This window comes from Pseudomonas sp. E141 (assembly GCF_052659885.1).
The window spans coordinates 1,830,740-1,944,878 of record NZ_CP084024.1 but is presented as its reverse complement, the minus strand read 5'-3'; the positions used below and the strand labels follow the sequence as shown (position 1 = coordinate 1,944,878).

Here is a 114,139-nt window from a genome sequence, read left to right as displayed (position 1 = left end):
CTGATGATGGAAACCGTAGATTTTACCCAGATGAAAGACGGCACCAAAGCCGAATATGAAATGCTGACCCAGCTGGAAACTGATTTCGCAAAAGAGCTTCCTGACCGGCTCCTCAAATGCCTGCGGGATCTGGAACACTCTCTAAGCGGTTACAAGGTGAGCAGGCTCGCTCATTCGCTTCAGACCGCATGTAGAGCTGAGGACGCTGGTGCAGATGAAGAGATGGTGGTTGCAGCGCTGATCCATGACCTAGGCGACGAGCTCGCCCCCTACAACCACTCCCAGTATGCAGCATCCATCCTTCGCCCTTATGTTCGTCCAGAGGTGACCTGGGTCATCAATTATCACGGCCTCTTCCAGAACTACTACTACGTGCACTTCTTCGGCGGTGATCGTAATGAGCGGGATCTGTACAAGGATCACCCTTACTACGAGAGTTGTGTGCGCTTCTGTGAGGAGTGGGACCAATCATCCTTTGACCCTGATTACCCGACTCGCCCTTTGGAGCACTTCGAGCCTATGGTTCGGAGGATTTTCACTCGGCCAGCATTCGATCAAAAGTACGTTGGTGACCAGACTATGGGCCGCAGCGCGCTCGACCAACCTGTGGCCTAGGCACTTTACTTACGGTTCAAATTTGCATAATAGCGGCAGCGTGCTGCCGCTATTACGTGCATATCCAGGTGGATCCCTCCCTACTGATCCATAAGAAAACCGCATGCTCCTCATAATAGAAACGCGGTTATGCCGTACTGGCGATTGGCCGATAATCGAAGCGGGAAAGGCGCAATTCATAAGCGTCAGCCACGTGCAAATTTGAGTCTGCCATCCAGATACGTCAAACAGAGTTAGTGCAACTCTAGAGGGGAGTCGGATGAACAAGTTTTACAAAACCGTGATCGCGGTAACCTTGGCATCTCAAAGCGTGTTGGTTATGGCTCAAGAACCCAGCAGTTGCCAAGTCATCAAGACGGCGAACGTGGGATGGCTCGATGGTATATCGACAAACGCATTGACTCAGGTGGTTGCCGAAGGCCTGGGCTATAAATTTGACGACAGCATGCTTTCACTGCCAATCGTTCTGAAGTCTCTTAGCGATGGCAAGCTGGATACGTTCATTAACTACTGGTCGCCATCTCAGGATCCTCTGATTACCCCCCTAAAGGACTCTTTGTCCGTTCTCCCAACCCCTAACCTCACAGGTGCAAAATACACACTCGCAGTTCCAAAATTTCTGGCCGATGAGGGGTTGAAGGATTTCAAGGACATAGAGAAATTTAAAGACCAGCTCGGAGGCCGCATTTACGGCATCCAGCCTGGTAGCGGCGGAAACACGTTGGTGCAGAAGATCATCAAGGACAACTCGTATGGTTTGAAGGATTTCAAACTGGTCGAGTCTGGTGAAGCAGGCATGATCCAAGAGGTAGGTCGCTCGATTCAACGCAAGAAGCCCATTGTGTTCCTGGCGTGGGCGCCTCACCCAATGAACGTGAACATGGACATCGTGTATCTAACGGGTGGTGATGATTCCTTCGGTCCCGATTTCGGCGCAGCAACGGTCAAAACCATCACATCCAAAGGCTATGCCGAGCGCTGCGGTAACGTTGGCAAGTTGTACAGCAATCTGAAATTCACGGTCGACATGGAGAGCAGCATCATGAACTCCCTCGACAAAAAGGAGCCCGCTTTGAGTGCAGCGAAAAAATGGCTGGCCGCTCATCCTGAGACTCTGGATAGCTGGCTGGCTGGTGTGACTACCGTCGACGGTAGAGACGCGAAAGCAGCAGTATTAGCAAACATCTCCAAGTAAAGAAAAGCCGCTTCAGTGAAGCGGCTTTTTTTATCGAAAATCCGCAGTTGGAGGCTCGCTGATGGAGCCATATGTAGCCAGTTGCTAGGCGTTTACTCATCGCAACGTGCCTTAACCGGACGCTTACCCCGCATTTGACATATCTTGAGTTCGTGGGTTTCTGCGGGGCCATGTAGTTCCGAATCCGAGCCCGTCGAGCCAGCACTCACGCGTGATGCGTTTATGAACCTCGGCAGTTGTTTGGATATTCAAGGTCCGCTTCTGGCCGAAAACAGACGAAGCCCCCCCACCGATCTACTCCACAACCCCATTAAAAACAACAGTTCCATCCCCCTCCTTCTTAACCATCAACCTATTCCCCTCCACCACAACCTCAACCAACTCAGAACACCCAGCCACCTCCCGCTTCCCATCAACACGCTCGGCCTTGGCATCAAAACTAAAAACATAAGTAGACGCCGGGCAAGCACTCCCACCCTCCCCCGTGGAAACAACCACCACATACCGGCTCGGCCCAAACGTATAAGCCTTTTCAATCGCCACATAACCGGTGTACTCAGCCTCCTCGACAATTGCCTCCATGACATTCACCACCCCAGCGCGCGTTTGATAATTCAGCGCGGTCCCCGTCCCTTGGGTCTGGGTCGTGAAAGGCCCGGCACGCTCGGCACTGACGGGCAAGGTTTCATAGGCAACACCGGGGGGCGCTGGGGGGGCGATTTGGGTCGTGACGGTGGGTTTTGCAACGAGGCTCTGTTGGGGTTCAGGAAGATCGCATAGACCGTTTTTGCAAATGAAATCCCCTTGGCAGTCGATATCTTCCGAGCACTGGTTGGTTTCTTCGAAGGTGCTCTGGTTGGCTTTGGCATAGCCGACGACGGCCAGTGTAAGAAGGGTGCAGACGAACAGACGCTTCATCGGTGAAGTCCTTTTCTTGGATGGTGGTCAGATGATAACTGCAAACCTTCCGGGTTTGTCTCTGGTCACTTTCGATTTTGCAGTGTCGGGTGGTCCAACTTTGCTTTGAATACTAGCCTTGTAAACGTGCGCACAAGGAAGTCGAGAAAACCATGACTGACCGCGATCAACTCCATCGAAATGGGTACGCTCTGCTCCGTCAAGCGATCCCAACCGAATGGCTGGAAGACCTGCGTGCCGCGTTCGATGCTGGTGTGAGGCCGTCGGACCAATGGCCCGTGCCGCGTGGCATGGACTGGCGTCATTCGCTGTTGGACGATGATGCGAAGATTCAGGCTGTGTGTCGTCTGCCCCAGGTGCTGGCGGTCGCGGGTGAATTGATCGGGGAGCGGTTCTTTCTGTCGCAGGTGGAGGGGCGCGAGCCTCTTGCCGGTGGCGGCCATCAACCGCTGCACCGCGACTTGTCGGCCCAACGGCCAGGCGACATTGCCATGGCCCTGGCTTTTTTTGACGACTATGGCCCTGAGAACGGTGCGACACGCATCGTCCCCGGCAGCCATCGCCCCGAGCCAAGCGAGCAGCCATTCGACTTCACCAACGAATCACGCTCCGTACAGCTTTCAGGTTGCGCCGGTGACATCCTGGTGTTCGATGTGGACTTGGTGCATGCGGGCAGCCTGAACTCGGTGGGCTCGCACCGTCGTTCGATTTTGATCAGTTATTTTTCGGAGCAGTTGTACGTTTCACACTTGGAAACCGTGGGCCTGCGTAATGTTCGTATGGCCACGAGTGAACGGTTCGAGCCTTTGGATTTTGGCTTCGGTCTACGCTCGCCTAGGTAAAGATGCAATCATTTGCGCATGACACACCGCCAGAATTTCATCGGCCAGCGCCGAGTCGTCAGGACAGGCGCGCGATAGCATGATCGCGCCGACCGCGTGCGCCAGCAGGTCGATCATTTTCCCCCTCGCCTCACCCGGCGCCGCATCCGGCCCGGTCGGGTATTTTTCGCCGAGAGTTTGCAACATGCGCTCGATGCCTTCAGCGAATGCCGCCTTCAAATCGTCCGACTGACGTGCCGCGTCACCGCACAACGCTGCCATGGTGCAACCCGTGGCGCGCCCGTCGCGATGGTCCCGTGACACATACACATCAATGAAGTCCTTCACGCTCAATGCGTCGACGCCGATCAGTGACTGCTCAAGACTCTTCGCCGAGGCTTCGGCCATCAAGTCAGCCTTCGAACCGAAATGTTTGTAAAAACCGCCATGGGTGAAGCCGGCGGCGGCCATCAGGTCGGCCACGCCGACCCCGTCAAAACCGCGCTCGCGAAATACGACTGAGGCTGTTTCGACGATGTGCTCCCGATTTGCCTGGGCCTGGGCTTTGGTCACGCGCATGTTTCGATACCTCGTTACCGCTGGAAATTCATCGACTGATCATACATTGATGTTGATCATAATCAAAACCGTTGACAGTTTAGATTTCGATCATCATCATAATTTCCAGCGATCAGACCAGTTACCAACGGACACGGAACAACCCCATGAGCGACCTGAATCTGTTTACCGCCTATACCTTGGCCCAGGCACTGGCTGATCGAGCCTGACTTTTTCTCATGCATCAATCCCAATCCATGTTTCTCACAAAGAGCTGACATCATGACTACTCGCCCTACCGTTCTCATCACTGGCGCGTCCACCGGCATTGGCGCGGTTTACGCTGAGCGTTTCGCCCAACGCGGACATGATCTGGTGTTGGTCGCCCGCGATCACTCGCGCCTGGAAACGCTCGCCGCGAAGTTGCGTGGCGAGCACAACGTCGCCGTTGAAGTGCTTCAGGCCGACCTGACTCAACTCACTGACCTGCACAGCGTCGAAGCGCGCCTGCGGGATGATGCGCGCATCGGCATCCTCGTCAATAATGCCGGCGCCGCACAGTCCGGCACCTTCATCGAGCAAAGCACCGACAGCGTGGCACAACTGGTGGCCCTCAACACCACCGCGCTGGTGCGTCTCGCCAGCGCCATCGCGCCACGCTTGGCCAAAGCAGGTGAAGGCGCGATCATCAACATCGGCTCGGTGGTGGGTCTGGCGCCTGAGTTCGGCATGACGGTCTATGGAGCGACCAAGGCGTTCGTGCTGTTCCTGTCCCAAGGCTTGAGCCTGGAACTGTCGCCTCAGGGTGTCTATGTGCAAGCCGTACTGCCCGCGGCCACCCGCACGGAGATTTGGGATCGCGCCGGGGTCGACATCAACACCTTGAGCGAAATAATGGAAGTGGATGATCTGGTCGATGCCGCCCTGGTGGGCTTCGACCGTCGCGAACCGGTGACCATTCCTCCGCTGCATGAAGGCGAGCGCTGGGATGCCCTGCAAACCGCGCGTCAGGGTCTTTTGTCGCAGATCAGGCAGTCCGCTGTGGCGCAGCGCTATTTGACTCAAGACTGACCCATGCCGACAGGTCGGCCTCGCCCCACTCTCATTCCCCCGACAAGAGCAGCTGCAACATGAAGGCATTTTTTATCGACCGCTACGGCAAGCAGAACGGAATGATTGGCGAAGTGCCCGACCCTGTGGTCGGTGTGCATGACGTTCTGGTTCAGGTGCATGCAACCAGCGTGAACCCGTTGGACTCGAAGATCAGAACGGGGGAATTCAAACTGATCCTGCCCTATACGTTTCCATTGGTATTGGGCAATGACCTGGCCGGAGTGGTTGTTAGCACGGGTTCGGCGGTGAAGCGATTCAAGCCAGGCGACGAAGTCTATGCACGTCCTCCAGAGGCACGGATCGGGACGTTTGCTGAACTGCTCGCCGTGAACGAAAACGCGCTCGCGCTGAAACCCTCCAATCTCGACATGGCCGAAGCGGCTGCCATCCCCTTGGCGGCTTTGACGGCCTGGCAGGTGCTGGTTGAGACCGCCCAGCTGAAAAAAGGCCAGAAGGTGTTGATTCATGCTGGATCCGGTGGCGTCGGCACGCTTGCTATCCAGCTCGCCAAACACCTCGGCGCCTTCGTTGCGACCACCACCAGTACGGCGAATGTTCAATGGGTGAAAGCACTCGGGGCGGATGTGGTCATCGATTACAAACAGCAGGATTTTGCAAAGGAGTTGCGCGATTTCGACGTGGTGTTGAACAGCCTCGGCGCCGATGTACTGGAGAAATCGATCAAGGTGCTCAAACCTGGCGGACAGCTCATTTCCCTTTCAGGGCCGCCGACCGCGCAATTTGCTCAAGAGCAAGGCCTGTCCTGGGTGCTGGGGCAGGTCATGCGCCTGCTGAGCAGCGGTATTCGCAGAAAAGCCCGCAGACATGGGGTGAGCTATGCATTTTTGTTCATGCGTGCCAACGGGATACAACTGCAGAAAATCACCTCGCTTATCGAGGCTGGGGTCATCAAACCGGTCATCGATCGCTCCTTCCCTTTTGCATCGACCGCAGAGGCGTTGCGCTACGTCGAGCAGGGCAGATCAAAAGGCAAAGTCACCATAACAATCAAATAAGCGCACGACAAAAGATGTCAGTAGATGATGTGTATGCCGCCAAGTACCCGACTGCGGCGCCTGAACCAGAGGAGCCGCCAGCGCACGACAAGCCCATAGAAGAGCAGTTGTCACCGGAACCCGCACAGAACATTTAACCGTCTTCAGCCCCCCTGCCGCAGGACTTGCAGCATCTGTCCAACCACAAAGGTTTCGACCGCACCTTCACCAGCCCCCCTCTCAAAAGCGGCGCAACAAACCGATGCATCGCCATCGCAGATACGGTAAACGGCAATGACACTGCCAGGCCCGCAGCCTGTGTGTCCGCAGAGGGAAAATCCGCCGTCAATCGCACCCTGCATCACACCCAGGCCATAGCCAGGCGTGATCCATGGGCGGCCGGGAATCGGGCCGCCCAATGCTCGTGCTGCCTGCATTTCCTGGAGCAGGCCCTTGGAGAAAAGATCGGCAGAAAGGAGTCGGTCCAGCAATAGCGCTGCTTGCGAAATCGGGCCGATCAGCAAGCCATGATAGACCCAGGCGGGGTCATATTTTGAGGAGCTTCCAAGAGGGGTCGCTTGTAGGTCTGCTCGCGTTTTAGCGAAGCGAACGTTCGACAGGCCCAGAGGCGTTAGCGCGCGTTGACTCACTGCTTCATCGAGCGTCAGATCAGTCAGCTGTTCAATAAGCCGGCCGATGAGCAAGTAGCCCACATTCGAGTAGCGCCAAGCGGTGCCGGGGGTGTATCGAAGTCGAGTGCCGTCAAGTCGTTGCATCATTTCATCGGCCGACCAGGCTGACTCACTGTTCGTAATGGCGGCGTGATACTCCGCAAGTTCGCCATAATCGGCGAGTCCTGCCTCATGCCGTAGCAGCTGGCGTAGCGTGAAAGGCTGATCAGCAAGGGGGTCGTCCAATCCAATCAGCCCATCACGCACCAACGATAGAGCCGTCGCAGCCAGGACAGTTTTCGTAAAACTCCACCAGGGGACCATCAGCTCTGATGGGGCAGGCGTTCGTGGTTGACCATTTGATATGAGCGAACTGAGCATTGGCTTCCCTGGGATGTTGGGCGGATCGACAAGATATTTCAGTGGCCAGCCCGGAAAGTGATCGCTCCGGACTGTTCCCCTAATGCCTACTCCACCGCCTCAGCCACGCCCTGATCCTCCCCCAGAAATCCGCCACTCTGGTGATGCCACAACCGCGCATAGGTGCCGTTTTTCCCGAGCAATTCGGTGTGGGTGCCTTGTTCGATGATGCGTCCATCATCCATGACGATCAGCCTGTCCATCGCCGCAATCGTGGACAATCGATGGGCGATGGCGATCACGGTCTTGCCCTGCATCATTTCATCGAGGCTTTCCTGGATGGCGACTTCGACCTCTGAATCCAGGGCGCTGGTGGCCTCGTCAAGCAGCAGGATCGGGGCATTTTTGAGCATTACCCGGGCAATGGCGACGCGTTGACGCTGGCCGCCCGAAAGCTTGATACCCCGCTCGCCCACCAGGGTGTCGTAGCCGCTGTGGCCCTGCTTGTCGCTCAGTTGGCTGATGAACCCATCGGCTTGGGCACTGGCCGCGGCGCTGCGGATTTGCTCGTCGGTGGCATCGGGGCGTCCATAGGCGATGTTGTCGCGAATGGAGCGGTGCAGCAGCGAAGTGTCCTGAGTCACCATACCGATGGCACTGCGCAGACTGTCCTGGGTGACGTGCGCGATGTTCTGCCCGTCGATGCGAATCTCACCCTTGTCCACGTCGTAAAAGCGCAGCAGCAGGTTGATCAGCGTGGATTTACCGGCGCCGGAGCGGCCCACCAGCCCGATCTTTTCGCCTGGGCGAATGCTCAGTCTCAGGCCATCGAGCACCTGGCGTTCGCCGTTGTAATTGAAGCTCACATTGTCGAAAGTCACCGCGCCGCCCGTGGTGACCAGCTCCCTGGCGTCCGGGGCATCCTGCACCTTGGGGCCGCGGGCCAGGGTCGCCATGCCATCCTGCACGGTGCCGATGCTCTCGAACAGCGAGGTCATTTGCCACATGATCCAATGCGACATGCCATTGATGCGCAACGCCATGGCAATGATCGCCGCCACCGCACCCGCGCCCACTTGACCTTGGTGCCATAGCCATAGGGCATAACCGCCTGCCCCCATGATCAACCCGACCACCAATGCCTGATTGACGATCTCGAACTGGCTGACCAGGCGCATCTGGCGAAAACCGGTCTGCTTGAAATCTTCCATGGCAGCGCGCGCGAAGTGGGCTTCACGTTTGGAGTGGGAGAACAGCTTCACTGTGGTGATGTTGGTGTAGGCGTCAGAGATACGCCCGGTCATTGATGACCGCGCATGGGCCTGCTCCTGCCCTACTTTCTCAAGGCGGGGCACGAAGTAGCGCATGGCAAGACCGAACAACGCCACCCAGACAATGAACGGCAGCATCAGCTTCAAGTCAAAGCCGCCGGCCAGCGCGATGATCGCGATGAAGTACACCCCGATCCCCGGAGCGATCTCGATAATGGTGAATAGCACCTCGCGCACCGACAGCGCCGTCTGCATCACCTTGGTGGTGACCCGGCCGGAGAACTCATCGGAGAAGAACGAAAGGCTTTGCCGCAACATCAGCCGATGAAAATCCCAGCGCAGCCGCAACGGCAGGTTGATCGCCAATATTTGGTGCTGCACCATCGTGCGCATCGCTACCAGCCCAATGCTGGTCACCAGCACCACGCCGATGCCCCACAGCACGCGACTTTCCTGTCGGGCCGCATCGCCGCCTGCCTGCCAGATCGACAGCATGTCCACGACCTGCCCGAGAAAAGAAAACAGCCAGGCTTCGTAAATCGACACAGCGGCACTGAGCAACGCGAGCGCGAGAATATAACCGCGAGCGCCCCGGGTGCAGGCCCACAGGAACCGCGCCAGGCCGTCAGGTGGAGGGGGAGCTTCGTCGGGCGGAAAAGGGTCGAGCCGTTGTTCAAATGCGTGAAGCATGGTGATCTCCAAAACCATCTGGTAAAGAGATTCTGGCATTTAACGGTTGCTTTGAGGGGTTTGGGTGGAGGAAAGGTTGTTCGCCCGGCACAACGAGGGTGCACGGGAGCAGACGTTTCATGCCTCACAAGGAAACCGAGAACGCCATGATCGACCGCAAACAACTGCATCAGGACGGCTATGCCCTGTCCGCCAAGCGATCCCGGTCGAGTGGCTGGATGGCCTGCGTGCCGTGTTCGATGCCGGGGTGAAACCGTCGGACCAGTGGCCAGTGCCGCGTGGCTTGGACTGGCGTTACTCGATGCTGGACGACGATGCGAAGGTTCAGGCGGTATGTCGCCTACCACTGGTGCTGGCAGTGGTGGGAGAGCTGATCGGGGAGCGGTTCTTTCTCTCGCAGGTGGAGGGCCGCGAGCCTCTGATCGGTGGTCACCAACAACTGCACCACGACTTGTCGGCCCAACGGCCAGGCGACATCGCCATCGCCCTTATTGCCCGACGGGCCGCTCATACCGCCGCTGAATCCGCTCCACCTCGCCAGAGCGCCGCAACTGCTCCAAAGCCTTGCTCCACGCGGCCACCACCTCATCGTCAGAGTCAAGGCTGAAGGCGATGTACAGCGATGACCGATAGAGTTCGATGGGGATTTTGCGCAGTGTGCCCGGTGCGATATTCAACTGGCGGCTGTAGTAAGCCACCCCGGCATCGGTGTCACCTACGATGATCTTGGTCCGCCCGGCGAGCAGCATGCGGTAGAGCAGCTTGCTCTCGGTAGCACTTTTGTCCAGGTTGTTGAAGCCCAGCGACTGCAGCATCTGCGGCACCAGGCCGGCATGTCGCGTGGTGATCTGCGGGGCGTGCAGCAGTTGTTCCAGGGAATTCACCGGCGGCGTACTGGCCAACTGATAGGCATGAATGGACTCTTCCACGATCGGCCCGACCCACTTGTACAACGGCTCGCGCTCCGCCGTGCGAAACAGCGAGAACATGATGGTCTTGCTTCGGGTCCTCAGTACCTGGGTGGCGCGCATGCTGGGCTGCAGCAGCACCTCGAAGTCATCCCCGGTCAGTGCCATGATGGCTCGCACGATTTCAGTGGTCATGCCGGTGAGCTGGTTGTTCTCCTGATAGTTGTACGGGGCCCATTCTTCGGTGACCACCTGATACGGCTCGGCCCTGGCAACGCCAGTACCGAGCAGCAGACAGAGCAGCGCTGCGACAGGTGTCGATTGTTTCACGGGTTCTCCTGATGGGCTGCTTGGTGTTTATGGGGGACCTGATAAGCATAGCCTTAAACACGCACCAAACAGTTGGTGCGCCCCTTCAGCGGGGATAAACCCACTCGCCACGAGCTCACCCAAGCGCGTCACTGCGCCCGGCCATCAGCCACAACGATGCGTCGTATAACCGAGGCAGGCGTTCCCCCCGTCCCGCCGTCGCCTTATCTTTGCTCCAGCGATCAATGAGGTTCGCGCTGCCCAGGATTCCTGCCATGCACACCCAATCCATTCTCCATCGCACAACATTGCTAGCTGCCCTTTTTCTCACGGCTGCGATCTACCCCCTGACTTCCACCGCAACGCCAATAGAAGCCTCGCGATCACACAAATCCCAGCTGCCGGGCGTCTATCGATTCCAAGTGGGTGAGGTACAGGTCACCGCACTGAGCGACGGTACGCTACCGCTTAATCTTCACCCGCTGCTGCGGGGCATCAGCACCGGGCAAATAGACGCGCTGTTGCAGAAAGGCTTCGTCCGTAACCCGGTGGAAACCTCGATCAACGCCTACGTAATCGACACCGGTTCTCATCTGGTACTGGTGGATACAGGCGCTGGCGAGCTGTTCGGCAATGTAGCCGGCAAACTGCCCCAGAGCCTGGCCGCCGCTGGCTATCGGCCGGAGCAGATCAGCGACATTCTGATCACCCACATTCACACCGATCATTCCGGCGGGCTGACGCGGAATGGGCAGATGCTATTCCCCAACGCGACCATTCACGTGAGTCAGGCCGATGTGGATTTCTTCCTGGATCCGGCCAACCTGAGCAGCGGACTCGAACCCAAGCACCTGGAAGAAGCGCGCAAGACGATTGGCCCCTACCTTGAGGCGGGCAAGGTCAAGACGTTCACCGCAAAGACCACCCTCCTCCCCGGCATCACCGCCATCCCGACACCGGGCCACACGCCGGGCCATAGCTTCTACAGGGTCGAGAGTCAGGGCCAAAGCCTCGATTTCTGGGGGGATATCCTGCACGTCGGCCTGATCCAGTTCGCCCGGCCCGAGGTGACCATCAGTTTTGACGTCAATCAGGACAACGCACGAGCCCAGCGGCTGCGTCAGTTCGAAACCTCAGCCGATGAAATGCGCCTGTCTGCGGTCGCGCATTTGCCCTTCCCCGGTATCGGCCATATTCGACGCGAAGCCGGAAAGTATGAGTGGGTGCCGGCCCAGTATCGCAATCGCGACTGAAACGCTTGATCTTGTGGGAGCGAGCTTGCTCGCGAAGGCGTAGGCACATTCCCCATCGGCGCTGACTGACACTCCGCTTTCGCGAGCAAGCTCGCTCCCACAGGGGATCTGCGGTGAATGAAGATTTTGCGGCTGGCGCCGATCAAGGGTGGGAGCGAGCTTGCTCGCGATGGCGGCGGCACATTCAACATCTTTGCTGACTGACACACCGCTTTCGCGAGCAGGCCCGCTCCCACAGGGGACCTGCGGTGAATGAAGATTCTGCGGCTGGCGGCGATCAAGGGTGGGAGCGAGCCTGCTCGCGATGGCGTAGGCACATTCAACATCTCGGGTGACTGATACACCGCTATCGCGAGCAGGCTCGCTCCCACAGGGGATCTGCGGTGAATGAAGAACCTGCGGCTGGTGGTGATCAAGTGTGGGAGCGAGCTTGCTCGCGATGGCGTAGGCACATTCAACATCTCGGGTGACTGATACACCGCTATCGCGAGCAGGCTCGCTCCCACAGGGGATCTGCGGTGAATGAAGAATCTGCGGCTGGTGGTGATCAAGGGTGGGAGCGAGCTTGCTCGCGAAGGCGTCGGCACATTCAACATCTCGGGTGACTGATACACCGCTATCGCGAGCAAGCTCGCTCCCACAGGGGATCTGTGGTGAATGAAGAATCTGCGGCTGGTGGTGATCAAGGGTGGGAGCGAGCTTGCTCGCGATGGCGGCGGCACATTCACATCTCTGGTGACTGATACAGCGCTATCGCGAGCAGGCTCGCTCCCACAGGGGATCTGCAGTGAATGAAGATTTTGCGGCTGGCGGTGATCAAGGGTGGGAGCGAGCCTGCTCGCGATGGCGGCGGCACATTCAACATCTTTGCTGACTGACACTCCGCTTTCGCGAGTAGGCTCGCTCCCACAGGGGATTTGCGGTGAATGAAGATTTTGCGGCTGGCGGTGATCAAGGGTGGGAGCGAGCCTGCTCGCGATGGCGGCGGCACATTCAACATCTTTGCTGACTGATACATCGCTATCGCGAGCAGGCTCGCTCCCACAGGGGATCTGCAGTGAATGAAGATTCTGCGGCTGGCGGCGATCAAGGGTGGGAGCGAGCTTGCTCGCGATGGCGGCGGCACATTCAACATCTTTGCTGACTGATACACCGATTTCGCGAGCAGGCTCGCTCCCACAGGGGATTTGCGGTGAATGAAGATTTTGCGGCTGGCGGTGATCAAGGGTGGGAGCGAGCCTGCTCGCGATGGCGGTGGCACATTCCCCATGTCAGTCAACCGGAACGCTTCGATCCGGCCACCACAACCCGCACCTTCGTCATCGCCTTGTTCGAAACACCGGCGGCCGTTCTGGCGCCGGATCTCTGCGCCCGTCTGAAGCATGAGGCAAAGCATGCAAAGCTGGCGTTCATCCATCCCCCACGCGACGTGTTCGAGCGTCTTGAGCAAGGCCAGATCGATCTTCTGATCACCGTGCCAGGCGCGCTTCGCGACGACCTCATGCAGCGACCTCTTTGGGAGGATGGCTTCCTGACCGCCCAGCGCAAGGGCCATCCTCGCGGCACGGGACCACTTGATCTCGAGACGTTTTGCGCCCTTGATCATGTGCTCGTGTCCTCGGAAGGCGGGCGTTTTGCCGGGGTGGTCGACGAGGCACTGATGGAGATCAACCAGGTTCGCAACGTCGCCTTCTCCATTCAGAATTACGCACTGGCGCCGCTGCTCGTTGCGTCCACCGATACCCTGTGCACATTGCCCTCGCGCTTCCTCTGCCAGTACCGCGACCGGTTGGACCTGTTCGAACCACCCCTCGAGCTGACGGCGCTGCGCCTGGTGCTGGCCTGGCACCCGCGCAATAACAAGGATGCCGGCCATCAATGGCTGCGCCGCCAGGTCTATCTCAGCGCGGAACTGGAGCCCGCTTGAGTGCTCCAGCATAGGGGGTCCATCCAAGCGCGCCGCAACCATCGTTTATGCGTATAGCAGCTATCGATAGCGCAGCGGTTCTCGGTAGCAGCCTCTCTCTCTAATCTGCCCACCAACGCGATCGACGGCGGTCGCGACAGGTCAAACCGACCCCTATGGAGAGAGACGATGAACACACTCAACCGCACCATGGCCATCGCGACACTGGCACTGGCAACCCTCAGCGCCGAAGCTGCCTCCCCCGCCCAGACCGCTGCGAGCATGTCCGCCGTCGGCAGCGTGATTCAGTCCGCCAGCTACATCACCACCCGGGATGGCGTGCAGCTGTACTACAAGGATTGGGGTCCACGGGATGGCCAGGTAGTCACCTTCAGTCACGGCTGGCCGTTGAACGCCGACAGCTGGGAAGCGCAGATGATGTTCCTCGCCTCGAAGGGTTATCGCGTCGTTGCCCACGACCGTCGCGGTCATGGCCGCTCCAGCCAGCCGTGGGAAGGCAACGATATGGATCACTACGCCGACGATCTGGCGGCGGTGATTGAAGCGTTGGACTTGAAGGATGTCACCCTGGTGGGTTTCTCGACCGGTGGCGGCGAAGTGGCTCGCTATATCGGTCGCCATGGTACGGGCCGGGTGAAGAAGGCCGTGCTGGTTTCCGCCGTCCCACCGCTGATGCTCAAGACCCAAACCAACCCCGGCGGTCTGCCCATCGAGGTGTTCGACGGGCTGCGCAAGGCGTCCCTGGAGAACCGCTCACAGCTTTACCTGGACATCGCCTCCGGTCCTTTCTTCGGTTTCAACCGCGAGGGTGCCAAGCCATCCCAAGGGCTGATCCAGTCGTTCTGGGTGCAGGGCATGCAGGCGGGCAGCAAGAACACCTATGAATCGATCGCGGCCTTCTCGGCGACCGATTTTCGCGACGACCTGAAGAAATTCGATGTGCCGACGCTGGTCGTTCATGGAGACGATGATCAGATTGTTCCCATTGATGCTTCTGGTCCGGCCTCGGCGGCGCTGATCAAGGGTGCACGTCTGATCGTCTACCCCGGCGCGCCGCATGGCCTGACCGATACGCACAAGGACCGGCTGAACCAGGATCTGCTGACGTTTCTTCAGGAATAAAACAATGACATGCACTGCATGACCTGTGTGGGAGCGAGCCTGCTCGCGATAGCGTCGGAACATTCACGAGCCCGGCCAGGCGACCTAGCGCCATCGCGAGCAAGCTCGCTCCCACCTTTGTCCAGGGGCGCCCAGATTCTGCGCCCACTTTGCAGAGCCCTTCTCAGGAAGGGCTTTTGCGTTCTACGCCTCTCACGTCAAACGGCTTGTGGTCGGCACGCTTATCAATTCATGTGAACCTAGCCGTCCTGCAACCCTCGGATATTCAAGACGTACCAAGGGTGATCCACATGACAATCGAAGACACTTTATTACGTCAACGCAAGGTACTTGCCGAGTTCGGCGAGCTAGCCCTGGTTTCAGATGATTTTGAACACATCCTCGACGAGGCGTGTCGTCTGGTCGGCGAAGCACTGGAAACCCATTTGGCGAAGTTCATGTCGCTGGAAGACGACGGTGTCACTTTCCTGGTGCGCAACGGTGTGGGCTGGTTGCCGGGGGTCGTTGGCGAAGTCCGGGTTCAGGCACTGGAAGGCACCCCGGAACGGTATTCCCTGGACTCCGGCGGCGCCGTCATTTCCACGGACATTGCGACAGAAACACGCTTTCACTATCACGACTTCCAAACGCGCAACGGCGTCCAGGCGTTCGTCAATGTGCTGGTACACGGCGCCACCGAGACGCGCCCCTTCGGCATCTTCGAAGTCGACAGCCGCTGCCTCCGGCAGTTTAGCGAGAGCGACATCGACTTTCTGCGCGTCTACAGCAACCTGCTGGGTGCCGCGTTGAAACGCGCCAAAACCATGCAGGCCATGCGCCTGACTGAAGAAAAATTGCGGGAAAGCGAAAGACACTATCGAATCGCCGCGCAGCTCAATCCACTCTGGCCCTGGACGGCCGACAGTCATGGCGCGGTGACATCGCTGGATCAACGCTGGTATGAATACACCGCACGGTCGCCGGAACAGACACTGGGGCGCCAGTGGTTGAACGCAACGCACCCCGATGACCGCATATCATTTGCCCGGTTGTGGAATCAGTCGCTGGCAAGTTTGCAACCCTTCGACGCACAGATCCAGTTGCGAAAATCCACGGGGGAATATCGATGGTTCAGAATCCGCGCGTTTTGTAGCCTGGATCCCGAGGGACGATGCGAGCGCTGGTATGGCACCGTCGAAGACATCAACGAGCGGGTGCAACTGGAGGCGGCGCTCAGGGACTGGAACGACCTGCTCGAAGACCGGATTGCAACCCGTACCCAGCAGCTTGAAGCCGAACAACAGGAGCGTGCGCTGGCCGAGTCGAAACTGCGGCAAAGTCAGAAGATGGAAGCGGTAGGCCAACTGACGGGGGGTATTGCCCACGACTTCAACAACCTGCTGGCTGGCATCAGTGGCAGCCTTGAGCTGATGCAACGGCACATCGACCGTCAACGCTACGACGAACTGTCTCGCTACAACTCCGTCGCCCTGACCTCAGCGACACGCGCAGCCGCACTGACCCAGCGCCTGCTGGCATTTTCCAGGCAGCAATCGCTAGAACCGGAAGTTCTCGAACCGCGCAAAGTGGTGGCCGGCCTGGAAGAAATGATCCGACGCTCCGTGGGCCCGAGCATTCATGTCGAATGCGCTTTCAGGGGGCATGATCCGATCAAATGCGACCCCAATGGACTGGAGAACGCCCTGCTCAATCTGGCCATCAACGCCCGGGATGCGATGCCCGGTGGCGGAACCTTGAAACTTGACGTGCAACGCTGCGTTATCGACGCGACATCTTCCAGCGAAAAAATGATGCCGCCGGGCCCATATGTGGCGATCTCGGTCACCGACTCGGGCACGGGGATCAGCGCCGACATCCTGTCTCGGGTGTTCGATCCGTTCTTCACCACCAAGCGCATTGGCGAAGGATCCGGCCTGGGCCTGTCGATGATCTACGGGTTTGCCCAGCAATCCGGAGGGCAGGTGAAGATTCAGAGCAGCGTCGGCGTGGGCACGACCGTGACAATGTATTTTCCGGTTGTCAGCCAGTCCCCCATCAGGGTGAAAAGCGCGCATCTGGATGACACCGCACCCTTGCAGCCCGGCGCCAACGAAACCATTCTGGTGGTGGATGACGAAGCGGCGATTCGCCAGTTGGTCTCGGAATTCCTGACTGAAACCGGCTATCACGTCATCGATGCGCTGGACAGCGTCTCTGCCCTCAAGCAGGCCGATAAGACCGAGCATATCGATTTATTGCTGACAGATATCGGCCTACCGGGAACCATGAATGGCATCAGCCTGGCGAATGAAATGAAGGCCAGATATCCCTCGCTGAAAGTGTTGTTCATCACCGGATTTGCCGAGGGGAAAAATCTGGTTTCGGTCGACACCACGACCCACGTACTGGCCAAACCTTTCAGCTTGACTGACCTGGGCCGACGGGTGAGTGCGTTGATTCACGCCAGTGAGGACAGCGCTGGATGACGGGGCCCCTTTTCCTTTGAATCAGTGCCGCAACAGTTTGCGCAACGGAATCTCGTCCTTGCGCACAGAGGGTACCGTTCGGTGGCTACAAGCGTTCCGGCAATGGCCGTGAGTATGGTCTCCATGGGTTTGAGGAGTACCTGGAGATCAAGGCGATTGTGGGCTTTGGCTAAGACCCGCTACCGCGCCTACTCCTCGGAGCGACCCGTACCCTCACGATCATGCGGGTAGTGCCTGGTGAACGGAAACGCCGGCAACCAGGACTCACGGCGCACGGTCCAGCTTTCGTAGGTGGGCATCAGTTGATCCGGGGCATCCAGCGTTCCCAGGTTCACTTCCACCTCGTCGCCGGTACGTGCAAACACCGACGAGCCGCAGCGCGGACAGAAGAAGCGCCCGGCGTAGTCCCGGGTTTCGCCCTCGATCGTCACGGCATCCTGGGGGAACACGGCGGAGGCGTAGAAGAGCGCCCCGTGATGTTTGCGGCAGTCGAGGCAGTGACAAAGACCAACCCGGTACGGGCGCCCCGAGGCTTGGATGCGAACGTTGCCGCACAGGCAACCGCCGGTGAATCGGTCCATGGTGCGTCTCCTCTGCAGTCATGCGATCGGGTTTCATAACCCCGACCGGTCGATAACAGGCGCATGCTGTGCCATCAACTCCACCACCCATTCAATGAACACCCGCAACTTGGCGCTGATGTGTCGGTTAGGAGGATAGGCCACGTAGAGCGGCATCGGGTCGAGGCGCCAGTCTTCGAACAGGCGCACCAACTCACCGCGCACCTGGTGGGATCTGGACATGTACTCGGGTAGCCAGAGCACACCCAACCCCGCCAGACCGGCCGCGAGGTAGGCGTTGCCATCATCCACGGCCAGTGCGTAGCGTCCTTTGATGTGCAGATGCTCGCCGTGGTTGTGCATGGCGTAAGGGAGCGGTTTGCCGGTGCGCGCCCAGAGGAAGCCGACGATGCGATGCTGGGAATCTTCCAATTCTCGCGGATGCGCAGGCGTGCCCACGCGCTGCAGATAGCTCGGTGCGGCAAACACGCCAAGGGCCAGGTCGCCGACGCGCCGGGCGATCAGCGACTGATCCGTCAGCTCGCCGCCGCGCACCACGCAATCGACGTTTTCATCGAGCATGTCGACGATGCGGTCGCTTGCGCCCATGTCGATCTGAATGTCCGGGTATCGCGCGTAAAATTGCGGCAATGCCGGCACCAGGATCATGGTTGCCAGCGGGCTTGGCACGTCCACTCGCAGTCGCCCTCTGGGCAGTGCCTGAGCGCCGGACAGGCTGGTCTCGGCATCGTCCATGTCGGCCAGCAGGCGAATCACCCGCTCGTAATAAGCGGCGCCGTCAGCGGTGACGTTGACCTTGCGCGTGGTGCGGTTGAGCAACTTGACGCGCAGCCGGGCCTCCAGTTGCTGCACCAGTTGGGTCACGGTGGTCTTGCTCATGTGCAGTGTTTCGGCGGCTTTGGTGAAGCTGCCCGCCTCCACCACTCGAACAAATGCTTGCATCGCGTCGAAACGATCCATTGCTACCCCGGGTGTTCGTCAGATTGTTTGGATTTTACAAACAGTGATCGCCAAGGTTGCTCGTTTATCGTCCGCGCACAAGCCCCTAGAGTGTTTTCAACATTGAATCCGACCCATTGATGGAGGCACCCATGACACAGCGCGATGTAGTTTTCCCCGCCGGACGCCAGGCACTTTATGAGCGTAATCGCTATTCGCCGGCGATTCGTTCCAATGGCTTTTTATTCGTATCGGGGCAAGTCGGCAGCACCGAAGACGGCTCGCCAGAGGCCGAACTTGAGGACCAGGTTCGGCGGGCGTTCAACAACCTGAAGGCGATTCTCGCCGCCGCCGATTGCACCTTTGATGATGTGGTTGACGTCACCGTGTTCATCGTCGATCCAGAATCGACATTCGAAACGATCTGGAAAGTGGTGCCAGAATTCTGGGGCAGCGCACCGCATCCGACGCTGACGGCGGTGGGAGTGACCTGGTTGTATGGCTTTCAGTTCGAGATCAAGGTGATTGCCAGGTTGCCTGAAGCCGCCCAGGGGTGAGCTGACTGGCGGTGAGTCAGGTTGCGGCGTGTTGAATGTGCGGCCGTCTTCGCGAGCAGGCTCGCTCCCACAGGGGGTTGTGTTGACCCACCCATCGAGACCGACACAGATCCAATGTGGGAGCGAGCCTGCTCGCGATAGCGGACTGTCAGCCTGCGCCGCTCAACCTTTCAACGCTGCTTCGATGGCCGCGATGTCGATCTTTGTCATTTCCATCATGGCTTCGAACGCGCGCTTGGCGGCTGCCTGATCGGGATTGGCTATCGCGGCAGTCAGCACGCGAGGGGTGATCTGCCAGGACAGGCCCCATTTGTCCTTGCACCAGCCGCAGGCACTTGCCTGGCCGCCATTGCCGATAATCGCCTCCCACAAGCGGTCCGTTTCGGCCTGGTCATCGGTCGCGACCTGAAACGAAAAGGCTTCGTTGTGCTGGAACGCCGGGCCTCCGTTCAGCCCCAGGCATGGAATGCCCATTACCGTGAACTCGACCGTCAGCACATCGCCCTGCTTGCCCATCGGGTAGTCACCGGGGGCGTGATGAACGGCCTGCACCGCACTGTCCGGGAACGTCGCGGCGTAGAACTGCGCAGCCTCCAGCGCAGCACCGTCGTACCAGAGACAAATCGTGTTTTTGTTATTCATCCGATCTCTCCGAGAGATAACTGGACGGTAAAGTCTAGCAGTCTCTGCGTCGGCGCAAGGCTAGCGGACCAGTGGACTCATCCGCTCCCCATGACTGACCATCCAGCGAATCATGCTCGCCAGAGGCACCCGGTAATTCTGGATGTCGCACGCGCCAACCTGGTCATGGCTGTACAACTCCAGGTAACGGCTGAGCAGTAAATGTCGGCCATCCTCCGTCAACTGCAACTCGATCTCCCGGCAATGCAGAATGCCTTGCTCAAGGTTTTTCACTCGCCGGTGCAGAACCAATACAGGGTTACTCATCCACGGTCTCTCCCTCCGGGCAGGCGGCGTCCCCCGCCACCGCACCCAACTTGCCCTGGGCGACAAAATCGGCGCGCCGCTGCGCTACCGCGTCACGAAGCGCCACGTAGTAATCCGGCCGGGCCCGCAACTTGTCCGTCAGCGGGAGCGCCTCGGCACGACCATCAACGACCCCGCCTACGGTATTGATCGTGCCTAACGTATCGACCGTATCGCTGTTGCTGCCGAACGGATCGACCGCAGAACTCAGCAGTTTGCCGGTTGCGTCGCGCAGGCTGGACGTTCCCAGCAGCGGCAGTTCGACGATCGGCCCGGGAGCGATGTTCCAGACGCCGAACGTCTGGCCGAAATCGGCCTTGTGGCGCTCGATACCCAGTTTGCCCGACACATCGATCAGCCCGACGATGCCTGCGGTGGTGTTGATGACGAAGCGACCCAGGGTGTTGACCGAGCGTTGAGCGTTGCCTTGCAGCAGATCGTTGATGAAGACCTTGGGCTCACCGAAGTTCGCGACGAAGTTATGCACCCCCGTCTGAACCACATCTGGAAGCTTGAGATAACCACGAGCAACCGGGGCCAGCGCATAGTCATCGACAGTCCGGTTGAAAGCGAAGATGCCCCGGTTGACGGGCTCTGCCGGATCATCGACGGTGTAGCTCGCACGTTCACAACTGCCAGGGGTTGCAGCGGGCGTGCTGGTGCAGCCGCTGGCGAATGCCACGAGTCCTACGACAACAGTGCAACGAACAAACAGCGGAGCGGGCTTGGTGATCGGCATACAAGGCTATCTCGGCGAGGAATTGGGGCGATACCGGTCAGTTTGGGAAGACACCGCCGTACACAGCTCTGGTGGCGAGGGTTGTGTTGGGTTGGCCGTCGTTTAACTGACTGACATCGGGTGATCCTGCCGCCGATTTTTTGCCTGAAGATTTCCACAACATTGCCCGTCGGCAACTTTATTACCGAGTTGAAATATATGACGCAGGCCCCGGATTGACCCTAGTATCCCCTTCTGTATTCATTGCCCTGCGTGCCCACTGTGAGCCATCTATTACTGGTGGACGACGACCTCGAAGTCCTCGCCCTCTTGCGCAAATTCCTCGAGCAACATGGCTATAGCGTCGAAGTGGCCGCCGACGGTGTTGCCCTATGGCAGGCGGTGGCGCGTCGCTTGCCGGACCTGATCATCCTCGATGTCATGTTGCCGGGAGACAGTGGACTGGTGCTCTGCCAGCGACTGCGGGCCGAGCATACGGTCGGCATCATCATGCTCACGGCCATGGGTGAGCTGAGTGATCGCGTCGTCGGTCTTGAGTTGGGGGCGGATGATTACCTGACCAAGCCGTTCGATGCGCGCGAGCTGCTGGCCAGGGTGCGCGCCGTGCTCAGGCGCACCGGCGAAGCCAGGGGCACATTGAACAACAACTCGCGCCTGATTCTGGAGTTCGAAAACTGGCAATTGGACGTCGCCCGCCGCGAGTTGCGCTCACCGGACAAAGTCATGATCCCGCTGTCCACCGGCGAGTTTGAGTTACTGCTGGTCTTTGCCGAACACCCGCGCCGGGTCCTCACTCGCCAGCAATTGCTGGACCTGGCCCGCGGCGAAACATACGACGCCTTCGATCGCAGCATCGACGTCCAGGTCAGCCGGCTGCGCCGCAAGCTGGAGAGCGATATCACTGGCCCATCGATGATCCGCACCATTCGCAACAGCGGCTACCTTTTCAGCCCCCATGTGGTGAAGCGATGAAGCCCCGGCACTCAGCTTTCCATCGGCCACGCGATACGGTAGCCCGCTGGATTGCCCTGACCACCATGCTCGCCATGCTGACTTTACTGGCCCTGAATGAGCTGTTCGGCCTGTTGGCTGGGACCTGGGCACGCCCTCCTCTGATGGAAACCGGCCTGATGGAGAAAGCCGCCGCCATCACTCGTATCATCGACTCGGTGGCGCCCGGACAACGGCCCGATATCGCCAGGGCGGCCAGCGACCAGGCGTTCACCGCACAATGGTTACCCCGTCGTGAAGACGCACGAGTGCCGATGATCGACGACCCACAGTTCAGTGAGGGGGCGACGTTCCTGCGCAAGCAACTGGGCAGGCCCGAGGCCAGGATAGAGGCCTTCGAGCCCGGCGATTGGCCCGCCGATCAGCCAGACAGGCGCTACGCGGTCCTCATCCAATTGGCCGACGATTCCTGGGTGGAATTTTCCGTAGCCTCTCGCAGTTGGGGCCTGAAAGAGTGGATGCGCAACCTGATCATTATCGGGCTGATTCTTCTATCGACGTTTATCGTCGCCCTGATTGCTACACGGCATCTGGCGACACCGCTGGAACGCTTTGCCGAAGGCGCCAGGCGCTTTGGCGTGGACTTCCGGGCGCCGCCCATCCCGGTGGTCGGGCCTCACGAAATCCGTCAGGCGATCCTCGCGTTCAATGCCATGCAGGCCCAGCTGCAACACTTCGTCCAGGACCGCACGCAGATGCTCGCTGCCATCTCCCACGACCTGCGCGCGCCCCTGACCCGCATGCGCCTGCGTGGAGAGTTCATCGACGACGCCGAACAGCAATCGAGGCTGTTCAGGGACGTGGATGAAATGCAGGCGATGGTCAACAGTGCGCTGGAATTCTTCCGCGACGAAGCTCGGCTCGAACACGCCACCGCGTTCGACCTGGCCGAACTGCTGCACACGGTCGTCGACGACTTCAAGGATGCCGGCACCGAGGTTTCATTCGAGGGCGCTCCTCGTTTCGTTTACATGGGCCGGCCCATCGGGATCAAGCGAGCCCTGGTCAACCTGATCGACAATGCGAGCAAATATGGCAGCGAGCCGGGCGTTCAGCTCAAGGCGTTCATGGACCGTGTCGAAATTCGCGTCCACGACCGCGGGCCTGGTATCGCCCCGCAGTTCCACGAGCAAGTCTTCGCGCCCTTCTTTCGCATCGAAGGCTCGCGCAACAAGAACACCGGCGGTGTCGGGCTGGGGCTGTCGGCAGCGCGGGCGACGGTGCTGGAGCATGGCGGGACGCTGACCCTCAGGAACCGGCGGGGCGGCGGCCTGGAGGTCAAGGTCTCGCTGCCGCTCAATTGACCCCGGCACCATACGCCGGCAAACAATGTTCTAAACAACACGCGCCTTCCTCGGTAGGATGTCCGGCCTTTTGACCAGGACCGGCCTCCCGGAATTGCCCTGATGATTCTGATCATTTACGCCCACCCCTACCCTGACCAGTCACGGGTCAACCAGCAAATGCTCCAGCGCGCATCCAGCCATCCGGACGTGGTCATACGGTCCCTCTACGATCTTTATCCGGACTTCGACATCGACGTCGAGGCCGAACAACGCGCCATCGAACAGTGCCAACTGCTCGTCCTCCAACACCCGATGTATTGGTACAGCATGCCGCCGCTGCTGAAATTGTGGATCGATAAAGTGTTCACCCATGGCTGGGCCTATGGCAGAGACGCCACAGCCCTCAAAGACAAGCCCCTGCTGTGGGCCGTCTCCACGGGTGGCAACCACGATCATTTCCAGATCGGCGCCTACCCGGGCTTCCAGGTGCTGGCCCAGCCCCTCCACGCAACGGCCATCTACTGCCACATGCGCTGGTTGGAGCCGGTCGTGATACACGGCGCGTATGCGGGCGCGTCCGAAACCCTGGATGCACAAATCGAACACTACAGCGCACGCCTGGCCTCCTGGAAGGAAGATTGATATGGAGACTCACAGCCTGATTGAACTGCTTATCTACCTGGGTTCGGCAGTGTTGATCGTGCCAATTGCCGTCAGGTTGGGCCTGGGCCCGGTGTTGGGTTATCTGCTGGCCGGGTGCGTGATCGGCCCGTGGGGACTCAAGCTCGTTACTGACGTAAAGGCGATTCTGGAATTCGCCGAAATCGGCGTCGTCCTGATGCTGTTCGTCATCGGGCTCGAGCTCGATCCCAAGCGGCTCTGGGCATTGCGCAGGATGGTGTTCGGTGGCGGCGCCTTGCAGATGCTCGCCTGTGGCGGGGCAATCGCGGTGTTCTGCGCGGCCCTGGGGCTGAATTGGACGGCCGCGTTGCTGGTCGGCCTGACCCTGAGCCTGTCCTCCACAGCCATCGCCATGCAAGCCATGAACGAGCGCAACCTGACGTCGACCGCCGTCGGGCGCAGCAGCTTCGCCGTCCTGCTGTTCCAGGACATCGCGGCCATTCCGCTGGTTGCCATGATTCCGTTGTTGGCGGCCCACGGCGACACGCCGTCCGGCACCGCCCTGATGCTTTCGATCATCAAGATCGTCGTGGCCATCAGCGTCGTCGTGCTGTTGGGACGCTACGTGACGCGCCCGCTGCTGCGCTTCGCCGCGCGCTCGGGTCTACGTGAGATCTTCAGCGCCGTGGCGCTGTTTCTGGTGTTCGGCTTCGGGTTTCTGCTGGAAGAGGCCGGCTTGTCGATGGCCATGGGCGCGTTCCTCGCCGGGGTGCTGCTGGCCAGTTCTGAATACCGCCATGCCCTGGAAAGCGACATCGAACCGTTCAAAGGCTTGCTGCTGGGGTTGTTTTTTATCGGTGTCGGCATGTCGATCGATTTCGGCACGCTGATTAATGCTCCGCTGAAGGTCATGACCCTGACCCTGGGTTTCATTCTGATCAAATTGCTGGTGATCAAGGCCGTCAGCCGTTTGCTGAACGTCCCTGCCGGCCAACGCTCATGGCAAGCGGTGTTGCTCGGCCAGGGCAGCGAGTTCGCCTTCGTGGTGTTCGGCGCCGCCACGCTGGCCGGCATTCTGACCGACCAGTGGGGCAAGAGCCTGACGCTGGCGGTGGCCCTGTCCATGTGCCTGACGCCGTTGCTGATCCTGCTGCTGGATCGAATAGAGTCCGCCACCAAGAAAGACCGCCAGGAATCCGACCTCGTCGATCAGCAGAACCCACGGGTGATCATCGCCGGGTTCGGTCGCTTCGGACAGATCGCCGGGCGTCTCTTGATGTCTTGCGGCGTCGAGGTGGTGGTGTTGGACCATGACCCCGACAACATCGAGACGCTGCGCAAATTCGGCGTAAAAGTGTTCTACGGCGACGCCACTCGCCTCGATCTGCTCCACGCGGCCGGCGCCGGCCAGGCGGTGGTGCTGATCAATGCGATTGACGACCAGCAGGACAACCTGACGCTGACCCGACTGGCCCAGGAGCACTTCCCCGCGTTGAAACTGATCGTCCGTGCGCGGGACATGGGGCACCTGATCACCCTGCGGCAGATGGGCGTAGAGACCGCCGAGCGGGAAACCTTCGAGAGCGCGCTGGCATTGGGCCGAAATGCGCTGGTGCAGATGGGCGTCGGGGCTTACGAAGCGCGCGAGCGCGCGGATCAGTTCCGTCGTTTGAATCTGCAGATGCTGGAGGAAATCGTCGCCCAGCCGGAAGACGACCTCAAGTTCAGGCACGACGCCTACCAGCGCGCCAACGCGTTGCTCACCGAAATGTTCAACGAAGACCGTGCGCGCCCCGTCGACAATTGGCCTGACCATCATCGAAACGAAACGGATGAGGCGCGCAGCTGATCCGTCCCCTTAACCCTTTCCTGAACAAGAGGCTTTCATGGCAAACCAAGACATCACGTTCATCCCCGACCCGGACGCGGACTCCATCTCTTCCGACGTCGCCGGCTTCGGCGGCCTGCTGGTTTCTACCCAGATCCCCACTCGCCCTGACGGCAGCCTGGAACTGGGTGACATCACCTTGCAAAGCGAATGCACATTGCAGGCGCTCAAGACAGCCCTGGAAGGCGCCGGCAGCTCCATGGACCGGGTCTTGCACCTGACCATCTACCTCACCGACATGGCCGACCGCGCGGCCTTCAACGAGGTGTATCAGCGTTTCTTCGCCAAACCCTGGCCGGTACGCGCCGCAGTGGGCGTGGCGGCGCTGGCGGTTGAAGGAATGCGAGTGGAAGTGACTGCGATGGCGGCCAAAGGCTGAGGTTGTGCCTTTGTTGATCGTTCCCACGCTCTGCGTGGGAATGCATCCCGTGACGCTCTGCGTCACCTTCCAGAAGCGGAACGCGGAGCGTCCCTGGCGACGTTCCTACGCAGGAGCGTGGGAACGATCGATAATCCAAAGTGCCCTTTATGGCGAGGGAGCTTGCTCCCGCTCGGCGGCGCAGCCGTCGCAAACTCAGGTTCCTGATGAGTTCAAACCCGCCGGACATGTCCCAAATGCGCGATTTCCACGAAAACAGTCATTTGCGCACCTAGCCCAGGCCTCGGCGCCTGTCTAAAGTGCGGCGTTTTCCACCCTCGCGGGCGTATTTATGAATCTCTGGTTCCGACTGTTGCTCATGCTGTTTCGTCGTCCCTGGCGCAAGCCGACCGGCCCCCTGGATACCACCGTGGTGCGCATGCGGGTGTGGCCGTTGGACCTGGACCTCAACCGCCATGTCACCAACGGCCGCTATTTCACCCTGGCCGACGTAGGGCGTATGGATTACGTGCTGCGCAGCGGCGCCTACAAAGTGGCCTTGCGCAACCGGGCAGTGCCGATCGTGGGGGATGTGTGGGGTAAGTTTCGCCGGGAGCTGAAGCTGTTCGAAGCGTTCGAAGTGCACACCCGCCTGCTGGGCTGGGACGAGAAGTGGACCTTCATGGAACACCGCTTCCTGAGCCAGGGGCGCGTGGTGGGCGTGGTGATGATGCGCGGCCTGTTCCGTTCGGCCCAAGGCACGATTGCACCGGGAGAGTTTATTCGCGCACTGGGGTTGGCCGAACACTCACCGGCCATGCCCGAATGGCTCAGCGCCTGGTCGCAAAGCTGCGATGACATGAGCCTTGGGCTTCGGGAGGAGGAAAGTGCTCGTACTGTTGACTAGCAGTGACTGGATCAGATCGATCCGCGCCAGCCGGCACTGCACATCCCTCCCCCACAACAGCGTGAGTCTTACTGAACGGTTTTCAGCTTGACCACATCACCGGACACCTTGGTGGTGTAACCGGTCAGGACCCAGGCCCAGAACCAGTCTTCCTGCACTTGGGTGTTGATCATGGCATCGCCGCCCTTGGCCAGGATCGCGGCATTCTGAGCGCGCACGAAACGGTTGTTCTGGCGGATCGGGATCATGCCGAACAGCAGCAGGCCGGTGGCTTTCGCTTCACTGTGGCCGACCACGGTGTATTGGCTGCTGTCGTACTGCTTGGTTTTCATCGGGGTGCCGGTGCAACCCGCCAAGGCCAGGCCAACCAGTGCGCAGGCGACAATTTTGCTGAGGTGGTTCATTGAATACTCCATGAGAAAACGCCCGGGATCCATCTCTCGGGCGGCGCGTACTCTAACCGATCAGCGTCAAATTGACATCACTGCGCTCAACCGACCGCAAGGCTCAGCGCAGAGCCATTCGTCAGTTGCCTCTGCAGCTAAACAGGCCCCCGTCGATACCATGGGCACTGTGCCACGGAAGGTAATCTTGCCCATTCCGGCTGATGAGTAATGGCCGGTTCCGTCGGAGCATTGACCATGATCGATTTGACTGTCTGGAACATCACCCTGCCCGTGCAGACCCCGGCGCAAGTCGTGGCGACCAAGGCCATGCCGACGCTGCAGAACAAGTATTTCAACCGCTCCGGCGAGCGGATTGTCTTCTGGGCGCCGGTGACCGGCTCCCACACCGGTAAAAGTGACTACCCGCGCTCCGAATTGCGCGAAACCACCAAAGAAGGCAAGTTGCGCAACTGGCGTTACAACAGCGGCGTCAATACCCTCAAAGGTACTTTGGCGGTGAACCAGGTCCCTTCCGAGGGCCGTGTAGTCGTCGCGCAGATCCACGCCAAGGATGCCCCTACGCCGCTGTTGAAACTGGTGTATCGCTACGCCAAGGGCACCGGCAACATCGATGTGGAATATCGGGTAAAACCCAAGGACAAGAAGAGCCCGGTGATCTATACCGTGCCGAAAGTGGCACTGAACAAAACCTTCAGCTACTCCCTGCAAATGGACAAGCAAGGCAAGCTCACGGTGCTGATCAACAACGTTGGCAAGCAGGTGAAACTGGACCGCGCCTGGCATGGCTACAACTTTTACTTCAAGGCCGGCGTCTACACCCTAGACAACGTCGGTTCTTCCAGCGAAGGCGGGAAAGTGACCTACACCAAACTGGACGTCAGCCATAAATGACTGACGTCCAGCCCCTCAGGCCTTTGAAGCGGCCACAACCGCCTGCCGGCCGTTGAAGGTAAACAGGAAGCAGACGAACACCAGCAGCGCAAAACCGGCTGGGAACAACCAGATGCTCTTCCACTCGTGGCCGCCGTCCACGGCATAGTGATCGGTCACCTGCCCCGCCACCCAGAAGCCGATCAGCATGCCCACGCCATAGGTCGCCAACGTAATCAGCCCCTGGGCCGAGCTGCGAAAACGCTCCGGCGCCTTGGCATCGGTGTAGATCTGCCCCGAGACAAAAAAGAAGTCATAGCAGATGCCGTGCAGGGCGATACCGGTGAAGAGCATGAACGCCAGGTCGCCGTTATTGCCGTAGGCGAACAGCACGTAACGCAGCGCCCAGGCCAGCATGCCGACCAGCAACGCCAACTTGATGCCAAAGCGCTGGATGAACAGCGGCAACAGCAACATGAACAGCACTTCGGAGACTTGCCCGATGGCCATTTTTGCCGTGGGATTGGTCATGCCGGTTTCGGCCAGGAACGGGTTGGCGTTCTGGTAATAGAAGGCCAGGGGGATGCAGATCAGGATCGAGGCGATGAAGAACACCAGGTAGCTGCGATCCTTCAACAGGCCCAAGGCATCCAGGCCCAGCAGCTGTTTGACGTCACCTGCGCTCGCTTGCGCCTTGAGCGGTACGGTGGCCGGCAACGTGAAGCTGTAGAGCCCCAAGACCAGCGAGGCGATGCCGGCCATCAGGAAGGTATTGCGCAAGCCGCCCGCCGAGATCGCTTCGCGCGAATCCCAGGCAAACACAAAGCTGATCACCACGCCCGCGACGATCCAGCCGATCGTGCCCCACACCCGGATACGGGAGAACTCCAGCGCCGGGTCGCGCATCTGGCGGAACGCCACGGAGTTGACCAGGGCCAGGGTCGGCATGTAGATCACCATGTACGCCAGCACGTACGGGTAGAACACGCTGAAATCCGCCGCCGCATACAGCTGATACAACAACACCGCGCCCAACAGATGCAGCACCGCCAGGATGCGTTCGGCATTGAAGTAGCGGTCGGCGATCAGGCCGATCACGAAGGGGGCAATGATCGCTCCCCAGGACTGGGTGGAGAACGCCATGCCGATCTGCCCACCGCTGGCGCCCAGGGTGCTGGACAGAAAGGTCCCCAGGGTGACGAACCAGCCACCCCAGATAAAGAACTGCAGAAACATCATCACGCTCAAGCGTGCGTTCATCGTGGTCATGACAGTCACCGTTTTATTGTTGTTCTTGTGAAGAAAAATGCTCAGAAGCGCTGGTGTGGCGAGCCGCTGTGGGAGCAAGGCTGGCCCGCGATGGCCGCGCCGCGGTAACCGTTGAACCGCGTTTTCGTTCATCGCGGGCCGGCCTTGCTCCCACAACGAGTTTCCTCGCCATAGGGTTTTGAGTTGGGCCGGTTACCTCAACAGGCCCAATAACCGCCGGTTGGAATCTTCATCGGCCGTTACCCCGGCAAAATCGTCAAACGCCTTTCGGGTCTTGCTGATCATGTGTCGCTCAATGAACGCCGCGCCTTCTGCGGCGCCCTGTTGCGAGTCCTTCAGGCAACACTCCCACTCCAACACCGCCCAGCCGCTGAAATCGTATTGAGTGAGTTTGCTGAAGATCGATTTGAAATCGATCTGGCCATCGCCCAGCGAACGGAACCGTCCAGGACGATCGACCCAGCCCTGATAGCCGCCGTACACACCGGAACGGGCGTCGGGCCGGAACTCGGCGTCCTTGACGTGGAACATGCGGATGCGCTCGTGATAGCGATCGATGAAGCCCAGGTAGTCCATCTGCTGCAGGAGCAGATGGCTGGGGTCGTAGAGAATCGCTGCCCGAGGGTGATGATCGACGGCCTGCAAAAAGCGCTCGAACGAGGCGCCATCGTGCAGGTCCTCACCCGGATGGATCTCGTAGCACAGGTCCACGCCGGCTGCGTCGAAGCAGTCCAGAATGGGCAACCAGCGTCGGGCCAGTTCGGCGAATCCCTGCTCCACCAAGCCAGAGGGGCGTTGCGGCCACGGGTACAGGTACGGCCACAACAGCGCACCGGAAAACGTCGCATGGGCGGTGAGGCCCAGTCGCTGGCTGGCGCGGGCGGCGAGCTTCAATTGCTCTATCGCCCATTCGGTCCGCGCCTGGGGCTGACCGCGCAGATGGGCCGGGGCGAAGTCGTCGAACAGTGCGTCGAACGCCGGATGCACCGCCACCAACTGGCCTTGCAGGTGCGTCGACAACTCACTGATCTGGACACCGGCCTGGGCACAAATGGCCTTGAGTTCGTCGCAGTAGTCCTGGCTCTCGGCGGCGCGGGCCAGGTCGATGTATTGCGTGCCCGACGTCGGCAGTTGAATGGCCTTGTAACCTTGTGCGGCCGCCCATTGGGCGATGTTCGCCAGGGTGTCGAACGGCGCGTCGGCGGACATGAACTGCGCCAGGAAAATACCTGGGCCACGCAGGCCTGTCGGTGTTTGGGCAATGGGATTCACGGCGGGGCTCTCCTGATTCATTGTGTGCAGGCCAGTGCGGTCCACTTGGTATCGCCGCGATGGTTGGCAATGGCCGCTTCGATAAAGGCCATGCCCCGCAGACCGGTTTCGATGCCGGGTACGCCGGGGGCGTCTGGCCCTGGCGCGGCGGCCCGTATGGCACGGGCAAAATCGCCATAGAGGTTGGCCATGGCTTCCAGATAACCTTCAGGATGCCCGGCCGGCAGCCGCATCCGTTGGCGGGCGGCCTCACACAGCCAGGACTGGCCCACACCGGACCGCAAGACTCGCAGGGGTTGGTCGAGGGGACGATGGATCAGGCTGGCCGGTTCTTCCTGGCGCCATTCCAAGCCACCCTTATCGCCATACAGACGGATTTTCAGCGGGTTCTCTTCACCTGCGCAGACCTGACTGGCAATCAGCACGCCGCTGGCACCACCGGCCATGCGCAACAGCATCGCCGCGTCGTCGTCCAGTTGCCGACCCGGGATGTGGGTGCCCAACGCCGCGCATATCTGCTCGATGGGTTGGTCGGCGACGAACTCCGCCAGGGAAAACGCATGGGTGCCGATGTCGCCAATGCAGCCACCCAACCCTGACTGTTGAGGATCGTCGCGCCAACCGGCCTGTTTGTTGCCTTGCCCGGCGACGTCCTGACTGAGCCAGCCCTGGGGGTATTCGACCAGCACTTTGCGCACCGCACCGATCACGCCGGTGCGCACCATCTCCCGGGCCTGCCAGACCATCGGATAACCCAGGTAGGTATGAGCCAGGCCGTAGAGCCGGCCGCTGCTTTGAAGCACTTGCTTGAGGGCCAGCAACTCACGCAGGTTCATAGCGGCGGGCTTTTCACTGAACACATGAAAACCCGCCTGCAGCGCCTGGTTGGCGATGGGGGCGTGCAGATGATTGGGAGTGACGATGACCAGCAGTTCCATGCGCAAGTGGGCCGGCAGCGCCGCTTCGCTGGCGAGCATGCCTTGCCAATCGCTGTAGCAACGGGACGCGGCCAGCCCCAGGGCCGCGCCGGTCTGCTGATTGTTGTGCGCATCACGGCTGAACGCACCGCACACCAGTTCAAAACCACCGTCCAGACCCGCGGCCTGACGGTGGGCCTGGCCAATGAAAGCGCCCTCTCCACCGCCGACAAAGCCCATTCTTATTTTGGCTGCTACAGGATTCATCGCGACTCTCTTATGCTGGGACTGACGACAATGTAACCGGTTACATCATGGCGGAAATCTAGGCTCAGTTTTGCGGCATGTCAAACCCGTTGGCACATGCATGAGCATTTGTGCGACGCGCAACCTGCGGTAAGCTCCCCAACCGTGCAGGCATTCCTGGCGCCGAATCGAGGTGATTTTGTCCAATATCCGTGAAGTGGCCCGGCTGGCCGGAGTTTCGGTGGCCACGGTTTCCAGAACGCTGAAATCTCCCGAACGGGTGCTGCCCCAGACTCGCGACAAGGTTAACGCGGCGGTGGAACAGGCCGGTTATCGGCCCAACCTGATGGCCGTGCAGTTTCGCTCCCGGCGAACCGGCAACCTGGTGATTCTGGTCCCAACCATCGCCAACACCTTTTTCGCCCGGGTCATCAGCGGGGCCCAGCAGGCTGCGCAGGCGGCCGGTTATCGACTGCTGTTGTGCGACACCCAGGGTCGGGAAGAGATCGAGCGCGAATTTGCCGCCCTCGTCTACGCGCACCAGGCCGACGGGGTGATCCAGTTGCGCGCGAGCAACCCTTTCGAATCGCTTCCCGCGGGCGCCGAATCCTTGCCGCTGGTCAACGCCTGCGAAGTGGTCAAAGGCGCCCCCTACCCGACCATCAGCCTCGACAACCGGGCCGCCGCCCAGGCCATGACCGAACACCTGATCGGGCTCGGCCACCGGCGCATCGGCATCATCAAAGGGCCCCGAAGCAGTCCCCTGACCCTGGACCGCGTAGCCGGTTATCAGGATGCACTGCACCAGGCCGGTATCGCCGCCGACCCTGGCCTGATCTGTCACGGCGACTTCACGTTGAAGGCCGGTTACGACGGGGCCGGCGCGATGCTGGAGCTGGCCGAGCGCCCCAGCGCGCTGTTTTGTGAAAACGACGAGATGGCCATTGGCGCGCTCAAGCGCATCAAGCAAATGGGGTTGCGGGTGCCCGAGGACATTTCACTGGTGGGTTTTGATGACATTCCTTTCGCCGCCTACTGTGATCCGCCACTGACCACTCTCTCACAACCTGCCGAAACCTTCGGCCAGCGGGCGGTGCAAATGCTGATCGCCCTGATCGAGAAAACACCGCTTGCCGAACGGCATGTCGTGCTGCCGTTCGAGTTGACCGTGCGCGGCAGCAGCGCTGCGCCAGGCCCGGCGTTTAACAAGGATGCTTGAAAAAAACGACGCCCATCACCTTTTGATGCGCTATTGACTCGCCACCTGCCGGTCCGTTTCGACTACAGTGGCACTACTCTGCATAAAGCCATAACAAGACGGAGAGTTTCCCATGCGAGTCAACAAGCGCTTCACCCTTCTGGCCGCCGCGGCAGCATTGGTGGTCACGACCACAGCCCAGGCAGCACCGGTGTACATCAACATCCTGACGGGGGGCACCAGCGGGGTTTATTACCCGATCGGGGTCGGCCTGTCGCAGATTTACAGCAACGGGATCGAAGGCTCCAAGACGTCGGTACAGGCCACCAAGGCCTCGGTGGAAAACCTTAACCTGCTGCAGGCCGGTCGCGGTGAGCTGGCGCTGGCGCTGGGCGACTCGGTGGCGGACGCCAAGAACGGCGTGGAAGATGCCGGTTTCAAAGCCCCTCTGACCAAACTGCGGGCCATCGCCGGCGCCTACCCCAACTACATCCAGATCGTTGCCAGCCAGGAGTCGGGCATCAAGACCCTGGCCGACCTCAAGGGTAAATCCATCTCCGTGGGGGCGGCCAAATCCGGTACCGAGCTCAACGCGCGGGCCATCCTCAAGGCCGCAGGGTTGAGCTACAGCGACATGAAGGTCCAGTACCTGCCGTTCGCCGAATCGGTAGACCTGATCAAGAACCGTCAACTGGATGCCACGCTCCAGTCCTCCGGGCTTGGGATGGCGGCCATTCGTGACCTGGCCTCGACCATGGCGCTCAACTACGTGTCGATCCCGGCAGACGTGGTGGCGAAGATCGGCAACCCGGCCTACCAGAGCGCAAATATCCCGGCCAATACCTACGACGGCCAGGCCGAAGCCGTGCCGACCGTGGCCATCACCAACATCCTGGTTACCCGCGCGGACGTCTCGGACGAGGTGGCCTATCAGATGACCAAGCTGATGTTCGATAACCTCACCCGCCTGGGCAACGCCCATTCGGCGGCCAAGGACATCAAGCTGGAAAATGCCGCGAAGAACCTGCCTATCCCGCTGCATCCCGGTGCCGAGCGCTACTACAAGGAAGTCGGCGCGCTGTAGACCGACCCGGTGCAGCGGCGATGATCGCCGTTGCACCCTCCTGGTTCGCACCTTCGATGTAGACAAGAGGCTTTCAGTTAATGAGTGAAATTCAGCACGGTCTTCCCTCCGACCCACGAGACTGGCCCAAGACGCTGTTCTACGTGGCCCTGCTGTTTTCTGTATTCCAGATCATCACCGCCGCCTTCTCCCCCATTTCCAGCCAGGTGCTGCGTGCCGTGCACGTGGGTTTCCTGTTGTGGGTGGTGTTCCTCAGTTACCCCGCCTATGGCGCAAGCCGCCCCTGGCAACCTCTGGCATGGCTGTTGTCCCTGGCCGGCGTGGCCACGGCGGTGTATCAGTGGGTGTTCGAAGCCGACCTGATCCAGCGCTCCGGGGATCTGACGTCCACGGACCTCATCATCGGTATCATTTTGATCGTGCTGGTGTTCGAAGCGGCCCGGCGGGTGATGGGGATTGCCCTGCCGCTGATTTGCGGGCTGTTCCTGGCCTATGGGCTGTTCGGTGAATACCTGCCAGGCGACCTGGCCCATCGCGGCTACGGCTTCGATCAGATCGTCAATCAACTGTCCTTCGGCACCGAAGGCCTGTACGGCACGCCCACCTACGTATCGGCCACCTACATTTTCCTGTTCATTCTGTTCGGTTCCTTTCTTGAAAAGGCCGGAATGATCAAGCTGTTCACCGACTTTGCCATGGGCCTGTTCGGCCACAAGCTCGGCGGCCCGGCCAAAGTGGCGGTTGCCTCCTCTGCCTTGATGGGCACCATTACCGGTTCGGGCATCGCCAACGTGGTGACCACCGGGCAATTCACCATCCCGCTGATGAAACGCTTCGGCTACAAGGCCGCGTTTGCCGGCGGCGTGGAAGCCACCTCGAGCATGGGCAGTCAGTTGATGCCGCCGATCATGGGCGCCGTGGCGTTCATCATGGCCGAGACCATCAACGTGCCATTTGTTGAAATCGCCAAAGCGGCGTTGATTCCCGCGTGCCTGTACTTCGGCTCGGTGTTCTGGATGGTTCACCTGGAAGCCAAGCGCTCCAACCTCAAGGGCTTGCCCAAAGACCAATGCCCCAGCGCGCTGGGCGCCGTCAAAGAGAACTGGTACCTGCTGATCCCACTCGCCGTGCTGATCTACCTGCTGTTCTCCGGTCGCACGCCGCTCTTTTCCGGCATGGTCGGACTGGCACTCACCGCCATCGTGATTCTCGGTTCGGCGATCATTTTGCGGGTGTCGAGCTTTGCAATGCGCTGCGCTTTCTGGATCGCCCTGGGCATCTTGTGCGTGGGCTTTTTCCAGTTAGGCATTGGCGTCATATTCGCGGTGATCGCGGTGTTGGTGGCGATCTGCTGGTTCATCAAAGGCGCGCGGGAAACCCTGACGGTTTGCCTGCACGCACTGGTGGACGGCGCGCGGCATGCGGTGCCGGTGGGGATTGCCTGCGCCCTGGTGGGGATCATCATCGGCGTGGTGTCGTTGACCGGTGTGGCGTCAACCTTCGCCGGCTACATCCTGGCCATCGGCAAGGACAACCTGCTGCTGTCGCTGATCCTGACCATGCTCACCTGCCTGGTGCTGGGCATGGGCATTCCGACCATTCCCAATTACATCATCACCAGTTCGATCGCCGCGCCCGCCCTGCTGGAACTGGGCGTGCCACTGATCGTGTCGCACATGTTCGTGTTCTATTTCGGCATCCTCGCCGACCTGACGCCACCGGTCGCGCTGGCCTGCTTCGCCGCTGCGCCCATTGCCAGGGAAACGGGGCTGAAAATCAGCTTCTGGGCGGTGCGCATCGCCCTTGCCGGTTTTGTCATTCCATTCATGGCGGTCTATAACCCGGCGCTGATGCTCCAGGGCGACAGCCTATGGATGACTGCTTACATGCTGATCAAGACGATGCTCGCGGTCGGGCTGTGGGGCATGGCGTCCACCGGCTACCTGCAACAGAAAATGCCGATATGGGAACGCCTGATGTGCTTTGCCGCCGGGGCTTTGCTGGTCGTGGCGCTGCCGCTGACCGATGAGATCGGCTTCGTGTTGGGGGCTCTGCTGATCTTTCAACACGTGTGGCGCTCGCGGCGTACCGGACGGGCCTTGGCGTGATCGGTTTGTGCCTGGGCCTGGCCGGTGCGGTCTGGGCCCAGCTTCCTGTCACTGATTTCACCCTGGCGTGGAATCACACCATCGAGAAAATCCGCTGGGAGGAAGATTACCGCGTGACTGAACAAGGCCTGGTTCTGGGCGAAGCCAGGGTCAAGGGCAACGGCGCCGGCATGGAAGTTCCGGACGGTGCCCGGTTGAAAAACGGCAGCTGGCACTATCAGCGCCAGTTGCCGCCCCTGCAACCGCTGAAACTGGGGCGAACACCCGAAGCGGGTGATTACCAGTTGTGCGTCGACGGGGCTTGCCAGCCGATGAGCCATTGGCTCGGGCCGCCCAAGGCAAGTCAGCCAACGGTGGAATTGTGGAGTTGCGGATAACCAGGTCCCCTGGTCCAAACAGAACTCTGTGGCGAGGTTTTTTTGTGGGAGCAAGCCTTGCTCCCACAACTGCCCCCTCACCACAATCAAACCCAGGGTCTGAAGGTCAGTCACTCACGCAAACGTCGCCCCACGGGTATTCACAAACAGTGCATACAACGAGTGGCTGCCGGCCATGAACAGGCGATTACCCTCCCGTCCGCCGAAGCAGACGTTAGGGCAACGCTCCGGCAGGGAGATGTGGCCGATAGCCTTGCCCTCGGGATTGAACACTCGCACACCGTCGAGCTTTTCCAGGTCGGCCTTGGGATCGCCATTACCGCCCCACCCGCACCAGAGGTTGCCACTCTCGTCGCATTTGAGCCCATCGATGGCCGCGTAATCCAAGCCTTCGATGTGCTTGCGCCGTTCGCCCAGGGTGCCATCGTCCTTGACCGTGATCGCCCACACCAGGCGGTTCGGCTTGGCCCGACCTTCGACCACGTAGAGGATCTTCTCGTCTGGCGAAAAGCACAGGCCGTTGGGCCCTGCCATGTCGTCGATCACTCGCGTGACCTTGCCGGTTTCCCCGTCGATGCGATACACCGCGTGGGGCTGGGCAGGGGCGACTTTATGCCCTTCGTAGTTGTTGCCGGTCTGGAACGGTGGATCGGTGAACCAGACAGAGCCGTCGCGCTTGCACACGATGTCGTTGGGCGAGTTGAAAGGCTTGCCCTCGAAACTGTCCGCCAGCACGGTGATGGTGCCGTTGTGCTCGGTGCGGGTGACGCGCCGGCCTTCAGTCGACGTGGTGGAGCCTTCGCAAACCAGCAAGCGCCCTTGGCGATCGCGGCACAGGCCGTTGGAAAAGTTGGAGTTCTCGCGGTAAACCGACAGGCTGTCGGTGACTTCATCCCAGCGCATGATGCGGTTGTTGGGAATGTCACTGACCAGCAAATAACGACCGTCGCCGACCCACACCGGCCCTTCCGCCCAGCGCAGGCCGCTGGCGAGCTTTTCAACACTGGCGTTGAACAGCCGCAGGTCCATGAAGCTGGGGTCGAGGATCTTGATCAGCGGGTCAGGGTAGCGCTGGCTCAAGGGTTCTGCCTGAGTCAGCCCGGGCAGGTTGCCCAGGGTTGCGGCGGCGGCCGAAACCACCAAGGATTTTTTCAGGAATACCCGGCGGCCCTGATGGGCAGTCGTTGCAGGTTGCGAAGCATCCATCGTGCGTCTCCGTTAATTATTATTGGACGGCGACGACAGTTTTACTCCGTGATAGGACATCGTACAAGTATGCGCCCTGCCCTGTGCAAGAAAAAATTCAGTTGGCGTGGAGCGGGATCCGTACGGTGAAGGTGGTGCCCGATCTGGCCTTGGAATGAACCTCGATAGTGCCCTTATGGGCGGATACGATGGCGGACGCGATGTGCAGGCCCAGCCCGAGCCCAGCCGCAGAGCCATACTGCATGTCACCGCTGCGCAATTGCCGGACCATCGGGTTGAAGATGCTGGCAATGGCGTCCTTCTCGATAAGCTTGCCCTGGTTGTTGATGGCAATCACCGCCGTATCCTCTTCGGTACTCAACGAAACAGTAATCGGCGAACCCTCGCTGCCATGCTGGACGGCATTGCCAATCAGGTTGGCGAACACTTGCTCCATACGCGCCTGGTCAAACAGGCCTTCAAGGGCGCCCGTCGTTTCAAAGATGATTCTGCTTTCCGGATGATAGGCCCGCGCCTCTTCCACCATGCCCTCGCAGGCCGCTACCAGGTCACCGTTGAAGCGCTGCACCGGAATGCCCGCCCCCAGTTGGGTGCGGGTAAAGTCCAGCAGATCGCCGACAATCTTGTTGGCCCGTTTGACGCTGGTGTAGATGCGCGAAGAGATCTTGGTGGCTTTGGCGGGCAAGTCGCCTGCCCGCAGCAGCACTTCGGAACTCAGCAGGATCGCGCCCAGGGGGCTGCGCAAGTCATGCCCCAGAATCCCGAGGAAGATATTGCGGCCCGCATCGACGGCGCCCGAATAGCTGACCACGGACTCCGCCAGGGCCTGGTCTACGGCCTCGTTGAAGCGGATCACGTCGGACACCACTTGCTCGTGGTCCAGTTGGGTCTGCGGCATCCAGAGCATCAGCACGCTGGTGCGCAGCGCCCGGTATTCCGAAACCATCTGCTCCACCGTAAACCCCGAGGACTGGCGAATGACCGCATGGGTTTCGGCTGCAGTTTCCGCCTCTGCCGCCGGCGCATCGCCCTGGGACTTAGCGATCTGCTCCTTGACGGTTTGCGAAGTGCGCAGGTCAGCGGCAATGGTGCGCAGCATCTGCTCGGCGTGATCGCGCAGAGCCACCGAATCCATGCCATGGGAGGCGGGTGTGATGGTTTTGGCGAAGTCTTCCCACGCCTGAAGAATCGGCTCGATATTGTCGAGGATGAAATCAGCCAGGCGCATGGGTTGCTCCGCACAAAGGGATTATCGAGGGTCAGTGACGCAACAACGCATGGGCTGCCGGCCTCGGTTCCATTGTTGTACAGCAAACCGAGGGGGCTTTGTGATTCATCGCGGCGCGCGCGCAGCTGGCGCCACACCGCGTAGGCGCTTGAATGAACAGCCTTGCGCCAAAATAGGGCACTTGTCTCTTGCAACGCTATACGGTACAAATCCCTTTTGATGTTGTACGACAACCTATAACTATATTAGCCGTTCCGAAGCGTCTTGCTTCGGCGGCCTCCCTTTGAGACCCCCTGCCATGACCCGCTCCACGGCTGTACCTGACACCCCCACTCCGCTCCCTCGGCACCTCGCCGTGCTGGTTCTGCTGTGCATGGGATGTGCCTTCGCCGGCAACCATGTCGCTGCCAGGGCAGCATTTGATGACGGTGCCGGGGTCTTGCTGGCGATCCTGCTGCGCTCGGGCGGCACCTTGCTGGTGCTGGCCGCAATGGTGCTCTGGCAACGCCAGAACCTGCGCCTGCCGCAGGGGGTCTGGCGCTGGCAATTGGCTCTGGGGCTGTTGATTGCCGCCCAGAGTCTGTGCCTGTATTCCGCCGTGGCTCGGGTGCCGGTCGCCCTGGCGCTGTTGGTGGGCAATGTCTTTCCGATCCTCTTGGCGTTGCTGACCTGGGCACTCGGCGGGCCACGTCCGACCGCGCGCACTGCCGCGTTGATGGGCATGATTCTGGTTGGCCTGGTGTTCGTGCTGGAAGTACCGGCCCGGCTGTCGTCGCAAGAAAGCGTCGGCCCGCAATGGTTGCTCGGCGTGGGCCTGGCCTTCTGTGCCGCCTGCGTGTTCGCCTGCGCGCTATGGATCACCGATCACAAACTGTCCCAGGTGCGCGGTTCGGTCCGCAGCCTGCTGACCATTTTCATCGTGTTCAGCAGCGTCAACCTCGCCGGCCTGACCGGCGCCCTTCCCGGTGGCTTCGACCTGCCGGCCAGCAGCACCGGCTGGTTTGCCCTGGCGACCCTGGTGGTGCTCTATGGCACCGGGTTTATCGTGCTATTCATTTCCGTGCCCCGCCTGGACATGCCGCGCAACGCCCCGGTGATGAACATCGAACCGCTGGCGACCCTGCTGATAGGCTGGCTGGTGCTGGACCAGATGCTCAACCCGGGCCAGGTGATTGGCGGCGCGATTGTGGTCACCGGCATCGTGTTGCTGACTTATCGCAAGGTCGAGCGCATCAAAGCGCCGGTTGCCGAAGCCGCTGGACGCAGCTGAAACACATCAGCATCCATCGTCGCTGTGTGGGAGCAAAAGCTGCTCCCACACACGCTTCAGGCCGGCCGACGCACCGCCCTCACCTTCGCGCTATTGCCACCGCCGCAAAAGAACCGCTCGCCGCCGTCTGACTCAAGACCCGACACGCCAATCCCCGGCGGCATGGTCACGCTTTCCAGCACTTCTGCGGTTTGCGGGTCGATGCGCCGCAGATCGCTTTCATCGTTTTCCCAGGTGCCGTGCCAGAGTTCGCCGTCGACCCAGGTCACGCCCGTGACGAAGCGGTTGGATTCGAGGGTGCGCAGGATCTTGCCAGTGGAGGGATCGATCTGGAGGATTTTGCGCGCCTTGTACTGGCCGACCCAGAGTGATCCTTCGGCCCAGGCCAGTCCTGAATCATCACCACTATTGGGCGCCGCAATGGTCGCCAGTACCTGGCCGTTGCGCGGGTCGATCTTGCGAATGGTGTCTCCGGCGATCTGGAACAGGTGCTTACCGTCAAAAGCCGTTCCGGCGTTTGCCGGGACGTCCAGCGAACGCAACATCTGGCCGCTGGCCGGATCGAGTGCATGCAGCTTGTCGCCGGAAGCAAACCAGACGAGCTCGCCGTCATGACTGACACCGTGCACGCAATCGACGCCGGGAAAAGGGCCGTATTCCCGCAGGATCTGCGCATCTGAACGTTTCATCTTGCAAGCCTCCTCGTTGGGGTGTGACTGCATCCTAACCATCGGGCAGCAGCGCGGTGAGTAACAATACCGTCGTGAATCCGGGCAACGGTGGCGCCAGCCAGCGACAGGCCCGCCCACGCCCGACCGACTGCACCTTGCCCGACGCGGCCAGCGTGTCGAGGGCCCGTTGCACGGTGCGCTGGCTGGCATCCAGGGCCAGCGCCAGGGCGGAACTGGACCAGGATTGGCCATCGGCCAGCAACGCCAGCACTGCGGCGTGGGGCTCTTCTACAGGACGCGCCAGCACCACCACTTCGCCCTCCCTGCGCGGCACCAGGGCAAACCCACGCCGGGTCGCCGTCACCTCGGCCAGCGGGCGCAGCGCCACCCGCAAGCGCCCGACTTCAACACGCAGTCGGGCGCGATGGGAATCATCCGTCAGTTTCAAGCCAAAGGCCTGGGCAACGAGGGTTTCCCTGGACACATCGGCAGGCCAGGCTTGAGCCAATTGCCTGGCGAGGGTGAACAACACCGGGCGCCTGGCAAGAGAGATCCGCAGGCTCGCCCTGTTCACGCCATTGCGACATGCGTCCACCACCAACGCGTCGCTGGACAGGAGTGCTTCAACCTCCTCAAGGGTCAGCAAGCGCTCCTCGCCCCCTGCAATCAGACGCGCCGCCGGAGCCTGCAGGACGCGCCAGGCGCTTTCGACTTCGGCAGTCAGCGCGCCAATGCCGGCTTGTCGCGCAGCCTGGGTGGCACGTTCAAGTGCGGCCCGTGCGGTTTTCGTTCGTAACCGCCGCATGGCGATGCCCGCCACCACCAGTTCGCAAGCGGCTCTGGACGGCGGTGGAAGACAGCCCGGGTCAAGGTCAACCAGCCTCGCCTCGGCCTCGTCGAGATGGCCTAGCAGCAGTAAGCGGCGGATTTCGATTGAGCGTGCGTGGGCGACGTTCGTCCGGTCGCCCTGGCGTTCAAGCACCGCCCGCGCAGCCTCCAGGCGCTTCACCGGCCAAGCCAGATCACGGGACGCCAGGGCGATCTCCCCTTCGGCCACCACGCACCGCGCCTGTGCCACGGCCTCCCGGGGCCCGAAGGCCCGAGCCGCCCGCCGCATCAGCACCCTGGCCCGCTCCAGCTCGCCCAGCTGCGCCATGGCAATGCCGCGAAGCGCCAAGGCCGGCGCATCGTCACGCAGGGAAACGCGATTGAGCGCGGCCACCGGATCCCCCGCCGCCAGTGCTCGTGCTGCGGCGCTGATCAACGCATCCGATGCCATCGTCCGGTTTCCCTCGCCACAGGTTTGGGTGTCGCGATCAGAGACGGATTTCCCCCGCCGGCAGCACATCGATCCGCGACACCGCGCTGCTCAGGCGTCCCAGCCGGTTGTTGTGATTGGCAATGATCTGCTCGGCCGCCATGCTGCCGTTGTCCACGGTGGAATGGGCGTCCGCGGCCAGCACCACGTCATAACCCAGGGCATGGGCCTGGCGTACGGTGGCGTTGACGCAATAGTCGGTTTGCAACCCGCAGATCACCACGCGATCAATCATCCGCGCTTGCAGCAGCGACAGCAGGTCGGTCTGGTAGAAGGCGTCCGGCGTGGTCTTGCGTACTCGCAGGTCATCCGGTGCGGTCAACAGGCCATCGGCCAGTTGCCAGGCGCTGGAACCATAAGTCAGCGACCCCTCCAGCTCTTCGTGCTGGATCAGGATCACCGGCAAGCCGACGGCCCTGGCCCTGGCGCTGAGCTCGTTGATTGTCCGGATCATGCGTGGGCTGTCGAAACACTCCTCTTGGCCGCTGCACAGCGCGCTCTGGACATCGATGATCAGCAATGCGGTGTTCATGACGTTCCTCTTCAAAACGTGTTGGATCCCGACAACAGATTAACAACCTGGCGATCATTCCCTGTCGCGGATCGCGTCAAAACACTAGGCAGTATGGCCCGGTTTGCGTAGTACGCCTGTTCGCCGTCGCTTGGGTGACGCAAAAGCCAGGTTTGGGATAGGCTCGTGCGGCTCATCCCTCACCGCACAAGGACATTGCCGATGACGCTACGAATCGAACGTACGGACACCCCCACCGCAGAAGACCGCGAGGCGATCCTCGTCCCGCTGCGCGCCTACAACACGGCCAAGACCGGCGGGACGGTGCCTGAGTTGGTCGCCTGGCTGGTGCGCGACGAACACAGCGGCGAAACCGTGGGCGGGCTCTACGGTCGAGTGTTCTTTCAATGGTTTTATATCGAGTTGCTGGTGGTGCCGGAACAGGCCCGTGGCCAGGGCACCGGTTCGACGTTGATGCAGATGGCCGAAGACTTTGCCCGAGAGAAAAACTGCGTGGGTATGTGGCTGGACACCTTCGACTTCCAGGCGCCCGCGTTCTACAGGCAACTGGGCTTCACGGAAATCGGCCAGATCGACGATTACCCGCCGGGCCACCAGCGCTTCTTCTTCCAGAAGCGCCTGAGCCAGACCGAGTGAAATACAGGCTCTTGTGGACTTACTCGCGATAGCGGTGGGTCAACTGCGGTGATGTGGGCTGTGCCGGCCTCATCGCGAGCAGGCTCGCTCCCATATGGGTTGCGAGTGTTCACAGGATCTGCAAACGACACAAAAACCTGTGGGAGCGAGCCTGCTCGCGATAGCAGTGCAAGTGGTCTACAGACAAGTCGCCAACGCCGCCAACCGACGCTTGGCAACAAAGTCGTCATGCCGGGCGTAGTAGTTCAGCGCCGTGCCGGAAGCGCTGGTTTGCAGATCCACAAACGACTCGGCCGAGCGGGTGTACACGGTCATGCCACCCGTCTTGCCGGGTTGCAGATAGGCACCGGCATCGACGCCAAACACAGCTTCGTCCTGCCAGGAAAACTGCACACACTCGGCCACCACCTGCTGCGGTTTGTCCGAAGTCAATGTCTTATAGGGTGCTTGAGTACGGGCCTGGTTCATCGCCGAACCCGCGCAGCCAACCAGCAACGTTGCGGCCACGGCCACCATCAGCATTCGCATTGCGTTCACTCATAGAGAAAAAAACCGACTGTAGCACTGCGGCCTGGGCCTTCATGCTGCTTTACTGAAATTTATACGCGACACCGGGCGATGATTCGCGCAACCTGTCGCGCCATTGCCACCTGCCCGCGCGGAACAGCCCATGACACCCAATGCCGAGTTCTACAAACCCAGCACCGAATACGCTGACAAACTGATCAGCCAGATCGGCCAGACCCCGGCCTGGATCGCCAAGCGAATCGGTGTCACCGACAAGCGGATTCGCTACATCCTCGACGGCGAACGCACCGTCAAGGGCGAAACCACGCCGATACAGATGACCTACACCGAACAGTTCGCCCTCGAATGCCTGGCCGCTGCGGCCAAGGCCAGCAAGAAACAACCCCCGGCACCCAAGGAGTGACCATGGCGGCAACCGAACAGCAACACGAACGAGCGCTGGAAAAATTTCTCGATGCACGCCCCGACCTGCGCGTCGAGCTGGACAACCTCAACCCGCTGTTGGCCCAGGCCAAGGGCGAGACCGCCGCGCAATATCGCGCCGAGCGCTTGCATGAAGCATTCGAAGCCGAGGCTGAGCACCAGGGCCTGTTCGCTTGGGAACTGACCCTGCAACTGACCGCCACCTCGCCCCAGGACTATGAAAACCAGCGCATGGAAGTCCACAAGGAGGTGGCGCAGATGGCGGGGATGGAGTGGGCGGAGTATTGCGAGTTGAATGGTCTCAAAAACCAAGGCTGAGCACTTCCTGTGGCAGTCGCCCCTTTCCTGGCAATCGCCCCCCCGTCCATAAAGCTTTATCATGGCCACAGTTTTGCTGATCGGGTCTGTCATGAAGTTTGCCATCGCGTTGTTTTCCGCCGCCCATGCGCCCTCCTCGCGCCGCGCCCTGTTGTTTGCCCAGGCCGCGCTGGCCGGTGGGCATGAAATCGTGCGGCTGTTCTTCTATCAGGATGGCGTCTATAACGCTGCCGACAGCCTCGTAACGCCCCAGGATGAACAAGATCTGCCCCGACAGTGGCGCGCCTTTGTCAGCGACAACCAGCTCGACGGCGTGGTTTGCATCGCAGCGGCGTTGCGCCGTGGCGTGCTGAACGATGAAGAGGCCCAGCGCTACCAGCGTTCGGCGGTCAGCGTCAGTGCGCCCTGGGCCTTGTCCGGCCTGGGCCAGTTGCATGATGCGATCCAGGACGCCGACCGCTTGATCTGTTTCGGAGGCGCGTAATGGCCAAATCCTTGTTACTCATCAGCCGCCAGGCTCCCTGGTCGGGCCCCGGGGCCCGGGAAGCGCTGGACATCGTGCTGGCCGGCGGCGCGTTCGACCTGCCCATCGGCCTGCTGTTCCTCGACGACGGCGTCTTTCAGCTCGCCAACGGCCAGAACGCCAAGGCGCTCCAGCAAAAGGACCTGAGCGCGAACTTGCAGGCGTTGCCCATGTTTGGCGTCGAGGACCTCTACGTCTGCGCCGACAGTGCCGCCGAACGTGGCGTCGCAACCGCTGCCCTGGCGCTGGACGAGCTGAAAATACTCAGCGCGCCGCAGATCGCCGAGCTCATTGATCGTTATGACCAGGTGATCACCCTCTGATGTCGACTTTGCATGTGTTGTCTCATTCCCCCTTCGGCGATAGCCGCTTCGCCAGTTGCCTGCGGGTACTGGGCGAGCAGGACGCACTGCTGCTGTGCGGCGACGCGACATACGCCTTGCGAGCCGCCACGGTGCCGTTTGCAGAACTGCAGCGCAGAGGCCTGAAGCTTTTCGTGCTTGGCGAAGACGCACAAGCCCGGGCCCTGGACATTCCGCAATGGGCCGAGGCCATCGACTACCCGGCGTTCGTCGCGCTGTCGCTCCACCATGACAAGGTCAACACCTGGTTATGAACGTGCTGAACGTGGGCCAACGCGCCATTGCGCTGGACAAGGACGGCTACCTGGCCGATCTCAATGACTGGTCGGCCGAAGTCGCCACAGCCCTGGCGGCCGCCGAAGACATCCAGTTGAGCCCCGAACACTGGGAAGTCCTCGAACTGCTGCGCGGCTTCTACGACGAATTCCAGCTCTCCCCCGCGACCCGGCCGCTGATCAAGTACACGGCGCTGAAACTGGGCACCGACAAGGGCAACAGCCTGCACCTGAACCGATTGTTCAAAGGCACCCCCGCCAAACTCGCCGCCAAGCTGGCGGGCCTGCCCAAACCGACGAACTGCTTATGACCGACTTCCCATCGCTGACCCTTGAAACCCCGGCCGAACATCCGTTCGCCCAATTCGTGCGCATCCTCGGCAAAGGCAAGCGCGGCGCCCGTGACCTGACCCGCGAAGAAGCGCGGCAAGCCATGGGCATGGTGCTGGACGAGCAGGTTGAGGACACCCAACTCGGCGCCTTCCTGATGCTATTGCGGCACAAGGAAGAAAGCTCCGAAGAAATGGCCGGTTTCACCCAAGCCTTGCGTGAGCGCCTGCAGACCCCGGCGTTGGCGGTGGATCTGGACTGGCCGACCTACGCCGGCAAGAAGCGTCATTTACCGTGGTACCTGCTGGCGGCCAAATGCCTCGGGCAGAACGGTGTGCGGATTTTCATGCATGGCGGCGGCGCGCATACGGCGGGCCGGCTCTACACCGAGCAACTGCTTGGCTTCCTGAACATCCCTCTGTGCCGCGACTGGCAGCAAGTTGGCGCAGCGCTGGACGACGGTGGCCTGGCCTTCATGCCATTGGTGGACTGGGCACCGCAGATGCAACGGATGATCGACCTGCGCAACACCCTGGGCTTGCGTTCGCCGATCCATTCCCTGGCGCGGATCCTCAACCCCCTGGGCGCCCGTTGCGGGCTGCAAAGCATTTTCCATCCGGGCTACCAGGCGGTCCACCGCGATGCCAGCGGTTTGCTGGGAGACACCACCATCGTGATCAAGGGCGACGGTGGCGAGGTCGAGATCAACCCGGACGCCGACAGCCACCTGTATGGCACCCGCGACGGTGTGAGCTGGGATGAGGAATGGCCGCGACTGGCCGAACAGCGCCACGTCAAACCGCAAAGCCTCGACCCTGAGCACCTCAAAGCCATCTGGCGAGGCGATGTTGAAGACAGCTACCCGCAACTGGCGCTGATCGCCACCATGGCCCTGGCCTTGCGCGGCCTGGGTCTGGCTCGGGAAGACGCGTTAGAGCAAGCCCGCCAATACTGGGCCGCGCGGGATCGATCGATTTAACCGATCATCAACGCCCAACCTTTGCGCTTTTTGTTCGAACCTATGGGAATAGACTCCTCTCCAACGTTTATTGGTAGAGGAGATCGAGATGGGTTTGTTAGTCGAAGGTCGCTGGCAGGACCAGTGGTATGAAAGCAAGGACGGCACCTTCCAGCGTGAACAGGCGCAACGCCGCCATTGGATTACCGCCGACGGCAGCGCCGGCCCCACGGGCGACAGCGGATTTGCCGCCGAGTCCGGGCGCTACCATTTGTATGTATCCCTGGCCTGCCCCTGGGCCCACCGGACGCTGATCTATCGCAAGCTCAAAGGCCTGCAAGACCTGATCGATGTCTCGGTGGTCAGCTACCTGATGCTGGAAAACGGCTGGACCTTCGACAAGCGCCATGGCTCCACTGGCGACAAACTCGATCACCTGGATTTCCTGCACCAGCGCTACACCGCCGATACGCCGCACTACACCGGTCGCGTCACCGTGCCAGCGCTGTGGGACAAACGGCAACAACGCATCGTCAACAACGAATCAGCGGAAATCATCCGCATGTTCAACAGCGCCTTCGAAGGCTTGACCGGAAACGACCTGGACCTCTACCCCGAGCACCTGCGCAACGATATCGATGCATTGAACGAACGCATTTACCCGGCAGTGAACAATGGCGTGTACCGCGCCGGGTTCGCCACCACTCAGGCGGCCTACGAAGAAGCGTTCGATGGTTTGTTCACTGAGCTGGACCGCTTGGAAGCATTGCTGCAAACCCGACGCTACCTGGCCGGTGAATACCTGACCGAAGCCGATATCCGCCTGTTCACCACCATCATCCGCTTTGACGCGGTGTATTTCGGCCATTTCAAATGCAACCTGCGGCGCATTGCGGATTATCCGAACCTGTCGAACTGGTTGCGGGAGTTGTACCAGTGGCCGGGGATTGCCGAGACTGTGGACTTCACCCATATCCAGCGCCATTACTACGGCAGCCACAAGACCATCAACCCCAACGGAATCGTGCCCAAGGGGCCGGAGCAGGACTTCAGGGTTGCCCATGATCGGGAGCGGTTGAGTGGGAAAGGGATTTGGCGGGGGGTTGAGAACTGATCCAGGATCTTTGTTGATTCTGAAGGCCAATCGCGAGCAGGCTCGCTCCCATATGTGATCGTTGTTCAACCATGAATCTGCGGTTGTACACGATCACTGTGGGAGCGAGCCTGCTCGCGATTGGAGCGACACGGTCTGTCTAGACCTGCCCCTGAGCCCCTTCAAACCACGCCAGTTTCTCGCGCAGTTGCACCACTTCCCCAACGATCACCAGGGTCGGTGCATGAACCTCATGCTCGGCCACCAGTTTCGGCAAATCTGCCAGGGTGCCGGTGAACACCCGCTGGTTGGAGGTGGTGCCTTGCTGGATCAGCGCCGCCGGTGTGTCCGCCGCGCGACCGTGCTTGATCAACTCGTCGCAGATGATCGGCAGCCCCACCAACCCCATGTAGAACACCAACGTCTGCGCCGGCGACACCAAGTCCGCCCACGGCAAGTCACTGGTGCCGTCCTTCAGATGACCGGTGATGAATCGCACCGACTGGGCATAATCGCGATGGGTCAGCGGGATCCCGGCGTAGGCCGCGCAGCCGCTGGCGGCGGTGATGCCCGGAACTACCTGGAACGGGATGCCGTGGGCCGCCAGTTCTTCGATTTCTTCACCGCCACGACCGAAGATGAACGGATCGCCGCCCTTCAATCGCACCACCCGCTTGCCTTGCCGGGCCAGATCGACCAATTGCTGGTTGATCTGCTCCTGGGGCACCGCGTGCTCTGAGCGACGCTTGCCGACGTAGATCCGCTCGGCGTCACGCCGGCACAGCTCAAGGATCGCCGGAGCCACCAGACGGTCGTAAAGCACCACGTCCGCCTGCTGCATCAGGCGCAAGGCGCGAAAGGTCAGCAGGTCCGGATCACCAGGGCCTGCGCCCACCAGATAGACTTCACCCGGTGCATTCGGTGCCTGGCCTGCAATCTTTTCACGCAACAGGCGCTCGGCCTCGGCGCCCTGCCCGGCCAACTGCCGGTCAGCGATAGGCCCCTGGAACACCTCTTCCCAGAACGCCCGGCGTTGCTGCACATCCGGGAACAGCCCTTTGACCTGGCTGCGAAAACGCGCCGCCAGCCCGGCCAGTTGTCCGTAGGTCGAAGGAATCCAGGTTTCCAGCTTGGCCCGGATCAACCGCGCCAACACCGGCGCATCGCCGCCGCTGGACACCGCGATCACCAGCGGCGAGCGGTCGACAATCGCCGGGAAGATCACGCTGCACAGGGCCGGCGCATCCACCACGTTGACCGGCACGCAGCGCTTGTGGGCATCGGCCGACACCTGAGCGTTAAGTGGCTCGTCGTCGGTGGCGGCGATGATCAGGCCACAGCCGTCCAGGTCCGCTTCCACGTAGCCACGCAGGATGCATTCACCGCCGCTGCCACTGACCAGTTCCCGCAACTGCGGTTCGATATCGGGTGCGACCACCCGCAACAACGCGCCGGCATCGGCCAGCAGGCGAGACTTGCGCAAGGCAATCTCGCCGCCGCCGACCACCAGCACGCGGCTGCCGCGCAGGTTGTGGAACAGTGGCAAATAGTCCATTTAGCCGATGACCTCGATGCCGCCCATGTAGGGTTTCAACACCTCGGGCACACGGATCGAACCGTCGGCCTGCTGATAGTTTTCCAGTACCGCCACCAGGGTGCGGCCCACGGCCAGGCCGGAGCCATTGAGGGTGTGGACCAGTTCCGGCTTGCCGGTTTCCGGGTTGCGGAAACGCGCCTGCATGCGGCGGGCCTGGAAGTCGCCACAGTTGGAGCACGAAGAAATCTCGCGGTACTTGTCCTGGCTCGGGATCCAGACTTCCAGGTCGTAAGTCTTCACCGCACTGAAGCCCATGTCGCCAGTGCACAGCGCCAGGGTGCGATACGGCAGCTCCAGCAGTTGCAAGACTTTCTCGGCGTTGGCGGTCAGGCTTTCCAGCGCTTGCATGGACACCGAGGGCTCGACGATCTGCACCATCTCGACCTTGTCGAACTGATGCTGACGGATCATGCCCCGGGTATCACGGCCCGACGCCCCGGCTTCACTGCGGAAACACGGTGTGTGGGCGACGAACTTGATCGGCAGTTGCTTGGCGTCGACGATCTCGCCCGCGACGATGTTGGTCAGCGACACTTCGGCGGTAGGGATCAGGTACAGGTCGGCCTCGCCTTCGCGGCTGATCTTGAACAGGTCTTCCTCGAACTTCGGCAACTGGCCAGTGCCCTGCAAGGCTGGCGCCTGAACCAGGTAAGGCGTGTAGGCTTCTTCGTAGCCGTGCTCGGTGACGTGCAGGTTGATCATGAACTGCGCCAGGGCGCGATGCAGACGGGCAATCGGCCCGCGCAACAAGGCAAAACGGGCGCCCGACAGCTTGGCGGCGGTTTCGAAATCGAGCCAGCCGAACTTCTCGCCCAGGGCGACGTGATCCTGCACTGGGAAATCGAAGACTTTGGGCGTGCCCCAACGGCGCACTTCGACGTTGCCGTCTTCGTCTTCACCGACCGGGACCGATTCATGCGGCAGGTTGGGGATACCCAGCAGGATCGAATCCAGTTCGGTCTGGATCGCGTCCAGCTCGACCTTGCCGGCACTCAACTCACCCGCCATGCGCTCGACATCGGCCATCAGCGGTGCGATGTCTTCGCCGCGCTGCTTGGCCTGACCGATGGATTTGGAGCGCGCGTTACGTTCAGCCTGCAGGGCTTCGGTGCGGGTCTGGACGGTCTTGCGCTGTTCTTCCAGCGCTTCGATGCGCGCGACGTCCAGGGCGAAGCCACGGGATGCCAGGCGGTCCGCTACGTCCTGAAGGTTGCTACGTAACAGTTTGGAATCGAGCATGTCGGTCTCTCGTTATCAAAGTTTGGTCAGGGACAGGCCAGCCCAGGTGGCGAGCAGCCCGCCGAATACGCTGATGGCCGCGTAGCCCAGGGCCAGCGGCACCTGCCCGCTTTCCAGCAGGCGCACCGTATCCAGTGAAAAGGATGAAAAAGTCGTCAGGCCGCCAAGAAAGCCGACCAACAGCCCCGCGCGCACCTCGATGGGCACCTCGGGGCGAATCAAAAACAGACCGTATAGAACGCCGATCAGCAGACAGCCCACGATATTAACGGCCAGCGTGGCGGTATAGAAGTGCCGCGGCCAATTTGCGTTGACCCAATTGCCAGTCGCAAAGCGCAACAACGTGCCGGCAACGCCACCAGCGGAGACTGCGAGGATCAAGGGGATCAAGGTTTTCTCCGCTGCCTTGGACTCAGACGGTCCAGTTGTGCCAAATGATTGAGTTTCTCGCCGATCTTCAGTTCAAGGCCACGGGGCACCGGCTGATAGAACGGCTGGGGTTCGAGTTCTTCGGGAAAATAGTCTTCACCGGCGGCATAGGCGTCCGGTTCGTCGTGAGCGTAACGGTATTCATCGCCATAGCCCAATTGCTTCATCAGTTTGGTCGGCGCGTTGCGCAGGTGCAGCGGCACTTCCAGGGAGCCATGCTCGGTGGCGCTGCGCATCGCGGCCTTGAAGCCCATGTACACCGCATTGCTCTTTGGCGCGCAAGCCAGGTAGGTGATGGCCTGGGCCACGGCGAGTTCGCCTTCCGGGCTGCCGAGGCGTTCCTGCACATCCCAGGCCGCCAGGCACAGGCTCAGGGCGCGGGGATCGGCATTGCCGATGTCTTCGCTGGCCATGCGCACCACGCGACGCGCCAGGTACAACGGATCGCAACCGCCGTCGATCATTCTGGCGAACCAGTACAGCGCCGCGTCGGGGTTGGAGCCACGGATGGATTTGTGCAGCGCCGAAATCTGGTCGTAGAACGCCTCACCGCCCTTGTCGAAGCGTCTACGGGTGTCGCCCAACAAGCTTTGCAGCAGTTCGACGCCGATCTCGCTGTTGTCTTCGGCCAGGTCCGAGGCGTTTTCCAGCAGGTTGAGCAAGCGCCGGCCATCGCCATCGGCGGCCGAAAACAGGATCTGGAAGCCTTCGTCACTGAGGCTCAACTGGCGCTTGCCCAGGCCGCGTTCCTCGGTCAGCGCCCGGTGCACCAGCTTGCGCATCGCCGCCTCGTCGAGGCTCTTGAGCACATAGACCCGCGCCCGGGACAGCAAGGCGTTATTGAGTTCGAACGAAGGGTTTTCGGTGGTCGCGCCAATGAAGATCAGCGTCCCGTCTTCGACGTAGGGCAGGAACGCGTCCTGCTGCGACTTGTTGAAACGGTGCACTTCATCGACAAACAGGATGGTGCGCTTGCCGTATTGCCCGGCCTGCTGCTTGGCGACTTCCACCGCCTGGCGGATTTCCTTGACCCCGGCCAGCACCGCCGAAACCGTTTCGAAATGGGCATCCGAGACTTCGGCCAGCAGCCGCGCCAGGGTGGTCTTGCCCACGCCCGGCGGGCCCCAGAAAATCATCGAATGCAGCGCGCCCTGCTCCAGCGCTTCGCGCAGAGGCTTGCCGCGAGCGAGCACATGCTCCTGGCCGACGTACTCATCCAGGTTGGTCGCGCGCAGGCGGGCGGCCAATGGCTGGGCAATCGGGGCGCTTCGAAACAGGTCCATGATTACTACAAAACCTCCGCTGGGTCCTGTTGCCGATCAGTTAAACAACGAACAACACAGTTCCCCTGTGGGAGCGAGCTTGCTCGCGATAGCGGTGTGTCAATCAACGGAGATGTTGAATGTGATGCAGCTATCGCGAGCAAGCTCGCTCCCACAGGGGGCTTGGGTTTACTCCTGGATCACGTCCGCACCCTTGGGGATGTCGAACTTGAACTTGGACGCAGCGATCGGCTCGTTGGCCTTGACCCCGGTGAACAGGATATTGGTACGCTGACCGACACTGTCGATCAGTTGCATGTCGTTGACCAGACCGTTGCGAAAGGACAGGCGCAGGCTGTCGAACAGGCTGTCCCGGGTCTTGGGCTTGAGGGTGAAGTCAATCACGCCACCGGCCTCTTTGGAGCTGATGTCGAAACTCTGGCTGATCTTGGAAACATCGCCGGAGAGCAGCAACGCCGGCGTCTGGGTCAGGCGCTGATCCAGGGTCTTGATGGTGACCTGTTCCAGGTCCGGATCCCACAGCGAGACTTTCTTGCCATCGGAAACCATCAGTTGTTCAGCCGGTGCATCGGTGTGCCAATAGAACAGGCCCGGACGCTGCAAGGCCATCTCACCGGCGGTTTCCTGCAACTGGGTACCACTGCCGTCGAGGGTCAGTTGGGAGAAGCGAGCGGTCAGGGTCTGGGAACGTTCCAGCAACTGGGTCAGGCGGGCCACGTCCTTTTCATCGGCATGGGCCGACAAGGTGGTCAGGGCCAGTACGGGCAACAGCAACATGCGAATCAGGCGCATGGGAGTCCTCTTGAAGTCGTGGGAGGTCGAGCGGCGTGTCGCCAGGCCGCTCAGGTCATTAATCGCGCATCGGGCCCGGCGCCAGTACTTCGCGCGAACCGTTGGTGTTCATCGCCGTCACGACCCCGGCCATTTCCATGGCCTCGATCATGCGTGCGGCACGGTTGTAGCCGATCTTGAGCTTGCGCTGAACGGCGGAAATCGAGGCCCGGCGGCTTTCCAGGACAAACTGCACCGCTTCGTCATAGAGCGCATCGGTTTCGGCATCGTCATCGCCACCACCGCTGCTGCCCTCAAAGCCGCTGCCGGCCTCCTCGACACCGTTGAGGATGTCGTCGTTGTATTCAGGGGCGCCACGCAGTTTCCAGGCTTCAACGACCCGGTGCACTTCATCGTCGGACACGAACGCACCGTGCACACGAATCGGCAGGCTGGTGCCCGGCGGCATGTAGAGCATGTCACCGTGGCCCAGCAACTGCTCGGCGCCACCCTGGTCGATGATGGTCCGCGAGTCGATCTTGCTCGACACCTGGAACGCCATGCGGGTCGGAATGTTGGCCTTGATCAGGCCGGTGATCACGTCCACCGACGGCCGCTGCGTCGCGAGAATCAGGTGGATACCAGCGGCACGGGCCTTCTGGGCGATCCGGGCGATCAGTTCTTCGACCTTTTTGCCGACGATCATCATCATGTCGGCGAATTCGTCCACCACCACCACGATGGTCGGCAGCTTGTGCAGCAGCGGCGCTTCGTCGTGGATGTTCTCGCGGTGGTACAGCGGGTCGCTCAACGGCGTACCGGCCTCTTCGGCCTCCTTGACCTTGGCATTGAAGCCCGACAGGTTACGCACGCCCATCTTTGCCATCAGCTTGTAGCGGCGCTCCATCTCGGCAACGCTCCAGCGCAGGGCGTTGGCGGCGTCCTTCATGTCGGTCACCACCGGGCACAGCAGGTGCGGAATGCCTTCATAGATCGACAGCTCGAGCATTTTCGGGTCGATCATGATCAGCTTGGCGTCTTCCGGGCCGGACTTGAACAGGATCGACAGGATCATCGCGTTCACACCCACCGACTTACCGGAACCGGTGGTACCGGCCACCAGCAGGTGCGGCATTTTCGCCAGGTCAGTGATGACCGGCTTGCCGCCGATGTCATGGCCCAGGGCCAGGGTGACCGGCGACTTGTGGTTGTCGTATTCAGGGGTGGAGAGCACTTCGGAGAAGCGCACGATCTGCCGGTCTTCGTTGGGAATCTCGATGCCCACGGTGGTCTTGCCGGGAATCACTTCCACTACCCGCACGCTGGTCACGGCCAGAGAACGTGCCAGGTCCTTGGCCAGGTTGGCGATACGGCTGACCTTCACGCCGGCGGCCGGCTGGATTTCGTAACGGGTAATCACCGGGCCCGGGTGGATCGAATCCACCGAGACCTCGACGCCGAACTCCTTGAGCTTGATTTCCAGCAGGTGACCGACGGCCGCCAGGGATTCGGGGGAATAGTTGAGCTGTTTCTTTTCGGCCGGGTCCAGGATCGAGATCGGCGGCAAGGTGCCTTCCACCGCGCTGTCAACGAACAGCGGCGCCTGTTTCTCTTTCTGCACGCGCTTGCTCTGCTCCGGCGCCTTGGCCGGAGCCATGGTGATGACCGGCGGCACCTGTTTCTCGCGCTCGGACATGTGCTTGCTCAGGGCCTGTTCACGTTCGATCAGGCGTTCCTTGACCTTGGCCTGCTCACGCTTGTCCGTGACGGTCGGGGCCACCACGTCGTGGACGCGGTCATCCACCTCGCGCAGTTGCGCCACCAGTTGCTTGCGCTCGGTGCGCGCCGCCCACCAGCGATTCATCGCTCCCTGGATCAGCTCGATCAGGTCCAGGGTGATCTTGCCGGTGACATCCATCACCTTGAACCATGACAAATCGGTGAACACCGTCAGGCCGAACAGGAACAGGGCGATGAACAGCAGCGTGCTGCCCTGGATGTTCAGGGCGTTTTTGGCCAGCTCGCCAAGACTTTCGCCCAGGGCACCGCCCGCTCCGGCCGGCAGGCCGGTGGGAGCGTGAAAATGGATATGGGCCAGCGCAGCGCCCGACAGCACCAGGAACACCAGGCCGATCAGGCGCCAGGAAAACAGCCAACCACTCCACTGCCAGGGCTCGTGGCGTTGACGGAAAATCTGATAGGCCTTGATCGCCAGCAAAAGCGGAAAGATGTAGGCGAAATAGCCCAGCACCATGAACAGGATGTCAGCGCTGTAGGAACCGGCCGGACCGCCGAAATTCTGCACATCGTCGATCTTGCTGTTGTGGCTCCAGCCCGGATCGTCCTTGCCATAGGTCAGCAAGGCCATCATCAGGAACAGGCACAAGGCGCCGATGGCGATCAACGCACCTTCCTTGAGCCGGTAGTGCAATTGCTGGCGCCAGAGCGGAACGACTGTTTTAGGTGCTGCGGTGGATTTCTTCAAAACGCTTCTTTTCCTGCGCCAAAGGCGCGTCCATCTGTTGAATGACTATAAAAAACTGCTCATCACGAGCAGGCAAAAAAGTGAATGTGCACAACCGGTACTACTTTTACCACTGTGACGTGCATCCAGAAAACCGCAGGTGTTGCCGAAGATTTTGATCTTTTGCCTCTCCTGCGCTCAAAACTCAAGCATTGTACGGGTTTGTCAGCCCCAAGGCATTGTCCGCACGATGGGCTACAGCATAGCCAAAAACCAGCTGTGTTGGCGTCAATTGGAGCATGCATTCTCTTTCGTGACAAAGGCTTATGAGGTGTTTTTATGAGCGAAGTGAAGCATTCACGCCTGATCATTCTCGGTTCCGGCCCTGCGGGATACAGCGCCGCTGTCTATGCCGCCCGTGCCAACCTCAAACCCGTTGTCATTACTGGCCTGCAGGCCGGTGGCCAGCTCACCACCACTGTCGAAGTCGACAATTGGCCCGGCGATGTCGAGGGTTTGACCGGTCCGGTGCTGATGGAACGCATGCAACGCCACGCCGAACGCTTCGACACGCAGATCGTCTACGACCATATCCACACCGCCAAGTTGCAACAGCGCCCTTTCGAACTCATCGGCGACAGCGGCACCTACACCTGCGACGCGCTGATTATCGCCACTGGCGCTTCAGCCCAATACCTGGGCCTGGCCTCGGAGCAGACCTTCGCCGGCAGGGGCGTTTCCGCCTGTGCAACCTGCGACGGATTCTTTTACCGCAATCAGGTAGTGGCGGTGGTCGGCGGTGGTAATACGGCGGTTGAGGAGGCTTTGTACCTGTCCAACATCGCCCGTGAGGTACACCTGATTCACCGCCGGGACAAACTGCGCGCAGAGAAAATACTGCAGGACAAGCTGTTCGAAAAAGCCCGCAACGGCAATGTGAAGCTGCACTGGAAGCAGAATCTGGATGAAGTGCTGGGCGATGCAAGCGGCGTCACCGGCGCGCGTCTGCGCCAAAGTGAGACCGGCCAGACCAGCACCTTGTCCCTGGCCGGCGTGTTTATCGCTATCGGCCATCAACCCAACACGGAGCTGTTCCAGGGCCAACTGACAATGCGCGACGGCTACCTGATCGTCCGCGGCGGCAGCGAGGGCAATGCCACTGCAACCGATATCGAAGGCGTGTTCGCCGCCGGCGACGTGGCCGATCACGTGTATCGACAAGCCATTACGTCGGCCGGCGCCGGTTGCATGGCCGCACTCGACGCCGAGAAGTATCTCGATGACATTCCGGTGGCTTGACGGTTAACCTTTAGGCGGGCTCTTGTCTGCGCACAAGACCCGCCCTCCCCTTCTGCAAGCCCGGATGACCATGCTGACTTGGCTACAACGCAACACGTTCGATTTTCCGCCACTGGCCAAAGCCCTGAGCGACCCCAATGGCTTGCTGGCCGCCGGTGGCGACCTGTCCGCCGATCGGCTGATCCGGGCCTATCGCCACGGCTGTTTCCCGTGGTTCTCCGAAGGCCAGCCGATCTTGTGGTGGTCACCGGATCCACGCACCGTATTGTTTCCCGACGAACTGCATGTATCGCGCAGCCTGGGCAAGCTTCTGCGCAAGCAACGCTATGCCGTGACGTTCGACAAGGACTTTGCCGCTGTCATCGAGGCCTGCGCCGCGCCCCGGGACTATGCTGACGGCACCTGGATCACCGAGGCCATGCAAACCGCCTATCTGGAGCTGCATCGACGCGGTTTCGCCCATTCAGTGGAGGTATGGGACCAGGGTATATTGGTGGGCGGCCTGTATGGCCTGGCCATGGGGCAGCTGTTTTTTGGCGAGTCCATGTTCAGTCGGGCCGATAACGCCTCGAAATTCGGCTTCGCCACCCTGGTCCAACATCTCAAAGCGGCCGGTTTCGTGCTGATCGACTGCCAAATGCCCACCGAACACTTGCACAGCCTCGGCGCCCGGTCGATCCCAAGGGCTGAGTTTGCCGGCTACCTCAAGGCGCATCTGGACCAGCCCAACCACGCAACCTGGGTTTGCTGAGCGACAATGGCGCTCCTGGCTTACACTTAATCCAAAGCTTACTCCCGAGGGTTGATCATGACCGAGTTGGCGCGCTTGAAGTTCTATGCCACTCAACCCCACTCTTGCAGTTACCTGCCCGAGGAGCAGGCCACGACGCTGTTCCTCGACCCTAGCCAGCCCATGGATGTGCATGTCTACGCAGATCTGTCGGAGATGGGCTTCCGTCGCAGCGGCGATCATCTCTACCGGCCCCATTGCCAACATTGCAATGCGTGCGTGCCGGCGCGCATTCCCGTGGCTCAGTTTGTACCCAATCGCCAGCAGAAGCGGATTTTCAAGCGCAACGCCGACCTGCAGGTCCGGCCAGCCAAGCCGCAGTTCAGCGAGGAGTATTTCGATCTTTACCAGCGCTACATCGAGCAGCGCCACGCCGACGGCGACATGTACCCGCCCAGTCGTGATCAGTTTTCGACCTTTCTGGTCCGCGACCTGCCCTTTTCCCGCTTCTATGAGTTCCGCCTCGAAGGGCGACTGGTGGCCATCGCCGTCACAGACCTGCTGCCCAACGGGCTTTCGGCGGTGTACACCTTCTATGAGCCCGACGAAGAACGGCGCAGTCTGGGGCGTTTTGCCATCCTCTGGCAGATCAACGAAGCCCGGCGCCTCGGGCTGGAAGCGGTGTACTTGGGCTACTGGATCAAAAACTGCAAAAAAATGAATTACAAGACCCAATATCGCCCCATCGAATTGCTGATTAACCAGAGATGGGTCGTCCTCAGTTAGAACCCCTTGGCTTAAACCCCCTTTTTCGGGCACAATGCACGCCGCTTTTGCCTGGCGCAGTTGCACCGGGCCATTCACTGGATACCGAGGGCTTTACTGCATGTCGAAAGAAGACAGCTTCGAAATGGAAGGCACTGTCGTCGACACCCTGCCCAACACCATGTTTCGTGTGGAGTTGGAAAATGGGCACGTCGTAACCGCGCACATCTCCGGCAAGATGCGCAAGAACTACATTCGTATTCTTACCGGTGACAAAGTGCGCGTCGAGCTGACGCCCTATGACTTGAGCAAAGGGCGCATCACCTACCGCGCTCGCTAACAAGTCAATACAAAACGCCCGGCTGATGCCGGGCGTTTTTGTTTGTCTGGGATTTGCCCCTCTCTCCATGAGCACACAAAACCCTGTGGGAGCGAGCTTGCTCGCGATAGCTGTGGGCCAGCTTGCCCCAATGCCGAATGTACCGCCGCCATCGCGAGCAAGCTCGCTCCCACAAGGGATTGATGTGAGTTCGGAATAGCAAAAAGGCGCCTTTCGGCGCCTTTTGCTTTTCCTGCGTGTAACGATCAGGCCATTTCAGCCGTGGTTTCGAAGTCGAAGGTCAGCTCGCCGTCCTTGATGTCGATGTGGACCACACCGCCATGTTCGGCCAGTTCGCCAAAGAGGATCTCCTCCGCCAGTGGACGCTTGATCTTGTCCTGGATCAGGCGAGCCATCGGCCGTGCCCCCATCGTCACATCGTAACCACCGGCCGCCAGCCAACTGCGGGCCGCATCGGTGACTTCCAGCAGCACACGCTTGTCTTCGAGCTGCGCCTGAAGTTCGGTAAGGAACTTGTCCACCACACTCTTGATGACCTCATGGCTGAGGCGACCAAACTGGATAATAGTGTCCAGGCGGTTGCGGAATTCAGGCGTGAAGCTCTTCTTGATCACTTCCATCGCATCGGACGAATGGTCCTGATGGGTGAAACCGATCGAAGCGCGAGCCGCGGTTTCGGCGCCGGCGTTGGTGGTCATGATGATGATCACATTGCGGAAATCCGCCTTGCGCCCATTGTTGTCGGTCAGCGTACCGTGATCCATGACCTGCAGGAGCAGGTTGAAGACTTCCGGATGCGCCTTCTCGATTTCATCGAGCAAGAGCACGCAATGCGGCTGCTTGGTGATGGCCTCGGTCAGCAGGCCGCCCTGGTCGAAACCGACATATCCCGGAGGCGCACCAATCAGACGCGATACGGTGTGACGCTCCATGTACTCGGACATGTCGAAGCGAACCAGCTCGATCCCCATCGCCTTGGCCAATTGCCGTGCGGCCTCGGTCTTGCCGACACCGGTGGGACCTGCGAACAGGAAAGAACCCACTGGTTTGTCCGGCGACTTGAGTCCGGCGCGAGACAACTTGATGGCGGTGGACAGCGAATCGATGGCTGCATCCTGACCGAACACGGTCAGCTTCAGGTCACGCTCCAGATTACGCAGCAGCTCCTTGTCGGAACTGGTGACGTGCTTGGGCGGAATCCGCGCGATTTTCGCCACGATGTCTTCGACCTGTGGCACTTCGATGCGCTTGACGCGCTTCTCCACTGGCTGAAGCCGCTGATAGGCACCCGCCTCGTCGATAACATCAATGGCCTTGTCCGGCATATGCCGGTCATTGATATAGCGCGAGGCCAGCTCAGCAGCGGCGCGCAGGGCTTCATCGCTGTATTCGATATTGTGGTGCAGTTCGAAACGCCCCTTCAGCCCACGCAGGATACCGATGGTGTCTTCCACCGAAGGCTCCGACACATCGACTTTCTGGAAACGCCGGGCCAGGGCACGGTCTTTTTCGAAGATCCCGCGAAATTCCTGGAACGTGGTCGAACCGATGCAACGGATATCACCCGAAGACAGCAGCGGCTTGAGCAGGTTCGAGGCATCCATGACGCCACCGGACGCGGCACCGGCACCAATGATGGTGTGGATTTCGTCGATGAACAGGATCGCCTGCGGACGCTTTTTCAGCTCGCCCAGCAATGCCTTGAAGCGCTTCTCGAAATCACCGCGGTACTTGGTGCCCGCCAGCAAGGCCCCCAGATCGAGGGAATACACCACACTGTTGGCGAGCAGGTCCGGCACCTGGTTATCGACGATGCGCTTGGCCAGGCCTTCGGCGATCGCAGTCTTGCCCACGCCCGCCTCGCCCACCAGCAGCGGATTGTTCTTGCGGCGTCGGGCCAGGATCTGCGCGACCCGCTCGACTTCCGCCTCGCGTCCGACCAGTGGATCGATACGCCCCTGGCGCGCCAGTTCATTCAGATTGCTGGCATAGGCGTCCAGCGGATTGCCCGAAGAAGAAGACTCACCGCCCTCGTCATCCTGCATATCCTGTTCACCTTCGGAGTGATCGCCGTGCCCAGGTACCTTGGAAATGCCATGGGCGATGTAATTGACGACATCGATGCGCGCAACACTCTGCTGCTTGAGCAGGAAAACCGCCTGGCTTTCCTGTTCGCTGAAGATGGCGACCAGCACGTTGGCGCCGGTCACTTCACGCTTACCCGAGCTCTGTACATGAAAGACAGCACGCTGCAGGACACGCTGGAAGCCCAGGGTTGGCTGGGTTTCGCGATCCTCGTCATGAACGGGGATCAATGGCGTGGTGGAGTCGATGAACTCCTGCAAATCATGCTTGAGTTTATCGAGGTTTGCGCCGCAGGCACGCAAAACGGTGGCGGCAGCCTCGTTATCCAATAGGGCCAGCAGCAGGTGCTCGACGGTCATGAATTCATGACGCTTCGAACGAGCCTCCTTGAAGGCAAGATTGAGGGTGACTTCGAGCTCGCGGTTTAACATAGCTTCACCTCATACCCAAGTGGTCGGCGTTAACCGTCCTTCTCGATTTCACAGAGTAGCGGATGCTGGCTTTCCCGGGCGTACTGGTTGACCTGCATGGCCTTCGTCTCGGCGATGTCGCGGGTAAACACTCCACATACTGCCCGTCCCTCTGTATGGACGGCCAGCATGACCTTGGTCGCCAGCTCGCGATTCAGGTTAAAAAACACCTCGAGCACTTCGACGACGAAATCCATCGGTGTGTAGTCATCGTTGAACAAAACCACCTTGTACATCGGTGGCGCCTGTAATGCAGGCTTTGCTTCCTGAACAGCAATGCCTGCGGAATCGTCGTCATGTAGATCCGGGCGATCCTGATTGAATGTTAGTCGAATCTGGCTGATTGCATGCATGGAAAGAAAGGTTCGTTTAGTTGGCAAATACAGTGATGGGGGCGCTTGTAGGCGATTTCAACCACGTTCGCCGGGTCACCTTGACTATCGGGAAAACGGTGTTACAACCAATAGAGCCCATCGTGGGTTAAAAAGGTCCGTGGAATCGATCCTGTTTTCCAAGATTAGCCTGCGGATGGATTGGATGATACTCCACTGACGGAGTGTGTTGCAGAGGGATATGGCCTATGTCGGTCGTCAAGATGAGTGGCAAAGTCAAATGGTTCAACAATGCCAAGGGCTACGGTTTCATTATCGCAAACGGCAGGGATGAAGACCTTTTCGCCCATTACTCGGCGATTCAGATGGATGGCTATAAAACCCTGAGAGCCGGACAACGCGTCACGTTCGAAGTCATCCAGGGGCCCAAGGGCCTGCACGCGGTCAATATTGCACCCGACACCGTCGAAGATACCTCTTGCGCTACCCCCGTCAATGCCATGACCACTGAAGCCCATTGATCGGCACAAGCCTCCCCTGACAACAACAATGCCCGACTCGATCACTCGAGCCGGGCATTGTTTTGCTGACTGCCGATCCGCTTACATGTGCGAGATCAGTGCATCACCGAAGGCCGAGGAAGACAACAGCGTAGCGCCGTCCATCAGGCGCTCGAAGTCATAGGTCACGGTCTTGGCGGAAATCGCGCCGTTGGTGCCCTTGATGATCAGGTCGGCCGCTTCGGTCCACCCCATGTGTCGCAGCATCATTTCCGCCGACAGGATCAGCGAACCCGGGTTGACCTGGTCCTTGCCGGCATACTTGGGTGCCGTGCCGTGGGTGGCTTCGAACATCGCCACGGTGTCGGACAGGTTGGCGCCCGGCGCAATACCAATGCCCCCCACTTCCGCCGCCAAGGCGTCGGAGAGGTAGTCGCCGTTGAGGTTCAGGGTCGCGATCACGTCGTATTCGGCCGGGCGCAGCAGGATTTGCTGGAGCATGGCATCGGCGATGGCGTCCTTGACGATGACGTTCTTGCCGGTTCTCGGGTTCTTGAACTGCATCCAAGGCCCACCGTCGAGCAAGGTCGCGCCGAATTCCTCGGCCGCCACTTCGTAGGCCCACTCCTTGAAGGCACCTTCGGTGAACTTCATGATGTTGCCTTTATGCACGATGGTCAGCGAATCGCGATCGTTATCCACTACATATTGCAAGGCCTTGCGGGCCAGACGCTGAGTGCCCTGCTTGGAAACCGGCTTGACGCCGATGCCGCAATTCTCGTCGAAACGGATCTTGGTAACGCCCATTTCTTCTTTCAGGAACTTGATGACCTTGGTGGCTTCGGGCGAACCGGCTTTCCACTCGATACCGGCGTAGATGTCTTCGGAGTTCTCACGGAAGATCGTCATGTCCACGTCGCCAGGCTTCTTGACCGGGCTTGGCACGCCTTCGAACCAGCGCACCGGACGCAGGCATACATACAAGTCGAGCTGCTGGCGCAGGGCGACGTTCAGCGAGCGAATACCACCACCGACCGGCGTGGTCAGCGGGCCCTTGATGGAAACCACGTAGTCTTTGACCGCGTCCAGGGTTTCCTGGGGCAGCCAGGTGTCCTGGTCGTAAACCTGAGTTGCTTTCTCACCGGCGTAGACTTCCATCCAGGAAATCTTGCGCTTGCCGCCATAGGCCTTCTGAACCGCAGCGTCCACCACCTTGATCATGACCGGGCTGATATCGACGCCAATGCCGTCGCCTTCAATGAAGGGGATGATCGGGTTGTCGGGAACATTAAGAGAATGGTCTGCATTGACGGTGATTTTGTCACCGACGGCTGGAACCTGAATCTTTTGATACCCCATGCTGAACTCCATTGCTTGGATTGAACATCTGGCTGCGTTCGAGCGTACCCCAGTTGTATCGGCGCGCAAACCCTACGTTAGGCTCATCCGGGGAAAAGCGTTGCAGTTCGCGGTGTACAACCCTGAAAAACAAGGGAAAAGCGCCAAACGTGAGCATAGCCTGCTCCTCTAGCACTGCGACGTTTAGACCAATGGACGAGTACGCAAGTATATGAACCATCGGCAGATCGCCAGCTACCTATGTATAATGCCGCCGCTGACCACAGGGTCACGACGGCTGATGGCTCTATCACAAGACTTTCGGCCCGTTGAAAGCCGGACCGTTACCGCGGCCCGACCGCTTGACGCTCGACTGATGCACCCAACATCACCGCGAAGAAACCTCGACATTCGACTCACGGATGACTTTGAACGAACGCGCTTACCCGGCGCCCCTCGAGTTTCTGCGCATGCTTTAGCAAAGAAGAGAGTTAATCCGAATATGCCCACCCGCTCGAAGATCATCTACACCTTCACCGACGAAGCTCCCGCCCTCGCCACCTATTCGCTGCTGCCGATCGTCGAAGCCTTTACCGCCTCGGCCGACATCGCCGTGGAAACCCGCGATATCTCCCTTGCAGGGCGCATCCTGGCCAGCTTCCCCGAGCAACTGGGTGACAAAGCCGTCGCCGACCACCTCGCCGAACTGGGCGACCTGGCCGTGACGCCTGAAGCTAACATCATCAAGCTGCCGAACATCAGCGCCTCGGTGCCGCAACTGCAGGCCGCGATCAAGGAATTGCAGGCCCAGGGCTATGCACTGCCGGACTACCCGGAAACTGTGACCAGCGACGCCGAGAAAGACGCACGCGCCCGCTACGACAAGGTCAAGGGCAGCGCCGTGAACCCGGTCCTGCGTGAAGGCAACTCCGACCGCCGCGCACCGCTGTCGGTCAAGAACTACGCGCGCAAGCACCCGCACAAAATGGGCGCCTGGGCAGCCGACTCCAAGTCTCATGTGGCCCACATGAGCACCGGTGATTTCTACGGCAGCGAAAAAGCCGCCCTGATCGACGCCGCCGGCAGCGTGAAAATCGAGCTGATCGCTCAGGACGGCACTGCCACTGTCCTGAAAGAAAAAACCACCGTACAAGCCGGTGAGATCCTCGACTGCGCCGTGATGAGCAAGAACGCCCTGCGCGACTTCATCGCCGCTGAAATCGAAGACGCCAAGCAAAAAGGCGTCCTGCTGTCGGTCCACCTCAAGGCCACCATGATGAAGGTCTCCGACCCGATCATGTTCGGTCAGATCGTCGCCGAGTTCTACAAAGACGCCCTGGCCAAGCACGCACAAGTGCTGGAGCAGATCGGCTTCAACCTGAACAACGGCATCGGCGACCTGTACGCCCGCATCAAGGCCTTGCCGGCCGAGCAGCAGGCGCAGATCGAAGCCGACATCCAGGCGGTCTACGCGGCGCGCCCATCCCTGGCGATGGTCAACTCCGATAAAGGCATCACCAACCTGCACGTACCGAGCGATGTCATCGTCGACGCCTCGATGCCGGCCATGATCCGTGACTCCGGCAAGATGTGGGGCACCGACGGCCAGTTGCACGACACCAAGGCCGTGATCCCGGATCGCTGCTACGCCACCATCTACCAGGCGGTGATCGAGGACTGCAAGCAACACGGTGCCTTCGATCCGACCACCATGGGCAGCGTGCCGAACGTCGGCCTGATGGCCAAGAAAGCCGAAGAATACGGTTCCCACGACAAGACCTTCCAGATCAAGGCCGACGGCGTGGTCCGTGTTTCGGACAATTCCGGTCGTACCCTGCTGGAGCAGAACGTCGAGGCGGGCGATATCTTCCGCATGTGCCAGACCAAGGACGCGCCGATCCAGGATTGGGTCAAGCTGGCCGTCAACCGTGCCCGCGCCAGCAGCACCCCGGCGATTTTCTGGCTGGACCCGATGCGTGCCCATGACGGCGTGGTGATCGAGAAAGTCCAGGCCTACCTGAAGAACCACGACACTGCCGGCCTGGACATCCGCATCATGTCGCCGGTCGACGCGATGAAATTCACCCTGGCGCGCACCCGCGAAGGCAAGGACACCATTTCGGTGACCGGCAACGTGCTGCGCGACTACCTGACCGACCTGTTCCCGATCATGGAACTGGGCACCAGCGCCAAGATGCTGTCGATCGTGCCGCTGATGAACGGCGGTGGCCTGTTCGAAACCGGCGCTGGCGGCTCGGCACCCAAGCACGTTCAGCAGTTGCTGGAAGAAAACTTCCTGCGCTGGGATTCCCTGGGCGAGTTCCTGGCCCTGGCCGCGTCCCTTGAACACCTGGGCGTGACCTACAACAACCCTAAAGCCTTGGTGCTGGCCAAGACCCTGGATCAGGCTACCGGTGAGTTCCTGGACCGCAACAAGTCGCCTTCGCGCAAGGTCGGCGGCATCGACAACCGTGGCAGCCACTTCTACCTGACGCTGTTCTGGGCCCAGGCATTGGCCGCGCAAAACGACGACGCAGCCCTCAAGGCCCAGTTCACTGCCCTGGCCAAGACACTGACCGACAACGAAGAAAAAATCGTTGCCGAGCTCAATGCCGTCCAAGGCAAACCGGTGGACATCGGCGGTTACTACTTCGCCAACCCGGAGTTGACCAGCAAGGCCATGCGCCCGAGCAACACCTTCAACGCGGCGATTGCTGCGCTGGTGTAAGGTTGTAAAGGAACACCACAAACCCCGGCCCTGGTGCCGGGGTTTGTGTTTCCAGACACAACGCATCCCCCCCCTGTGGGAGCGAGCCTGCTCGCGATAGCGGTATAACATTCAATACTGACGCTGACTGACACACCGGTATCGCGAGCAGGCTCGCTCCCACATTTGACCGTGTTCAACCTTTGAATCGAGAACGCTTCATGGACTGGAACCCCCACATCACCGTCGCCACCATCGTCGAAGACAACGGCCGTTTCCTGATGGTGGAAGAATCCAAGGGCGGACGAGCGGTGCTCAACCAGCCTGCAGGCCACCTGGACCCGAACGAAACCCTGATCGAAGCCGCCGTGCGCGAAACCCTGGAAGAAACCGGCTGGGACGTCGAACCTACCAGCGTGGTGGGCATTTACCTGTACACCGCCCCCAGCAATGGCGTGACCTACCAACGGGTCTGTTTCGCCGCCAAGGCCTTGAACCACCGCCCTGACTATCCACTGGATGATGGCATCCTGGGCGCCAAGTGGCTGACCCGCAACGAGTTGCTCGAACAGCGTGAACACTGGCGCAGCGAGCTGATCATCCGTTGCATCGACGATTATCTGGCCGGTCATCGCCACAGTCTGACGCTGATCCGTCCTTCTCTTTAGCCTTGCGCGTCCGGGCCTGATAGAATCGCGTCCTTTTTCAAGACACTCATTGAACTGCTATGCGTGATCCAGCCCCTTCTGACACCACCAACAAGCGCGTCATTGTCGGCATGTCCGGCGGCGTGGACTCTTCCGTTTCCGCCCTTCTGCTGATCGAGCAGGGTTATGAGGTGGAAGGCCTGTTCATGAAGAACTGGGAAGAAGACGACGGAACCGAATACTGCACCGCCATGGACGACCTGGCGGACGCCCAGGCCGTCTGCGACAGGATCGGCATCAAGCTGCACACCGCCAACTTCGCCGCCGAGTACTGGGACAACGTGTTCGAGCACTTCCTGGCCGAATACAAGGCCGGTCGTACGCCGAACCCGGACATCCTCTGCAACCGGGAAATCAAGTTCAAGGCGTTCCTCGACTACGCCATGATGCTCGGCGCTGACCTGATCGCTACCGGTCACTATGTGCGCCGCCGCGACATCGACGGCCGTACCGAACTGCTCAAGGGCCTGGACCCGAACAAGGACCAGAGCTACTTCCTGCACGCCGTCGGCGGCGAGCAGATCGCCAAGACCCTGTTCCCGGTGGGCGAGCTGGAAAAGCCGCAAGTGCGCGCGATCGCCGAAAAACACGCCCTGGCCACCGCCAAGAAGAAAGATTCCACCGGCATCTGCTTTATTGGTGAAAGGCGTTTCAGCGACTTCCTCAAGCAGTACCTGCCGGCCCAGCCAGGCGAAATCAAGACCACCGAAGGCGACGTCATCGGCCGCCACCATGGCCTGATGTACCACACCATCGGCCAGCGCCAGGGCCTGGGCATCGGCGGGCTGAAGGACGCCGGTGAAGAGCCGTGGTACGTGCTGGTCAAGGACCTGGAGCACAACGAGCTGATCGTCGGCCAGGGCAACGACCATCCGTGGTTGTTCTCCCGCGCCCTGCTCGCCTCCGACATCTATTGGGTCAACCCGATCGACCTCAGCCAACCGCGCCGTCTGACGGCCAAGGTTCGCTACCGCCAGAGTGATCAGCCCTGCATGCTGGAAAAAACCGCCACGGGCTATCGCGCGACGTTCGATGACCCACAACGAGCAGTCACACCCGGCCAGTCCGTGGTGTTCTACGACGGGGAAATCTGCCTGGGCGGCGGCGTGATCGAAGTCGCAGAGCCCTGGAGCAGCAAGGCATGAGCCCGACCCAGGAGCAACTGACGGCATTGGGCGGGGTGTTTCTCGCCGCCGTGCTGGTGGATCGGATCGCCAAGACCGGCCAGGCCACCGAAGCGGGCCTGAGCTGCATGCTCGGCAGCCTGCTGATTCGTGATCCCAAGGACACGCTTGAAGTCTATGGCGGCGATGACCTGAACCTGCGTGAGGGTTATCGCGCACTGATCGGCGCCCTGGAGCGCGACCCCAGCACTCTGCAACGCGAGCCGCTGCGCTACGCCCTGTCGATGCTGGGCCTGGAACGGCAATTGGCCAAGCGCGACGACCTGCTGGATACCATCGGCAATCGCCTGCCGCAGATTCAGTCCCAGGTTGAACACTTCGGTCCCGCCCACGAAAACGTCATCGCCGCTTGCGGTGCGCTGTACCAGGACACCCTGAGCACCTTGCGCCAGCGCATCCAGGTACACGGCGACATGCGCAATCTGCAACAACCGAGCAATGCCTCGAAGATCCGCGCCCTGTTACTGGCCGGAATTCGCTCGGCGCGGTTGTGGCGGCAGTTGGGTGGTCATCGCTGGCAGCTGGTGATCAGCCGACGCAAATTGCTGAAAGAGCTTTACCCGTTGATGCGCAACGAATAAGTCGCCTCAACCCGTTTTTTTTGTGGCGAGGGAGCTTGCTCCCGCTGGACTGCAACGCAGTCCTTTGAGTCCGGCTGATCCAGCGGACTGCCTGGACTCAGGGCCGCTTCGCGCCCCAGCGGGAGCAAGCTCCCTCGCCACAGGTGGTAAATAGTGTTCCGTTACGCGTAATACGCCGGTCAGTTGGCGACGGACCGGCGATTGTTTTCATGTATGATACGCGCCCCATTTCGTTGCCCGACTGTCCGAGAACACCCCATGCAGCTTTCTTCGCTCACTGCGGTTTCCCCTGTTGACGGCCGCTACGCCGGCAAAACCCAGGCCCTGCGCCCGATTTTCAGCGAGTACGGCCTGATCCGCGCTCGCGTCCTGGTTGAAGTGCGCTGGCTCCAGCGCCTTGCCGCTCACCCTGGCATTGCCGAAGTCCCGGCGTTTTCCGCGCAAGCCAACGCGGTGCTGAACGCCCTGGCTGAAAACTTTGTGCTGGAGCACGCCGAGCGCGTCAAAGAGATCGAGCGCACCACCAACCACGACGTCAAAGCCATTGAATACCTGCTCAAGGAGCAGGCGGCCAAGCTGCCGGAACTGGCCAACGTCAGCGAATTCATCCACTTTGCCTGCACCAGCGAGGACATCAACAACCTGTCCCACGCCCTGATGCTGCGCGAAGGCCGTGATGACGTGATGCTGCCGCTGATGCGCCAGACCGCCCAGGCCATCCGCGAGTTGGCAATCCGCTTCGCCGACGTACCGATGCTATCGCGCACCCATGGTCAACCGGCTTCGCCGACCACCCTGGGCAAGGAACTGGCGAACGTGGTGTACCGCCTGGAGCGCCAGATCGCCCAGGTCGCCGCCGTGCCACTGCTGGGCAAGATCAACGGCGCCGTGGGCAACTACAACGCGCACCTGTCGGCCTACCCGGACATCGACTGGGAAGCCAACGCCCGCGCCTTCATCGAAGACGAGCTGGGCCTGAGCTTCAACCCGTACACCACCCAGATCGAACCGCACGACTACATTGCCGAGCTGTTCGATGCGATCGCCCGTTTCAACACCATCCTGATCGACTTCGACCGTGACATCTGGGGCTACATCTCCCTGGGTTATTTCAAGCAGCGCACCATCGCTGGCGAAATCGGTTCCTCGACCATGCCGCACAAGGTCAACCCGATCGACTTCGAAAACTCCGAAGGCAACCTGGGCATCGCCAACGCGCTGTTCCAGCACCTGGCGAGCAAGCTGCCGATCTCCCGCTGGCAGCGCGACCTGACCGACTCCACAGTGCTGCGCAACCTGGGCGTGGGCTTTGCCCACAGCGTCATTGCCTATGAAGCCAGCCTCAAGGGCATCAGCAAGCTGGAACTCAACGAGCAGAAAATCGCCGCCGACCTGGACGCCTGCTGGGAAGTCCTGGCCGAGCCGATCCAGACCGTGATGCGTCGCTACAACATCGAAAACCCGTATGAAAAGCTCAAAGAACTGACCCGTGGCAAGGGCATCAGTCCTGAAGCGTTGCAGACTTTCATTGATGGCCTGGACATGCCTGCCGAGGCCCGCGCCGAGCTGAAAAAGCTCACGCCGGCCAACTACATCGGCAACGCAGCGGCACAAGCCAAGCGCATCTGATCCACCGTTTTGCCCTGAGACGCCCGGCCGCGCCGGGCGTTTTTATTCGCGTCTGAAAAGTATATTTTTTCAATAGGTTACACATGAATCCTGATATTCCTCTGCAACTCTTGGGCGGCATCACGGCACGGGAGTTCCTGCGCGACTACTGGCAGAAAAAACCACTGCTGATCCGCCAGGCGATTCCAGACTTCCAAAGCCCGATCGATGCCGACGAACTGGCCGGCCTGGCCCTGGAAGAAGAAATCGAATCGCGCTTGGTCATCGAGCACGGCGAACGTCCTTGGGAATTGCGTCGCGGCCCGTTTGCCGAAGACGAATTCAGCAAATTGCCGGAGCGCGAGTGGACCCTGCTGGTGCAAGCTGTCGATCAATTCGTACCCGAAGTCAGTGAACTGCTGGAAAACTTCCGTTTCCTGCCGAGCTGGCGCATCGACGATGTGATGATCAGCTTCGCCGCCCCGGGTGGCAGCGTCGGTCCGCATTTCGACAATTACGATGTGTTCCTGCTGCAGGGCCATGGCCAGCGCAACTGGAAAATCGGCCAGATGTGCGACTCCGAGAGCCCGCTGCTGCAACACGCCGACCTGCGCATCCTCGCCGACTTCGAGGCCACCGACGAGTGGACCCTGGAACCGGGCGACATGCTTTACCTGCCGCCACGCCTGGCGCACTGCGGCGTGGCCGTGGATGACTGCATGACCTACTCGGTAGGCTTCCGCGCGCCGAGCGCCGCCGAAGTGCTGACCCACTTCACCGACTTCCTCAGCCAGTTCCTGCCGGACGAAGAACGCTACACCGACGCCGATGCGCGCCCGGTGGCCGACCCGCACCAGATCCAGCACGACGCCCTCGATCGCCTCAAGGGCCTGCTGGCCGAGCACATGAGCGACGAGCGCCTGCTGCTGACCTGGTTCGGCCAGTTCATGACCGAGCCGCGCTACCCGGAGCTAGTGGTAGGTCCGGAACTGGAAGAAGACGACCTGCTGGCCGGCCTGGAACAGGGCGCAGTGATCATCCGCAACCCAAGCGCCCGCCTGGCCTGGTCGGAAGTCGATGATGACCTGCTGCTGTTTGCCAGCGGCCAGAGCCGTTATCTGCCGGGCAAGCTGCGCGACCTGCTGAAAATGATCTGCGCCGCCGATGCCTTGCACAGCGAAAACCTCGGCCCGTGGCTGGCCGACGAAGACGGTCGCGGCCTGATCTGCGAGCTGGTCAAGCAAGGCAGCCTGGGGTTCGCTGATGAATAAAATCCACGTTCGTGTCGCAGACTGGCAAAAGGATAACGCCGAGATCCGGCGCATTCGTGAGACTGTGTTCATTGCCGAGCAGTCCGTCCCGCCTGAACTGGAATGGGATGCCGATGACCAGAGCGCGGTGCATTTTCTGGCGTTTGAAGGCGACTTCCCCATCGGCACCGCGCGCCTGTTGACTGACGGCCATATCGGTCGCGTCTCGGTCCTCAAGGACTGGCGCGGCCTGAAGGTGGGTGACGCGCTGATGCACGCCGTGATCGCCGAAGCCGAGAAGCGCGGGCTCAAGCAGCAGATGCTCAGCGCCCAGGTGCATGCCACGCCGTTCTACGAGCGGCTGGGTTTTGCCGTGGTCAGCGAGGAGTTCCTGGAAGCCGGGATTCCTCATGTGGACATGGTTCGCCATTCGACCTGACCCCTGTGGCGAGGGAGCTTGCTCCCGCTGGGCTGCGCAGCAGCCCTGTATTTTGGGGTCGCTTCGCGACCCAGCGGGAGCAAGCTCCCTCGCCACAAAAGCATCATGCAGCACCACAAAACGCCCCGCCATCCACCGATGCCGGGGCGTTTTGCCGTCTAACATTCAACTTGCCCCACCCCAGGCCGACAAACTGGCAATATCAAGCCTTTGTCTCGCGGAGAAATGGACATGTCCTTACGCACCCTGCTCGCCACCCTGCTGCTCGGCTGCAGCCTGTCGGTGATGGCCGCTACTGAAATCGTCCCGCTGAACTACCGAACCAGCGCCGACCTGTTGCCGGTGGCGCAGAATTTCATCGGCAAGGACGGCCAGGTCAGCGCCTATGGCAACCAACTGATCGTCAATGCCGAGCCCAGTAAAATCGAGGAGCTCAAGGCATTTCTCGCCCAACTGGACACCGCCCCCAAGCGCCTGCTGATCACGGTCGACACCAACGAAAACAACTTGCAGGGCGACCAGGGCTATTCGATCAACGGCGCCGCTCCCAGCCAGACCCGCATCATCAACCGCAGCACCGCCAGCCGCGAAGGCGGCGTGCAGCAGGTACAAGCCAGCGAAGGCCAGCCGGCGCTGATTCAGGTCGGCCAGAGCGTGCCGTTCACCAGCACCCAGACCGACACCTACGGCCGCCTGCAAAGCCAGACCGAATACCGCAACGTCACCCAAGGCTTTTATGTCACGGCCAGCGTCACCGGCGAGACCGTTCATCTGAACATCAGTACCAACCGTGACCGCATGAGCCAGGAACGTCCCGATGTAGTGAACGTTCAAAGTACCGACACAACGGTCAGCGGCCGCTTGGGTGAATGGATCACCCTGGCCGGGGTCAATCGCCAGACTCAGGCCGATAAACAGGGGCTGAGCCGCAGCTACTCGACCCAAGGCCGGGACGACATGATTCTGCGGGTCAAGGTGGATACCCTGAACTGAAGCACCAAAAACTGACTGACGAGTCGTATTAGACCAAAGATGTAGTGCTATAAAAAAAGCACTACAAAACGTTTGACGAGCCAAAAAACCGAAGGCATGATGGCCTCGCTCCCGCTAATCAGGGGCCCTGGCAAGGGCCTTCGGGTCGACGCTTGCAACTACCCTGCGAGCCGATTCGTGTCTGTACCGCCCACAAGGTGTGTTTGACGAGGTTGCGACTGGAACGAAGTTGTCCCGAGGGACGGAAGCGTAACTAGGTAACCCGGCATCACTCTGAGTTCGTATAAAGGCCCACGACGCCCGAATGCGCCCGCAGTTCGCCTCTACCTGCTCACTTTCCCCTCGAGCCCATCGTTCATCCCGTCGCCTCCCCGCCTGAACCGACTTGACCGTCCAACCCCTGGTCGGCAGGAGCAGGAATTTTCCACCCCAGACCTATGCGACGAGGTTTATCTCCATGGCACTGACACGCGAACAGCAAATTGCAGCCCTTGAAAAAGATTGGGCTGAAAACCCGCGCTGGAAAGGCGTGAAGCGCAATTACTCCGCTGCTGACGTCGTCCGTCTGCGTGGCTCGGTTCAACCTGAGCACACTTTTGCGAAAATGGGCGCCGAGAAACTGTGGAACCTGGTCACCCAGGGCGCCAAGCCAGCCTTCCGTCCCGAGAAAGATTTCGTCAACTGCATGGGCGCCCTGACCGGCGGCCAGGCTGTACAGCAAGTCAAGGCCGGTATCCAGGCGATCTACCTGTCGGGCTGGCAAGTGGCTGCGGACAACAACTCCGCCGAGTCGATGTACCCGGACCAGTCGCTGTACCCGGTGGATTCGGTTCCAACCGTGGTCAAGCGCATCAACAACTCGTTCCGTCGTGCCGACCAGATCCAGTGGAAAGCCGGCAAGAACCCAGGCGACGAAGGCTACATCGACTACTTCGCGCCAATCGTGGCCGACGCTGAAGCCGGTTTCGGCGGCGTACTGAACGCCTACGAGCTGATGAAGAGCATGATCGAAGCAGGCGCCGCCGGCGTTCACTTCGAAGACCAACTGGCTTCGGTGAAGAAATGCGGCCACATGGGCGGCAAAGTATTGGTCCCGACCCAGGAAGCCGTGCAGAAGCTCACCGCTGCCCGCCTGGCCGCCGACGTTGCCGGCGTACCGACCATCATCCTGGCCCGTACCGACGCCAACGCCGCTGACCTGCTGACTTCCGACTGCGACCCGTACGACCAGCCGTTCGTGACCGGCACCCGCACCCAGGAAGGCTTCTACAAGGTTCGCGCCGGTCTCGACCAGGCGATCGCCCGTGGCCTGGCCTACGCGCCGTACGCCGACCTGATCTGGTGCGAAACCGCCAAGCCGGACCTGGACGAGGCGCGCCGCTTCGCCGAAGCGATCAAGAAGGAATACCCGGACCAACTGCTGTCGTACAACTGCTCGCCTTCCTTCAACTGGAAGAAAAACCTGGACGACGCGACCATCGCCAAGTTCCAGCGCGAACTGTCCGCCATGGGCTACAAGCACCAGTTCATCACCCTGGCCGGCATTCACAACATGTGGCACAGCATGTTCAATCTGGCGCACGACTACGCCCGCAACGACATGACCGCCTACGTGAAACTGCAAGAGCAGGAGTTCGCTGACGCCGCCAAGGGCTACACCTTCGTGGCTCACCAGCAGGAAGTGGGCACCGGCTACTTCGACGACATGACCACCGTGATCCAGGGCGGCACCTCCTCGGTAACCGCGCTGACCGGCTCCACCGAAGAAGAGCAGTTCCACTGATCCTCGGCATGCCTTGAGTCAACGGCCCTTGCGGACCGAATAAAAGCTAACCGCAAAGCCGACGTTCTACAGCCCCGACTGGTTCGGGGCTTTTTTTCGCCGTTTTTCCAGCTTTCACCAACCGTTGATCGTCAAGGCCATGCGGTTTTTTGGTATGAGTGGGGATCGGAACGACCATTGCTGGAATTACCAGTTGGAGCATGGCCGCCAGAACCCCCCCCTTTCACACCTTGAAGTGACTGACCAACTGCTGCAACTGGTTACCCAGGCGCGCCAATTCGATGCTGGAGGCTGCGGTTTCTTCGCTGGCTGAGGCGGTCTGTTCGGATACATCGCGCACACTCAGGACACTGCGACTGATTTCCTCGGCCACCGAGCTTTGTTGCACCGCGGCGGCGGCAATCTGTTGGTTCATGGCCTGAATGCCAGAAACCGCCTGGGTGATGTTGCCCAGGGATGTGCCGGCCTTGCATGCCAATTCCACGCTGCTGTCGGTCAGTTCACGGCTGCTCTGCATAATGCTCGATACCTGACGCGTGCCGCTCTGCAAGCCCGCCACCAGGCTCTCGATCTCTTCGGTGGAATGCTGGGTACGCTGGGCCAGCCCACGTACTTCGTCGGCGACCACGGCAAAACCGCGCCCGGCGTCACCCGCGCGAGCGGCCTCAATGGCGGCGTTAAGGGCCAGCAAGTTGGTCTGCTCAGCCACCGCCCTGATCACGTCCATGATCTTGCCGATGCGACCGCTTTCTTGCTCCAGCTCGTTCATGGCGTCGACTGAGCGCCCGACCTCGCTGGCCAAGCGCTCGATCTGAACGATGGCTTGCGCGACCACTTGGTCGCCAATACGGGCTTGTGCATCGGCCTCTGAGGCGGCTGCGCGAGCCTGTTCGGCATTACGCGCGACTTCATGCACGGTAACCGACATTTCGTGCATGGCGGTCGCCACCTGATCGGTCTCGATCTTCTGACTATTGACCCCGGCACTGGTCTGCTCAGTAACAGCCGATAGCTCTTCGGCGGCACTGGCGATTTGGGTGACACCATCGCGGATGCCACCGATCAGGTCGCGCAAGGTGCTGCCCATACGCTGAATACCCTGCTGCAAAACACCCAGCTCATCACGACGAGTCACGATCATGTGTTGCGTGAGGTCGCCTGCCGCAATGCGATCGACCACAGCCAATGTGTCTTGCAACGGCCGTGTAATCTGGCGGGTGATGATCAGGGCGGCGAAAATCCCCAACAACATCGCCAAGGCAGTACAGCTCAGCTGCAGAATGCGAGCCTGGGCGCTGTCTTCGTCACGGGACGCCAGTTGGCTGGCATACATTTCGTCAGACAGACGGGTGATGGTTTCACCCAAATCGGTGGTGTCCTGCACAGCCTTGCCTATGGCCTGATTACTGGCCGTGAAGTCCTGTACCGAACGACGGTAAGCAATCAGCGCGGTTTCCAACTGCTTGATGGTGTCGGCATAGGTTGGGCCGAAAGCGCTGTTGAGCGCTTCAATGCTCTTGAACGCATTTTCGAGCTGGCGGGTGGCGGCTTGTTCGGTGGCGCTGTTGGGGTTGCCGGTATAGCCACGCACTTCATAACGCACCAGCGCCACGTCCTCTTTGGCCTTGAGAATGAGCTTGTAAAGGTCAAAGCGGCGCTCATCCGAGGCGGGCAGTGCTTCCACGTCAGCGATGACCCTGGCAATCAGCGCGGCGCCCTTGACCGCATTGACGCCCATTTCCTTGCGCATGGCTGCGTCATTGCGATAAGCCTCGCGCATCGTATTGAGTGCCACTTGATACTGCGTGCTGGCCTGCTCGATCAGAGCAAGTTTCTTCAGGTTTTCCGGTTTTCTCAGTTCTTTTGCGAGGCTTTTCTGCTGGGCGACAAACTGCTCCAGCGACGCCTGGATCAATGCACCTTTTTGTTCATCACCCCGGTCCAACTGGTACTGCAAGCGAGCTCTGCGCAGGTGATCAAGGCGGTTGCCCAGTTCGGTAATGCTGGTCATTCGATCCGTGCGCTCGATCATTTTCCCCAGGCTGAACCAGCCGGTCGCAGCGAGAATAGCGGTCAGAAGCAGCACAACAGCAAAGCCCAAAGCCAGCTTGAGCATAACGCTCATATTCGCGATCCAAGAGTTCATGACTTTCCTTTGGTATCAGCCACGAACGATGAAACTGACGCGGCTATCTAAGAAGGGGCCGAAAATCTAACCAGTATTGATATAGATGATTAGATGAATGAAGCATAAAGATAGCCATTTGATATCACCTCTTCAAGACCTTAAACCCAACCTCGTGCCGTTTTTTTGCTCGCACGACGGTGGTCGCTTAAACACGAAATTCCCTGGCCATAGGATTTGCGCGGGGTTAGCTGAGCGACATTGATCGGACGCCCACGGCTTTTTTGAGCCGTTTTTTTTCAAGCAATCTACTCTGTAGGAGCTAGCCTGCATCTGTGGGTGCCAAGCTTGCCCGTAATGAACGATTGCGCAGTCTGCCTCGGGACAGCGTTGCCGGCATCGCGAGCAAGCTTGGCTCCCACAGGAGCAGTCCCCATGCAGATCCAACCTTCACCGAGCCCGCCCCCCAAAAAAACTGCGGCGCACGGTTAGAAAAATTGATCGAACGCAGTATTGGGCAGTCCGAAAAGGAGTAAAACGTCCGACGCTGACAATTGCAGTAGCGGCAATGTAAGGCTGCCCCTCGGACACAACACTAAGTGCGTAGCAGAAAGGCCGCCACAGATAATAATAATTATCATTTGAAAGCCATTATCATTGTTGCATTCCGCACGAAATATTATTGATCAACAGCCGGCCAACGCCCACGGGGCCGGGGCCGCAGGGTCCTGGAGGTACGCTATGTGCTTATTCCAATAAATAATTTCGCTATAGGAATTTTACTTGCCCGGTGTTTAGCCATAAAATCACCGCGATTGATTGCTGCGACATATCGTCACTGCGTTATTTCTTTTCAAGCTCAGAGACCTTTGCTCTCTGTTAAGGATTTCCAGCATGCCCGAAGCGACAGGACTCATGGCCCACAACTGGGGCTTTGCCATTTTCCTTCTGGGCGTTGTCGGCCTGTGTGCCTTCATGCTCGGCGTGTCGAGCCTGCTCGGGTCAAAAGCCTGGGGCCGCAGCAAAAATGAACCGTTCGAGTCCGGCATGCTGCCTACCGGTGGCGCCCGCTTGCGGCTCTCAGCCAAATTCTATCTGGTCGCGATGCTCTTCGTGATCTTCGATATCGAAGCCCTCTTTCTCTTTGCATGGTCTGTGTCCGTCCGCGAAAGCGGCTGGACCGGATTCGTCGAAGCTCTCGTTTTCATAGCAATTCTGTTGGCAGGTCTTGTCTACCTTTGGCGGGTGGGGGCTCTTGATTGGGCTCCGGAAGGTCGTCGTAAGCGGCAAGCGAAGCTGAAACAATGAGGCTTTGGCAATGCAATACAATCTCACCAGGATCGACCCCGATGCTCCTAACGAGCAGTATCCGATTGGCGAGCGGGAAACCGTTTCCGATCCGTTAGAAGATCAAGTCCACAAAAACATCTTCATGGGCAAGCTCGAAGACGTGCTGAACAACACGGTCAACTGGGGTCGCAAGAACTCCCTGTGGCCGTACAACTTCGGCCTTTCGTGCTGCTACGTGGAAATGACCACCGCCTTCACGGCGCCCCACGACATCGCGCGCTTTGGCGCCGAGGTGATCCGGGCATCGCCGCGCCAGGCGGATTTCATGGTTATTGCCGGGACCTGCTTCATCAAGATGGCGCCGATCATCCAGCGTCTCTACGAGCAAATGCTCGAACCGAAGTGGGTTATCTCCATGGGTTCGTGCGCCAACTCCGGTGGCATGTACGACATCTATTCCGTCGTTCAAGGGGTGGACAAGTTCCTGCCCGTGGACGTCTACGTGCCTGGCTGCCCGCCTCGCCCTGAAGCTTTCCTGCAAGGCTTGATGCTGTTGCAGGAGTCGATTGGCCAGGAGCGTCGCCCACTGTCCTGGGTCGTTGGTGATCAAGGCGTCTATCGCGCCGAGATGCCATCGCAAAAGGAACAGCGTCGCGAACAGCGTATCGCAGTCACCAACCTGCGCAGCCCCGACGAAGTCTGATCCAGCTCTGCTCTGCATAAGAAACGAGAACCTGGCTTCATTCTTTACGTTGACCGAAAGCGATAAATAACCATGACTACAGGCAGTGCTCTGTACATCCCGCCTTACAAGGCAGACGACCAGGATGTGGTCGTCGAACTGAACAACCGTTTTGGCCCCGAGGCGTTCACCGCCCAGCCGACCCGCACCGGCATGCCGGTGCTTTGGGTTGCCCGCGCCAAACTCGTCGAAGTCCTGACTTTCCTGCGCAACCTGCCCAAGCCGTACGTCATGCTCTATGACTTGCATGGCGTGGACGAGCGTCTGCGCACCAAGCGTCAAGGGCTGCCCGACGGCGTCGATTTCACCGTGTTCTATCACCTGATGTCGATCGAACGTAATAGTGACGTGATGATCAAGGTCGCCTTGTCCGAGAGCGACCTCAGCGTGCCGACCGTGACCGGTATCTGGCCGAACGCCAACTGGTACGAACGTGAAGTGTGGGACATGTTCGGGATCGATTTCCCCGGCCACCCGCACCTGACGCGCATCATGATGCCGCCGACCTGGGAAGGTCACCCGCTGCGCAAGGACTTCCCGGCCCGCGCCACCGAGTTCGATCCGTTCAGCCTGTCCCTGGCCAAGCAACAGCTCGAGGAAGAAGCCGCGCGCTTCAAGCCGGAAGACTGGGGCATGAAACGCTCCGGGGCGAACGAGGACTACATGTTCCTCAACCTGGGCCCGAACCACCCTTCGGCCCACGGTGCATTCCGCATCATCCTGCAGCTGGACGGCGAAGAGATCGTCGACTGCGTCCCGGACATCGGTTACCACCACCGTGGCGCCGAGAAAATGGGCGAGCGCCAGTCCTGGCACAGCTACATTCCCTACACCGACCGCATCGATTACCTCGGCGGCGTGATGAACAACCTGCCGTACGTGCTTTCGGTCGAGAAACTGGCCGGGATCAAGGTGCCGGAAAAGGTCGACGTCATCCGCATCATGATGGCCGAGTTCTTCCGGATCACCAGCCACCTGCTGTTCCTGGGTACCTACATCCAGGACGTTGGCGCCATGACCCCGGTGTTCTTCACCTTCACCGACCGCCAGAAGGCCTACACGGTGATCGAAGCCATCACCGGTTTCCGCCTGCACCCGGCCTGGTACCGCATCGGTGGGGTTGCCCACGACCTGCCGCGGGGCTGGGAAAAGCTGGTCAAGGATTTCGTCGAATGGATGCCCAAGCGCCTGGACGAATACACCAAGGCCGCCTTGCAGAACAGCATCCTCAAGGGCCGTACCATCGGGGTCGCCGCCTACAACACCAAAGAGGCCCTGGAATGGGGTGTCACCGGTGCGGGCCTGCGTTCCACCGGTTGCGACTTCGACCTGCGCAAGGCGCGTCCTTACTCCGGCTATGAAAACTTCGAATTCGAAGTACCGCTGGCAGTCAATGGTGATGCCTATGACCGCTGCATGGTTCGCGTCGAGGAGATGCGCCAGAGCATCAAGATCATCGACCAGTGCATGCGCAACATGCCGGAAGGCCCGTACAAGGCGGATCACCCGCTGACCACGCCGCCGCCCAAAGAGCGCACGCTGCAACACATCGAGACCCTGATCACGCACTTCCTGCAGGTTTCGTGGGGCCCGGTCATGCCGGCCAACGAGTCCTTCCAGATGATCGAAGCGACCAAGGGCATCAACAGTTATTACCTGACGAGCGACGGCGGCACCATGAGCTACCGCACCCGGATTCGCACCCCAAGCTTCCCACACCTGCAGCAGATCCCTTCGGTGATCAAAGGCAGCATGGTCGCGGATATGATTGCGTACCTGGGTAGTATCGATTTCGTTATGGCCGACGTGGACCGCTAAGCATGAATAGCACGCTTATCCAGACAGACCGTTTCGCCCTGAGCGAAACCGAGCGCTCGGCCATCGCGCACGAGCTGCATCACTACGAAGACCCGCGCGCGGCGTCGATCGAAGCCCTGAAGATCGTTCAGAAGGAGCGTGGCTGGGTGCCTGACGGCGCGCTCTACGCCATCGGCGAGATCCTCGGCATCCCGGCCAGCGACGTCGAAGGTGTTGCCACCTTCTATAGCCAGATCTTCCGCCAGCCAGTGGGTCGCCACATCATTCGCGTCTGCGACAGCATGGTCTGCTACATCGGCGGCCACGAGTCCGTGGTCGGCGAGATCCAGAACAAGCTGGGCATCGGCCTGGGCCAGACCACCGCAGACGGGCGCTTCACCCTGCTGCCGGTGTGCTGCCTGGGCAACTGCGACAAGGCCCCGGCGCTGATGATCGACGACGACACCTTCGGTGACGTCCAGCCTGACGGCGTCGCCAAACTGCTGGAGGGCTACGTATGACCCTGACTTCCTTCGGGCCCGCCAACCGCATCCAGCGTTCGGCCGAAACCCATCCCCTGACCTGGCGTCTGCGTGACGACGGCGAAGCGGTGTGGCTGGACGAATACCAGGCCAAGAATGGCTACGCCGCCGCGCGCAAGGCATTCACCGACATGGCCCAGGACGACATCGTCCAGACCGTCAAAGACTCCGGCCTCAAGGGTCGCGGCGGTGCCGGCTTCCCCACTGGCGTGAAGTGGGGCCTGATGCCCAAGGACGAGTCCATCAACATCCGCTACCTGCTGTGCAACGCGGATGAAATGGAGCCCAACACCTGGAAAGACCGCATGCTGATGGAGCAACTGCCCCATCTGCTGATCGAAGGCATGCTGATCAGTGCCCGTGCGTTGAAAACCTACCGTGGCTACATCTTCCTGCGCGGCGAATACACCACCGCCGCCAAGCACCTGAACCGTGCCGTGGAAGAAGCCAAGGCCGCTGGCCTCTTGGGCAAGAACATCCTGGGTTCGGGCTTTGATTTCGAGCTGTTCGTCCACACCGGTGCCGGGCGCTACATCTGCGGTGAAGAAACCGCACTGATCAACTCCCTGGAAGGCCGCCGCGCCAACCCGCGTTCCAAGCCGCCCTTCCCTGCCGCCGTCGGCGTGTGGGGCAAGCCGACCTGCGTGAACAACGTCGAGACCCTGTGCAACGTGCCGGCGATCATTGCCGACGGCGTCGACTGGTACAAATCCCTGGCCCGCGACGGCAGCGAAGACATGGGCACCAAGCTCATGGGCTTCTCCGGCAAGGTCAAGAACCCTGGCCTGTGGGAACTGCCATTCGGCGTAACCGGCCGCGAGCTGTTCGAAGACTACGCCGGCGGCATGCGCGACGGTTACAAGCTCAAGTGCTGGCAGCCCGGCGGCGCTGGCACCGGTTTCCTGTTGCCGGAACACCTGGACGCACAGATGTACGCCGGCGGCATCGCCAAAGTGGGCACCCGTATGGGTACCGGTCTGGCCATGGCGGTGGACGACAGCGTCAACATGGTTTCCCTGCTGCGCAACATGGAAGAATTCTTCTCCCGTGAATCGTGCGGTTTCTGCACCCCTTGCCGCGATGGCCTGCCGTGGAGCGTCAAGCTGCTGCGCGCCATTGAAAACGGCGAAGGCCAGGCCGGCGACATCGAGACCCTGCTGGGTCTGGTGGGTTTCCTCGGCCCGGGCAAGACCTTCTGTGCTCATGCACCGGGTGCCGTGGAGCCGTTGGGCAGCGCGATCAAATACTTCCGCTCTGAATTCGAGGCCGGCATCGCGCCAACGCGCGCAGGCGATCTCAATCAGGTGGTCACGCCGACCATGGTCGGCGCGTAACGACGCTTTAAAAGGCGAAGGGTCCGTGCCCTTCGCCTTTCGTCCGATGACGCCTTTGAAAGGCTGTTTGGATTCGGACGAATAACAAGATTCCATTAGCCACGCCCGCTGACACCGGGCCAACGAAGAACTTTGAACCATGGCCACTATCCACGTAGACGGCAAAGAGCTCGAAGTCGATGGCGCAGACAACCTGTTACAGGCATGTCTGTCCCTGGGCCTCGACATCCCTTATTTCTGCTGGCACCCCGCCCTTGGCAGCGTAGGCGCCTGTCGCCAATGCGCGGTCAAGCAGTACACCGACGAAAACGACAAGCGTGGTCGGATCGTCATGTCCTGCATGACCCCCGCCACCGACGGCAGCTGGATCTCCATCGACGACGAAGAAGCGAAAGTGTTTCGCGCCAGCGTCGTCGAATGGCTGATGACCAACCACCCTCACGACTGCCCGGTCTGTGAGGAAGGCGGCCACTGCCACCTGCAAGACATGACGGTGATGACCGGCCACAACGAGCGCCGTTATCGCTTCACCAAGCGCACCCACCAGAACCAGCAACTGGGCCCGTTCATCTCCCACGAGATGAACCGCTGCATCGCCTGCTACCGCTGCGTGCGTTTCTACAAGGACTATGCCGGCGGCACCGACCTGGGCGTGTTCGGCGCCCACGACAACGTGTACTTCGGTCGCGTTGAAGACGGCACCCTGGAAAGCGAGTTCTCCGGCAACCTCACCGAGGTCTGCCCGACCGGTGTGTTCACCGACAAGACTCACTCCGAGCGCTACAACCGCAAGTGGGACATGCAGTTTTCGCCGAGCATCTGCCATGGCTGCTCCAGCGGTTGCAACATATCCCCGGGCGAACGCTACGGCGAACTGCGTCGCATCGAGAACCGCTTCAACGGTTCGGTGAACCAGTACTTCCTGTGCGACCGTGGCCGTTTCGGCTATGGCTACGTCAACCGCAAGGATCGTCCGCGCCAGCCATTGCTCGCCAACGGCGCCAAGCTGAGCCTGGACGAAGCGCTGGACAAGGCCGCCGAACTGCTGCGCGGGCGCAACATCGTCGGTATCGGTTCGCCACGTGCCAGCCTGGAAAGCAACTACGCCCTGCGTGAACTGGTCGGCGCCGAGCACTTCTACAGTGGCATCGAAGCCGGTGAGCTGGAACGCATCCGCCTGGTCCTGCAAGTGCTCAAGGACAGCCCGCTGCCCGTGCCGACGATGCGTGACATCGAAGACCACGATGCGGTGTTCGTCCTGGGTGAAGACCTGACCCAGACCGCCGCGCGCATGGCCCTGGCCCTGCGCCAGTCGGTCAAGGGCAAGGCTGAAGACATGGCCGACGCCATGCGCGTACAGCCATGGCTCGATGCCGCCGTGAAGAACATCGGCCAGCACGCGCTGAACCCGCTGTTCATTGCCAGCCTGGCTGAAACCAAGCTCGACGACGTCGCCGAAGAATGCGTCCACGCAGCACCGGATGACCTGGCGCGCATCGGTTTTGCCGTGGCCCACGCCCTGGACGCCAGTGCCCCGGCCGTCGAAGGTTTGGACAGTGAAGCGGCCGCGCTGGCCCAGCGTATCGCCGACGCCCTGCTCGCGGCCAAACGCCCACTGATCATCGCCGGCACCTCGTTGGGTTCCAAGGCACTGATCGAAGCCGCCGCCAACATCGCCAAGGCGCTGAAGCTGCGCGAGAAGAACGGTTCCATCAGCCTGATCGTGCCGGAAGCCAACAGCCTCGGCCTGGCCATGCTCGGTGGCGAGTCGCTGGACGCGGCCCTGCAAGCGGTGATCGACGGCAGCGCCGACGCCATCGTGGTGCTGGAAAACGACCTGTACACCCGCACCGACAAGGCCCGGGTGGACGCTGCCCTGAATGCCGCGAAAGTGCTGATCGTTGCCGACCACCAGAAAACCGCCACCACCGACCGCGCCCACCTGGTGCTGCCGGCGGCGAGCTTCGCTGAAGGCGACGGTACGCTGGTCAGCCAGGAAGGTCGCGCCCAGCGCTTCTTCCAGGTGTTCGACCCGACTTACCTGGACGCCAGCATCCTGGTCCATGAAGGCTGGCGCTGGCTGCATGCCCTGCGCGCCACCTTGCTGAACCAGCCGATCGACTGGACGCAACTGGACCATGTCACCGCCGCCGTCGCTTCGAGCAGCCCGCAACTGGCTCGCATCGTCGATGCCGCGCCATCGGCCGCGTTCCGCATCAAGGGCCTGAAGCTGGCCCGCGAACCGCTGCGCTACTCCGGTCGCACCGCGATGCGCGCCGACATCAGCGTCCACGAACCACGGACCTCCCAGGACAACGACACTGCGTTCTCGTTCTCCATGGAAGGTTACTCGGGCTCCGCCGAACCGCGCTCGCAAGTGCCGTTCGCCTGGTCGCCGGGCTGGAACTCGCCGCAAGCCTGGAACAAGTTCCAGGACGAAGTCGGCGGTCACCTGCGTGCCGGTGACCCGGGCACTCGCCTGATCGAAAGCCAGGGCGATGGCCTGAGCTGGTTCGCCAGCGTGCCGCGCGCCTTCAACCCGGCACCGGGCACCTGGCAGGTCGTACCGTTCCATCACCTGTTCGGCAGTGAAGAGAACTCTTCCAAAGCCGCTCCGGTCCAGGAACGCATCCCGGCCGCCTACGTGTCGCTGGCCAAGTCCGAAGCCGATCGCCTGGGCGTCAACGACGGTGCCCTGCTGAGCCTGAACGTCGCGGGCCAGACCTTGCGTCTGCCGCTGCGCATCAATGAAGAACTGGGCGCCGGCCTGGTGGCCCTGCCGGCTGGCCTGGCGGGTATTCCACCGGCGATATTCGGCAAAACCGTCGACGGTCTGCAGGAGGCAGCGCAATGAGCTGGTTTACCCCTGAAGTGATCGACGTGATCCTGACGGTTCTCAAGGCCATCGTGATTCTGCTGGCCGTGGTGGTCTGCGGTGCGCTGCTGAGTTTCGTCGAACGTCGCCTGCTGGGCTGGTGGCAGGACCGTTACGGTCCGAACCGCGTCGGCCCGTTCGGCATGTTCCAGATCGCCGCCGACATGATCAAGATGTTCTTCAAGGAAGACTGGACGCCGCCGTTTGCCGACAAGGTGATCTTCACCCTGGCACCGGTCGTGGCCATGAGCGCCTTGCTGATCGCCTTCGCGATCATCCCGATCACCCCGACCTGGGGCGTGGCGGACCTGAACATCGGCCTGCTGTTCTTCTTCGCCATGGCGGGTCTGTCGGTGTATGCGGTGCTGTTCGCCGGCTGGTCGAGCAACAACAAGTTCGCCCTGCTGGGCAGCCTGCGGGCCTCGGCCCAGACTGTGTCCTACGAAGTGTTCATGGGCCTGGCGCTCATGGGCGTGGTGGTCCAGGCCGGCTCGTTCAACATGCGCGACATCGTCGAGTACCAGGCCCAGAACCTGTGGTTCATCATTCCGCAGTTCTTCGGTTTCTGTACCTTTTTCGTGGCCGGCGTGGCCGTGACTCACCGTCACCCCTTCGACCAACCGGAAGCGGAACAGGAACTGGCCGACGGTTATCACATCGAATATGCCGGCATGAAATGGGGCATGTTTTTCGTCGGTGAATACATCGGCATCATCCTGATCTCGGCACTGCTGGTGACGTTGTTCTTCGGTGGCTGGCACGGTCCGTTCGGCATCCTGCCGCAACTGTCCTTCGTCTGGTTCGCCCTGAAGACCGCGTTCTTCATCATGCTGTTCGTCCTGCTGCGCGCCTCGATCCCGCGCCCGCGCTACGACCAGGTGATGGACTTCAGCTGGAAATTCTGCCTGCCGCTGACCCTGATCAATTTGCTGGTGACCGCTGCGATCGTGTTGATGAACACGCCTGCGGCCGCGGTTCAGTGAGGATTTGACCCATGTTCAAATATATTGGCGACATCGTTAAGGGTACCGGTACCCAACTGCGAAGCCTGGTCATGATCTTCGGCCATGGCTTTCGCAAGCGCGACACCCTGCAATACCCTGAAGAAGCGGTCTACCTGCCGCCGCGTTATCGCGGCCGCATCGTCCTGACCCGCGACCCCGACGGCGAAGAACGCTGCGTGGCCTGCAACCTGTGCGCCGTAGCGTGCCCGGTGGGCTGCATCTCGTTGCAGAAAGCCGAAACCGAAGACGGTCGCTGGTACCCGGACTTCTTCCGTATCAACTTCTCGCGCTGCATTTTCTGCGGCCTCTGCGAGGAAGCGTGCCCGACCACCGCGATCCAGCTCACGCCGGATTTCGAAATGGCCGAGTTCAAACGTCAGGACCTGGTGTACGAGAAAGAAGATCTGCTGATTTCCGGTCCCGGTAAAAACCCTGATTACAACTTCTATCGTGTTGCAGGTATGGCCATTGCCGGTAAGCCAAAAGGCGCCGCGCAAAATGAAGCCGAACCGATCAACGTGAAGAGCTTGCTGCCTTAAGGAAGAAAGATGGAATTCGCTTTCTATTTCGCATCGGGTATCGCGGTGGTCTCCACGCTTCGAGTGGTCACCAACACCAACCCTGTGCACGCCCTGCTCTACCTGATCATCTCGCTGATCGCCGTGGCCATGACCTTCTTCAGCCTCGGTGCGCCGTTTGCCGGTGCGCTGGAAGTGATCGCCTACGCCGGCGCCATCATGGTGCTGTTCGTGTTCGTGGTGATGATGCTGAACCTGGGCCCGGCCTCGGTGCAGCAAGAACGCTCCTGGCTCAAGCCGGGCATCTGGGCGGGGCCGGTGATTCTCGCCGCGCTGCTGCTGGGTGAACTGCTGTATGTACTGTTCGCTCACCAGAGCGGCCAGGCCATCGGCCACACCACCGTAGACGCCAAGGCCGTGGGCATCAGCCTGTTCGGTCCGTACCTGCTGGTGGTCGAACTCGCCTCGATGCTGCTGCTTGCCGCAGCCGTCACGGCGTTCCATTTGGGCCGTAACGAGGCGAAGGAGTAATCACATGCCTGCTATCCCTCTCGAGCATGGTCTGGCGGTTGCCGGCATCCTGTTCTGCCTCGGTCTGGTCGGCCTGATGGTCCGCCGCAACATTCTGTTCGTGCTGATGAGCCTGGAGGTCATGATGAATGCCTCCGCCCTGGCCTTCATCGTCGCGGGCGCTCGCTGGGCGCAGCCGGATGGGCAAGTCATGTTCATCCTGGTGATCAGCCTGGCAGCCGCTGAGGCCAGTATCGGCCTGGCGATTCTGTTGCAGCTGTATCGCCGCTTCCACACTCTCGATATCGACGCTGCCAGCGAGATGCGCGGATGAACCTACTCTTTCTGACTTTCGTATTTCCCCTCATCGGTTTCCTGCTGCTGTCGTTCTCTCGTGGACGCTGGTCGGAAAACCTTTCGGCGCTGGTTGGCGTGGGGTCCATCGGCCTGTCTGCCATCGTCACGGCCTACGTGATCTGGCAGTTCAACGTCGCCCCGCCTGAAGGTGGCGCGTACGTGCAGGTGCTGTGGCAGTGGATGGCGGTGGAAGGCTTCACGCCGAACTTCGCCCTGTACCTGGATGGCCTGTCGGTGACCATGCTGGGCGTGGTGGTCGGCGTGGGTTTCCTGATCCACCTGTTCGCCTCCTGGTACATGCGCGGCGAAGCCGGTTACTCGCGCTTCTTCGCCTACACCAACCTGTTCATCGCCAGCATGCTGTTCCTGGTGCTCGGCGATAACCTGCTGTTCCTGTACTTCGGCTGGGAAGGCGTGGGCCTGTGCTCGTACCTGTTGATCGGTTTCTACTACAGCAACCGCAACAACGGTAACGCGGCGCTCAAGGCGTTCATCGTGACCCGGATCGGCGACGTGTTCATGGCCATCGGCCTGTTCATCCTGTTCCAGCAACTGGGCACCCTGAACATCCAGGAGCTGCTGGTACGTGCTCCGCAGCACTTCCAGGCCGGCGACTTCTGGATCGTCCTGGCGACCCTGATGCTGCTGGGCGGCGCTGTCGGTAAATCCGCGCAACTGCCGTTGCAGACCTGGCTGGCGGATGCGATGGCTGGCCCTACCCCGGTTTCGGCACTGATCCACGCCGCAACCATGGTGACTGCCGGTGTCTACCTGATCGCCCGTACCCACGGCCTGTTCGCCCTGGCGCCAGACATCCTGCACCTGGTCGGCATCGTCGGTGGCGTGACATTGGTGCTGGCCGGTTTCGCAGCCCTGGTCCAGACCGACATCAAGCGTATCCTCGCCTACTCCACCATGAGCCAGATCGGCTACATGTTCCTGGCCCTGGGCGTCGGCGCCTGGGAAGGCGCGATCTTCCACCTGATGACCCACGCCTTCTTCAAGGCGCTGCTGTTCCTTGCTTCCGGTGCGGTGATCGTTGCCTGCCACCACGAGCAGAACATCTTCAAGATGGGCGGCCTGTGGAAGAAACTGCCACTGGCCTACGCCAGCTTCATCGTCGGCGGCGCGGCCCTGGCGGCCCTGCCACTGGTCACCGCCGGTTTCTACTCCAAGGACGAGATCCTCTGGGAAGCGTTCGCCAGCGGCAACCAGGGTCTGCTCTATGCCGGCCTGGTGGGTGCGTTCATGACCTCGCTGTACACCTTCCGCCTGATCTTCATCGCGTTCCACGGTGAAGCCAAGACCGAAGCCCACGCTGGCCACGGCATTGCCCACTGGCTGCCACTGTCGGTGCTGATCGTGCTGTCGACCTTCGTCGGCGCAATGATCACGCCACCGCTGGCCGATGTACTGCCGCAAAGCGTCGGCCATGCCGGCGGCGACGCCAAGCACAGCCTGGAAATCGCTTCGGGCGCCATCGCCCTGGCCGGTATCCTGCTGGCCGCCCTGCTGTTCCTGGGCAAGCGTCGCTTCGTCACGGCGATCGCCAACAGCGGCATCGGGCGATTCCTTTCGACCTGGTGGTTCGCTGCCTGGGGCTTCGACTGGATCTACGACAAACTGTTCGTCAAGCCATACCTTGCGATCAGCCACATTCTGCGCAAAGACCCGCTCGACCAGACCATTGGCCTGATCCCGCGCATGGCCAAGGGCGGCCACACTGCCCTGAGCCGTACCGAGACCGGTCAACTGCGTTGGTATGCGGCTTCCATGGCGGCTGGCGCCGTGCTGGTTATCGGCGCCATCGTGCTGGTAGCGGTCTGATATGAACCTTGCGAACTTGCGAAAGGAAACGAGCCCGTCATGATTCTGCCCTGGCTAATCCTGATCCCCTTCATCGGCGGCCTGCTGTGCTGGATGGCGGAGCGTTCAAGCTCCACCCTCCCGCGCTGGATTGCGCTGCTGACCATGTCCCTGGAACTCGCACTCGGCCTCTGGCTCTGGGCGACCGGCGACTATTCATTTGCTCCGGCCCCTGGCGCCGATCCAACCTGGGCGCTTGAGTTCAAGCACATCTGGATCGAACGCTTCGGTATCAGCGTGCATCTGGCTCTCGACGGCCTGTCGCTGCTGATGATCCTGCTGACCGGCCTGCTGGGTATCCTCTCGGTCCTGTGCTCCTGGAAAGAGATCCAGCGTCACGTCGGTTTCTTCCACCTGAACCTGATGTGGATCCTGGGCGGTGTCGTCGGCGTGTTCCTGGCGCTGGACCTGTTCATGTTCTTCTTCTTCTGGGAAATGATGCTGGTGCCGATGTACTTCCTCATCGCGCTCTGGGGTCACAGTTCTTCGGACGGCAAGAAAACCCGGATCTACGCGGCGACCAAGTTCTTCATCTTCACCCAGGCTTCCGGCCTGATCATGCTGGTGGCGATCCTTGGCCTGGTGCTGGTCAACTTCAACAACACCGGCGTGATTACCTTCAACTACGCCGACCTGTTGAAAGTGCAGATGTCGCGCACCACCGAGTATGTGCTGATGCTGGGCTTCTTCATCGCTTTCGCGGTGAAGCTGCCGGTGGTGCCGTTCCACTCCTGGCTGCCGGACGCCCACGCCCAGGCGCCGACCGCAGGTTCCGTGGACCTGGCCGGTATCCTGCTCAAGACCGCCGCCTACGGCCTGCTGCGCTTCGCCCTGCCGCTGTTCCCCAATGCCTCGGCCGAGTTCGCGCCGATTGCCATGACCCTGGGTCTGATCGGGATTTTCTACGGTGCGTTCCTGGCGTTCGCCCAGACCGACATCAAGCGCCTGATCGCCTTCTCCAGTGTTTCGCACATGGGCTTTGTGCTGATCGGGATCTACTCCGGCAGCCAGTTGGCCCTGCAAGGCGCGGTGATCCAGATGCTGGCCCACGGCCTGTCGGCTGCGGCACTGTTTATCCTCAGCGGCCAGTTGTACGAGCGTCTGCACACTCGGGACATGCGTGAAATGGGCGGTATCTGGTCGCGCATCGCTTACCTGCCGGCCATCAGTCTGTTCTTCGCCGCGGCGTCCCTGGGCCTGCCGGGCACCGGTAACTTCGTCGGCGAGTTCCTGATCCTGATCGGCTCGTTCGTCAGCGCTCCGTGGATCACCGCCATCGCCACCTCTGGCCTGGTGTTCGGTTCGGTCTACTCGCTGATCATGATCCACCGCGCCTACTTCGGCCCGACCAAGTCGGATGAAGTGCTGCGCGGCATGGACGGTCGCGAACTGATCATGGTGCTCGGCCTTGCGGTGCTGCTGGTTTACCTCGGCGTCTACCCGCAACCGTTCCTCGACACCTCTGCCGCCACGATGCATGGCGTGCAGCAGTGGCTCGGCACCGCCTTCTCTCAACTCGCTTCGGCCCGGTAAGAGCGCTATGGAATTCACGATTCAACACTTTATCGCGCTTGCGCCGCTGTTGATCACCAGCGCCACGATCATCGTGGTGATGCTGGCGATCGCCTGGCGGCGCAATCACTCACAGACCTTCCTGCTGTCGGTGGCGGGGCTGAACCTGGCCCTGCTGTCGATTTTGCCGGCCCTGAAAGTCGCGCCGCTGGCGGTCACCCCGCTGTTGCAGATCGACAGCTTCGCCTGCCTGTACATGGCGCTGATCCTGGTCGCCACCCTCGCCTGCGTCACCCTCGCCCACGCCTACCTCGGCGATGGCGGTACGGGTTACCCGGGCAACCGTGAAGAACTGTACCTGCTGATCCTGATGGCCGCCGCCGGTGGCCTGGTCCTGGTCAGCGCGCAGCACCTGGCCAGCCTGTTCATCGGTCTGGAGCTGCTGTCGGTGCCGGTCTACGGTCTGGTGGCCTATGCCTTCTTCAACAAGCGCTCCCTGGAAGCCGGCATCAAGTACATGGTGCTGTCGGCCGCCGGTTCCGCGTTCCTGTTGTTCGGCATGGCCCTGCTCTACGCCGAAGCCGGCACCCTGAGCTTCGTCGGCATCGGTCAGGCCCTGGCGGCCACCGGCCTGCCTAGCCCGATCGCGCAACTGGGCCTGGGCATGATGCTGATCGGCCTGGCGTTCAAACTGTCGCTGGTACCTTTCCACCTCTGGACCCCGGACGTCTACGAAGGCGCCCCGGCGCCGGTGGCGGCGTTCCTGGCCACCGCGTCGAAAGTCGCAGTGTTCGCGGTGATGGTGCGGTTGTTCCAGATCTCGCCAGTGGCCAGCAGCGGTGTGCTGAGTGACGTGCTGACCATCATTGCCATCGCGTCGATTCTGTTCGGTAACCTGCTGGCGCTGACCCAGAGCAACCTCAAGCGTCTGCTGGGTTACTCGTCCATCGCCCACTTCGGTTACCTGCTGATCGCGCTGATCGCCAGCAAGGGCCTGGCGGTGGAAGCCATCGGCGTGTACCTGGTCACCTACGTGATCACCAGCCTTGGCGCGTTCGGCGTGATCACCCTGATGTCCTCGCCGTACAACGGCCGTGACGCCGACGCCCTGTACGAATACCGCGGCCTGTTCTGGCGCCGTCCGTACCTGACCGCCGTGCTGACCGTGATGATGCTGTCCCTGGCCGGCATCCCGCTGACCGCCGGCTTCATCGGCAAGTTCTACATCATCGCCACCGGCGTCGAGGCTCACCAATGGTGGCTGGTCGGCTCCCTGGTGCTGGGCAGTGCCATCGGCGTGTTCTACTACCTGCGCGTGATGGTCACCCTGTACCTGATGGAACCGAACCTGCGTCGCCACGATGCCGAGTTGCACTGGGAACAGAAGGCAGGCGGCGTGATGCTGCTGGCTATCGCCGTACTGGCGTTCTTCCTCGGTGTGTACCCGCAGCCGTTGCTGACCCTGGTTCAGCAGGCCGGCCTGACGGGTTGATCACCCGAACGCTGTAGCATCAAAAAATGCCCGTATCGCTTGATACGGGCATTTTTTTTGGGCTGTAGAAGTCGCCTACCTCGGGCTATCCTGAGGCGCTTGAACATACGACTCCAAGAGGGAAAGGCTTTGGGCATGGATATCGATTGCGTGGTGGTGGGCGCGGGCGTGGTCGGGCTCGCCGTGGCTCGGGAACTGGCCCAGGCCGGTCACGAAGTGCTGTTGATCGAAGCCGGCGAAGCCATCGGCATGGGCACCAGCTCGCGCAATTCCGAAGTCATCCATGCCGGCATTTATTACCCTCCGGGGAGCCTCAAGGCGCAGCTATGTGTCGAGGGTCGCCAGCGGTTGTACGCGTATTGCGAGAGTCACCGGGTCGCGACCCACAGGCTTGGCAAATTGATCGTTGCCAAGGATCAGCTTCAGGTGGAGGGGCTCAAGGCCTTGTTTGAGCGAGGATTGAAGAACGGTGTCGACGACCTGCGTCTGCTCGATCAGCAGCAGGCGCTGGAGCTGGAGCCCGCTCTGGCGTGCGTGGCCGCGCTGTATTCGCCTTCCACCGGTATCGTCGACGCGCACGCACTGATGCTGGCCTTGCAGGGGGATGCCGAAGCGGCCGGTGCCGACATCGTATTCCACACGCCCTTGCTGAGGGCACGGACCATCACCGGAGGTTTCATGCTGGAACTGGGTGGTACGGCGCAGATGAGCGTGTCCTGCCGCCGACTGATCAACGCCGCCGGCCTCCAGGCGCCCGCCCTCGCCCGCCGTATCGAAGGCCTGACGCCGCACTCGGTGCCCCGCGATTATCTGTGCAAGGGCAGCTACTTCAGCCTGACTGGACGCGCGCCTTTCCGGCATCTGATCTACCCCGCTCCGGAAGCTGCCGGCCTGGGCATTCACATGACCTTGGATATGGCGGGCCAGGCCCGATTCGGCCCGGACACCGAGTGGCTCGAGCGCGAGGACTACCGCGTGGACCCGGCCCGGGCCGAGGCCTTCTACCCGGCGATTCGCAATTATTGGCCTGGCTTGCCGGACCAAAGCCTGCAACCGGGCTACAGCGGCATCCGTCCGAAAATTTCCGGCCCCGACGAGCCGGCCCGGGACTTCCTCATCAGCAGCCCCGCCGAGCATCAGGTCCCGGGGCTGATCAATCTATTCGGGATCGAATCGCCAGGGCTGACCTCCTGCCTGGCGCTTGCCGGGCGGGTGCGGCAACTGATCGTCTAGCGGTGGGGCAGCGCAAAGTGCAATGCATTTTTCCATGCCCTCATGCAGGCTGCACGACCCGCAAAAAACAGACTGATATAACCTGCTGTTTTAAAACGAGTTTATATAAATCATTGGCTGGCACGACTGATGCAATTTCCTTGTAACGCGGCGTTGGCGCTTGAAGCCGGCCCGCATCCGTGAATTGCCAGGAGCTACATATGAACGCCATCGACCTGTTGAAAGCCGACCATGAACGCGTCAAGGCCATCCTTGCCCAGCTGAGCGAATCAACCAGCCGAGGCATCAAGAAACGCACCGACCTGTTGGCGAAGCTGGAAATGGAAATCTCCATTCATACCCGACTGGAAGAAGAGATTCTCTATCCGGCCTACAAGCAGGCCGGCGGCAAGGAGCAGGCCGAGATGTACTATGAGGCCAAGGAAGAGCACCGCACCGTCGACTCGCTGGTGCTGCCGGACCTGAAGAACACCGACCCGTCCACCCCAGAATTTGCCGGCCGGGTGAAAGTGGTCAAAGAGTTGCTTGAGCACCATATCGAAGAAGAGGAAACCGAGATGTTCCCTCAAGCCAAAAAACTGCTGGGCAAAGCGACGCTGGAGTCGTTGGGCGAGCAGATGGAAGCCATGAAGGCGCAGTACAAAAAAGAAATGAGCAGCTCCAGCCTGGCCGCCTGATCAGGCGCTGCCGATGCGTTCAGCCGTTTGCCACGGCTGAACGCAGCCGGGCAGCTCACTGCATCTGTTCTCGCAAGAACTCCACCAACGCCTGAACCGGGCGTGAACTTTGCCGATGTTGCGGATAGACCGCCGACAGCGCCAAGGCCTCTGTCTCGAAGCCTTCGAGCACCTTGATCAATCGTCCGTCTTTCAATGCCTCTCCGACAATGAACGTCGGCAGATACGTGATGCCCATGCCCGCGACAGCCGCGTCCCTGAGCAAATCGCCGTTATTGGCACGCATGCGTCCGGCGACCTCCAGGGTCAGCGGTTTGCTGCGTCCACCGAACCGCCATTGCACCTGACGGCTATGCCCATAGGGCAGGCAATCGTGATTGCGTAGGTCTTCGGGCCGTTCGGGCGTGCCGCGTTGCGCCAGGTAGGCGGGGCTGGCGCAGTACACTCGCTCAATGGTCGCGATGCGCCGGGCGATCAACGTCGAATCCTCCAGCACGCCAATGCGCAGCGCAATGTCGTAGCCTTCCCCCAGCAGGTCAACCGAGCGATCACTCAAATCCACTTCGACACTCACCTCTTGGTGGCGCTGCAAGAACAGCGGTAACAGGCTGCCCAGGTGCGCGACCGCGAACGACAGCGGTGCGCTGAGACGAATGGTGCCGCGAGGCTCGCTGGTCTGGCCGCTGATGCCCTGCTCCACCTGTTCGACTTCACTGAGCAGGCGCAGCGCTGCTTCGTAATAGCGCTGGCCCAGCGGTGTCACATCCAGCCGTCGTGTCGAGCGATTGAGCAAACGCACGCCCAGTCGCTGCTCCAGCTCCATGAGCTTGCGGCTGACGAACTGCTTGGACAGCCCGAGCTTTTCCGCCGCCGCGGTGAAACTGCCCGACTCCATGACCTGGGCAAAAATGCGCATTTCTTCGAAGGGGTTCATTGTCATTCCAAGGTGGACAGTCGGGATGTTCTGGTGGGTATTGTGGATAGGGTGAGACAGGTTGCATAGAGGGTTAAGGTGTAGCCGTCATCGCGAGCAAGCTTTGCTCCCACAAGGATCTTGTGGTCACCCTGAATAAATGTGGGAGCGAGCCTGCTCGCGATGACGGCCGATCGGCTTGCCGAAAAGTGGATGCCAGGCACAAAAACGCCCGCACAAGGCGGGCGTCATCCAGCAGCAACCACTCAGCTTACTTGGCGGTCAGCGCCGAATAGCTGTTCATCAGGTTACGGTAGTTGGGAATACGCTGGGACAGCAGATTGCCCAGGCCTTCGATGTCGTTGCGCCAGTCGCGGTGCAACTCACAGGCCACCGAGAACCAGTTCATCATCTGCGCGCCGGCAGCCGTCATGCGCACCCAGGCCGCTTGCTGCACGGTTTCGTTGAACGTGCCCGAAGCGTCGGTGACGACAAACACTTCGAAACCTTCGGCCAATGCCGACAGCGTCGGGAATGCCACGCAGACGTCGGTTACCACGCCAGCGATGATCAGTTGCTTGCGGCCGGTGGCCTTGATCGCTTTGACGAAGTCTTCATTGTCCCAGGCGTTGATCTGGCCTGGGCGCGGAATGTACGGCGCGTCCGGGAACATTTCCTTGAGCTCCGGCACGATCGGGCCGTTGGGGCCTTGTTCGAAGCTGGTGGTCAGGATGGTTGGCAGCCCGAAGAATTTCGCCAGGTCAGCCAGGGCCAGCACGTTGTTCTTGAACTCGTTCGGCGAGAAGTCCTGGACCAGGGAAATCAGACCCGTCTGGTGATCGACCAGCAGAACGACTGCGTCGTCCTTGTTCAGGCGATTGTAAGCGTAAGCAGGAACGTTGCTCATGGGATGACTCCTTTGGGATGGTTTGTGACAAAACCCTGTGGGAGCGAGCTTGCTCGCGATAGCGGAATGTCAGGCGGAGGCGATGTTGAATGTTCCGCCGCCATCGCGAGCAAGCTCGCTCCCACAGGAGAAAATCGGTGCGTTAGTCAGAAAGCAAAACAGGAACAGCCAAACGCGCCCCAGAAGCCCTGAAAATCGCTGACTGGAACGTTCGACAGCCGCGCCCGTTCATGGCTATGGGCGTGCACCGTGCACGGGCCGCTGCACTGATGGACTTGCGCCTGCAACGGTGAAGTCGGACGCCAGTGGCCGGGCACCTTGACCACCGGCGACCAGTCCGGGAGTACCGGCACGCTGGCGGGGCCGAGTTTTTCGAAGTCGCCGGCGGCGTACACCACCTTGCCGTCGACCACTGTCAGCACCGACTCGATCCACTTGATGGCCTCTTCCTCGACGCTGAAGAAATCCGCGCTCAGTGCTGCCAGGTCCGCCAGTTGGCCGACCTTGATCTGGCCTTTCTTGCCCTGCTCCGAGGAGAACCAGGCGCTGCCATGGGTGAACAGTTCCAGCGCGGTCAGGCGCGGCAGGCCCTCTTCGTGCAACGAGAGGCCGCCGACAGTGCGGCCACTGACCATCCAGTACAGCGAAGTCCAGGGGTTGTAGCTCGACACCCGAGTAGCGTCGGTACCAGCCCCCACCGGCACGCCTTCGGCCAGCATGCGCTTGATCGGTGGCGTGGCTTCGGCGGCCTTGGCACCGTAGCGGTCGACGAAATATTCACCCTGGAAGGCCATGCGGTCCTGGATCGCGATACCGCCGCCCAACGCTCGCACGCGTTCGATGTTTTTCGGCGTGATGGTCTCAGCGTGGTCGAAGAACCACGGCAGACCGTTGAACGGAATGTCGCGGTTGACCTTCTCGAACACATCGAGCATGCGGCTGATGGATTCGTCATAGGTGGCATGCAGGCGGAACGGCCAGCGCTGCTCCACCAGGTGCCGAACCACCGGCTCCAGATCTTGCTCCATGCCCGGTGGCAGGTCCGGACGCGGTTCGAGGAAGTCTTCAAAATCCGCTGCCGAAAACACCAACATCTCACCGGCGCCGTTGTGCCGCAGGAAGTCATCGCCCTGGTGCAACTTGACGCTGCCGGTCCAGTTCTTGAAGTCGGTGAGTTCTTCCTTGGGCTTCTGGGTGAACAGGTTGTAGGCGATGCGCACCGTCAACTGCTGCTCCCGGGCCAACTGCTCGATCACCGCGTAATCATCCGGGTAATTCTGGAAACCGCCGCCGGCATCAATGGCGCTGGTCAGGCCCAGGCGATTGAGTTCACGCATGAACTGGCGCGTGGAGTTGACCTGGTACTCCAAAGGCAGCTTCGGCCCCTTGGCCAAGGTCGAGTAAAGGATCATTGCGTTGGGCCGCGCCACCAGCATGCCGGTGGGTTCGCCCTTGCTGTCGCGCACGATCTCGCCGCCCGGCGGGTTTGGCGTATCGCGGGTGTAGCCAGCCACTCGTAGCGCCGCGCGGTTGAGCAAGGCTCGGTCATACAGGTGCAAGACGAATACCGGGGTGTCCGGGGCTGCCTGGTTGAGTTCTTCAAGGGTCGGCATGCGTTTTTCGGCAAACTGGAATTCGTTCCAGCCGCCCACCACCCGCACCCATTGCGGCGTCGGTGTGCGATCGGCCTGGTCCTTGAGCATGCGCAAGGCATCGGCCAGGGAAGGCACGCCTTCCCAGCGCAGTTCCAGGTTGTAGTTCAGGCCACCACGGATCAGGTGCAAGTGCGAGTCGTTGAGCCCGGGGATGACGGTACGGCCCTTGAGGTCGATAACCTGGGTGCCGCTGCCGCGCAGGGCCATGGCCTCGGCGTCGGTCCCTACCGCGACGAAGCGCCCCTGGCTGATGGCGACCGCACTGGCGCGGGGCTTCTCACGGTCGACGGTATGGAACTGGCCATTGAATAGAATCAGATCGGCGTTCATCGGACTTCCTTTGGCGATAAATGTGCAGGTGAATCAATCGGTGGTGGCATTTAGAAGGGGGCTGCTCCGCAGCCGGCGGGGATAAATCCCCTCGCCACAACCCCCCCTCGCCACAACAGTGTTTGTCACAACAGCTCGGCGCTGCTTAGGGCTCCAGGTGTTCGTGGGTTTGAGAGGCTTCTAGCCACGGCGCGAACAGGCGGGTGGCCAGCGGCATGCACACGTACACCACCGACAGCACGATGGTCAGGGTGATCAGGAATGTGGCGACTACGTAGTTGGAAAGAAATGCGTGAAGTTGCAGCACAGGCCCCCAGATCAGCGGTACCAGCAAGGTGTGGGGCAGGATGACCAACAGCGTCACCACCGCCTGTTTCCAGCGTGGCGGAGGAATGGCGGCATCGGCCAGCGGGGCGAACCAGAACTCCTTGTGGGGGGCGACTTCGGTCTGGTCGCCATCAGCCAGCAGCGGCGCGGCCTCTTCCACCAGCTCGCGGCGCTGGGGCGAATCCAGCCAGCGTTGCATCGCCTCGGTGGAGCAGAAACGCAGCACGCAGGTAAACAGCGACAGCCCGCCCAGCTTGCCCCGCACCACATCCACACCCAAGTGCCCAGGCCACTGACCAGCCACCTGCACGGTGCGGCGCAACCAGGCCTCATAAGCCGCGTCCTGGCCGGACTTGATCCGGTGCTTGATCACCAGGGTGACGATTTCGTCGAAGCCGGGTTTTGCAGGGCCGCTGGTGGATTCAACGGTTTGAGGTTCAGACATGACGTAGCACTCCAACAAAACGCGTGTTCATCGCCAGGCGCCCAGGCCCGGCAATCAACACGCTGGTAAATACAATCAGCAGCAGCCAGCCGAACTGCCCTTCTTCCAGGGTCCACTGCGGGTGTACCACCACAAGTGCGACGGCCAGCAGAAACAGGATGGGCACGCACGCCAGACGCACGAGGACCCCGGCCATGATCAACAGGGGGCAAAGCACTTCTGCGAAAATCGCCAGCATCAGGGTGGGCGCGGCGCCCAGGTGAAACGGATCCTCGATGCGCGTCAGCTCAACGCTGTAATGCAACAGCTTGGGCAGACCGTGGACCCACAGTAAAAACAGCCCACCGCTCAGGCGCAGAAACAGCAAACCCAGATCCTGCAGGGAACGTTCGTGCACATTGCTCATCGCTGGACTCCATCCAGATCCGCATAGGCGGCGGCCGGTAACGATTGAGACATATGGGTGGCAATGCGCGAGCGCAGCCAGCGCTCGGCCGGATCGTTGTCATGCACACCGCTCCAAACCATCGACAACTCGGCGGCATTGATCTGAAACGGCGGATCCTCAGCACGCAACGCGCAGCCTTCCACCAGCGCGCAGGCGGCGTAGTCAGGCACGGTGGCGATCAGTTCGGTGCCTGCCAGCAAGGCTCGCAGACCGCTGAACTGCGGCACCGCCAACACCACTTTGCGCGTTCGACCGATGCGAGCCAGGTCCAGGTCGATGTTGCCGCTCAGGTCGCCCGAAAACGAAACCATGGCATGGGGCCGCGCGCAGTATTCGTCCAGGGTCAGCGGCCCAGGGCGCTGGTCGCCGCGCAAGACCTTGCAGGGAATGTCGCGCAATTTCTTGCGCTTGGCATTGGCCGGCAGGTCGGTGGTGTAACTCACGCCGACGCTGATTTCACCACTGGCCAGCAGCGACGACATCAGCAGAAAATTGGCCCGGCGCACCACCACAATGATGCCGGGTGCTTCTTCGCGCAGTTGACTGAGCAAGGGTGGAAACAGGCCGAATTCGGCATCGTCGGACAAACCGATGCGGAACACGTCGCAACTGGTGGATGGATCGAAAGCCTTGGCCCGGCTGACCGCGCCCGAAATCGTATCCATGGCCGGCTGCAGTTCCTGCAGGATCGCCAGGGCCCGCGGCGTCGGCTCCATGCCGCGACCGTTGCGGATCAGCAGCGGATCGTCAAACAGATCCCGCAGCCGTCCCAGCGCCGCGCTCACCGCCGGCTGGCCCATGAACAGCTTTTCGGCGACACGGGTCAGGTTCTTCTCGAACATCAGCGCCTCGAAGATCACCAGCAGGTTCATGTCGAGGCGGCGTAAATCATTGCGGTTCATGGGTGTTGTTCCTGTTGAATACCGGTCCTGTGGGAGCGAGCCTGCTCGCGAATGTGGTAACACAGTCGACATAAGTGCCAGCTGACCCACCGCTTTCGCGAGCAGGCTCGCTCCCACAGGCTTGCGGCTTGGTCAACCCTGGATAAACGCCAGCAGGTCCGCGTTCAGACGGTCCTTGTGGGTATCGGTCAGGCCATGCGGCGCGCCGGGGTAGATCAGCAACTGCGAGTTCTTGAGCAACTTGGCGGCGGCGATGCCGGCGGTTTCGATGGGGACCACCTGATCATCATCGCCATGCACCACCAGGGTCGGCACATCGATATTGCGCAGGTCTTCGGACAGATCCGTCTCCGAGAACGCCTTGATGCAGTCGTAGGTGTTCTTGTGACCGGCGAGCATGCCCTGCATCCAGAACCAGTCGATCATGCCCTGGGAGACCTTGGCGCCCGGCCGATTGGCACCGAAGAACGAACTGGCCACATCCTTGTATAGCTGAGATCGGTCAGCCAGGGAGGCCTGGCGGAAACCGTCGAACACCTGCACGGGCAAGCCACCCGGGTTGGCCGGGGTCTTGAGCATCAACGGGGTCACCGCCGAAATCAGCCCAAGTTTGGCGACGCGGGCGGCACCATGACGACCCATGTAGCGGGCGACTTCGCCACCGCCGGTGGAGAAGCCCAGCAGCACCGCTTCCTTGAGGTCCAACCGCTCGATCAGCTCGGCCAGGTCATCGGCATAGGTGTCCATGTCGTTGCCGTCCCAAGGCTGGCTGGAGCGCCCGTGCCCGCGGCGGTCATGGGCGATCACGCGGTAACCGTTGGACGCCAGGAACATCATCTGCGCCTCCCAACTGTCCGAGTTCAACGGCCAGCCGTGGCTGAAGACCACCGGTTGACCACTGCCCCAATCCTTGTAGTAGATCTCGGTGCCGTCGCGGGTGATGAAGGTGCTCATGACGTGACTCCTTGAGGTGGGTGGATTGCTCAATGGTCCGGTCAGAGGGGGCATTTGCGTGAGTTAAACGTTGTTAATTTTTTTGGAGCGTCGGTGTGAAAACTGCTTTTGTGGCGAGGGAGCTCGCTCCCGCTGGGCTGCGCAGCAGCCCCAAGACTGTCACCTCGGCGTGCCAGATTGATTGGGAACGGGGCCCTGGGGGCCGCTTCGCAGCCCAGCGGGAGCAAGCTCCCTCGCCACAGAGAATGCGGCGTCTGGAAAACGTTCACCGTTGCGCTTGAAACAAAACCTGAGGAATATGCTCGGGAAAAGCCCCCTGCACCGGGACCAGAACATTGAGAGCAACATGAGCCAATACCTCAACCTGCCTGTCGAACAGACGGTGCATTTCGGCCCTTACCGCGTCCATCCTCGCCAGCGGCTGGTGCTGGAGGCCGGGCAGCCGTTGCGCCTGGGACGCCGGGCAGTGGAGATCCTGCTGGTATTGCTCGAACACGCTGGAAACGTGGTGAGCAAGCACGAACTGATGGCCCGTGTCTGGCCCAGGAGCGTGGTGGAAGACACCAACCTGCGGGTGCACGTGGCGGCGCTGCGCAAGGCCCTGGGAGACGGCCAGTCCGGGCAGCGTTACATCATCACTGTGGCGCAGCGCGGTTACAGCTTCGTCGCACCGGTGTCCCTGGAGCCGGTCGAGCAACTGGCGCGCATCCCTCACCCTTCCCTGGCCCACAACCTGCCGCCGCGCCGCACCCGGCTGATCGGACGCCAGGGCCTGGTGGAAAACCTGGTGGCCCAGCTGCCGAGAAAACGGTTCATCACCCTGGTGGGTACCGGCGGGATCGGCAAGACCACCGTCGCCTTGCGTGTCGCTGAGCGGTTGATCGGTCACTACCGCGACGGTGCCTACCTGTTGGACCTGGCGTCGCTCAACGATCCGTGCATGATTGTCCCAAACCTGTGTGCGCTGCTGGACCTGCCGCTGCATGAAGGCGACCCGCTGGATGCCATCACCCGGCGACTCAAAGAGCAACACCTGCTGCTGGTCATCGATAACTGCGAGCACCTGATCGATGCCATCGCCCAGCTCAGTGAAACCCTGCTGCGCGGTGCGCCTCACTTGCACATCCTGGCCACCAGCCGCGAAGGCCTGCGGGCCGAAGGCGAGCACGTGCAGCATCTGGATTCCCTGGCGTTCCCACCCCGGGAGATGCCCATCGAGGGGTATCCGGCCCTGGAGTTCCCGGCGCTGCAGTTGTTCGCCGAACGGGCAATGGCCAGTCATGACAGCTTCGAGCTGACGGATCAGGACATACCGCTGGTGGTCGACATCTGCCGTCGGCTGGACGGTATCCCCCTGGCCATCGAACTGGCCGCCGGTCAGATCGGGGTATTCGGACTGGAGGCACTTCACCGGCAACTGCAAGACAGCGTCGCCCTGCTCCACAACGACACCAACGTCGCCGCACCACGCCAGCAAACCCTGCGGGCCACGCTGGACTGGAGTTTTGCGCTGCTTACCGACTGCGAGCAAACCTGCCTGCGACGGCTGGCGGTGTTCATGGGCAGCTTCAATCTGGCGTCGGCCGCAGCGGTGATCGTGGGTCAACATATCGCGCCGGACCAGGTGCTGATGTCGGTCAGCCAACTGGTCGCCAAATCGCTGCTCAACGTCGAGGTCGGCGATGAAGAGGTGCGTTATCGCCTGCTGGACACGACCCGCAGCTATGCCCTGGAAAAACTGACTGAAGCCGGGGAACTGGCTGCCAGCCACCAGCGTCACGCCGAGCGCTGCCTGACGCTGATGGAGCATGCCGAAAAAGACTGGGAAACGACCCCCACGCGGCAGTGGATCGCCCGCTACGCCCTCTATCGCGACGACATCCGTGCCGCGCTCGACCGGGGGCTGGGCCCGCAGGGGTCGCATGCGGTAGCGATCCGCCTGACTGCCCGCACCCTGCCCCTCTGGCAGGAGTTGTCGCTGCTCAGGGAGCACGGGCTTTACGTGAGCAAGGCGCGGGCGTTATTGCGCCAAAGCCCCGTGCCGTGCCCACGACTGACCCTGGCCCTGGAACTGGCCCATGCCAGTTTCAATTACCATACCCAAGGCGGCACGCCTGCCACTGTCGAAGCCTTCACCACGGCCCGGGTCCTGGCGCAACAATGCCAGGACCTGGCTGGCGAGCTGCGAGCCGTGTCGGGGCTCATGACCGTCAACCTCAGCTGCGGCAACTACCAAGAGGCCTTGGAGCAAAGCCTGGATTTCGACCGACTGGGCATGCACGGCGACCCGACCCTGTCCTTGAGCACCCAACGCCTGCGGGTGCTGGCGCAGCATTTCACCGGCGACCAGACGGCCGCCCGGCGTGATGCCGAACAAGTGATCCAGCGCCTGGCCCAGAGCGGCCACCTCAGCCGTTTCTCCCACGGCTTCGGCGTGCAATACGATCAGAGCGTGGCGGCACTGACCGTACTGGCGCGCATTCTCTGGCTGCAAGGCTTTGCCGAGAAAGCCCGGCGCACCGCCGACCTTGCGCTGCAGATTGCCTTGCAGATCAACCACGGCATCTCGATCTGCTACACCCTGGCGCTGAGCGGTTGTGTGATTGCGCACTACAACGGCGATCATTCACGCGCCCGGGAAAGGCTCGAACTGTTGAAGCACCAGGCGAAAAAACATTCGGTCATGCTGTTCCATGACTGGGCCAGCCACTATGCCCGCGCTTTCGATGACGAAACCCTGGAAGCGAGTTCGACCCACGCAGGACTGATCGAGGACATCGTCGTCACCCTGCGCATCGAGTGCGTCAACCAGGCACAGGTCGAGCGCGCCCGCAACGGTGCGGCAGGCTGGTGTTCGGCGGAGATCTTGCGGGCCGATGCTGAAGCCCTGCTGGCGCAAAACGACCCCGCCCTTGAGCGCTGCGCCGAAGAGCAACTGCTGAGCGCCCTGACGGTGGCCCGGCGGCAAAATGCCTTGGCTTGGGAATTGCGCAGCGCCATGTCCCTGGCCCGGCTGTGGCAACGCCGGGGCATGGACCATGCCGCCCAGGATCTGCTCGGGCCGGTCTATCGTCGTTTCAGCGAAGGGTTCAACACCCCCGACCTACAGCAAGCTGGCGCGCTCCTGCAAAAACTGGCCCGACGGCTGGGGCCTTGAACGACGAACCTCCCAGGCTTCTTGCAGCGCGTGGCGCCGGCTGAAAACAACCCACTGACCACTGCGCCGCAATTTTTCCAGGGCATAGGCGCGCGTGGTGTGGAGCAAGTGGAACCGAACCCCGTCCACGCACTGCTCAACCATGACCAGCGATTGGTTCGCCAGCCGTGACAGCAGACCAGGCAGTTGCCCTGCTTCCAGCTCGGCACAACTGATGACGGCCAGCGCAGCCTTGAGCGTAAACGGCCCATCGAACACGGCCAGGCGCTGGAACACGGCTTGCTCATCGTCACTCAAACGCTCGAAACTCCAATCCAGCATGGCCTCCAGGCTGCGATGGCGCGCCACAGCCGTGCGGCGTCCATGGTTCAAGAGTGACAGCCCACAATCCAACTGTTCCAAGACCCCCGCCACGCCCAACACACCCACCTGGGCCGCCGCCAGTTCCAGCGCCAGCGGTAACCCGTCCAGGCGTTGGCATATCTGGACAATCACCGCCAGCTCGCGGTCATTGGGCTCGAAACCCTGCTGCCGGGCAGCGACCTGATCGATCAACAACTGCACGGCCGGACACGCCAATATCTGGTGCGCCGGCTCACGGGGCGAGGCCACTGTCAGCCCCGGCAGTTGTACGACGCGCTCATCCGTCAGATTCAAGGGCTCGCGGCTGCTGAACAGCAGCGAGACCTGCGGGGCCGATGCGCCCAACGCCCGGGCCAGGTCCCGGCAGGCGTCGAGCAGATGGTCGCCGCCATCGAGCACCAGCAAAACCCGCCAGGATTTCAGTTGCTGGCCCAAGGCGCCATGTCCCAGGCCCAGGGTGCGGGAAACCTGCCTCGTCACCTGCGACGGGTCGCTGATGGCGGACAGGTCCACAAACCAGGCACCGTGGTCAAAGTGTTCCAGCAACAGTTCGGCCACCCGCAGCACCACGGTGGTCTTGCCGACCCCACCCGGTCCGGTCACGGTGGTCAGGCGCTGACGGGGCACCTCGCTGAGCAACCGGCCCAGCACTTTGTCGCGACCGATCACCGGGCTCAGGCGCGCGGGCAGGTTGTGGCGCTCGACCGGCTGCTCGACGTCAGCATCCACGACCACGGGCGCGGTAAAGCAATAGCCCTGCCGGGGATGATTGAGGATGTAGCGTGCCCCCTGCGCCGCGTCACCGAAAGCCCGCCGCAGCGCCGCGATGTGCACCCGCAGGTTGATGTCTTCCACCACGCTGTCAGGCCAGACGCGCGCGATAAGCGCTTGCTTGCTGACGAAGTGACCGGCGTTCTCCAGCAACACTTGAAGAATGTCCAGGGCGCGACCGCCCAATACCAGGGGCTCGCCGTCACGCGTGACAAGTCGCTGCTGGCGATAAAAGCTAAACGGGCCGAAGCACGCCGCCGGCTCGGTGTCGGGTCTGGCGAAACTGTTCATGGGCGATCCAGCGCCGGATAACCATCGCGGGCATGACACTACGGCGATCCGAACGCGTCTGCCCTGGCTCCTGCGCATCCTTTCCAGAGGGTTCGCGGTTATCTTGGCAGCCATCGCCCAGAGGACAATGCTGGCACAGAGCGCATCACGGACATTGCGGTGCCCTGGACGGACACCGACGGCTCAACTGAACTGCTGGCGGTATTGCACGGGGGTCAGGCCAAGCTTTTCGCTGAACAGCGAGCGCATGTGCCGCACACTGCCGAAGCCGCTGCGAAACGCCACGGTCTTGAGGGGCAAATCCGTGGATTCCAGCAACTGGCGGGCGCGGTCGATGCGCGCACCTTGCAGGAACTCCATGGGCGTCATCTTTACTTCGCGAACGAACATCCGGGCGAAATGGCGCGAACTCATGGCGGCGATCGCGGCCATGCGTTCGATGGTGAACGGTTCCTCCAGGTGCTCCATCACATGATGCTGCACCCGGGTAATGGCAGACTCTTGAGCCGCCACCGCCGCCACCAGCGGGCTGAACTGCGCCTGGCCGCCCTGGCGCTTCATCACCACCAGCAACACCTTGGCCACATCCAGCGCGACTTTACGACCGTGGTCCTGAGCGACGATGGACAACGCCAGGTCGATGCCGGCGGTGACCCCACCGGAGGTAAACAAGCGTCGATCCTGCAGGAAGATTTTGTCGGTCTCCACCCGTGCCTTGGGGAAACGCTGGATCAGGCGTTCGGTGTAGTGCCAATGGGTGGTGACGCGGTAGCCGTCAAGCAGCCCTGCCTCGCCTAGCACAAATACGCCGGTGCAAATGGAGCCGTAGCGCGTGGCCCGCGGCGCTGCCGCGCGCAACCAGGTGTGCAATCCCGGATGCTGGTCGTTATAGGCGCCCGGCCCACCCGGCACCAGCAACACGTCATAGGCCGCCCAAGCCTGGTCGATGTGGATATCGGCCTGTACCGCCACGCCATTGGACGCTCGCAACGCGCCGCGCTCGGTTCCCAGGGTCAGCAATTGATAACGAAGAGCGGGTTCAAGGTAACGATTGGCGATGGAAAACACTTCAAGAGGCCCGGCCATGTCGAGCAATAAAAAATCCGGGAACAGCACCATTGCAACGGTTTTCATCGAAAATACGCCAAAATATTCAGGACCTGCAGATGCCACTTGTGGGAGCGAGCCAGCTCACGATAGCGCACTGGCAACCAACAAAGAGCCAAGCTGAAGCGGCTTTACGCACGCAGGCTCGCTCCCACAGGGTTTGTGTAGCCTGCAAAACCAACATTATGTCGAAGCCACGCGCCTGCGGGTAGGCACTGCTTATTGTCCACTCAAAGCGGACAGTATTTCGTTTTCCACCTGCTTATTGAACAATTCAATAACCATTAACCTTCTTCTGAACCTGGCGAACGCCCAACGCCGCCGCCCCTACACATCAGGAGAGCTACCATGCTGACCCTTCGCAAAGCTTCAGACCGCGGCATCGCCCGCCACGGCTGGCTGACCTCGTTCCATACCTTTTCCTTTGCCAGCTACCGCAACGTCAATGAACAAGGCTTCTCCGACCTGCTGGTCATCAACGACGACCGGGTCGCAGCGGCCAAGGGCTTCGGCCAGCATCCTCATCGGGACATGGAGATTTTTTCCTATGTACTTGAAGGCGCGCTGGAGCATAAGGACACCCTGGGTACCGGCTCCGTCATTCGCCCTGGTGATGTACAACTGATGAGCGCCGGCAGCGGCGTGGCCCATAGCGAGTTCAACCACAGCGCCGAGGAGCTGGTGCACTTCCTGCAAATCTGGATCGTGCCCAACGTCAGTGGCGCCACACCGCGCTATCAGCAGGAGCACTTCAGCGCCGAACAGAAACGGGGTCGTCTGCAATTGATCATTTCCCCGGACGGCGCCAACGGCTCGCTCCAGGTGCGCCAGGACGCACGGGTCTATGCCGGGCTGTTCGACGGCAAGGAAAACGCCACCCTGACATTGGCGCCTGATCGTTATGCCTACGTGCATGTAGCCCGCGGCAGTGTCGAGCTCAATGGGGTGCCGTTACAGGAAGGTGATGGCGTACGGGTGCGCGAGGAACAGCTGCTGACGTTGAGCAACGGTCAGGATGCCGAGGTTCTGGTGTTTGATCTGCGACCACAGGAATTGCCGCAGATGCCATGAGCGGTCGCCATTACCGCGGCTATAACACTTGAGCAATGGGCGCTAAAAGCGTCTAAAAAAAGTCGGGCAATCCGGCGCAATCGAGCTTTGCTATCAGAGGTAGCGCATGGGATCCAAGGGCTCGCCGCCCTCCTTCCATGCGCTCTTTGGTTGATGGGAAAAACGCCTGGATAAGTTCCCGTTCAACTGAACTTTCAGACCAATGGTGGGCGATGCCATCACTCTGTGATATTGACTGAATGTTACAAGCCAAGCAAAATGATCTCACTTGGCCATTAAAATCCCCTGGCTTCTGCTTATTTCATGGAAGAAAGTATGAAAACGGTTATTTCTTTCGTTGCACTATCCGTTGCGTGCTGCGCCACTGCGGACGTCCAGACAATCACCTACCAATACGACGATTCAGACGCTGAATACTCCATCGTCTCGTTTGTTGAAAGCGATTCATCCATCCAGGCCACGTTGCAAAGATCGGGCCGCTACTTTACCAACTATACAAAACTGGAAATCGATTGCGCCTCGCGCAATGTTCGCCACATGGGGATGTACAACAGCCTCGATGGCCTGGAAAAAGCCCAGTTCGACCAGATGCAAGGTCGCATTATTGAAGGCTCGATAGCCGACGAGGTTGGCAAAGTGCTCTGCAAGGGTACAACCATGACCGCCTCCCAGACCGCCTCGCAGACAGACAAGCTGCCTGCCGACGAACTGCCCGACGATAAAACCTGATTCCACGCCGCCGGTCTGCGGTGCACCTTCGCACCTGCGCCAACGCCACACGTTAGCGCAGGCCCGCGTGAACTGCGCGACCTCAGCGCAACGCTTGTTTTCGCTCAAACGTCGAACGATAACTGCCAGGCGGAACGCCGAAGAAATCCCGAAAACGACGCTGAAAGTGCGGCGAGCTGACAAAGCCCGTCGCCACGGCGATTTCTGTGACAGATCGATTGGTCTGCTGGATAAGTTGGCGCGCACGGGTCAGGCGCAGTTCCAGGTAATAACGTGTCGGGGTCGCGCCGAGGAAACTGCAGAAGCGCCGTTCCAACTGCCGCTTGGAAATCTTCACGCATGCCGCCAGCTCATCGATGGTCAACGGCTCCTCGATGTTTTGCCACATCAACTCCAACGCCAGCTTGAGACTTTCTGGCAGCGTCGGATCGGTTTCGACGAAGACCGGCGGCAGATCCGACGCGTCGCCCGACTCGTCACACCGCAGGATCTCCTCGATCGCCCCCACCAGCGCCTCGCCTCCCGTCTGGCGGATCAACTGAAGCATCATGCGCAGCGAGCTGTTGGCACCTGCGCAACTGACCCGCTGCCGGTCCACCACATAAGCGCGGCTGGAAACTTTCACATGGGGAAAAACCTCCGCCATCATGGCGCGACTTTCCGGGTGAACCGCGCACTCGAAACCATCGAGCAAACTGGCATCGGCGACGAAAAAAACGCCGTTCCACAACCCGCCCAGTATTGCCCCGGACGCTGCGTTGGCGCGCAGCTTGCGTCGCAGCAGCGGCATGCCCTGCAACTTCACGCGAAAGCCACCGGCGACGATCAGGACGTCCTGGTTTTCCGGCAACTGCGCCAACTCGATATCGGCAGAGATGACGATCCCCAGATCACTGGTCACCTGACTCCCCGAGGCCCCAACCGTCAGCACCTCATACAGAGGCCTGTCGCTCATCAGGTTGGCCGTCACCAGCGCATCCACCGCACCGGTAAAGGACATCATCGAGAAGTTGTCCATCAATACGAACGCGACACGAACCGGAGCCTGGTCAGCACCTGAGGATCCGAGCGGCCGGTAAGCCATGTTTTTGTTTTTAAGTACGCTCTCGAATGCGCTTGGCATAGGGCCTCGTCAATACATGAAGGCATCAGGACTTGCATCACGCTCGCGCTTTAAGCAGCAGAGCAATTGGCACATCTTCCAGATTAACCACGACGGCTGCAATCGACTCGCGACACCGCAGGGTCATCGCCCCTCCTCGACCTCAAGTACCTTCGATTCTGGTCGATATCGTGTAGGTACGCATGGGCGCTTCCCCCGTTCCAGAAACTCGCAACGCGCACCGCTACTGTTTCCTGTTTCCGCCGTTTCAACACCTATAAATATCCGCGGGAGAAGTCATGAATATCAAACAGAAGCTGACATGGGCGTTCGCGGCCATCGCCTGCCTGCCAGTTATCCTGGTGGCGGTGCTGGTCGTGTTGAACCTGCGCGACGCCGCACAAACCAACTTCCTGGACAGCAGCGGCCGTGAAATCCGCCAGATCGACAACGGCATGAAGCAGTTCTTCGATGGCATCAGCCAGAACGTCGAGTTCTTCGCCAAGGACCCGCGGATTATCGCGGCCAAGGATCTGAAAAACTATTCCGGTGCCGACGCTGCACAAATTCCACTGCCTGAGAACAACAAACAGCTGCTGGACATATTCGACAGATTCGCCAAAAGCCATCCGACCACCGCCTATCTTTCTCTGGGGCTGGCCGACGGCGGTTACGCCAGCTGGCCTGACGACCCCAAAATTTCCAATTACGACCCCCGCGTACGCCCCTGGTACAAGGCCGCCATCGCTTCGCCGGGCACCACCGTGCGCACAGACGCCTATTACTGGGCACCGGACGACGTGTCGCTGATCGGCATCGTCCATACGGTCTCCGACGCCGCCGGCAAGCTGGTGGGTGTGGTGGGCCTGGACGTGTCGCTCAAGCAACTGACCGAACTGGTCAAGAACATCAAGCTGGGCGATAGCGGTTACCTGATGCTGGTCGAAGCCAATGGCAACGTCCTGGTCGATCCCAGCGATGCCAAGCACAACTTCAAGCCCATGGCAGAAATTGGCCCCAACTATGCCGAACTGGCCAAAAGCGGTGATGGCGTGACTCAGATCGAGATCGATGGCGTGCCCTACATGGCCAACGTCGTCAGTTCCAAAGGCCTGGGCTGGCGCTTCATCGGCCTGATCAAACGCGACGAAGTCATGGCCGAAGCCGCGAGCCTGACCTGGTTGATCGCCATCATCGCCGCCGCGCTGGCAGTGGTGTTCGCCATCGTCGGCGCCAGTTTCGCCAGCGTGATCGTGCGACCGATTCGCGGTGTCGCCAATGGCCTGCAGGAAATCGCCGAAGGTGAAGGCGACCTCACCCGCAAGCTCTCGGTGCAAGGCAAGGACGAAACCGCCACCCTGGCCAGTTGGTTCAACCAGTTCCTGGGCATGATCGCCCAACTGGTGCAGCGCATCGGCAGCGCCTCCTCCGACCTGCAAAGCGCCGCCGCCGATACCAGCGAAGTGGCGCAAAACATGAACGAAGCCGCCGGACGTCAACGCCAGGCCGTTGCACTGGTAAGCACCGCGTTCAACGAAATGGTCGCCACCGCCAATGAGGTCGCCCGCTCTTGCAGCCAGGCGGCCTCCAGCGCGGACGAAGGTTATCGCGACGTGCACGACGGCCAGCATCACATCGGGGAAGCCACGGGCAGTGTGCTGAAATTGAGCGAGGATCTGCAAAAGTCGACCCAGACCATGCAGGCGCTGGAGCAGGACAGCAAGAACATCAACACCATCCTCGACACCATTCGCTCGATTGCCGAACAGACCAACCTGCTGGCCCTCAACGCCGCCATCGAGGCCGCGCGGGCCGGCGATCAAGGTCGTGGGTTCGCCGTGGTGGCCGATGAAGTCCGCGCCCTGGCCCGGCGTACCGCCGACTCCACCGGCGAGATCGACAGCCTGCTGGGCAACCTCGCGCGCCGGACCCAGGAAGTCACCCTGCAGATGCAAGGCAGTCTGCAGGGCTCCAAAACCAGCGTTGAACGCATCCAGCAGGCCCGCGACAGCTTCGACAAGATCCGTATCTCGGTGGACTCGATTCGCGACCAGAACACCCAGATCGCCACAGCGGCCGAGGAACAGCACCAGGTGGCCGAGGACATCAACCGGCACATCTCGCAAATCCATACCGATGCACAACTGGTGGAAGAATATGCCCACTCGGCGCAGACGGGCTCGGGGCGCTTGACGGATATTTCCGGGCAGCTCAAAGGGTTGGTGGGGCGGTTCAAGTTCTAGTTGTAGAGCCTGAGACAGCCACCCCAAATGTGGGAGCGAGCCTGCTCGCGATGGCGGTGGCTCAGCTTGCATTGATGTTGAATGCACTGACGCTATCGCGAGCAGGCTCGCTCCCACACTTGCTGTGTCACCGAGTCATTGCGGCCCTGTTGTCACCGATGCGGTTTGCCCGCCAAACATGGCCTCGAAGCGCGGTTTGTTGGCTGCGTAGTACTCGGCGACCACCTTGTCTGCCGAACTGTCCCGCGCCGCCGCCATCAATCTCTCAAGGTCAGCTTGAGGAATATTGAAGTGAGTGAAGAAGCGGGCGACGTCGGGATACTCCGCGCTAAAACCTTTGCGGGCCACCGCGTGAATCTGCTCTGCGCCCCCAAAAATCTTCTTGGGATCATCCAGATAGCGCAGCGACCATTTGGAGAACATCCAATGCGGGCTCCAGGCGTTGACCAAAGACCATTTGTCACGCTTGAGGTTACGATCCAACTCACTCAACATCCCGGATTCGGACGAAGCAACCATTTTGTAGCCATCGAGTTTGTATAGCTCAATGGCTTTTTCTGTCAGCTTGTATTGGCCGTTGCCCACTTCTGAAGTGAGGATTTTGCCGCCGAGCTTTTCCCGCACATCTGGTTTGTTGAGATCCTCGATGCTGGCGATCTCACTGGCGGCAATGGAAGTTGGCACCGCCATACCGATCCGACCTTCATACAACACGCCAAGGTCTTCGAGCTTGTCGCTGTACTTGTCATAGAAGGCTTTGTGAGTGCTCGGCAGCCAGACCATCGGGATCAGGTCGATATTACCGTTAGCCAGCGCCTGGAACTGAATGCCGATATCGGCCAGCACCAGTTTGACCGGTTGCTTGAGGTGGTCTTGCAGGGCGGTGTTTGCCAGCTTTACAGCGATTTCCGTATCCGACCAATTCACCCATCCAATGCGCACAGGCGCAGGCTCCTCGGCATGGGCAAGCAAGCTGCAAAAAACCATACACAGGCCTGCAAGCCAGCCGCTAAAAGTCTTACTGGATAACGTAACCATAGTGCCTCTCCGCGTTCTGTGTGAGTTGTTGTTGGCAGGACAGCAGAAGCAATTACCTTCACTCATGAGCGCAAAAGCGCCCTCATCTTCAGGCGGTTTTGATCTCTACGTTCACGTTGGGGTCAATGGCGCCG

105 protein-coding genes and 4 pseudogenes are annotated in these 114,139 nt (G+C 60.8%); 67 read left to right on the top strand and 42 right to left on the bottom strand.

Translation table 11 applies throughout. The annotated features are described in order from the left end of the window. Positions 1-6 precede the first annotated feature (6 nt). A complete protein-coding gene (locus GKKCFE_RS08800) occupies positions 7-615 on the top strand; it encodes an HD domain-containing protein (protein WP_445577742.1) in 609 nt (202 codons plus the stop codon). A gap of 259 nt (positions 616-874) precedes the next feature. Beyond that, the gene (gene choX / locus GKKCFE_RS08795; RefSeq protein WP_321144461.1) at positions 875-1,810 is read left to right on the top strand and encodes a choline ABC transporter substrate-binding protein; all 936 of its coding nucleotides are present in this window, start codon (positions 875-877) and stop codon (positions 1,808-1,810) included. Between the two features lie 294 nt (positions 1,811-2,104). On the opposite strand, the gene GKKCFE_RS08790 is transcribed toward choX, so the two are convergent. Next, positions 2,105-2,728: a hypothetical protein gene (locus GKKCFE_RS08790; protein WP_445577741.1), complete on the bottom strand. Its 624-nt coding sequence runs from the start codon at positions 2,726-2,728 to the stop codon at positions 2,105-2,107. A 152-nt stretch (positions 2,729-2,880) separates the two neighbouring features. Here GKKCFE_RS08790 and GKKCFE_RS08785 point away from each other — a divergent pair, with 152 nt between their 5' ends. Beyond that, a complete protein-coding gene (locus GKKCFE_RS08785) occupies positions 2,881-3,570 on the top strand; it encodes a phytanoyl-CoA dioxygenase family protein (RefSeq protein WP_445577740.1) in 690 nt (229 codons plus the stop codon). Here GKKCFE_RS08785 and GKKCFE_RS08780 read toward each other — a convergent pair. Then, positions 3,553-4,128, bottom strand: coding sequence for a TetR/AcrR family transcriptional regulator (locus GKKCFE_RS08780; protein WP_107322767.1), 576 nt, complete (start codon positions 4,126-4,128; stop codon positions 3,553-3,555). The genes GKKCFE_RS08785 and GKKCFE_RS08780 overlap by 18 nt on opposite strands. 261 nt (positions 4,129-4,389) lie before the next feature. Between GKKCFE_RS08780 and GKKCFE_RS08775 the strand changes: the two genes are divergently transcribed. Both GKKCFE_RS08775 and GKKCFE_RS08770 read left to right on the top strand, forming a co-directional pair. After that, complete coding sequence (locus GKKCFE_RS08775; RefSeq protein WP_173407092.1) at positions 4,390-5,178, top strand: SDR family NAD(P)-dependent oxidoreductase; 789 nt, start codon at positions 4,390-4,392, stop codon at positions 5,176-5,178. Positions 5,179-5,237: 59 nt separating this feature from the next. Then, entirely contained in the window at positions 5,238-6,236 is a 999-nt protein-coding gene (locus GKKCFE_RS08770) for an NADP-dependent oxidoreductase (protein WP_339490791.1), read from the top strand. Between the two features lie 143 nt (positions 6,237-6,379). Here GKKCFE_RS08770 and GKKCFE_RS08765 read toward each other — a convergent pair whose 3' ends face one another. Together GKKCFE_RS08765 and GKKCFE_RS08760 are read right to left on the bottom strand one after the other, a co-directional pair. Beyond that, on the bottom strand, positions 6,380-7,267 hold the full coding sequence (locus tag GKKCFE_RS08765; protein WP_339490789.1) for a serine hydrolase domain-containing protein: 888 nt from the start codon (positions 7,265-7,267) through the stop codon (positions 6,380-6,382). Positions 7,268-7,353: 86 nt separating this feature from the next. Further along, a complete protein-coding gene (locus GKKCFE_RS08760) occupies positions 7,354-9,207 on the bottom strand; it encodes an ABC transporter ATP-binding protein (protein WP_445577739.1) in 1,854 nt (617 codons plus the stop codon). 146 nt (positions 9,208-9,353) lie between these two features. Between GKKCFE_RS08760 and GKKCFE_RS08755 the strand changes: the two are divergent. After that, a pseudogene (locus tag GKKCFE_RS08755) lies at positions 9,354-9,697 on the top strand (phytanoyl-CoA dioxygenase family protein); the annotation flags it as partial. Here the strand turns inward: GKKCFE_RS08755 and GKKCFE_RS08750 are convergent. Beyond that, the gene (locus GKKCFE_RS08750; RefSeq protein ID WP_076385378.1) at positions 9,696-10,445 is read right to left on the bottom strand and encodes a substrate-binding periplasmic protein; all 750 of its coding nucleotides are present in this window, start codon (positions 10,443-10,445) and stop codon (positions 9,696-9,698) included. The pseudogene GKKCFE_RS08755 and the gene GKKCFE_RS08750 sit on opposite strands and share 2 nt — an antisense overlap. Positions 10,446-10,699: 254 nt before the next feature. Between GKKCFE_RS08750 and GKKCFE_RS08745 the strand changes: the two genes are divergently transcribed. The 5 genes and pseudogenes from GKKCFE_RS08745 to GKKCFE_RS08725 all read left to right on the top strand — a co-directional run. After that, positions 10,700-11,677: an MBL fold metallo-hydrolase gene (locus GKKCFE_RS08745; protein ID WP_445577738.1), complete on the top strand. Its 978-nt coding sequence runs from the start codon at positions 10,700-10,702 to the stop codon at positions 11,675-11,677. A gap of 1,192 nt (positions 11,678-12,869) precedes the next feature. Next, entirely contained in the window at positions 12,870-13,604 is a 735-nt protein-coding gene (locus GKKCFE_RS08740; protein WP_445577737.1) for a LysR substrate-binding domain-containing protein, read from the top strand. A gap of 168 nt (positions 13,605-13,772) precedes the next feature. Beyond that, positions 13,773-14,726 carry an alpha/beta fold hydrolase gene (locus GKKCFE_RS08735; protein ID WP_445577736.1) on the top strand — a complete coding sequence of 318 codons (954 nt, stop codon included), beginning with the start codon at positions 13,773-13,775 and terminating at the stop codon, positions 14,724-14,726. 290 nt (positions 14,727-15,016) lie between these two features. Then, entirely contained in the window at positions 15,017-17,191 is a 2,175-nt protein-coding gene (locus GKKCFE_RS08730) for an ATP-binding protein (RefSeq protein WP_445577735.1), read from the top strand. A gap of 74 nt (positions 17,192-17,265) precedes the next feature. Beyond that, positions 17,266-17,364, top strand: a pseudogene (locus tag GKKCFE_RS08725) (aldehyde dehydrogenase family protein); the annotation flags it as partial. A gap of 15 nt (positions 17,365-17,379) precedes the next feature. On the opposite strand, the gene GKKCFE_RS08720 reads toward GKKCFE_RS08725, so the two are convergent. Next, positions 17,380-17,772 (bottom strand): GFA family protein, encoded by a 393-nt coding sequence (locus GKKCFE_RS08720; protein ID WP_339490782.1) that lies wholly within the window; start codon positions 17,770-17,772, stop codon positions 17,380-17,382. Between the two features lie 33 nt (positions 17,773-17,805). Next, positions 17,806-18,732, bottom strand: coding sequence for a LysR substrate-binding domain-containing protein (locus GKKCFE_RS08715; protein ID WP_445577734.1), 927 nt, complete (start codon positions 18,730-18,732; stop codon positions 17,806-17,808). 131 nt (positions 18,733-18,863) lie between these two features. Between GKKCFE_RS08715 and GKKCFE_RS08710 the strand changes: the two genes are divergently transcribed. Then, positions 18,864-19,268 (top strand): RidA family protein, encoded by a 405-nt coding sequence (locus GKKCFE_RS08710; protein ID WP_160892903.1) that lies wholly within the window; start codon positions 18,864-18,866, stop codon positions 19,266-19,268. Between the two features lie 162 nt (positions 19,269-19,430). Here GKKCFE_RS08710 and GKKCFE_RS08705 read toward each other — a convergent pair whose 3' ends face one another. Genes GKKCFE_RS08705 through GKKCFE_RS08695 form a run of 3 tightly spaced genes read right to left on the bottom strand, consistent with a single transcriptional unit; the run spans position 19,431 to position 20,994 of the window. After that, a complete protein-coding gene (locus tag GKKCFE_RS08705) occupies positions 19,431-19,910 on the bottom strand; it encodes a VOC family protein (protein WP_139050628.1) in 480 nt (159 codons plus the stop codon). A 60-nt stretch (positions 19,911-19,970) separates the two neighbouring features. Beyond that, entirely contained in the window at positions 19,971-20,216 is a 246-nt protein-coding gene (locus GKKCFE_RS08700) for a hypothetical protein (RefSeq protein ID WP_047227683.1), read from the bottom strand. Continuing rightward, entirely contained in the window at positions 20,209-20,994 is a 786-nt protein-coding gene (locus tag GKKCFE_RS08695; RefSeq protein ID WP_445577733.1) for an MlaA family lipoprotein, read from the bottom strand. The genes GKKCFE_RS08700 and GKKCFE_RS08695 overlap by 8 nt, the downstream gene beginning before the upstream one ends. A gap of 261 nt (positions 20,995-21,255) precedes the next feature. Between GKKCFE_RS08695 and GKKCFE_RS08690 the strand changes: the two genes are divergently transcribed. The 6 genes from GKKCFE_RS08690 (at position 21,256) to GKKCFE_RS08665 (ending at position 27,065) form a co-directional block, all read left to right on the top strand. Next, entirely contained in the window at positions 21,256-21,966 is a 711-nt protein-coding gene (locus GKKCFE_RS08690) for a response regulator (RefSeq protein WP_445577732.1), read from the top strand. Continuing rightward, entirely contained in the window at positions 21,963-23,309 is a 1,347-nt protein-coding gene (locus tag GKKCFE_RS08685) for a HAMP domain-containing sensor histidine kinase (RefSeq protein ID WP_445577731.1), read from the top strand. Before GKKCFE_RS08690 ends, GKKCFE_RS08685 begins: the two co-directional genes overlap by 4 nt. 102 nt (positions 23,310-23,411) lie before the next feature. After that, positions 23,412-23,933: a glutathione-regulated potassium-efflux system oxidoreductase KefF gene (gene kefF / locus GKKCFE_RS08680; RefSeq protein ID WP_445577730.1), complete on the top strand. Its 522-nt coding sequence runs from the start codon at positions 23,412-23,414 to the stop codon at positions 23,931-23,933. Between the two features lies 1 nt (position 23,934). Beyond that, a complete protein-coding gene (gene kefC, locus GKKCFE_RS08675; protein ID WP_445577729.1) occupies positions 23,935-25,761 on the top strand; it encodes a glutathione-regulated potassium-efflux system protein KefC in 1,827 nt (608 codons plus the stop codon). 37 nt (positions 25,762-25,798) lie between these two features. Continuing rightward, positions 25,799-26,179, top strand: a complete 381-nt coding sequence (locus tag GKKCFE_RS08670) for a RidA family protein (RefSeq protein WP_047227689.1) — start codon at positions 25,799-25,801, stop codon at positions 26,177-26,179. Between the two features lie 331 nt (positions 26,180-26,510). After that, on the top strand, positions 26,511-27,065 hold the full coding sequence (locus GKKCFE_RS08665) for a thioesterase family protein (protein WP_047227690.1): 555 nt from the start codon (positions 26,511-26,513) through the stop codon (positions 27,063-27,065). Between the two features lie 68 nt (positions 27,066-27,133). On the opposite strand, the gene GKKCFE_RS08660 is transcribed toward GKKCFE_RS08665, so the two are convergent. Further along, positions 27,134-27,469 carry a lipoprotein gene (locus tag GKKCFE_RS08660; RefSeq protein WP_047227691.1) on the bottom strand — a complete coding sequence of 112 codons (336 nt, stop codon included), beginning with the start codon at positions 27,467-27,469 and terminating at the stop codon, positions 27,134-27,136. 237 nt (positions 27,470-27,706) lie between these two features. Here GKKCFE_RS08660 and GKKCFE_RS08655 point away from each other — a divergent pair, with 237 nt between their 5' ends. Continuing rightward, on the top strand, positions 27,707-28,363 hold the full coding sequence (locus GKKCFE_RS08655; RefSeq protein ID WP_445577728.1) for a polysaccharide lyase family 7 protein: 657 nt from the start codon (positions 27,707-27,709) through the stop codon (positions 28,361-28,363). 15 nt (positions 28,364-28,378) lie between these two features. Here the strand turns inward: GKKCFE_RS08655 and GKKCFE_RS08650 are convergent, their stop codons facing one another. The 3 genes from GKKCFE_RS08650 to GKKCFE_RS08640 form a co-directional block, all read right to left on the bottom strand. Beyond that, entirely contained in the window at positions 28,379-29,611 is a 1,233-nt protein-coding gene (locus GKKCFE_RS08650; protein ID WP_445577727.1) for a nucleoside permease, read from the bottom strand. Positions 29,612-29,803: 192 nt separating this feature from the next. After that, positions 29,804-30,904 carry a sugar phosphate isomerase/epimerase family protein gene (locus tag GKKCFE_RS08645; protein ID WP_139050635.1) on the bottom strand — a complete coding sequence of 367 codons (1,101 nt, stop codon included), beginning with the start codon at positions 30,902-30,904 and terminating at the stop codon, positions 29,804-29,806. Beyond that, positions 30,901-32,067 (bottom strand): Gfo/Idh/MocA family protein, encoded by a 1,167-nt coding sequence (locus GKKCFE_RS08640; protein ID WP_445577726.1) that lies wholly within the window; start codon positions 32,065-32,067, stop codon positions 30,901-30,903. The genes GKKCFE_RS08645 and GKKCFE_RS08640 overlap by 4 nt, the downstream gene beginning before the upstream one ends. Before the next feature lie 178 nt (positions 32,068-32,245). Here GKKCFE_RS08640 and GKKCFE_RS08635 point away from each other — a divergent pair, with 178 nt between their 5' ends. The 4 genes from GKKCFE_RS08635 to GKKCFE_RS08620 all read left to right on the top strand — a co-directional run bounded on the left by GKKCFE_RS08635 (position 32,246) and on the right by GKKCFE_RS08620 (position 36,813). After that, entirely contained in the window at positions 32,246-33,265 is a 1,020-nt protein-coding gene (locus GKKCFE_RS08635; protein WP_047227695.1) for a LacI family DNA-binding transcriptional regulator, read from the top strand. A 112-nt stretch (positions 33,266-33,377) separates the two neighbouring features. Beyond that, positions 33,378-34,328, top strand: a complete 951-nt coding sequence (locus tag GKKCFE_RS08630; protein WP_047227696.1) for a TAXI family TRAP transporter solute-binding subunit — start codon at positions 33,378-33,380, stop codon at positions 34,326-34,328. An 80-nt stretch (positions 34,329-34,408) separates the two neighbouring features. Next, positions 34,409-36,436 (top strand): TRAP transporter permease, encoded by a 2,028-nt coding sequence (locus GKKCFE_RS08625; RefSeq protein ID WP_107322310.1) that lies wholly within the window; start codon positions 34,409-34,411, stop codon positions 36,434-36,436. Further along, the gene (locus GKKCFE_RS08620; RefSeq protein WP_107322309.1) at positions 36,433-36,813 is read left to right on the top strand and encodes a DUF1850 domain-containing protein; all 381 of its coding nucleotides are present in this window, start codon (positions 36,433-36,435) and stop codon (positions 36,811-36,813) included. Before GKKCFE_RS08625 ends, GKKCFE_RS08620 begins: the two co-directional genes overlap by 4 nt. Positions 36,814-36,927: 114 nt before the next feature. Here GKKCFE_RS08620 and GKKCFE_RS08615 read toward each other — a convergent pair whose 3' ends face one another. Together GKKCFE_RS08615 and GKKCFE_RS08610 are read right to left on the bottom strand one after the other, a co-directional pair. After that, on the bottom strand, positions 36,928-38,019 hold the full coding sequence (locus tag GKKCFE_RS08615; protein WP_047227698.1) for an SMP-30/gluconolactonase/LRE family protein: 1,092 nt from the start codon (positions 38,017-38,019) through the stop codon (positions 36,928-36,930). Between the two features lie 97 nt (positions 38,020-38,116). Then, positions 38,117-39,247 (bottom strand): sensor histidine kinase, encoded by a 1,131-nt coding sequence (locus tag GKKCFE_RS08610; protein ID WP_047227699.1) that lies wholly within the window; start codon positions 39,245-39,247, stop codon positions 38,117-38,119. A 298-nt stretch (positions 39,248-39,545) separates the two neighbouring features. Here GKKCFE_RS08610 and GKKCFE_RS08605 point away from each other — a divergent pair, with 298 nt between their 5' ends. After that, positions 39,546-40,517, top strand: coding sequence for an EamA family transporter (locus GKKCFE_RS08605; RefSeq protein ID WP_107322307.1), 972 nt, complete (start codon positions 39,546-39,548; stop codon positions 40,515-40,517). A 56-nt stretch (positions 40,518-40,573) separates the two neighbouring features. On the opposite strand, the gene GKKCFE_RS08600 is transcribed toward GKKCFE_RS08605, so the two are convergent. Genes GKKCFE_RS08600 through GKKCFE_RS08590 form a run of 3 tightly spaced genes read right to left on the bottom strand, consistent with a single transcriptional unit; the run spans position 40,574 to position 43,038 of the window. Continuing rightward, entirely contained in the window at positions 40,574-41,206 is a 633-nt protein-coding gene (locus GKKCFE_RS08600) for a Vgb family protein (RefSeq protein WP_047227701.1), read from the bottom strand. Between the two features lie 34 nt (positions 41,207-41,240). Then, on the bottom strand, positions 41,241-42,467 hold the full coding sequence (locus tag GKKCFE_RS08595; RefSeq protein WP_288915578.1) for a helix-turn-helix domain-containing protein: 1,227 nt from the start codon (positions 42,465-42,467) through the stop codon (positions 41,241-41,243). Between the two features lie 37 nt (positions 42,468-42,504). Further along, positions 42,505-43,038 carry a cysteine hydrolase family protein gene (locus GKKCFE_RS08590; RefSeq protein WP_076385459.1) on the bottom strand — a complete coding sequence of 178 codons (534 nt, stop codon included), beginning with the start codon at positions 43,036-43,038 and terminating at the stop codon, positions 42,505-42,507. A 201-nt stretch (positions 43,039-43,239) separates the two neighbouring features. Here GKKCFE_RS08590 and GKKCFE_RS08585 point away from each other — a divergent pair, with 201 nt between their 5' ends. Continuing rightward, positions 43,240-43,674, top strand: a complete 435-nt coding sequence (locus GKKCFE_RS08585) for a GNAT family N-acetyltransferase (RefSeq protein WP_076385461.1) — start codon at positions 43,240-43,242, stop codon at positions 43,672-43,674. Positions 43,675-43,851: 177 nt separating this feature from the next. Here the strand turns inward: GKKCFE_RS08585 and GKKCFE_RS08580 are convergent, their stop codons facing one another. Then, positions 43,852-44,202 carry a hypothetical protein gene (locus tag GKKCFE_RS08580; protein ID WP_047227705.1) on the bottom strand — a complete coding sequence of 117 codons (351 nt, stop codon included), beginning with the start codon at positions 44,200-44,202 and terminating at the stop codon, positions 43,852-43,854. A 142-nt stretch (positions 44,203-44,344) separates the two neighbouring features. Between GKKCFE_RS08580 and GKKCFE_RS08575 the strand changes: the two genes are divergently transcribed. The 8 genes from GKKCFE_RS08575 to GKKCFE_RS08540 all read left to right on the top strand — a co-directional run bounded on the left by GKKCFE_RS08575 (position 44,345) and on the right by GKKCFE_RS08540 (position 48,505). Further along, positions 44,345-44,605 carry a hypothetical protein gene (locus GKKCFE_RS08575; protein WP_047227706.1) on the top strand — a complete coding sequence of 87 codons (261 nt, stop codon included), beginning with the start codon at positions 44,345-44,347 and terminating at the stop codon, positions 44,603-44,605. A gap of 2 nt (positions 44,606-44,607) precedes the next feature. Continuing rightward, complete coding sequence (locus GKKCFE_RS08570) at positions 44,608-44,943, top strand: DUF6388 family protein (RefSeq protein WP_076385463.1); 336 nt, start codon at positions 44,608-44,610, stop codon at positions 44,941-44,943. Between the two features lie 91 nt (positions 44,944-45,034). Then, positions 45,035-45,427: a sulfurtransferase complex subunit TusD gene (gene tusD, locus GKKCFE_RS08565; RefSeq protein WP_047227753.1), complete on the top strand. Its 393-nt coding sequence runs from the start codon at positions 45,035-45,037 to the stop codon at positions 45,425-45,427. Continuing rightward, on the top strand, positions 45,427-45,789 hold the full coding sequence (tusC, locus tag GKKCFE_RS08560) for a sulfurtransferase complex subunit TusC (protein WP_107322304.1): 363 nt from the start codon (positions 45,427-45,429) through the stop codon (positions 45,787-45,789). Before tusD ends, tusC begins: the two co-directional genes overlap by 1 nt. Continuing rightward, entirely contained in the window at positions 45,789-46,082 is a 294-nt protein-coding gene (gene tusB / locus GKKCFE_RS08555) for a sulfurtransferase complex subunit TusB (protein ID WP_107322303.1), read from the top strand. The genes tusC and tusB overlap by 1 nt, the downstream gene beginning before the upstream one ends. Then, on the top strand, positions 46,079-46,414 hold the full coding sequence (locus GKKCFE_RS08550; protein WP_047227710.1) for a TusE/DsrC/DsvC family sulfur relay protein: 336 nt from the start codon (positions 46,079-46,081) through the stop codon (positions 46,412-46,414). Before tusB ends, GKKCFE_RS08550 begins: the two co-directional genes overlap by 4 nt. Further along, the gene (locus GKKCFE_RS08545) at positions 46,411-47,412 is read left to right on the top strand and encodes a glycosyl transferase family protein (protein WP_107322302.1); all 1,002 of its coding nucleotides are present in this window, start codon (positions 46,411-46,413) and stop codon (positions 47,410-47,412) included. Before GKKCFE_RS08550 ends, GKKCFE_RS08545 begins: the two co-directional genes overlap by 4 nt. 88 nt (positions 47,413-47,500) lie before the next feature. Continuing rightward, a complete protein-coding gene (locus GKKCFE_RS08540; RefSeq protein WP_445577725.1) occupies positions 47,501-48,505 on the top strand; it encodes a glutathione S-transferase family protein in 1,005 nt (334 codons plus the stop codon). Between the two features lie 139 nt (positions 48,506-48,644). On the opposite strand, the gene cysG is transcribed toward GKKCFE_RS08540, so the two are convergent. From cysG to GKKCFE_RS08510, 6 genes are all read right to left on the bottom strand, one after another. Continuing rightward, the gene (cysG, locus tag GKKCFE_RS08535) at positions 48,645-50,039 is read right to left on the bottom strand and encodes a siroheme synthase CysG (RefSeq protein WP_188251541.1); all 1,395 of its coding nucleotides are present in this window, start codon (positions 50,037-50,039) and stop codon (positions 48,645-48,647) included. Continuing rightward, entirely contained in the window at positions 50,040-51,320 is a 1,281-nt protein-coding gene (gene serS / locus GKKCFE_RS08530) for a serine--tRNA ligase (protein ID WP_047227714.1), read from the bottom strand. It abuts the gene before it with no gap. 15 nt (positions 51,321-51,335) lie between these two features. After that, positions 51,336-51,710: a fluoride efflux transporter CrcB gene (gene crcB, locus GKKCFE_RS08525; protein ID WP_047227715.1), complete on the bottom strand. Its 375-nt coding sequence runs from the start codon at positions 51,708-51,710 to the stop codon at positions 51,336-51,338. Then, complete coding sequence (locus GKKCFE_RS08520) at positions 51,707-53,032, bottom strand: replication-associated recombination protein A (protein WP_047227716.1); 1,326 nt, start codon at positions 53,030-53,032, stop codon at positions 51,707-51,709. Before GKKCFE_RS08520 ends, crcB begins: the two co-directional genes overlap by 4 nt. 168 nt (positions 53,033-53,200) lie before the next feature. After that, positions 53,201-53,824, bottom strand: a complete 624-nt coding sequence (gene lolA, locus GKKCFE_RS08515; protein ID WP_047227717.1) for an outer membrane lipoprotein chaperone LolA — start codon at positions 53,822-53,824, stop codon at positions 53,201-53,203. A gap of 58 nt (positions 53,825-53,882) precedes the next feature. Further along, positions 53,883-56,288 carry a DNA translocase FtsK gene (locus tag GKKCFE_RS08510; protein ID WP_076385477.1) on the bottom strand — a complete coding sequence of 802 codons (2,406 nt, stop codon included), beginning with the start codon at positions 56,286-56,288 and terminating at the stop codon, positions 53,883-53,885. A 318-nt stretch (positions 56,289-56,606) separates the two neighbouring features. Here GKKCFE_RS08510 and trxB point away from each other — a divergent pair, with 318 nt between their 5' ends. The 4 genes from trxB (at position 56,607) to infA (ending at position 59,401) form a co-directional block, all read left to right on the top strand. Next, on the top strand, positions 56,607-57,566 hold the full coding sequence (gene trxB / locus GKKCFE_RS08505) for a thioredoxin-disulfide reductase (protein WP_139050643.1): 960 nt from the start codon (positions 56,607-56,609) through the stop codon (positions 57,564-57,566). 70 nt (positions 57,567-57,636) lie between these two features. Beyond that, positions 57,637-58,317, top strand: coding sequence for a leucyl/phenylalanyl-tRNA--protein transferase (gene aat, locus GKKCFE_RS08500; RefSeq protein WP_047227754.1), 681 nt, complete (start codon positions 57,637-57,639; stop codon positions 58,315-58,317). 57 nt (positions 58,318-58,374) lie between these two features. Continuing rightward, entirely contained in the window at positions 58,375-59,082 is a 708-nt protein-coding gene (locus tag GKKCFE_RS08495) for an arginyltransferase (protein WP_047227720.1), read from the top strand. A 100-nt stretch (positions 59,083-59,182) separates the two neighbouring features. Further along, on the top strand, positions 59,183-59,401 hold the full coding sequence (infA, locus tag GKKCFE_RS08490) for a translation initiation factor IF-1 (RefSeq protein WP_002553999.1): 219 nt from the start codon (positions 59,183-59,185) through the stop codon (positions 59,399-59,401). Positions 59,402-59,646: 245 nt separating this feature from the next. On the opposite strand, the gene clpA is transcribed toward infA, so the two are convergent. Together clpA and clpS are read right to left on the bottom strand one after the other, a co-directional pair. After that, positions 59,647-61,917: an ATP-dependent Clp protease ATP-binding subunit ClpA gene (gene clpA, locus GKKCFE_RS08485; protein ID WP_047227721.1), complete on the bottom strand. Its 2,271-nt coding sequence runs from the start codon at positions 61,915-61,917 to the stop codon at positions 59,647-59,649. Positions 61,918-61,946: 29 nt separating this feature from the next. Beyond that, positions 61,947-62,309, bottom strand: coding sequence for an ATP-dependent Clp protease adapter ClpS (clpS, locus tag GKKCFE_RS08480; protein WP_015094394.1), 363 nt, complete (start codon positions 62,307-62,309; stop codon positions 61,947-61,949). Positions 62,310-62,536: 227 nt separating this feature from the next. Here clpS and cspD point away from each other — a divergent pair, with 227 nt between their 5' ends. Then, the gene (gene cspD / locus GKKCFE_RS08475; protein WP_047227722.1) at positions 62,537-62,809 is read left to right on the top strand and encodes a cold shock domain-containing protein CspD; all 273 of its coding nucleotides are present in this window, start codon (positions 62,537-62,539) and stop codon (positions 62,807-62,809) included. An 81-nt stretch (positions 62,810-62,890) separates the two neighbouring features. Here the strand turns inward: cspD and icd are convergent, their stop codons facing one another. Beyond that, positions 62,891-64,147 (bottom strand): NADP-dependent isocitrate dehydrogenase, encoded by a 1,257-nt coding sequence (gene icd, locus GKKCFE_RS08470; protein ID WP_047227723.1) that lies wholly within the window; start codon positions 64,145-64,147, stop codon positions 62,891-62,893. A 481-nt stretch (positions 64,148-64,628) separates the two neighbouring features. Here icd and GKKCFE_RS08465 point away from each other — a divergent pair, with 481 nt between their 5' ends. The 9 genes from GKKCFE_RS08465 to aceA all read left to right on the top strand — a co-directional run bounded on the left by GKKCFE_RS08465 (position 64,629) and on the right by aceA (position 75,378). Next, positions 64,629-66,854 carry an NADP-dependent isocitrate dehydrogenase gene (locus GKKCFE_RS08465; RefSeq protein WP_445577724.1) on the top strand — a complete coding sequence of 742 codons (2,226 nt, stop codon included), beginning with the start codon at positions 64,629-64,631 and terminating at the stop codon, positions 66,852-66,854. A 200-nt stretch (positions 66,855-67,054) separates the two neighbouring features. Beyond that, positions 67,055-67,501, top strand: a complete 447-nt coding sequence (locus GKKCFE_RS08460) for an NUDIX hydrolase (RefSeq protein WP_047227725.1) — start codon at positions 67,055-67,057, stop codon at positions 67,499-67,501. Positions 67,502-67,560: 59 nt separating this feature from the next. Then, the gene (mnmA, locus tag GKKCFE_RS08455) at positions 67,561-68,685 is read left to right on the top strand and encodes a tRNA 2-thiouridine(34) synthase MnmA (RefSeq protein ID WP_188251539.1); all 1,125 of its coding nucleotides are present in this window, start codon (positions 67,561-67,563) and stop codon (positions 68,683-68,685) included. Beyond that, complete coding sequence (gene hflD / locus GKKCFE_RS08450) at positions 68,682-69,305, top strand: high frequency lysogenization protein HflD (RefSeq protein WP_047227727.1); 624 nt, start codon at positions 68,682-68,684, stop codon at positions 69,303-69,305. The genes mnmA and hflD overlap by 4 nt, the downstream gene beginning before the upstream one ends. Before the next feature lie 258 nt (positions 69,306-69,563). Further along, a complete protein-coding gene (gene purB / locus GKKCFE_RS08445) occupies positions 69,564-70,934 on the top strand; it encodes an adenylosuccinate lyase (protein ID WP_047227728.1) in 1,371 nt (456 codons plus the stop codon). A gap of 83 nt (positions 70,935-71,017) precedes the next feature. Further along, a complete protein-coding gene (locus tag GKKCFE_RS08440) occupies positions 71,018-72,184 on the top strand; it encodes a ribosomal protein uL16 3-hydroxylase (protein WP_310662954.1) in 1,167 nt (388 codons plus the stop codon). Further along, the gene (locus GKKCFE_RS08435; protein ID WP_188251538.1) at positions 72,177-72,602 is read left to right on the top strand and encodes a GNAT family N-acetyltransferase; all 426 of its coding nucleotides are present in this window, start codon (positions 72,177-72,179) and stop codon (positions 72,600-72,602) included. Before GKKCFE_RS08440 ends, GKKCFE_RS08435 begins: the two co-directional genes overlap by 8 nt. A 231-nt stretch (positions 72,603-72,833) precedes the next feature. After that, positions 72,834-73,595, top strand: coding sequence for a secretin N-terminal domain-containing protein (locus tag GKKCFE_RS08430; RefSeq protein WP_047227731.1), 762 nt, complete (start codon positions 72,834-72,836; stop codon positions 73,593-73,595). Positions 73,596-74,052: 457 nt separating this feature from the next. Continuing rightward, on the top strand, positions 74,053-75,378 hold the full coding sequence (gene aceA / locus GKKCFE_RS08425; protein ID WP_014337679.1) for an isocitrate lyase: 1,326 nt from the start codon (positions 74,053-74,055) through the stop codon (positions 75,376-75,378). Between the two features lie 223 nt (positions 75,379-75,601). On the opposite strand, the gene GKKCFE_RS08420 is transcribed toward aceA, so the two are convergent. Beyond that, the gene (locus GKKCFE_RS08420) at positions 75,602-76,306 is read right to left on the bottom strand and encodes a methyl-accepting chemotaxis protein (RefSeq protein ID WP_409078013.1); all 705 of its coding nucleotides are present in this window, start codon (positions 76,304-76,306) and stop codon (positions 75,602-75,604) included. Between the two features lie 198 nt (positions 76,307-76,504). Continuing rightward, a pseudogene (locus tag GKKCFE_RS08415) lies at positions 76,505-77,389 on the bottom strand (methyl-accepting chemotaxis protein); the annotation flags it as partial. A 1,008-nt stretch (positions 77,390-78,397) separates the two neighbouring features. On the opposite strand from GKKCFE_RS08415, the gene GKKCFE_RS08410 reads away from it, so the two are divergent. From GKKCFE_RS08410 to GKKCFE_RS08340, 15 genes are all read left to right on the top strand, one after another. Further along, positions 78,398-78,811, top strand: coding sequence for an NADH-quinone oxidoreductase subunit A (locus tag GKKCFE_RS08410; protein WP_011062185.1), 414 nt, complete (start codon positions 78,398-78,400; stop codon positions 78,809-78,811). A 10-nt stretch (positions 78,812-78,821) separates the two neighbouring features. Beyond that, a complete protein-coding gene (locus GKKCFE_RS08405; protein WP_047227733.1) occupies positions 78,822-79,496 on the top strand; it encodes a NuoB/complex I 20 kDa subunit family protein in 675 nt (224 codons plus the stop codon). 72 nt (positions 79,497-79,568) lie between these two features. Then, positions 79,569-81,353: an NADH-quinone oxidoreductase subunit C/D gene (gene nuoC / locus GKKCFE_RS08400; protein ID WP_047227734.1), complete on the top strand. Its 1,785-nt coding sequence runs from the start codon at positions 79,569-79,571 to the stop codon at positions 81,351-81,353. A 2-nt stretch (positions 81,354-81,355) separates the two neighbouring features. After that, on the top strand, positions 81,356-81,853 hold the full coding sequence (nuoE, locus tag GKKCFE_RS08395) for an NADH-quinone oxidoreductase subunit NuoE (protein WP_445577723.1): 498 nt from the start codon (positions 81,356-81,358) through the stop codon (positions 81,851-81,853). Continuing rightward, a complete protein-coding gene (nuoF, locus tag GKKCFE_RS08390) occupies positions 81,850-83,208 on the top strand; it encodes an NADH-quinone oxidoreductase subunit NuoF (RefSeq protein ID WP_076385483.1) in 1,359 nt (452 codons plus the stop codon). The genes nuoE and nuoF overlap by 4 nt, the downstream gene beginning before the upstream one ends. Positions 83,209-83,347: 139 nt before the next feature. Continuing rightward, the gene (nuoG, locus tag GKKCFE_RS08385) at positions 83,348-86,062 is read left to right on the top strand and encodes an NADH-quinone oxidoreductase subunit NuoG (RefSeq protein WP_047227736.1); all 2,715 of its coding nucleotides are present in this window, start codon (positions 83,348-83,350) and stop codon (positions 86,060-86,062) included. Continuing rightward, complete coding sequence (gene nuoH, locus GKKCFE_RS08380; protein ID WP_047227737.1) at positions 86,059-87,066, top strand: NADH-quinone oxidoreductase subunit NuoH; 1,008 nt, start codon at positions 86,059-86,061, stop codon at positions 87,064-87,066. Before nuoG ends, nuoH begins: the two co-directional genes overlap by 4 nt. A gap of 11 nt (positions 87,067-87,077) precedes the next feature. Beyond that, the gene (nuoI, locus tag GKKCFE_RS08375) at positions 87,078-87,626 is read left to right on the top strand and encodes an NADH-quinone oxidoreductase subunit NuoI (protein ID WP_047227738.1); all 549 of its coding nucleotides are present in this window, start codon (positions 87,078-87,080) and stop codon (positions 87,624-87,626) included. Positions 87,627-87,635: 9 nt separating this feature from the next. Next, positions 87,636-88,136, top strand: a complete 501-nt coding sequence (gene nuoJ, locus GKKCFE_RS08370) for an NADH-quinone oxidoreductase subunit J (RefSeq protein ID WP_047227739.1) — start codon at positions 87,636-87,638, stop codon at positions 88,134-88,136. A 4-nt stretch (positions 88,137-88,140) separates the two neighbouring features. Continuing rightward, complete coding sequence (gene nuoK, locus GKKCFE_RS08365; protein ID WP_044463936.1) at positions 88,141-88,449, top strand: NADH-quinone oxidoreductase subunit NuoK; 309 nt, start codon at positions 88,141-88,143, stop codon at positions 88,447-88,449. Next, positions 88,446-90,299 carry an NADH-quinone oxidoreductase subunit L gene (gene nuoL, locus GKKCFE_RS08360; protein WP_445577722.1) on the top strand — a complete coding sequence of 618 codons (1,854 nt, stop codon included), beginning with the start codon at positions 88,446-88,448 and terminating at the stop codon, positions 90,297-90,299. The genes nuoK and nuoL overlap by 4 nt, the downstream gene beginning before the upstream one ends. Positions 90,300-90,338: 39 nt before the next feature. After that, positions 90,339-91,871: an NADH-quinone oxidoreductase subunit M gene (gene nuoM / locus GKKCFE_RS08355; protein ID WP_047227741.1), complete on the top strand. Its 1,533-nt coding sequence runs from the start codon at positions 90,339-90,341 to the stop codon at positions 91,869-91,871. Between the two features lie 7 nt (positions 91,872-91,878). Continuing rightward, positions 91,879-93,342, top strand: a complete 1,464-nt coding sequence (nuoN, locus tag GKKCFE_RS08350) for an NADH-quinone oxidoreductase subunit NuoN (RefSeq protein ID WP_047227742.1) — start codon at positions 91,879-91,881, stop codon at positions 93,340-93,342. Positions 93,343-93,471: 129 nt separating this feature from the next. Beyond that, positions 93,472-94,575 (top strand): NAD(P)/FAD-dependent oxidoreductase, encoded by a 1,104-nt coding sequence (locus GKKCFE_RS08345; protein ID WP_445577721.1) that lies wholly within the window; start codon positions 93,472-93,474, stop codon positions 94,573-94,575. Positions 94,576-94,775: 200 nt separating this feature from the next. Further along, positions 94,776-95,252 carry a hemerythrin domain-containing protein gene (locus GKKCFE_RS08340; protein ID WP_047227744.1) on the top strand — a complete coding sequence of 159 codons (477 nt, stop codon included), beginning with the start codon at positions 94,776-94,778 and terminating at the stop codon, positions 95,250-95,252. Positions 95,253-95,307: 55 nt separating this feature from the next. Here the strand turns inward: GKKCFE_RS08340 and GKKCFE_RS08335 are convergent, their stop codons facing one another. The 7 genes from GKKCFE_RS08335 to GKKCFE_RS08305 all read right to left on the bottom strand — a co-directional run bounded on the left by GKKCFE_RS08335 (position 95,308) and on the right by GKKCFE_RS08305 (position 102,133). Next, the gene (locus GKKCFE_RS08335) at positions 95,308-96,186 is read right to left on the bottom strand and encodes a LysR family transcriptional regulator (protein WP_076385489.1); all 879 of its coding nucleotides are present in this window, start codon (positions 96,184-96,186) and stop codon (positions 95,308-95,310) included. A 250-nt stretch (positions 96,187-96,436) separates the two neighbouring features. After that, on the bottom strand, positions 96,437-97,072 hold the full coding sequence (gene ycaC, locus GKKCFE_RS08330) for an isochorismate family cysteine hydrolase YcaC (protein WP_281459371.1): 636 nt from the start codon (positions 97,070-97,072) through the stop codon (positions 96,437-96,439). A 146-nt stretch (positions 97,073-97,218) separates the two neighbouring features. Next, positions 97,219-99,057 (bottom strand): amidohydrolase, encoded by a 1,839-nt coding sequence (locus tag GKKCFE_RS08325; RefSeq protein ID WP_076385492.1) that lies wholly within the window; start codon positions 99,055-99,057, stop codon positions 97,219-97,221. A gap of 145 nt (positions 99,058-99,202) precedes the next feature. Beyond that, the gene (locus GKKCFE_RS08320; protein WP_188251534.1) at positions 99,203-99,829 is read right to left on the bottom strand and encodes an antibiotic biosynthesis monooxygenase; all 627 of its coding nucleotides are present in this window, start codon (positions 99,827-99,829) and stop codon (positions 99,203-99,205) included. Continuing rightward, a complete protein-coding gene (locus GKKCFE_RS08315) occupies positions 99,822-100,235 on the bottom strand; it encodes a DoxX family protein (RefSeq protein WP_139050656.1) in 414 nt (137 codons plus the stop codon). Before GKKCFE_RS08315 ends, GKKCFE_RS08320 begins: the two co-directional genes overlap by 8 nt. Further along, entirely contained in the window at positions 100,232-101,179 is a 948-nt protein-coding gene (locus tag GKKCFE_RS08310) for a LysR family transcriptional regulator (RefSeq protein ID WP_047229365.1), read from the bottom strand. The genes GKKCFE_RS08315 and GKKCFE_RS08310 overlap by 4 nt, the downstream gene beginning before the upstream one ends. 132 nt (positions 101,180-101,311) lie before the next feature. Continuing rightward, entirely contained in the window at positions 101,312-102,133 is an 822-nt protein-coding gene (locus GKKCFE_RS08305; RefSeq protein WP_047229364.1) for an alpha/beta fold hydrolase, read from the bottom strand. A 346-nt stretch (positions 102,134-102,479) separates the two neighbouring features. Here GKKCFE_RS08305 and GKKCFE_RS08300 point away from each other — a divergent pair, with 346 nt between their 5' ends. Continuing rightward, the gene (locus tag GKKCFE_RS08300) at positions 102,480-105,290 is read left to right on the top strand and encodes an ATP-binding protein (protein WP_445577720.1); all 2,811 of its coding nucleotides are present in this window, start codon (positions 102,480-102,482) and stop codon (positions 105,288-105,290) included. Here GKKCFE_RS08300 and GKKCFE_RS08295 read toward each other — a convergent pair. Together GKKCFE_RS08295 and GKKCFE_RS08290 are read right to left on the bottom strand one after the other, a co-directional pair. Further along, positions 105,237-106,715, bottom strand: coding sequence for an ATP-binding protein (locus tag GKKCFE_RS08295; protein WP_445577719.1), 1,479 nt, complete (start codon positions 106,713-106,715; stop codon positions 105,237-105,239). The two genes, GKKCFE_RS08300 and GKKCFE_RS08295, sit on opposite strands and share 54 nt — an antisense overlap. Before the next feature lie 183 nt (positions 106,716-106,898). Beyond that, on the bottom strand, positions 106,899-107,849 hold the full coding sequence (locus GKKCFE_RS08290) for a GlxA family transcriptional regulator (RefSeq protein WP_139050659.1): 951 nt from the start codon (positions 107,847-107,849) through the stop codon (positions 106,899-106,901). Positions 107,850-108,170: 321 nt separating this feature from the next. Between GKKCFE_RS08290 and GKKCFE_RS08285 the strand changes: the two genes are divergently transcribed. Together GKKCFE_RS08285 and GKKCFE_RS08280 are read left to right on the top strand one after the other, a co-directional pair. Next, positions 108,171-108,893 (top strand): pirin family protein, encoded by a 723-nt coding sequence (locus tag GKKCFE_RS08285; RefSeq protein WP_188251529.1) that lies wholly within the window; start codon positions 108,171-108,173, stop codon positions 108,891-108,893. 315 nt (positions 108,894-109,208) lie between these two features. Further along, on the top strand, positions 109,209-109,622 hold the full coding sequence (locus GKKCFE_RS08280; RefSeq protein ID WP_139050661.1) for a hypothetical protein: 414 nt from the start codon (positions 109,209-109,211) through the stop codon (positions 109,620-109,622). Between the two features lie 82 nt (positions 109,623-109,704). Here the strand turns inward: GKKCFE_RS08280 and GKKCFE_RS08275 are convergent, their stop codons facing one another. Beyond that, positions 109,705-110,745, bottom strand: a complete 1,041-nt coding sequence (locus tag GKKCFE_RS08275; RefSeq protein ID WP_188251527.1) for a GlxA family transcriptional regulator — start codon at positions 110,743-110,745, stop codon at positions 109,705-109,707. A gap of 278 nt (positions 110,746-111,023) precedes the next feature. On the opposite strand from GKKCFE_RS08275, the pseudogene GKKCFE_RS08270 reads away from it, so the two are divergent. Further along, positions 111,024-112,058, top strand: a pseudogene (locus GKKCFE_RS08270) (cache domain-containing protein); the annotation flags it as partial. 54 nt (positions 112,059-112,112) lie between these two features. Beyond that, complete coding sequence (locus GKKCFE_RS08265) at positions 112,113-112,967, top strand: methyl-accepting chemotaxis protein (protein WP_445578033.1); 855 nt, start codon at positions 112,113-112,115, stop codon at positions 112,965-112,967. Positions 112,968-113,102: 135 nt separating this feature from the next. On the opposite strand, the gene GKKCFE_RS08260 is transcribed toward GKKCFE_RS08265, so the two are convergent. Beyond that, positions 113,103-114,005, bottom strand: coding sequence for a glycine betaine ABC transporter substrate-binding protein (locus tag GKKCFE_RS08260; RefSeq protein WP_445577718.1), 903 nt, complete (start codon positions 114,003-114,005; stop codon positions 113,103-113,105). Positions 114,006-114,139: the final 134 nt, after the last annotated feature.

Coding starts and splice junctions, on each gene's coding strand:
- GKKCFE_RS08800 (WP_445577742.1), top strand. CDS start 7: ATGGAAACCGTAGATTTTACCCAGATGAAAGACGGCACCAAAGCCGAA.
- choX (WP_321144461.1), top strand. CDS start 875: ATGAACAAGTTTTACAAAACCGTGATCGCGGTAACCTTGGCATCTCAA.
- GKKCFE_RS08790 (WP_445577741.1), bottom strand. CDS start 2,728: ATGAAGCGTCTGTTCGTCTGCACCCTTCTTACACTGGCCGTCGTCGGC.
- GKKCFE_RS08785 (WP_445577740.1), top strand. CDS start 2,881: ATGACTGACCGCGATCAACTCCATCGAAATGGGTACGCTCTGCTCCGT.
- GKKCFE_RS08780 (WP_107322767.1), bottom strand. CDS start 4,128: ATGCGCGTGACCAAAGCCCAGGCCCAGGCAAATCGGGAGCACATCGTC.
- GKKCFE_RS08775 (WP_173407092.1), top strand. CDS start 4,390: ATGACTACTCGCCCTACCGTTCTCATCACTGGCGCGTCCACCGGCATT.
- GKKCFE_RS08770 (WP_339490791.1), top strand. CDS start 5,238: ATGAAGGCATTTTTTATCGACCGCTACGGCAAGCAGAACGGAATGATT.
- GKKCFE_RS08765 (WP_339490789.1), bottom strand. CDS start 7,267: ATGCTCAGTTCGCTCATATCAAATGGTCAACCACGAACGCCTGCCCCA.
- GKKCFE_RS08760 (WP_445577739.1), bottom strand. CDS start 9,207: ATGCTTCACGCATTTGAACAACGGCTCGACCCTTTTCCGCCCGACGAA.
- GKKCFE_RS08745 (WP_445577738.1), top strand. CDS start 10,700: ATGCACACCCAATCCATTCTCCATCGCACAACATTGCTAGCTGCCCTT.
- GKKCFE_RS08735 (WP_445577736.1), top strand. CDS start 13,773: ATGAACACACTCAACCGCACCATGGCCATCGCGACACTGGCACTGGCA.
- GKKCFE_RS08730 (WP_445577735.1), top strand. CDS start 15,017: ATGACAATCGAAGACACTTTATTACGTCAACGCAAGGTACTTGCCGAG.
- GKKCFE_RS08720 (WP_339490782.1), bottom strand. CDS start 17,772: ATGGACCGATTCACCGGCGGTTGCCTGTGCGGCAACGTTCGCATCCAA.
- GKKCFE_RS08715 (WP_445577734.1), bottom strand. CDS start 18,732: ATGGATCGTTTCGACGCGATGCAAGCATTTGTTCGAGTGGTGGAGGCG.
- GKKCFE_RS08710 (WP_160892903.1), top strand. CDS start 18,864: ATGACACAGCGCGATGTAGTTTTCCCCGCCGGACGCCAGGCACTTTAT.
- GKKCFE_RS08705 (WP_139050628.1), bottom strand. CDS start 19,910: ATGAATAACAAAAACACGATTTGTCTCTGGTACGACGGTGCTGCGCTG.
- GKKCFE_RS08700 (WP_047227683.1), bottom strand. CDS start 20,216: ATGAGTAACCCTGTATTGGTTCTGCACCGGCGAGTGAAAAACCTTGAG.
- GKKCFE_RS08695 (WP_445577733.1), bottom strand. CDS start 20,994: ATGCCGATCACCAAGCCCGCTCCGCTGTTTGTTCGTTGCACTGTTGTC.
- GKKCFE_RS08685 (WP_445577731.1), top strand. CDS start 21,963: ATGAAGCCCCGGCACTCAGCTTTCCATCGGCCACGCGATACGGTAGCC.
- kefF (WP_445577730.1), top strand. CDS start 23,412: ATGATTCTGATCATTTACGCCCACCCCTACCCTGACCAGTCACGGGTC.
- kefC (WP_445577729.1), top strand. CDS start 23,935: ATGGAGACTCACAGCCTGATTGAACTGCTTATCTACCTGGGTTCGGCA.
- GKKCFE_RS08670 (WP_047227689.1), top strand. CDS start 25,799: ATGGCAAACCAAGACATCACGTTCATCCCCGACCCGGACGCGGACTCC.
- GKKCFE_RS08665 (WP_047227690.1), top strand. CDS start 26,511: ATGAATCTCTGGTTCCGACTGTTGCTCATGCTGTTTCGTCGTCCCTGG.
- GKKCFE_RS08660 (WP_047227691.1), bottom strand. CDS start 27,469: ATGAACCACCTCAGCAAAATTGTCGCCTGCGCACTGGTTGGCCTGGCC.
- GKKCFE_RS08655 (WP_445577728.1), top strand. CDS start 27,707: ATGATCGATTTGACTGTCTGGAACATCACCCTGCCCGTGCAGACCCCG.
- GKKCFE_RS08650 (WP_445577727.1), bottom strand. CDS start 29,611: ATGACCACGATGAACGCACGCTTGAGCGTGATGATGTTTCTGCAGTTC.
- GKKCFE_RS08645 (WP_139050635.1), bottom strand. CDS start 30,904: ATGAATCAGGAGAGCCCCGCCGTGAATCCCATTGCCCAAACACCGACA.
- GKKCFE_RS08640 (WP_445577726.1), bottom strand. CDS start 32,067: ATGAATCCTGTAGCAGCCAAAATAAGAATGGGCTTTGTCGGCGGTGGA.
- GKKCFE_RS08630 (WP_047227696.1), top strand. CDS start 33,378: ATGCGAGTCAACAAGCGCTTCACCCTTCTGGCCGCCGCGGCAGCATTG.
- GKKCFE_RS08625 (WP_107322310.1), top strand. CDS start 34,409: ATGAGTGAAATTCAGCACGGTCTTCCCTCCGACCCACGAGACTGGCCC.
- GKKCFE_RS08615 (WP_047227698.1), bottom strand. CDS start 38,019: ATGGATGCTTCGCAACCTGCAACGACTGCCCATCAGGGCCGCCGGGTA.
- GKKCFE_RS08610 (WP_047227699.1), bottom strand. CDS start 39,247: ATGCGCCTGGCTGATTTCATCCTCGACAATATCGAGCCGATTCTTCAG.
- GKKCFE_RS08605 (WP_107322307.1), top strand. CDS start 39,546: ATGACCCGCTCCACGGCTGTACCTGACACCCCCACTCCGCTCCCTCGG.
- GKKCFE_RS08600 (WP_047227701.1), bottom strand. CDS start 41,206: ATGAAACGTTCAGATGCGCAGATCCTGCGGGAATACGGCCCTTTTCCC.
- GKKCFE_RS08595 (WP_288915578.1), bottom strand. CDS start 42,467: ATGGCATCGGATGCGTTGATCAGCGCCGCAGCACGAGCACTGGCGGCG.
- GKKCFE_RS08590 (WP_076385459.1), bottom strand. CDS start 43,038: ATGAACACCGCATTGCTGATCATCGATGTCCAGAGCGCGCTGTGCAGC.
- GKKCFE_RS08585 (WP_076385461.1), top strand. CDS start 43,240: ATGACGCTACGAATCGAACGTACGGACACCCCCACCGCAGAAGACCGC.
- GKKCFE_RS08580 (WP_047227705.1), bottom strand. CDS start 44,202: ATGCGAATGCTGATGGTGGCCGTGGCCGCAACGTTGCTGGTTGGCTGC.
- GKKCFE_RS08575 (WP_047227706.1), top strand. CDS start 44,345: ATGACACCCAATGCCGAGTTCTACAAACCCAGCACCGAATACGCTGAC.
- GKKCFE_RS08570 (WP_076385463.1), top strand. CDS start 44,608: ATGGCGGCAACCGAACAGCAACACGAACGAGCGCTGGAAAAATTTCTC.
- tusD (WP_047227753.1), top strand. CDS start 45,035: ATGAAGTTTGCCATCGCGTTGTTTTCCGCCGCCCATGCGCCCTCCTCG.
- tusC (WP_107322304.1), top strand. CDS start 45,427: ATGGCCAAATCCTTGTTACTCATCAGCCGCCAGGCTCCCTGGTCGGGC.
- tusB (WP_107322303.1), top strand. CDS start 45,789: ATGTCGACTTTGCATGTGTTGTCTCATTCCCCCTTCGGCGATAGCCGC.
- GKKCFE_RS08550 (WP_047227710.1), top strand. CDS start 46,079: ATGAACGTGCTGAACGTGGGCCAACGCGCCATTGCGCTGGACAAGGAC.
- GKKCFE_RS08545 (WP_107322302.1), top strand. CDS start 46,411: ATGACCGACTTCCCATCGCTGACCCTTGAAACCCCGGCCGAACATCCG.
- GKKCFE_RS08540 (WP_445577725.1), top strand. CDS start 47,501: ATGGGTTTGTTAGTCGAAGGTCGCTGGCAGGACCAGTGGTATGAAAGC.
- cysG (WP_188251541.1), bottom strand. CDS start 50,039: ATGGACTATTTGCCACTGTTCCACAACCTGCGCGGCAGCCGCGTGCTG.
- serS (WP_047227714.1), bottom strand. CDS start 51,320: ATGCTCGATTCCAAACTGTTACGTAGCAACCTTCAGGACGTAGCGGAC.
- GKKCFE_RS08520 (WP_047227716.1), bottom strand. CDS start 53,032: ATGGACCTGTTTCGAAGCGCCCCGATTGCCCAGCCATTGGCCGCCCGC.
- lolA (WP_047227717.1), bottom strand. CDS start 53,824: ATGCGCCTGATTCGCATGTTGCTGTTGCCCGTACTGGCCCTGACCACC.
- trxB (WP_139050643.1), top strand. CDS start 56,607: ATGAGCGAAGTGAAGCATTCACGCCTGATCATTCTCGGTTCCGGCCCT.
- aat (WP_047227754.1), top strand. CDS start 57,637: ATGCTGACTTGGCTACAACGCAACACGTTCGATTTTCCGCCACTGGCC.
- GKKCFE_RS08495 (WP_047227720.1), top strand. CDS start 58,375: ATGACCGAGTTGGCGCGCTTGAAGTTCTATGCCACTCAACCCCACTCT.
- infA (WP_002553999.1), top strand. CDS start 59,183: ATGTCGAAAGAAGACAGCTTCGAAATGGAAGGCACTGTCGTCGACACC.
- clpA (WP_047227721.1), bottom strand. CDS start 61,917: ATGTTAAACCGCGAGCTCGAAGTCACCCTCAATCTTGCCTTCAAGGAG.
- clpS (WP_015094394.1), bottom strand. CDS start 62,309: ATGCATGCAATCAGCCAGATTCGACTAACATTCAATCAGGATCGCCCG.
- cspD (WP_047227722.1), top strand. CDS start 62,537: ATGTCGGTCGTCAAGATGAGTGGCAAAGTCAAATGGTTCAACAATGCC.
- icd (WP_047227723.1), bottom strand. CDS start 64,147: ATGGGGTATCAAAAGATTCAGGTTCCAGCCGTCGGTGACAAAATCACC.
- GKKCFE_RS08465 (WP_445577724.1), top strand. CDS start 64,629: ATGCCCACCCGCTCGAAGATCATCTACACCTTCACCGACGAAGCTCCC.
- GKKCFE_RS08460 (WP_047227725.1), top strand. CDS start 67,055: ATGGACTGGAACCCCCACATCACCGTCGCCACCATCGTCGAAGACAAC.
- mnmA (WP_188251539.1), top strand. CDS start 67,561: ATGCGTGATCCAGCCCCTTCTGACACCACCAACAAGCGCGTCATTGTC.
- hflD (WP_047227727.1), top strand. CDS start 68,682: ATGAGCCCGACCCAGGAGCAACTGACGGCATTGGGCGGGGTGTTTCTC.
- purB (WP_047227728.1), top strand. CDS start 69,564: ATGCAGCTTTCTTCGCTCACTGCGGTTTCCCCTGTTGACGGCCGCTAC.
- GKKCFE_RS08440 (WP_310662954.1), top strand. CDS start 71,018: ATGAATCCTGATATTCCTCTGCAACTCTTGGGCGGCATCACGGCACGG.
- GKKCFE_RS08435 (WP_188251538.1), top strand. CDS start 72,177: ATGAATAAAATCCACGTTCGTGTCGCAGACTGGCAAAAGGATAACGCC.
- GKKCFE_RS08430 (WP_047227731.1), top strand. CDS start 72,834: ATGTCCTTACGCACCCTGCTCGCCACCCTGCTGCTCGGCTGCAGCCTG.
- aceA (WP_014337679.1), top strand. CDS start 74,053: ATGGCACTGACACGCGAACAGCAAATTGCAGCCCTTGAAAAAGATTGG.
- GKKCFE_RS08420 (WP_409078013.1), bottom strand. CDS start 76,306: ATGTCGGTTACCGTGCATGAAGTCGCGCGTAATGCCGAACAGGCTCGC.
- GKKCFE_RS08410 (WP_011062185.1), top strand. CDS start 78,398: ATGCCCGAAGCGACAGGACTCATGGCCCACAACTGGGGCTTTGCCATT.
- GKKCFE_RS08405 (WP_047227733.1), top strand. CDS start 78,822: ATGCAATACAATCTCACCAGGATCGACCCCGATGCTCCTAACGAGCAG.
- nuoC (WP_047227734.1), top strand. CDS start 79,569: ATGACTACAGGCAGTGCTCTGTACATCCCGCCTTACAAGGCAGACGAC.
- nuoE (WP_445577723.1), top strand. CDS start 81,356: ATGAATAGCACGCTTATCCAGACAGACCGTTTCGCCCTGAGCGAAACC.
- nuoF (WP_076385483.1), top strand. CDS start 81,850: ATGACCCTGACTTCCTTCGGGCCCGCCAACCGCATCCAGCGTTCGGCC.
- nuoG (WP_047227736.1), top strand. CDS start 83,348: ATGGCCACTATCCACGTAGACGGCAAAGAGCTCGAAGTCGATGGCGCA.
- nuoH (WP_047227737.1), top strand. CDS start 86,059: ATGAGCTGGTTTACCCCTGAAGTGATCGACGTGATCCTGACGGTTCTC.
- nuoI (WP_047227738.1), top strand. CDS start 87,078: ATGTTCAAATATATTGGCGACATCGTTAAGGGTACCGGTACCCAACTG.
- nuoJ (WP_047227739.1), top strand. CDS start 87,636: ATGGAATTCGCTTTCTATTTCGCATCGGGTATCGCGGTGGTCTCCACG.
- nuoK (WP_044463936.1), top strand. CDS start 88,141: ATGCCTGCTATCCCTCTCGAGCATGGTCTGGCGGTTGCCGGCATCCTG.
- nuoL (WP_445577722.1), top strand. CDS start 88,446: ATGAACCTACTCTTTCTGACTTTCGTATTTCCCCTCATCGGTTTCCTG.
- nuoM (WP_047227741.1), top strand. CDS start 90,339: ATGATTCTGCCCTGGCTAATCCTGATCCCCTTCATCGGCGGCCTGCTG.
- nuoN (WP_047227742.1), top strand. CDS start 91,879: ATGGAATTCACGATTCAACACTTTATCGCGCTTGCGCCGCTGTTGATC.
- GKKCFE_RS08340 (WP_047227744.1), top strand. CDS start 94,776: ATGAACGCCATCGACCTGTTGAAAGCCGACCATGAACGCGTCAAGGCC.
- GKKCFE_RS08335 (WP_076385489.1), bottom strand. CDS start 96,186: ATGAACCCCTTCGAAGAAATGCGCATTTTTGCCCAGGTCATGGAGTCG.
- ycaC (WP_281459371.1), bottom strand. CDS start 97,072: ATGAGCAACGTTCCTGCTTACGCTTACAATCGCCTGAACAAGGACGAC.
- GKKCFE_RS08325 (WP_076385492.1), bottom strand. CDS start 99,057: ATGAACGCCGATCTGATTCTATTCAATGGCCAGTTCCATACCGTCGAC.
- GKKCFE_RS08320 (WP_188251534.1), bottom strand. CDS start 99,829: ATGTCTGAACCTCAAACCGTTGAATCCACCAGCGGCCCTGCAAAACCC.
- GKKCFE_RS08315 (WP_139050656.1), bottom strand. CDS start 100,235: ATGAGCAATGTGCACGAACGTTCCCTGCAGGATCTGGGTTTGCTGTTT.
- GKKCFE_RS08310 (WP_047229365.1), bottom strand. CDS start 101,179: ATGAACCGCAATGATTTACGCCGCCTCGACATGAACCTGCTGGTGATC.
- GKKCFE_RS08305 (WP_047229364.1), bottom strand. CDS start 102,133: ATGAGCACCTTCATCACCCGCGACGGCACCGAGATCTACTACAAGGAT.
- GKKCFE_RS08300 (WP_445577720.1), top strand. CDS start 102,480: ATGAGCCAATACCTCAACCTGCCTGTCGAACAGACGGTGCATTTCGGC.
- GKKCFE_RS08295 (WP_445577719.1), bottom strand. CDS start 106,715: ATGAACAGTTTCGCCAGACCCGACACCGAGCCGGCGGCGTGCTTCGGC.
- GKKCFE_RS08290 (WP_139050659.1), bottom strand. CDS start 107,849: ATGAAAACCGTTGCAATGGTGCTGTTCCCGGATTTTTTATTGCTCGAC.
- GKKCFE_RS08285 (WP_188251529.1), top strand. CDS start 108,171: ATGCTGACCCTTCGCAAAGCTTCAGACCGCGGCATCGCCCGCCACGGC.
- GKKCFE_RS08280 (WP_139050661.1), top strand. CDS start 109,209: ATGAAAACGGTTATTTCTTTCGTTGCACTATCCGTTGCGTGCTGCGCC.
- GKKCFE_RS08275 (WP_188251527.1), bottom strand. CDS start 110,745: ATGCCAAGCGCATTCGAGAGCGTACTTAAAAACAAAAACATGGCTTAC.
- GKKCFE_RS08265 (WP_445578033.1), top strand. CDS start 112,113: ATGATCGCCCAACTGGTGCAGCGCATCGGCAGCGCCTCCTCCGACCTG.
- GKKCFE_RS08260 (WP_445577718.1), bottom strand. CDS start 114,005: ATGGTTACGTTATCCAGTAAGACTTTTAGCGGCTGGCTTGCAGGCCTG.